The following is a 110,627-nucleotide window of genomic DNA, read 5'->3' on the forward strand; positions in this document are numbered from 1 at the left end:
TGTACGGCGCGCCGCCGGCGGGCCCGCTGCAGACCGGCCGTATGACGATGGACGACGTCGTCATGCGCACCGGCATGACGCTCGGCACGGTCATCCTCGCCGCGGCGGCCGCCTGGATCATGGAGCTGCCCGTTGCCGTCGGCATCGGTGCCGCGCTCGTGGCGATGGTGCTCGGCCTGGTGCAGTCGTTCAAACGCAAGGCCTCACCCGCGCTGATCATGAGCTACGCCCTCTTCGAGGGCGTTTTCCTCGGCGTCATCAGCCAGGTGTACAACGAGCGCTGGTCCGGCATCCCGATGCAGGCCGTGCTCGGCACGATGGCCGTCTTCGTCGGTGTGCTCGCCGCGTACAAGACCCGGCTCATCCGGGTGAACGCGCGATTCCAGCGCTTTGTGGTCGGCGCGGCCATCGGCTTCCTCCTGCTGATGTCGGTCAACCTGCTGTTCGCCGCCTTCGGCGGCGGTGACGGCCTCGGCTTCCGCAGCGGCGGCCTCGGCATCGTGTTCGGCATCATCGGCGTGGTGCTCGGCGCCGCGTTCCTGGCGATGGACTTCAAGCAGGTCGAGGACGGCGTCCGCTACGGTGCTCCGCGCGAGGAGTCCTGGCTGGCCGCGTTCGGTCTGACCCTGTCCCTGGTGTGGATCTACCTGGAGCTGCTCCGGCTGATCTCCATCTTCCGGGACTAGATCTTCGGGGCCTGGTCTTCGGGGGCTGAGCCTTCGAGGGCCAGGCCCTCTGGTGATCACGAAGGGCCCGCGGGGCAGTCGCCCGGCGGGCCCTTCGCCATGTTCCGTTGTGTCGGGGAGGGGAGGGGAGGTCAGAGCAGCTTGCGCGCGGCCCGCCTCAGATCGTGCTCATGAATGATCGCCTTGGCGTGGCCGTACGCGAGCTGGTGTTCGCCGCGCAGCCAGCTGACCTTCTCCTCGAAGCGGAAGAGAGCAGGTCCTTCGTCTACGGTGCGCAACCATTCGGCGACTTCACGGCCGGTGCATTGGGGGATTCGGGAGAGCAGGTTCCGGTGGGTTTCTTCGGAGAAGATTTGGGACATCGGCGCCTCCGACGCGTCCGTTTTCCGGGCCGTTCGTCACGACCCGGGTGTGGTCCTTCAGCTCACCGTGCCTGACTGTTCGGCCGTTGGCAACAGTCTGCGGGTGGCGCATAGGCTCGCGATGTGAATGACGTGACCCCTCTGCTGACCGCCGTCGACCGCCTCGCGGACCGCCTGCGCGCCCTTCCGCAGTCCCGATTGAGCAAGGGCGCGGCGGCCGAAGGGCTGGCGCTGGCAAGGGAATTGTCGGTTCGGGCCCAGCGGATCGAGGAGCCCGGGAGCGGCCCGAGGATCATGCCGGACGTGGGGATGTTCGCGGTCGCGGACCAGATGGCGGTGGCCGGTCATGATTTGGCGCATGCGCTGGAGCGCGCGCCGGAGGGCGGCGAGGAAGGCAGCGCCGGGAAGGCTGAGGGAGGCAGCGCCGGGGAGGCTGGGGACGCGCTGGCCTCCGCGGTGGCGCTTGTGGAGGTCACGGCCAGGCGCTGCGGCCTCTGAGCGCGCCGCGGCCCTTCCGGCCGGCGGCCGATGGCGGGGCCTGAGGCGCCTGTGGCGGGCTTGTGGGGCCCGTCAGGGAAGGGAGGCGGGGCCGGGCCGGTAAGGCTACAGCGAGGCGATGACGCGGTCGGCGAGGACGTACACCTGCTCGTCCCCGCAGCCGAAGGTCAGCGCGTAGGCGCCGAGGACGCCGGAGCTGCCCAGCAGCACCGGGGTGGGGCCTTCGAGCACCGCGTCCGCGAGCCGCTCCGCGGTCTCGCGGTGGCCGGGGGTCATGCAGACCGTGGTGCCGTCGGCGAAGACGTACACATCGAGGGTGCCCAGCGGGCCGGGGCGTACGTCGGCGAGCGGGGTGCGGGCGTCGGCCAGCGCGGTGAGCCGGGCGACGGTCCGGTCGTGGTCGGCGACGGCCGGGTGCGGCGAGAAGTCGGGGTGCGAGGGGTGGCGCCGGCGCGCGGCCTCCAGCTCGGCCGACTCCACGGTCTCGGCCGCCGGCTCGGCGTCCAGGCGACCCGTGTCCAGGCGACCCGTGTCCAGGCCGAGGTCCACCTCGACCTCCGTCCCGACCTCCGTCGCGGCTTCCGGCTGCCGGTCCGGCTCTCCGGCGGGGTCGAGGGCGTCGGGGCCGGGCACGTCCAGGTCCAGCAGCGGCTCCACGCCGCCCGGGTCGGCCTGCCGCGGCACATACGGGATGAGGTCCGGCTGGGGCTCCTCGCCGAGCCCGGCCAGCCTGCCCAGCAGCGGATGCGCGTCGGCCGCCGCCGCGGTGTCCCGGGCCTCCTGCGCGGCCCAGAACGCCCGCGCCTCGGCCAGCTCGCGCTCCCGCTCCTCGGCGAGCGCGTCGGCGACCGCGGCGCGTATCTCGGCGGCGGGGGCGGCGGGGGCTGCGGCGCGGGGCGCGGGGACCGCGACGGCGTCCGGCTCGCCCGCCCGGTCCGCTCCGCCGTCCCGGACGGCGGTGGGAGTGACCGCCGCCGCGAGCTCGGCGCGCAGCTCGGTGATCTGCCGCCGCACACCGCGGGCGGCGAGCAGGGCGGAGGCGCCCACGGCCGTGGCGGTGGCCGCGGCCAGGAGGGCGGCAAGAGTCATGGGGCTCACTGACGTAACTCCCGGTTCCTGTAGATCCCCCGAATTCCTACCTCAGCTTGGCCCGCGGTGCCGCCCCGTGTCAGTGCATAACATCACCAAGTGGATGGAAATCGGGCTCGGGAGGTGCGGAGGGTACCCGGGACACCCCCGCTGAGCTGGGTTTACACCACTCCCCCGGGACGTTGGTCACATCCTGGGGGAGATTCGGTCACAACTCATGTGCTGGACGCAAACGCTCGGCTCGGCTCAGCTCAGCCGCTCCAGCACCATGGCCATGCCCTGGCCACCCCCGACGCACATGGTCTCCAGCCCGAACTGCTTGTCGTGGAACTGCAGCGAGTTGATCAGTGTGCCGGTGATCCGGGCGCCCGTCATCCCGAAGGGGTGGCCGACGGCGATCGCGCCGCCGTTCACATTGAGCCGGTCCAGGTCGACGCCCAGGTCGCGGTAGGACGGGATGACCTGCGCGGCGAAGGCCTCGTTGATCTCGACCAGGTCGATGTCGTCGATCGTCATCCCGGCGCGGGCGAGCGCCTGCTTGGACGCCTCCACCGGCCCGTAGCCCATGATCTCCGGCGAGAGCCCCGTGACGCCGGTGGACACGATTCGCGCCAGCGGCGTCACGCCCAGCTCGCGCGCCTTGGTGTCCGACATGATCACCAGCGCCGCGGCGCCGTCGTTGAGCGGGCAGCAGTTGCCCGCGGTGATCAGCCCGTCGGGGCGGAAGACCGGCTTGAGGCCGCGCACGCCCTCCAGCGTGGTCCCCGCGCGCGGCCCGTCGTCCTTGCTGACGACCGTGCCGTCCGGGGTGGTCACGGGGGTGATCTCGCGCTCCCAGAAGCCGTTCTTGATGGCCTCCTCGGCGAGGTTCTGGGACCGTACGCCGAACTCGTCCATCTCCTCGCGGGTGATCCCCTTGAGCCGGGCCAGGTTCTCGGCGGTCTGGCCCATCGCCATGTACACATCTGGGAGCAGGCCCGCGGCGGAGCCGCTATCAGACACAGTCTCGCGCGGGTCGTGCCAGTCCGTGCCCTCCTGCTCGGCGCGCGCGGCGGTGCGGGCCTCGGCGTCCGCGAAGAGCGGGTTGTGGGTGTCCGGCAGCCCGTCCGAGCTGCCCTTCACCGAGCGGGAGACCATCTCGACGCCCGCCGAGACGAAGACGTCGCCCTCGCCCGCCTTGATCGCGTGCAGCGCCATGCGGGAGGTCTGGAGGGAGGAGGAGCAGTAGCGGGTGATGGTGCAGCCGGGGAGGTGGTCCATGCCCATCTGCACGGCCACGATCCGGCCCAGGTTGTGTCCCTGCTCGCCGCCCGGCAGGCCGCAGCCGAGCATGAGGTCGTCGATCTCGCGCGGGTCCAGCTCGGGGACCTTGGCGAGCGCCGCCTGGACGATCTCGGCGGTCAGGTCGTCCGGCCGCAGGTCCTTGAGCGAGCCCTTGAAGGCCCGGCCGATGGGGGAGCGGGCGGCAGAAACGATCACGGCTTCGGGCATCACGGCTCCAGGGGGCACGAAGGGCTTGGCGGGGCTCTGAGGGAAGTTACCCGCACGTATCGCAGGGGTCACGGCATCGGGGCTGTGATGCGGACCTCTTTTCCAAGCGTACGCTCAGCGCCTTGAGCCCCGTGGGCGCCTTGAGCGCCTCATCGGCCCGCCGGGGGCGGGCCGGTGGAGGAGGGGGCCTCGGCCGCGTTCGGGGCCGAGGGAGCCCGCTCGCCCGAGGTGCGGCCGTCGCGGCGCAGCAGCCGGGCCCAGGGGCCGCGGGCCGCGGTGACCTCGCTGCCGCCCTCGGCCGCCGCCTCGGCCGCGGCCTTGGCCACCGGCAGGATGCCCACGTCGCGGGTCTCCTCGGGCTCCTCGGGCCACAGCCCGAGCGCCCCGCACAGTGTCGGCAGCACCGCCATCGCGGCCGTGGCGTACCCCTCCGCCGAGGGGTGGTAGTTGTCCGGCCCGAACAGCTCCCGCGGATTGGCCGCGAACTCGGGCCCGAGCAGATCGCCCAGCGAGACCGTACGGCCGCCCTGCTCGACCACCCCGATGGTCTGCGCGGCGGCCAGCTGGCGGCTGAGGCGGCGGGCGACCCAGCGCAGCGGCTGGTAGACGGGCTCGATGGTGCCGAGATCGGGGCAGGTGCCCACCACCACCTCGCAGCCGCTGTCGCGCAGCCTGCGCACCGCCTCCGACAGCAGCCGTACGGACTGGGCGGGCGGCATGCGGTGGGTGACGTCATTGGCGCCGATCATGATCACGCAGACGTCGGGGCGGGCCGCCGGGTCCTCGAGCACCAGCGCCACCTGGCGCTCCAGGTCATCGGACTGGGCGCCGGGCTGGGCCACGTTGCGCAGGTCGACGGGGCGCTCGGCGACTGCCGCGAGCCCGGAGGCGAGCAGCGCGCCCGGGGTCTGGCTGGGCCGGTGCACGCCCTGCCCGGCGGCGGTGGAGTCGCCGAGGAAGGCCAGTCGCAGCGGCGGCTGGCCGGTGCGGAGGGCGAGGTCGAAACCGTATCGGCCGTCGGCGCGCGGGGGCGGGTCCTCGGACCCGCCGACCACCCGCTTCGCGTGGGAGACCTCGGTGAGCAGCAGAACGGCGGCCACGCCGCCCAGCAGCCCGATGCCGCCGCCTCCGTACGCCGCCGCGGCGGCGATCCGCCGCGCGACTCTCGCTCTCGACATGGACATGGGTTCAGCCCACCTCCGTCCACACGCCTCGTTGCTCATTTGTACCCTTTTTTGTACGACTTGCTAACCACTTGCGGCCCGGCTTGTTGCCGCGTTCGCGCCGGGGCTCGGCGCACCGGTGGACGGGCACGGCGCGCAATAAGCTGGGCAGCACGGGCCCGCGATGGCGGCCGCCCTGACCGCGGAGATCCCGCTGACTTCGGACCTGGAGCAGGTGTGCAGTACTACGATTCGATGATTGAGCTGGTCGGCAACACCCCGCTGGTAAAGCTCAACAGCGTCACCGAGGGCATCCGGGCGACCGTCCTGGCCAAGGTCGAATACTTCAACCCCGGCGGCTCGGTGAAGGACCGCATCGCCGTACGGATGATCGAGGCGGCCGAGCGCTCCGGGGCGCTGCAGCCGGGCGGCACGATCGTCGAGCCGACCTCCGGCAACACCGGTGTCGGCCTGGCGATGGTCGCCCAGCGCAAGGGCTACAAGTGCATCTTCGTGTGCCCCGACAAGGTGTCCACCGACAAGATCAATGTGCTGCGGGCGTACGGCGCCGAGGTCGTGGTCTGCCCGACGGCCGTGGACCCCGAGCACCCCGACTCGTACTACAACGTCTCGGACCGCCTGGTGCGCGAGACCCCGGGCGCCTGGAAGCCGGACCAGTACAGCAACCCCGACAACCCGCGCTCGCACTACGAGACGACCGGCCCCGAGCTGTGGGAGCAGACGGAGGGGAAGATCACCCACTTCGTGGCGGGCGTCGGCACCGGCGGCACGATCAGCGGCACCGGCCGCTACCTCAAGGAGGCCGGCGAGGGCCGGGTCCAGGTCATCGGCGCCGACCCCGAGGGCTCGGTGTACTCCGGCGGCACCGGCCGCCCGTATCTGATCGAGGGCGTCGGCGAGGACTTCTGGCCGACGGCCTACGACCGGACCGTCGCCGACCGGATCGTCGCGGTCTCCGACAAGGACGCCTTCCAGATGACGCGGCGGCTCGCCCGCGAGGAGGGGCTGCTGGTCGGCGGCTCGTGCGGGATGGCCGTGGTCGCGGCGCTGCGGGTCGCCGAGGAGCTCGGCCCCGACGATGTGGTGGTCGTCCTGCTCCCCGACAGCGGCCGCGGCTATCTCTCCAAGATCTTCAACGACGAGTGGATGGCGGACTACGGCTTCCTGGAGGAGGAGGGCCCGGCGGTGCGCGTCGGCGACGTGCTCCAGGGCAAGGAGGGCGGGCTGCCCTCGCTCGTCCATATGCACCCGGACGAGACGGTCGGTCAGGCGATCGAGGTGCTGCGGGAGTACGGCGTCTCGCAGATGCCCATCGTCAAGCCGGGCGCCGGGCACCCGGATGTGATGGCCGCCGAGGTCATCGGCTCGGTGGTGGAACGCGAGCTGCTGGACGCGCTGTTCGCGCAGCGCGCCGCGCTGAGCGACTCGCTGGAGAAGCACATGAGCCCGCCGCTGCCGCACGTCGGTTCGGGCGAGCCGGTCGAGGACCTCATGGCGGTGCTGGGCGGGGCGGACGCGGCCATCGTGCTGGTGGAGGGGAAGCCGACCGGGGTGGTGAGCCGGCAGGACCTGCTGGCCTACCTCGCCAAGGGCGCGCAGGGCACCACCCAGCGCTAGCCGCACCGGGCGCAACTCCCGCCGCGCAAAAGGTCGTACGCCCTTCCGGTAAGTGGTACGTGGGTGTCACGCGCCCGCAGCACGGGCTTAACACAGCTCCGGCAGATTAGTGGGTGTCGGAACGGATGACACCGACACCCCAAGTGCGGCGACACGGACCTCCGGAGCGGCTCCCGGACCTCCACGGTCGCCCGGACGCGACGGCCCGGCCCAGTGCCGGCCCGCGTCCCTGGCGGGGACCGCCGTCGTCCCGCCCTCGGTGCTCGCACCGGGGTGCGGCGGTCCCCCCTAATCTTTCTCCTGCTACTCGCCGTGCGACGCGCGCGCCTCGCGGCGGCGGCGCAGCCAGGAGAACGCCCCGGCCCCGTGCACCGCGTTGACCGCGAAGATGCCGGCCCAGGTGACCAGCAGCCCGCTCAGACCCGCGTTGACCACGGCGACCGTGCAGAGCGGGATGGCCAGCACGAGCGAGACCGTGACGAAGGCGAAGCGCTCGCCGAACCCGCCCCCGAGCCCGAGCCCCTGGCCCTCCCCGGGCCGGCCCGCCGGGTGGGGGCGCGCACCGCGCGCGGCGGCCATCTGCTGCTCCGCCAGCTGCCGCCGCACCTGGCGGTCCGCGGTGTCGTGGAACCGCTGCTCGACCTTCTCCATGAAGGAGTCGACCAACTCCGTCTCGTACTCCGCCCCCAGCTCCTTGCGCGTCTGGAGGGTCGCGTCGAGTTCGCGCTTCAGATCGGCGTCCCGGCTGTCCATGCTCCGACGGTACGGTCACAGGGACGCATTGTCGGTAGGGCTAGCCCCCCGAATCGCCTGGGGGGACAGGTACCCGTACCCCGGGGCCCGCCGTGGCCGCTGTGGCCCGCTGTGGAAGGAGCCAGTCCGTGTCCGCACCTCTGCTTACGTCCCTCGCCGAGCCGGGAGGCGACCGCCCCGACGCGCTCACCGTGGGCGGCCGTGCCTGCTCCCGCGAGGAACTGCTCGGCGCCGCGGGCGCGGTCGCGGCCCGGATCGCCGGGGCGCCGGTCGTCGCCGTGCGGGCGAGCCCGACGGCGGAGACGGTGACGGCCGTGGTGGGCGCGCTGCTCGCAGGGGTGCCCGTGGTGCCCGTGCCGCCGGACTCCGGGCCCGCGGAACGGGACCACATCCTCCGGGACTCCAAGGCCGCGCTGCTGCTGACGGGCGCGGGGGAGGGCGCCGGGCCCGCCGCCCCCGTCGAGACCGTCCCGGTGGACCTGGCCGAGCGCGCGGCGTGGAGCGGGCCCGAGCCGGACCCGGAGTCGACGGCGTTCGTCCTCTACACCTCCGGCACCACCGGCGCGCCCAAGGGCGCCCTGATCTCCCGGCGCGCGGTCGCCGCCGACCTGGACGCGCTGGCCGGGGCCTGGGCCTGGACGGCGGAGGACACGCTGGTCCACGGCCTGCCGCTGTTCCATGTGCACGGGCTGGTGCTCGGCGTGCTGGGCGCGCTGCGCGTGGGCAGCCGCCTGGTGCACACCGGCCGGCCGACCCCCGCGGCGTACGCGGCGGAAGGCGGCAGCCTGTACTTCGGCGTGCCGACGGTCTGGCACCGGGTCGTCCAGGACCCGGACGCGGCCCGCGCCCTGTCCGCCGCCCGGCTGCTGGTCTCCGGGAGCGCGCCCCTGCCCGCCCCCGTCTTCCGTGACCTGGAGTCGCTCACCGGCCACCGGCCCGTCGAGCGCTACGGCATGACCGAGACGCTGATCACCCTCAGCACCCGCGCGGACGGCGAACGCCGCCCGGGCTATGTCGGCACCCCGCTGTCCGGTATCCGCACCCGGATCGCGGCAGAGGAGGGCGCGGAGATCGGCGAGCTCCAGCTCACCGGCCCGACCCTCTTCGACGGGTACCTGGGCCGCCCCGAGGCGACCACGGGCTCGTACACCGAGGACGGCTGGTTCCGCACCGGCGACATCGCCGCCATCGAACCCGACGGCTTCCACCGCATCGTCGGCCGCGCCTCCACCGATCTGATCAAGTCCGGTGGCTACCGCATCGGCGCGGGCGAGGTCGAGAACGCGCTGCTGGACCACCCGGCGGTCCGCGAGGCGGCGGTCGTCGGCGCTCCGCACGAGGACCTGGGCCAGCAGATCGTGGCGTATGTGGTCGCCGACGGAGTGAGCGAGGCGGAGCTCATCGACTTCGTGGCCGGACAGCTCTCCGTCCACAAGCGCCCCCGCAAGGTCCGCTTCCTGGAGGCGCTGCCGCGCAACGCTATGGGGAAGCCCCAGAAGAAGCTGCTGCCCCCGGCCTGACCTGAGAGTTCAGGGGCGGGGTGAGGGCAGCGCGGCCCGGGCGGGGCCGCCCTGCCCTTCGGGGCGGTGCTAACGCTTGGCGAGGCCGTTCCGCTCGACCCAGTCCGCCGCCACCTCGTCCGGGTCCTTCTTCTCCACGTCGACCAGCTTGTTCAGCTTGGCCAGCTCCGGCGTGGTGAGCGCGCCGCCCAGCCGGGCCAGGGCCCTGCGGACCTTGGCGTCGGCCTTGGCGCTGCGGATGACGGGGACGATGTGCTGGGCGGGGATGAGCCGCTTGGGGTCGGCGAGCATGACCCAGCCGTTGGCCTGGATGTCGGGGTCGGTGCTGAAGAGGTTGGCGACGTCGACGTCGCCCTTCTTCAGGGCGCCTTTGACCAGCGGGCCGGAGGCGTCCAGGGACTTGAACTCCTTGAAGGTGGTGCCGTAGACGTCCTTCAGGCCGATCAGGCCGACGACGCGCTTCTTGTCCTCCGCCGGGCCGCCGAAGACCAGCTTGCCGTCGAGCCTGTGGAGGTCGGCGAGGCTGCGCAGCCCGTGCCGGTCGGCCGTCTCCTTGGTGACGGCGAAGACGTCCTTGTCCTCGGCGGCGGCGTAGGGGAGGGCTTCCAGGGCGCTGGGGAGGGCGACGGCCAGGGCGTTCTGGAGGTCGCCGGCCTCCGTCTGCTTCGCGGTGTCGTCGAAGTGCAGGAGCAGGTTGCCCTGGTATTCGGGGAGCAGGTCGATGTCGCCCTGCTGGAGGGCGGGGATGACGATCTCGCGGGAGCCGAGGTTGGGGCGGACGCTCGCCTTGACGCCGGCGCCGCGCAGCGCCTCGGCGTAGAGGTAGCCGAGGATCTGGTTCTCGGTGAAGTTGGCGGTGCCGACGACCAGGCCGCCCGCGCTGCTGCCGCCGCCGGAGCCACCGCCGCCGGAGCCTCCGTCGAGCGAGGTGACGCCGCCGCAGGCGGCGAGGGCGGGGAGGGCGGCGGCGCCGAGGAGGCCGCCGAGCAGGGCCCTGCGGGTGGGGCGGGGAGTGCGGGATGCCTGGGAGTTCCGGGGGTTCAGGGGGGTCATGCGGGACTACTCCTCAGTGCGAGTGGGCGTGCGAGGGCGCGGGGCGGTGGCGGAACAGCAGGCGCTGCACTCCGGCCAGCACCAGGTCCAGGGCGATGGCCAGCACGGCGACCAGCACCGCCCCGCCCAGCACCTGCACCAGGTCGCGCTGGGCGAGCCCGTCGAAGACGTACCGGCCGAGCCCGCCGAAGCTGACGTACGCGGCGATGGTGGCGGTCGCCACCACCTGCACGGCGGCCAGCCGCAGCCCGGTCATGATCAGGGGGAGCGCGAGGGGGAGCTCGATCTGCAGCAGGACCTGGTGGGCCCGCATGCCCTGGCCGCGCGCGGCGTCCTTGACCTCGGGGTCGACGGCGGCCATGCCCGCGTAGGTGTTGGTGACGATGACCGGGACCGCGAGGGCGACCAGCGAGATGTACACCGGCCACATGCTCAGCCCGCTGGCCAGGAAGACCAGCGTGACCAGGCCGACCGTCGGCAGCGCGCGCCCGAAGCCGGCGAGGTTGATGGCGAGGAAGGCGCCGCGGCCGGTGTGGCCGATGAGCAGGCCGACGGGGAGGGCGATGAGGGTGGCGACGAGGGTGGCCAGGAGCGAGTACTGGAGGTGTTCCAGGAGGCGTGTGGCGATGCCCTCGGGCCCGGACCACTGGGCGCCGCTGGTGAGCCAGTGGGCGAGGTTCTTCAGCAGCTCGATCATGTCAGGCACGCCTCCTCAGCCACGGGGTGCACAGCCACTGGACGGTCACCAGTACGGCGTCGGCGGCCAGCGCGAGCAGCAGGGACAGGGCGACTCCGGCGACGACGGGGGTGGGGTAGTTGCGCTGGAAGCCGTCGGTGAAGAGCTGGCCGAGGCCGCCGTATCCGATGTAGCTGGCCACGCTGACCAGCGAGATCGCCATGACGGTGGCGACCCGGACGCCCGCCATGATCACCGGGAAGGCGAGCGGCAGCTCGACGGTGAGCAGGGTCCGCAGCGGGCGGGTGCCCATCGCCTTGGACGCCTCGCGGACCTTGGTGGGGACGCTGTCCAGGCCCTCGACGGTGTTCCGGAGCAGCACGACCAGCGTGTAGATGGTCAGGCCGGTGATCGCGGTGGTGCGGGTGAGGCCGGTGACCGGGAGCAGCAGCACGAAGACCGCGATGGACGGGATGGTGAACAGGATGTTGGACAGCCCCAGCAGCACCCCCCGCAGCGGCCGTACGCGGTGGGCGAGCACGGCGAGCGGCAGGGCGATCAGCAGCCCGAAGAGCACGGAGGGGACCGCGGTGGACAGATGGTCGAGGGTGAGCCGGACGAGGTCGTCGCGGTGGTCGGGGAACCAGCCCCAGTCGATGGTCATGCCGTCACGCCCGCGGTGGCGTCCTGGGCGTCGGGGTCCTGGGCGTCGGGGTCCTGGGGTGTGGCGGTGCCGTCCGCGGGCGTGGCGGCCCGTGCCGCTGCGGCGTGGCGCCGCCTCGCGTGCTCATGGATCCGCTCGCGGTCGGTCACGCCGGTGAGGACGCCGTCGGCGTCCACGCGGGCGACCAGCCCGGCGGGGGAGGCTATCGACTCGTCGAGGGCGGTCAGCAGGGAGTCGCCGTCCCGCAGCGGGCGCACCGGCAGCAGCGGGGCCCGGTCGCCCTGCGGGCCCTCGGCGTCCCGCCAGCCCAGCGGCTCGCCGCGCTCGGAGGTCACCAGCAGCCAGCGCCCGCCGGCCGTGTCTTTGTCCAGCCCCGTCCCGGCGGTGCGGGCCGGGCGCTGCGGTACGTCGGCGAGCGTGGAGAGCGAGAGCAGCTTCAGGCCGCGCTCGGCGCCGAGGAAGCCCGCGACGAAGTCGTCGGCGGGGTCGGCCAGCAGCTCGGCGGGCTTGGCGCACTGCACGAGATGGCCGCCGGTGCGGAAGACCGCGATCCGGTCGCCGAGCCGCACCGCCTCGTCGATGTCGTGGGTGACGAAGACCACAGTCTTGCGCAGTTCGCTCTGTAGGCGCAGCAGCTCGTTCTGGAGCTGGGTCCGTACGACCGGGTCGACCGCGCCGAACGGCTCGTCCATCAGCAGCACCGGTGGGTCGGCGGCCAGGGCGCGGGCGACGCCGACGCGCTGCTGCTGGCCGCCGGAGAGCTGGTGCGGGTAGCGCTTGCCGGCTTCGGCGGTCAGGCCCACCAGCTCCAGCAGCTCGGCGGCGCGCGCCCGTGCCTTGCGGCGGCCCCAGCCGAGCAGCAGCGGGACCGTGGCGATGTTGTCGAGCACCGTGCGGTGCGGGAACAGCCCGGCCTGCTGGATGACGTAGCCGATGCCGCGCCGCAGCTCGGCGGCGTCGGCCTGGCGTACGTCACGGCCGCCGACGCTGATCGTGCCGCTGCTCGGCTCGACCATCCGGTTGACCATCCGGAGGGTGGTGGTCTTGCCGCAGCCGGAGGAGCCCACGAGGACGGTGATGTCGCCCTCGGGGAGTTCCAGATCGAGGTTGTCGACGGCAGTGGTGCCGTTCGGATAGTGCTTGCTGACTCGCTTGAAGCTGATCATCCGCTTCCCCTTGCCCTGTCTGCATATAGTCATGCACAGTCATAGGCGAGTGAATAGAAGTCAAGAGTTTGGTGTTAATCGACGGTTACTTCTGCTCACAATGCGGGACGGAAGGTAGGTCTCCGTCCGATTAGGGTGCGGATGGAAGGGGCTTCTCTGGATGTTGTCTCAGATTCTGGACTCCGCGGGTACTGTCGGCGACGCCGCGCCGCGGATCGTGCTGGACGGGCGGACCCTGCGCGTGGCCGACGTCGTACGGCTCGCCGACCGCACGGGCCGGCCCGCCGCGCCCGACCCGGAAGCCCTCGCCCGCGCCGAGCGCGCCTGGGAGACCGCGAGCCGGCTGGCCGCCTCCGGGCGCGTCTACGGCCGCAGCACCGGCGTCGGCGCCAACCGCACCGAGGACGTCGGGGCCGCCGACCAGGACCACGGCCTGCGCCTGCTGCGCAGCCACGCCGGAGCCATCGGCGCGCCGCTGCCCGCCCGCGAGGTTCGCGCCATGCTCGCCGTGCGCGCCAACCAGCTCCTCGCGGGCGGCGCCGGGCTGCGCCCCGCCGTCGTCACCGCCCTCGTCGACGCCCTGGACAGCGGCGCCCACCCGGTCGTCAACGAATACGGCGCGGTCGGCACCGGCGACCTCGCCGCGCTCGCCCAGACCGGCCTCGCGCTCGTCGGCGAACACCCCTGGGACCTCACCGACGCCGCCCCGGGCGGCCACGCCCCGGCGCCGATCGAGCTCGACAGCAACGACGCCCTCGCCCTCATCAGCAGCAACGCCCTCACCCTCGGCCAGTCGGCGCTCGCCCTCGCCGAGCTGCACCGACTGCTGGCCGCCTCGCTCACCGTCGCCGCGCTCTCGCTGATCGCGGTCGGCGGCTCGCTGGAGGCCTACGCCCAGCCCGTGCACGAGGCGCGCCCGCACCCCGGCTCCATCGAGGCGGCCGCCCGCATGCGCGCCCTGCTCGGCGCCCCGGCCCGCCCGACGCCGCCGCTCGGCCGGATCCAGGACCCGTACGGCTTCCGCTGCCTGCCACAGATCCACGGCCCGGCGCTGGACGCCGCCGACGCGCTGGGGCGGGTGCTGACCGTCGAGTTCAACGCCGCCGCCGAGAACCCGCTGATCTGCCCCGACGACGAGGCCGCCTACCACCACGGCAACTTCTACGCCGCGCACACCGCCCTCGCCCTCGACCACTTCCGGCTCGCCGCCCTCCAGACCGCCCGCCTGTCCACCGCCCGGCTCGCCGCGCTCTCCGAGCCGGACTTCACCCGGCTGCGCCCCTTCCTCGGCGACACCGCGCCCGCGAGCTCGGGCGTGATGATCCTGGAGTACGCGGCGGGGGCGGCCCTCGGCGAGATGCGGGCCGTCTCCCACCCCGCCTCCCTCGGCCACGCCGTGCTCTCGCGCGGCGTCGAGGAACAGGCCAGCTTCGCCTCGCTCGCCGCCCGGCAGACTCTGCGCGTGGTCGACAACTACCGGCAGGTGCTGGGCTGCGAACTGGTCGCGGCCATACGGGCGCTGCGCCAGCGCGGGCTGGAACCGGACCCCGGACTGCCGGTCGGCGCGGCCTACGCGTTGGCGGAGAAGGCGCTCGATCCGAGGATGGAGGACCGGCCGCTGACGCAGGATGTGGCGGTGGCCGCGGGCCTGCTGGACGGGCTGGCGGACATGAGCGCCATGAGCGCGGAGAGTTGAACATCGGGGAGTGGGCCCGGGAGGGCCGAGAGGGGCAGGAGAAAGCGATGAGTACGGACACGGGGGCGTCGGCGGAGGCGGGGGCTCGGCTGGTCGGCACGGCCGGGGCGGCCGGGGCGGTTGGCGCGGTTGGCGCGGCCGGGGCGGCCGGGGCAGGTGACACGGGGAGCGGCGCCGCGCGGCTTCAGCAGCTCTTCGAGGGCCACCGCCTGACGCCGACCCAGCGGCGCATCGCCCACTGCATGGTGCGGCGGGCGGCCGACGCGCCGTTCCTGTCGAGCGTCGAACTCGCCGAGCTGGCCGGCGTCAGCCAGCCGTCGGTGACCCGCTTCGCGGTCGCGCTCGGCTTCGACGGCTACCCGGCGCTGCGCAGGCATCTGCGGGAGGTCGCCCCCGCCGCCGCCGAGCGGTCGGCGGGCGAGGACGCGTACAACGAGTACCAGCAGGCGGTGCAGTCGGAGATCGACAACCTGCGCCATCTGGCGTCCCTGCTCGCCGACCCGGCTCCGGTCGCACGGGCCGGGAGGCTGCTCGCCGAGTCCCGGCCGCTGCCGGTCCTCGGGCTGCGCGCGGCCTCCGCCCAGGCGGGCGGCTTCGCGTACTTCGCGCGCAAGGTCCACCCGGACGTACGCCTGCTGGACGAGGGCGGCACCATGCTCACCGACCGCGTCGACGCCGCCGTGCACGCGGGCGCGACCGCCCTGCTGTGCTTCGCCCTGCCGCGCCATCCGCGCGAGGTCGTCGAGGGCCTGGAGTACGCCCGGTCCGCCGGGCTGACCGTGGTCACGGTCGCCGACAGCGCCTTCGCCCCGGTGGCCCGCCACAGCGATCTGCTGCTGCCCGCGGCGGTGGGCACCGGTCTCGCCTTCGACACGGCGTGCGCGCCGATGCTGCTGGGGCGGGTGCTGCTGGAGGCGATGTGCGACGCGCTGCCGGACGCGCAGGCGCGGCTGGAGGAGTTCGACGCGAAGGCCGCGGAACGGGGGCTGTTCGTGGAATGAGCGCGTCTCAGGGAATTCTCACCACCACTGACTAGAGTCCCTTGCCGAACGGATGTATGTACGGCTTGTGTGAGCCGAAATTCGGTGACGAGGAGGAGGTCTGTCGTGGGGCGCGGGGCGTATGCGCTGGCGCGGGTGGCCGTGGTCGTGCGGGCACCGGCGGGGTGGCTGTGGTGGCTGGGCCTGCTGGCCGCGGGCGTCGGGGTGTCGGTGCCGGGGCTGACAGGGTTGACGGGGCGCCGGATCGGAGTGCTGGCCGGGGCGGCGCTGTTCCTGATCGCGGCGGCCGTGGCCTTCTCGGTGCGCCGGGGGCGGTATCTGGAGCTGGCGCGCGGTGCCTCGCGCGCGGGCAAGTCGGTGTTCCTCCAGGACCGCGCCGTGACCGTACGGGCCAGGCGGCGGGCGCTGCGCTGGTGGCTGCTGCTGGTGTTCCTGGCCGCGGTGGGGTCGTCGTTCGCCGTGCCCGCGGCCGTCGGGATGCTGCTGGCGGGGATCGGCGCCGGTCTGTGGGCCAAGGCGCTGTGGCTGGGCCGCTGGGAGCGGGCCAACGACGTGCTGCTGTGGGTGCGCGCGGAGTGGGTGGCCCGCGGCAGGCCGGCGGCCAAGGGCGTCAGCGCCTACCAGACGACCGGGATCGTCGCCGGGGACGCGGGGCCGGGCGGGACCAGGCGGGGCCGCGCGGAGGCCGCGGCGGCGCGCTGACGTGCGGCTGTTCCTCTGCGTACGAAGGGCCGTGCCGTGTACGGGAGAGGTATGACGCAGATAGCTGATCCTCAGTCCTTCGACCGGTTCGCCCTCGACTACGACCGCTTCGTGAGCCTGCTCCCGGGGCAGAACACCGCCTGGGTGCTCGGACTGGGCCTGAAGGGCAAGCGTGCTCTGGATGCCGGCTGCGGTTCGGGGCACGCGGTCGAGGCCCTGGCGGACAGCTTCGAGGAGGTTGTCGGCCTGGACCTGAGTGGCCCCCTGATCGAGATCGCCAAGGCCAAGAGGGCACGGTCCAATGTGCGCTACGTGGTGGAGGATCTCTTCGGGCTGGCAGACGAAGGCGGCTTCGACCTGGTCTACAGCCACACGATGCTGCACCACCTGGAGGACTACCGCGCGGGTTTGGAGCATTTGAAGAGCCTCGTGCGGCCTGGCGGCACCGTCGCGCTGATCGACAACGTGTGTGATCTGTATCCAACGCCGCCGCGTAAGGCGTACACCTGGCCTGCGGTGTGGGGCTTCCCCGGTGAGATCCGACGCGTGGGGCTTCGTGACGGATGGTTCCAGCTGCGTTTCTGGCACAGCCGACCGTGGCTGGCCCATCTGCTCAGCGACCGCTACCTGTCGCGCGAGCAGTTCCGCGAGCTCTACGGGAGTGTCTTTCCCGGGGCCCGGTTCGATGACCTCGGCTTTGCCCTGGCGATGGCCTGGACGGCTCCGTCGAGCGGGAGCGAGGTCCAGTGACGCGGTTGTCGGCCGCGATCCTCAATCGCCGGACGGCCCGGAAACCGGGCCGTCCGGCGATCGTGGACTATGCGGAACGGGCGGGGGTTGGGAAGAAACCCCCGGACGGTCACCGGGGGATGTAGGCCGGAGTGAACTCGACCGGCAGGGCGGCCACGCCCCGCATCCAGACGGACGGCCGCCACTCGATCTCATCGGCGGGGAGCGACAGCACCACATCAGGGATCCGGTCGAGGAGCACCTCGATGGCCGCCTTGGTGATGATCTCGGCCAACTCCGGCGCCGGCTCCGGGCAGCGGTGCTCACCGTGACTGAAGGACAGATGGGCCTGGTTGCCGGCGGAGTTGGCGGCGAAGTCCGGCCGTACCTGCGGGTCGGTGTTCGCGGCGGCCAGGCCCAAGATGACGCAGTCGCCCTTCTTGATCTGCTGCCCGCCGAGCGTGGTGTCCTGGGATGCCCAGCGCCCGATGAAGTTCTGGGTCGGAGTGTCCTCCCACAGCACCTCGGTGAGCGCCTGGCTGACGCTGCGGCGCCCGCCGGAGATCGTGACGGCGAACCGGTCGTCGGTCAGCATCAGCCGCAGGGTGTTGCCGATCCAGTTGGACGTGGGCTGCTGACCGGCGGCCATGATCGAGATCATGTCCTGGGCGATCTCTTCGTCGCTGAGCCGGGCCGGGTGAGCCGCCATCCGCGAGGGCACGTCCGCCTTGGGCGCACGGCGGCTGCGCTCCACCAACTCCGCCATCTTGGCGGCTATTCGGCCGTACGCCGCGACAGCTCCTTCGCCGTCGTCCAGTGAGGCGGTCATGTCCCGCTCCAGGTCGGCCGTCTCGGAGGGTTCAAGGCCGCAGATCCGGGCCACCACGCGCAGCGGGACCTGGCTCGCGTACTCGGTCATCAGCTCGGCCCGGCCGCTGCCCGCGAAGGCGTCGATCAGCTCGTCGGCGACCTGCTCGCTGTGCGCGCGCAGCTCGAACTGGTCCGTTGCCGACAGGGCTTCGCTGATCGCCCCCGAGCGCCGCTGGTGCTCCGCGCCCTCGGTGAACAGCACGGACGGCTGATAGCCGACGAACGGCAGCAGCGGCCAGTCGTCCGGGATCCGGTCCCAGGCGTGCCAGCGGCGAGAATCGCGGGCGAACAGCTCGGGGTTGGTGGTGACGCGGTGCACCTCGCGGTAGCCGAGGACCAGCCAGGCGGGGATGTCGCCGTCGAGCAGGACCGGGGCGACCGGCCCGTGTTCCCGCCGCAACTGTCCGTACAGCTCGGCCGGATCGGCCTGGAACCGCAGGGCGTGCATGCGTACGACGCCGGGGTTGTGGGCGGGGCAGCCCACGGGGGGCGAGGGGACCTGGGGATGATTCATGCGGTGTGCTCCTGAGCGGGCGGCACGTTTGCCGACGCGTCGAAGGAACCCCGCATCGCTCGAACGATCGACCGGCTCACCGTGCACGGGGCTGGCATAGGGCCGCCCGACCATGCGGAACCTTGGGTTCCATATCGCGGACGACCTGGGCAGAAGGCTAACAGCCACCCCTCGTGGAAAGGGAAGTTGTTACCGTCCACGCCCGTGCTGATCCGCACCGCGGGGAGATACCGCGGGGAGATGCGGGGGAGCAGTCAAAGCCCCGACAGCGCATCCGCGTGTTCGCCGCCGCTCTCGGCGACGATCTCGTCGAGGGACTGCGGCGAGCGTACGGGGGCGAAGCGAACGTGGCCTTTCCTGCCGCCGCTGCCGCCGCCGTCGACCGAGAAGCCGTAGATCCCGGGGCGGGGCAGGCTGTTGTACGCGAAGTGGTTGGAGAAGTAGTACGCGCCCGTGTCGAGCAGCGCGACCAGGTCGCCCGCCTTCAGCGCGGGCAGCGGCCGGTTCACGGCGATCAGGTCACCCGCGAAGCAGCACGGCCCGGCGACGTCCTGGGCGACCGGACCGTCCGGCCCGGTCGGCTTGGCCACGCCCTCCCAGTCGTAGGCCACGACCCGCAGCGGCCATGACTCCGGGGCGAACACGGTGCGCATGGCCACCTGGGCGCCCGCGTGGGTGATGGCGATCGGCCGGCCGCCGGCCGACTTGGCGTACTCCACGCGCGCCAGCACCGTGCCGGACTTGGCGATCAGCGACCGCCCGAACTCGGTGACCAGCCCGTACCGGCCGTCGAACAGCCCGGGGACGGTGTCGAGCAGCAGCCGGGCGTAGTCGCGGTAGCCGGGGGTGATCTCGTCGGAGCCGAAGTTGACGGGCAGCCCGCCGCCGATGTCGAGCGTGTCGATCTGCTGTCGGCCGACGGCCCGGTTGATCTCCTCGGCGAGCTCGTACGTGGCCCGTACGCCCGCCGCCATCAGCTCCAGCGGGCAGCCCTGCGAGCCCACGTGCGCGTGCAGCCGGGTCAGCCAGGGCCGTTTGGTGAACGCGTTCACAACCCACTCGCGCGCCCCCGGGTCCAGCAGCGCCACCCCGAACTTCGAGGTCGCGGTGGCGGTGCTGAGCGCTCCGATGCTGCCGCCGCCCACCTGCGGATTGACCCGCAGCCCGAGCGGGCCGGGCGGCAGTGTGGGCCCGGGGCCGTTCTGCGGCCATACGAGCGCGTGGAGGCGCGCCAGCTCCTGCGGGTTGTCGGCGTTGACCGCGATGCCGAGCTCGATGGCCTCGCGCAGCTCGGCGGTGGTCTTGGCGGGCGCGTCGAGCACGATGTGCTCGGGCCGGACCCCCGCGGCCCGGGCCAGGGCCAGCTCGCCGGGGCTGGCCACCTCGCAGCCGATCCCCTCGTCGGCCAGCAGCCGCAGCACGGGGACCAGCGAGGCGGCCTTGACGGCGAAGGTGTGCAGCACGGGGGTGCCGGGCGCGACGACCTCGTCGAAGGCGGCCCGCAGCTCGGCCGCGGCCGCCCGGATGCCGGCCACGTCCAGCAGCCCGACGACGGGCTGATCGGCCCCGATCAGCCCCTGCTCCACGGCGGCCCGCACCGCCCGCTCCCGCCGGGCGACCGTCCGCGCCGCCGTCCCTGCCCTCGTTGCCATCGGCTTCGATGTCATGTCACCAGCCAACCACCGAGTCCCGGCCGGCGACCAGCTCCAGCCGGGACGGTCAAAGGAGAACGCGCTTCCCTGCGATGAAGTCAGGGATATCGGGAACGGGGAGAACACGGACGCCGTCCGCTCCCCCCACCAGTACATCGCGGTAGGCGACGAGATCGCGGGGGTCTGACGTCACTATGACCGCCTCTGGGTGCCTCGCGGCGATGACGACGGCCAGCGCATCCACCGCGTCAGGCCGCTTCTCCACGGGCAGCGCCGCCATGGCCAGCAGCTGACCGGCGCGCTTGGCGTCTTCCTGTACGTGCCCGGCTTGGCAGACACCGCATCCCCAGGTCTCGGTGGTGCGGGCGCCGAAAACGACGCACTGCGGGATGACGCGACTCAGCGGTGTCCAGCGGCCGGGACGCCACCCTTGGGCGAGGACAGGAAGGGGCACGACCGGGGGATGATCGCGCTCGGTGAGCACGGCATGGAGAACGTGGGCGGCCTTGTCCTGCCGCTCCAGCGCGATGAGCATGCCGGTGTCGTAGACGAAGACGGCCGTGCTCACGCCGCTTCCTGTGTAGACGGCGCGAGGGCCCGCGCGATTCCGGCGCGCGCGGCGGCCAGATCAGCCTCGCCAATCACCGGATCGGCGGTTGCCGGGGCCGGCATGGCTTCCGTGGCCGAGATCGCGGCGTCCACCTCGGCGAAGCGCCGGGCGACAAGGTCGTCCTCCGCCATCTGTCTGCGCAGAGCCGCTGTGATGTAGGTCGAGACGTCAAGCCCCATCGCCTCGGCGTGCTCCTTCACCGAGGCGCGGACATCCGGGTCCATGCTGATGCTGAAGCGTTCCTTGGCGGCCATACGAGACACCGTAGCACGGTGTGTTACGGGGCGGGGTGCCGAAGGTGAACGGCTCACAACTCCACCAGGACGGCCCCGACACGGCGGCCCTCGACCAGCTCGCACAGCGCGCGCGGCGACTGCTCGACGCCCCGCAGCCGGGCGTGCGGATAAGTCATCGTGCCCTCGCTCAGCGCGCGGCCGAATTCGCGCTCGTACTCCGGGTACGCGTCCATGCGGTCGAAGGCCGCGATGCCGCGCAGTGTGATCCCCCGTGCAATGAGGGCGAAGGTGCTGATCCGGGTGGTGGCCAGGGCGTCGCCGGTCAGCTGCGCGGCCAGCGCGCCGACGAGTATTCCAGCTCCGGTCAGGTTGCCGTTCGCGGCACCATGCGCGTCGGCTGCGGCTACCTGCGCCTACAGCAATCGCAAAGGTGACGCTCACGTCGTAAGTTACCGACACAAGCTGTAAGCGGTCGATGCGGCTAAATGGCAAGGAGATGCACATTCCGCGCACGCTGCTGGAGGATACCTCCTGGGTGCGGCACGCCGGACTGCAATCGTATAGCAACCCGGATTCTGTACGGGTTCAGTATTTTACAAGAACAGACCCTCTCATTTAGTGCGCGCACGAGGGTCGTAATGGAATGTTCCCAGCAGAACGATCTTGGGTTGCCTGGCCCTAATCGTGCTGTGGCACCTCATGCTCAGCTCAAGACGAACGGGTGCCTGGACAACACGGCGCAGCGGCAGGGATTGGAGTACTGCCGCGCGGGTGGCAACAGTGGTAAGCGCCGGCGTGGCCGTGGTGGCGTATTTCTTCCCCCGGTGAGTGGTCAGATAGGCAGATAGGCAATGACGGGGCATGTCATGCTGACCCTGTTCCGAGACGCAGTGATCAGCGCTGACCGGCAACAAGAGTGACGGCTCGGAACTGCTGAAGGTCCCAGGCGGTGCAGCATCAGAGATTTCTCCGGCGGGCGAGGAGCGTCGCTGGCGGAGTCCGGGCAACCCCGGTTCTATGAGGCGCCCCGATCGCGCGGATCCAGGTACTCAGCCGCGCTTCAGCTCTTTGGCCATGACGGCGAATAGCGGCGAGTCGAATGACGGCCTCGTTTCGCCCGCCTTGTTGTATTCCCAGCTCTCATACAAGGCCTGGACTTTGTCGTGAGCGGAGTCAACCAGGAGCGTTACGGCATCGGCTTTGATCGATTCGAGTAGTGCGTCATGAAGCTGCTTTGCCCGGCCGGTCCCGCGCCACCGGGGAACTACCTTCAATTCCGACAGTGCGAAGACTGACCCCTTGGTACGGGCCGGCCGTTGGTGGCCTTTCCACCACCCACCCGGCTTGAACATGGCGCCGTATGCATATCCGACAGGGCCGTCCTCTTCCCAACCCAACACACACTGCCAGTTTTCACGTGAGGACCACAGATCGACGAAGTATGAGAAGCGTTCGCGCGAGTGAAACGGGTCTGGATCGTTCGCGTACGCCTCGTCGTGAATGTCGAGCAGCAGGGACCTGATGTCCCGTGCATCGGCATGCGTGTAGTGCTTCAGATCCATTGACTGGACTCCTCGATCCACTGGACGACGTCGGGACTCTTTGAGCCTGTGGCTGTGATCACCTTTCGTGTCGCGGCGAGAGTGTGAGCGGTTCTCCTCGATCCGGAAGAGGGCACCAGCAATGCATGGGCCTGCCTACCTGTCGCACAGGCCAACTCCAGGTCGCCCTGTCTAGCCTGAGTTAGCGACAGGTGGGCTGTGTACAGGGCCCTGTTGCGGGCCCTGCTGTCAGGGATGGCGGTGAGCGTGCGATGCAAGCAGTACTCGGCCCGTACGTGATCATCCAATGCAGACCACAGGAACGAGGACAGAGCGTTCATCTCACTGGCGTCGAAAAACTCGATCCACTCTGGCCGTTGCTCGGCGGCGCTACGGGCGAAGGCACGCTCCGCGTCGGCGAGGGCTCGCAGAGCTTCTGAACGATGTCGGATGCGCGCGAGTCCGTTGGCGTTCCGGATATGTCCGAGAGAGGCGTACAACGGGTCTCTCCGGGCGATGGAGGAGCGCTTCATCACCTCTGCCCCGGCGACGGCTTCGGCGTGGTTCTCGAGTTGCCTGGAGGTGAGGGTCAGATGGTTCCAGACCTGGTACATCGTCTCGCTGTCGCGAGATAAACCGGCGAAGGTCAGAGCCTGGTGGAGATGCGCGCGTGCCCGCTGCGGAGACCTTGCGTCGATGGCTGCGAACGCCGCGGAGCTGAGTACGTTGGCAGCGAGTCGATGAAGCATGTCTCGCACGCGAGTCGAGGACGAGGACACGGCAAGGGTGGACTGAATCCGGGAAGCCAGTCCCACCGCGAGGTTTTCCACCTTCTGTGATCCTCCTACGGCTTGATCCCGTCGGACGATGGTCACGTACTCCTGATGGAATCGCCGGACATCGTTGACTCCAAGGCTCCCCTGGGCGGGTGCGTACGGAGTGGCTATGGTCAGAGCTGCACCGCTCGTGGCGGTGAGGAGCGCACGTCGGTGCACGGGATCTTCCTCCGGTGGTGCGATGCGCTTCTTGCGAGGCACGAACCCTAGGTTTTCGGCGCCGGTACCAAGAACCTTCTCCAGACACAGCCTGATGCGGTCCTGCGGCCACTTGGTTTCGCCGCGCAGCCATCGCCGGATGTCGGCATCGGTGACATTGCCTAGCTTGCCTGTCAGGAGTTCGATCTCGGCGTTGAGCTGACGTGCTAACTCGGCCTGAGAGAAGCCGAGGTCGGCGATCCGTGCTGCGAGGCTGCGGTTCTCCTGTGCCATGTACTCACGGTAACGGTGTGCGATCGCCCAGACACGGGCGAAGGTAAAAATCACCGGGGTCATGCGATGGGGAGACGGGCTCCTTCACCTGTCCGTCGGGCCTCGCTGGCCGTTGACTAGGCATCACCAGGTCAACGGTCGACGGAGGCGGAAGCTCTTCAGCCGGCACGTGTCCGTGCCTGACACCAAAGACCCCCGCGACGCGGCGAACGTCCGGGGGCGTGGCCACCAACCCCACGGAGGTTGACGACGTGAGCAAACATATCCGAACGATCCTCGAATTGCTGCTGCAACTGCTGTTGCCCGCTCCCGGGCGCCATCGAACAGCCGACGCCGCGACGCCCGCCCCGCCCCGTGCCGCCGTGCCCGTACCCGCCCTGACCTGCGTACCTGCTTCTGTCTGCTCCGCGGACCCGCCCACGCTCCGCCTCACTCGCGTCCCGGTCGGTGAGCGCTTCTCGATCGCCGGGGACACCGACCCCGTGGGGTTGTACGTCCTCCGGTACGAGCGGGAGCGAGCGCTGGGAGCGACGCGGTGAGCGCGGACAAGCCCTTGCCCAAGCCGCAGGAGGCGCAGCAGGGCTCGTCCAACCGCCCGACGCCGAAAGAGTTGGACGCGCGGGCGGAGGCACTGAAGAAGGAGATCGACAAGCACCTGGGGCGGGGGACGGTGCGATGACCAACGAAACCCGAGCCTGCGCAAAGTGCCAGCTGTACAAGGCGCTCCGGGAGAAGGCGAAGCAGGAGGGCGACTACGACCGGGCCGGCGACTACGAGGCACTCCGCCGTCGTCACCCGTCCCACACCCAGCCGGACCGGACGGCCCGATGGGGGTTGCCCGTATGAGCCAGCCGACGCCGTACAAGGGCCCCAAAGTAGGCCACGAAGCCTACGACGCCGCCACAGGGCGCGTGGGCGTTCTGCAGGCTGTCTGTCACGTTGACGATCTCGCCTTCGACCACAAGATGCCGGGACCGCGCGTTGCGTTCCTGCGTCCGGCTGAGGGAGGGCGGGAGTGGCTGACCGACGCTGAGAATGTCAGGTTCCCCGAGGAAGCGAGATCGCATCTCGCCCTTGGTGACGAGTCGCCATGGTCGTGACCGCAATGGCAGTAGCCCCATAGCCAAACCAGACCCCCGCTTGGTCGTCCTCGTGGCTGTTGATGGCCGGGCGGGTCAGCAAGTGCACGGCGGCGCTGGGAAGTCCCCTGCGTTGGCAGAGCACAAGGAGGAAAGGTGGAGGAGTTCACGCCCCCGCCGAGGCGCGCTCGTCGCTTCGAGAGGTTGTTCACGACCAAGGTGCAGCGCCGGGTTCAGTCACCGGCTGAGACGCACGAGTACAAGAAGACCTCGGGTTCGTCTGACGGTGCCAAGACGTACGACACCACCGCCACCTGAGTCTGTCGGTCTCAACGCCCGAGGGGTGCGGTCTCACCGCCCCCTCGGGCCCGTCGGAAGGGAGAGCACACTTGATCAAGGTACGCCTCACCCCGTACGCAAGCACGGCATGGACGTGGGACGGCAGCAGCTACGTCACGGCCGACAGGACGAGCGAGATCACGCCATACGCCCACCCGATGCTGGAACAGGTCGCCGTCACGGACGGGAGCCGCACTCTCCTCGTCGTACGTGAACGCGTCGCAGGCCGGGAGACCACCGATCCGAGTCCCCGCAATCTCCCGCCGGGAGACTTCGACAAGGCCCGCACGCTGGCCGAACAGTGGCCTACGGACTACGTGCTCGTGGAGACCGCCCCTGGTGACCCCTGCCGCGTCACCGCAGGCCCCGGAGGCATCGCACCGCTCTACGTCGCGCACGACCGTACGAGCCTGCACGGGTCGTGGGACATGGCCGACCTCGCCGAACACGCCGTCGGGCTGAGCCCTCGCGAAGTCGCGCGGCTGCTGGTCTACCGGCCCCGGTACAGCGCCGAAACCGTCTTCCGAGGCATTCACCGAGTGACCGAGCGCACGACGGCGGTCTTCGGCGGTCACCTGTACCTGCACTACCCCGAACCCGCCTTGCACAGTGGCCCGCGTGAACTGAAGCCTGATGCCGATGTGCTCGGCGCCTTCGTCAACGCCATGGACGACGCCCTTGACCTCCGGCCGCTCGACTCTGTGGAGACAGTGCTTCACCTGACGGGCGGGTTCGATTCCGGCACCGTGGGCACCCGTCTCGCGGAGCGCTACCCGAACCGGTTCCCCACGGCCGCCCTCCTCATCGGCGGCCCCGGGCGTGCTCACCAGATCCGGCGGCGTACCGAAATCCTCAGAACCCTCCCGTTCGCCGAGCCGGATCACCTGATCGACGCCATGGAGTACGCCCCGCTGTCGGCCGACTGCGCGCGTGTCCGGGGCGAGCGCATCAGCCCGTACGAGGAACCCTTGCACCGCCCGTTCACTCGACTGACCGACGTGCTGGCCGAGCACGGGGCCCGCGTGGTCGTGACGGGACTCGGCGGGGACGAAATGGTGGCCCTCTCGCAGGACGAGTACCCGCACAAGTCCATGGGCGAGATCAGCGACGCGCTTCCCTGGGTCGGCCAACGAGCACGGGCGGCGCTCGAATACGCGGACGACGGCATCGCACCGCCCGCCGCAGTCAACAGCATGACCTTGCTGTCTCTGGAGACCACGGCCCCCGTGCTGATGCGAGCCGGCATCTGGCCCCTGCACCCCTTCGCCGACCCCGGCATGGTCCAACTCGGAGAGTGGCTTCCCATGCACTGGCGCGAGCTCAAGCAACTTCAGCGGCGACGTCTCGCCTCACTTGGGCTGAGCCCGGACGTCACCGAGTCCCGCGTGCGGGAGTCTTTCGCAGAAGTCGTCCAACACTCACTGACCACGTACGCCCGGCAGTTGTTCGCCCGGATGCTCATCGACGGTTCGCCGCTCTTCGACGAACAGCTGGTCGACCCTGATGGCCTGCGCCTGGCCGTGCGACGACTGGCCGAAGAGCCCTACCGCGAAGACGGTGACGCGCAGCTCCTCGAAGTGCTGGATCTGCACTTCGCCGCCCAAGCCTTCCTGTAAACCATGCGGGTAATCACACCGGTTTGCCGCCGACCGATCGCAGGAGACAAGGTGTTCGCAATGCGCCCGGCCACCGCCGACGACATCCCTGCCGTAGAGAACATGATCCTCGCCCGCTCTGCGTGGCTGGAGGAGCGAGGGCATCCGAGCTGGCGGGAGAACGCTACCGAACTCGCACGGCAGGCAGAGAACTCTGACGGTGATGTGTGGGTCCTCGCCGAGGACGGCGGACAGGTTATCGGGTGCACCACCGTGCAGGAACAGACCCCACCCTGGGGCTGGACGCAAGACGAGCTGAGCGAGTCGGCCCACTACCTCTACTCGACAGTCACCGACCCCGCGCACTGTGAGAGGAAGCCGGGAACCGTCATGGGACTGTGGGCGGTGGACCGGGCTGCCCGGGAGGGGAAGGCATGGGTCCGTCGTGGCTGCAACTTCCCCGGATTGGTGAGGTACAACGAGACCCAGGGCTTCAGCCTGGTGCACGAAGTGCGGCGCACGAACAACCGGGTCTACCTGATGAGCCGACGGGCCGAGCGCATCGCTGACCTCGAAGAGAGGTTCCAGGCCCTGTAGCCGCATCGCGAAGGCCCTGCTCAATGTTTCGGCAGGCGTTGAGCGGGGCTCTCCTGCCGATATGCGGCTCCGCCGCGTGGAGCCGGACACTGTCCGGAACTAGCCCGCGAGGTCGCGGCCGAGGTCGCGCAGCGGGCCGCCGACCCGCTGCGCGAGGCCGTCGCGCAGCTCGGTCAGCCGCTCGATGCGCTCGTCGAGATACGCCAGCCGGCGCCGGACGATCATGTTGGGGAGAGTGCACAGGCCCGGCTCCCCGTCGGCCCGGGGCTCGCTGGGCGCGGGGCGGTCGCGGCGGTTCGCGGGGAGCGCTTCGATGGCCGCCACGAGGGCCCGTACGTCCTCGATGGTCAGGCCCGCGGTCAGCAGCTCGCGCACGGCGCGCAGATGTCGTACGTCCTCGGCCGTGTAGTCGCGGTGGCCGGAGGGCGTGCGGCGCGTGGTGAGCAGCCCGCGCTGTTCGTAGTAGCGCAGCGCCCGCGGCGTCAGCCCGGCGGCAGCCGCCGCGTCCCCGATCCGCATGGGTGTCTCCCCGTCCCCCGGCCTCTTCCGTGCTTTCCGTGCTCCTGCACTGAGGGCCATTGTCGCGCCGGGCCGCCTACAACTCCACCAGCACCGCGCCGACATGGCGGCCCTCGACCAGCTCGCACAGCGCCCGCGGCGCCTGCTCGACGCCCCGCAGACGGGTGTGCGGGTAGGTCATCGTGCCCTCGCTCAGCGCGCGGCCGAATTCGCGCTCGTACTCCGGGTACGCGTCCAGGTGGTCGAAGGCCGCGATGCCGCGCAGCGTGATCCCCCGTGCGATGAGGTCGAAGGTGCTGATCCGGGTGGTGGCCAGGGCGTCGCCGGTCAGCTGGGCGGCCAGCGCGCCGACGAGGGCGAAGTGGGCGCCCCGGCGGGCCACGGCCAGCGCGGCCAGCAGCTGCTCGCCGCCGACGTTGTCGAAGAGCACATCGATGCCGTCGGGGGCCGCCTCGCGCAGCTGGTCCTCGATCGGCCCGGCGCCCCGGACCACGGCCGCGTCGTAGCCGAGCTCCTTGACCAGGTACTCGGCCTTGCGCCGGGAGCCGGTGGAGCCGATGACCCGGGCGGCGCCGCGCAGCCGGGCGAACTGTCCGGCCAGCGTGCCGACCCCGCCGGCCGCGCCGGTGACGAACACGGTGTCCCCGTCCCGTACCTCGGCCCCGCGCACCACCCCCAGCCAGGCGGCGAAGCCCTGCGACAGATACGCGGCGGGGTCGGGCAGCGCCCCCGGGCTCAGCCGCTCCGCCTCGGCGGCGTCCACGACGGCGTACTCGCGCCAGCCCAGCCGGTGCCGGACCAGCTCGCCGGGGGCGAGGCCGGTGCCGGGCGCGGCGACCACCTCGCCGATGGCCGGGCCGTGCATGGTGTCGCCGGGCCGTTGCAGCAGTTGGGGCAGGGCGAAGCTGCCGGGGTCGGACACCGTGAGGGGCCGCATCACGGCGGCGACGCTCATGAGCTGGTTGCGTACGAGCACCTGGCCGGGGCCGGGCTCGGGCACGGGGGCGGTGACGACCTCGAAGTGGTCGGGGGTGAGCGTGTCGTGGGGCCGGGCGGCCAGCAGCACCTGGCGGTGGGTGGCGGGCACGGGCAGCGGCATGGAGCGCTCCTCGGTATGGCGGGGTCCGGCGGGAGTGGCGGTGTGGCGGTGGAGCGGAACGCCCAGACGGTAAGACCTGACGTATACGTCAACCGCAAGCCCGTCCCCCCGGAACACTCCGTGAGGCGTATTGACTAGCTCTATTCATCATGGCAAAGATGTGAATATCTCGATCCAGTCGACGGCAGGGAGGCACGGCCCATGTCAGGACCGCGACCCGTACGCGCACCGCGCGGCACCGAGCTCAGTGCCCGGGGGTGGCAACAGGAAGCCGCCCTGCGGATGCTTCAGAACAACCTCGACCCGGAGGTCGCCGAGCACCCGGACAAGCTCGTCGTCTACGGCGGCACGGGCAAGGCGGCCCGCGACTGGCGCTCGTTCGATGCCATGGTCCGTACGCTCACCACGCTGAAGCAGGACGAGACGATGCTGGTCCAGTCGGGCCGGCCGGTCGGCGTGATGCAGACCCACGAGTGGGCGCCGCGCGTGCTGATCGCCAACTCCAACCTGGTCGGCGACTGGGCCAACTGGGAGGAGTTCCGCCGCCTGGAGGCGCTCGGCCTGACCATGTACGGCCAGATGACCGCGGGCTCGTGGATCTATATCGGCACCCAGGGCATCCTCCAGGGCACCTACGAGACCTTCGCCGCGGTCGCCGCGAAGCTGCATTCAATGGGTAAAGGGGTCAACGGCACCCTGGCCGGGACCATCACCCTGACCGCCGGGCTCGGCGGCATGGGCGGCGCCCAGCCGCTCGCGGTCACCATGAACGACGGCGTCGCCCTCTGCATCGACTGCGACCCGCGCGCCATCGAACGCCGCATCGACCACCGCTACCTGGACGTACGGGCCGACAGCCTGGACCACGCCCTCCAGCTGGCCGTCGAGGCGCGCGACGCCAGGCGGCCGCTGTCCATCGGCGTCCTGGGCAACGCGGCCGAGCTGGTCCCCCAGCTGCTCGCGATGAACGCCCCCATCGACATCGTCACCGACCAGACCAGCGCCCACGACCCGCTGGCGTATCTGCCCCTGGGCGTGGACTTCGACGAGATGGCCTCGTACGCGGCCGAGAAGCCCGCCGACTTCACCCAACGGGCGCGCGAGGCCATGGCAAAGCACGTCGAGGCCATGGTCGGCTTCATGGACGCGGGCGCCGAGGTCTTCGACTACGGCAACTCGATCCGCGGCGAGGCCCAGCTGGCCGGATACGACCGCGCCTTCGCCTTCCCCGGCTTCGTGCCCGCCTACATCCGCCCCCTCTTCGCCGAGGGCAAGGGCCCCTTCCGCTGGGCGGCCCTGTCCGGCGACCCCAAGGACATCGCGGCCACCGACAAGGCCATCCTCGACCTCTTCCCGGAGAACGAGTCGCTGGCCCGCTGGATCAAGCTGGCGGGGGAGCGGGTCCACTTCCAGGGCCTGCCCGCCCGGATCTGCTGGCTCGGCTATGGCGAGCGCGACAAGGCGGGCGAGCGCTTCAACGAGATGGTGGCCGACGGCACGCTCGCCGCGCCGCTCGCGATCGGCCGCGACCACCTGGACTGCGGCTCGGTGGCCTCCCCGTACCGCGAGACCGAGGCGATGCTCGACGGCTCGGACGCGATCGCGGACTGGCCGCTGCTCAACGCCATGGTCAATGTCGCCTCGGGCGCCTCCTGGGTCTCCATCCACCACGGCGGCGGCGTCGGCATGGGCCGCTCCATCCACGCGGGCCAGGTCACCGTCGCCGACGGCACACCGCTGGCGGGTGAGAAGATCCGCCGCGTGCTGACGAACGACCCGGGCATGGGCGTGATCCGCCACGTCGACGCGGGCTACGACCGCGCGGACGAGGTGGCGGCGGAACGCGGCGTGCGCATCCCGATGCGCGAGGAAGAAACGGCATGAGTGTGGGCAATCGTCCCGCGGAGGGGGCACCTCCCAGCGGTAGCTGGGGGAGGGACGGGTGGGCACACCCCACCCACCGGCCCGCACCCGCCCGCGAAACGGAATCCACCCCCGGGCCGGGCGCCTCCTTCCACGAGATGTGGCGCGACCTCCTCCCCATCGGCCGCAACGCACAAACCCACGGCTACCGCCGCTACGCCTGGACCGGCGCCGACGCCGACTGCCGCGCCTGGTTCCGCGCCCAGGCCGAGACCCGTGGCCTCGGCTACGAGGAGGACCGCAACGGCAACCAGTGGGCCTGGCTCGGCGACCCGACCGCCGGGGACGCCGTCGTGACCGGCTCGCACCTGGACTCCGTGCCGGACGGCGGCGCCTTCGACGGCCCCCTCGGCGTCGTCTCCTCCTTCGCCGCGCTGGACGAGCTCCGCTCACGCGGGGCGCGCCCCGCCAAGCCGCTCGCCGTCGTCAACTTCGGCGACGAGGAGGGCGCCCGCTTCGGCCTGGCCTGCGTGGGCTCGCGGTTGACCGCCGGGCAGCTGAGCGCCGAGCAGGCGCATGCGCTGCGCGACGGCGACGGGGTGAGCCTGGCGCAGGCCATGGAGCGTGCCGGATACGACCCGGAGGCGATTGGCCCCGACCCGGAGCGGCTGGCCCGCATCGGCGCGTTCGTGGAGCTGCACATCGAGCAGGGCCGCGCGCTCGCAGAGACGGTGCACCCCGTCGGCGTGGCCTCCGCGATCTGGCCGCACGGCCGCTGGCGGTTCGACTTCCACGGCGAGGCCAACCACGCCGGGACGACCCGGCTGGAGGACCGCCGCGACCCGATGCTGACCTACGCCAACACCGTCCTGGCCGCCCGTAAGAAGGCCCGGGTCGCCGGGGCGCTGGCGACTTTCGGCAAGGTCAGTGTGGAGCCGAACGGCGTCAACGCCATCGCCTCGCTGGTACGGGGCTGGCTGGACTCGCGGGCCGCCGACGAGGAGACGCTCGCGGCCGTCGTCGGCGAGATCGAGCGCGCGGCCGTCGAGCGCGGACAGCGGGACGGCGTGGACGTCAAGGTCACGCGGGAGTCGTTCACACCGGTGGTGGAGTTCGCCCATGGCCTCCGCGACGAGCTGGCACGGCTGCTCGGCGGCGTCCCCGTCCTGCCCACCGGCGCGGGACACGACGCGGGCATTTTGTCCGCGTCCGTGCCGACCGCCATGCTGTTTGTAAGGAACCCCACCGGCGTCTCGCACTCACCCGTCGAGACGGCGGCCGAGGATGACTGCCTCGCCGGGGTGACGGCACTCGCTGACGTACTGGAGGGCCTGGCGTGTCGCTGACGGCGCAGACCTACTGGGCGGAGCACGCCTGGCTGGGCGAAACCGTGGAGTCGAACGTGCTCATCGTGACGGCGGTCGACGGCCGGATCAAGGAGGTACGGGCGAACACGCCCGTGCCGCCCGCCGGTGCCGTCGGGCTGCACGGCCTGACCCTCCCGGGCCTGGCCAACGCCCACAGCCACGCCTTTCACCGCGCCCTGCGCGGCGTGGTCCAGGCCGGCAGCGGCACGTTCTGGACCTGGCGTGAGGTGATGTACGGCGTCGCGGACAAGCTCACCCCGGAGAGCTACTTCGAGCTCGCCCGCGCCGTCTACGCCGAGATGACCATGGCGGGCATCACCTGCGTCGGCGAGTTCCACTATCTCCACCACGCACCCGGCGGCACCCGCTACGACAGCCCCAACGCGATGGGGGAGGCCCTGATCGCGGCCGCCGCCGAGGCCGGGATCCGGATCACCCTCCTCGACACCTGCTATCTCTCCTCCGGCTTCGGGGCCGAGCCCAACCCCCACCAGCTGCGCTTCTCCGACGGCACGGCGGAGGCCTGGGCGGAGCGGGTGTCCGCGCTCAAGGGCGACGGCAACACCCGTATCGGCGCGGCCGTCCACTCGGTGCGGGCGGTGCCCGCGGACCAGATCGGGACCGTCTCCGGCTGGGCCGACCACCACGCGGCGCCCCTCCACGTCCACCTCTCCGAGCAGACCGCCGAGAACGACGCCTGCGTCGAGGCACACGGCTTCACCCCGACCCGGCTGCTCGCCGACCACGGTGTGCTGGGCCCGCGCACCACGGCCGTGCACGCCACCCACCTCACCCCCGGGGACATCCGGCTCCTGGGCCACTCGGCCACCGGGGTGTGCATGTGCCCCACCACCGAGCGTGACCTCGCCGACGGCATCGGCCCGGCCGCCCAGCTGCAGACCGCGGGCTCCGCCCTCTCCCTGGGCAGCGACAGCCACGCCGTGATCGACATCCTGGAAGAGGCGCGCGCCATGGAGATGGACGAGCGGCTGCACACCCGCACCCGGGGCCACTGGAGCGCGGCCCGGCTACTGCGCGCCGCCACCATCGACGGCCACGCCGCCCTCGGCTGGGGGGACGACGCGGGCCGGATCGAGCCCGGCGCGCTCGCCGACCTCACGACGATCGCGCTGGATTCCGTCCGCACGGCGGGACCGCCGCCCCGGCTCGGGGCCGAGACGGCCGTATTCGCGGCGACCAACGCGGATGTACGGCATACCGTGGTCGGAGGGCGCCATGTCGTACGGGACGGGGCGCACCAGCTCGTCCCGCGTGTCCCCGAGGCCCTGGCCGAGTCCATCGCGGCTCTGCGGGACTGAGCCGCGACCCCACTAACGGCCTGCACGGCCCGAACGGCCCGCGCGGCCCTACGCGCGGCCCTATGAAGGAGAGCGCCCCCGCGATGACGACCGCGACCGCCATCATCGACATCTCCACCCTCGTCACCAACGACCCCTCCCTCGGCGAAGGCCCCCTCGGTCTGATCCAGGACGCGGCCGTCGTCATCGACGGCGACCGCATCGTCTGGGTCGGTGAGTCAAGCAAAGCACCCGCCACTGACAACCAGGTCGACGCGGGCGGCCGGGCGCTCCTCCCCGGCTTCGTCGACTCCCACTCCCACCTGGTCTTCGCGGGCGACCGGACGGAGGAGTTCAACGCCCGGATGTCCGGCCGCCCCTACAGCGCGGGCGGCATCCGCACCACCGTCGCCGCCACCCGCGCCGCCTCCGACCAGGACCTGGACGCGAACGTGGCGCGCTACGTCCGCGAGGCGCGCCGCCAGGGCACCACGACGCTGGAGATCAAGTCCGGCTACGGCCTCACCTCCCAGGACGAGGCCCGCTCGCTGGAGGTCGCCTCCGCCTACACCGACGAGGTCACCTACCTGGGCGCGCATGTCGTGCCGCCCGAGTTCGCCGACGACCCCGCCGCGTACGTCGACCTGGTCACCGGCCCGATGCTGGACCTCTGCGCCCCGCACGCCCGCTGGATCGACGTGTTCTGCGAGCAGGGCGCCTTCGACGGCGACCAGGCCCGTACGATCCTCACCGCCGGAGCGCGGCACGGTCTGACCCCGCGCGTGCACGCCAACCAGCTGACCCAGGGCCCCGGCGTCCAGCTGGCGGTCGAGCTGGGGGCCGCCTCCGCCGACCACTGCACCCATCTCTCCGACGCCGACGTCGACGCCCTGGCCCAGGGCGACACGGTCGCCACCCTCCTGCCGGGCGCGGAGTTCTCCACCCGCTCGCCGTACCCCGACGCGCGCCGCCTGCTGGACGCGGGCGTGACCGTGGCGCTCTCGCCCGACTGCAACCCGGGCTCGTCCTTCACCAGCTCCATGCCCTTCTGCGTGGCGCTGGCCGTCCGCGAGATGGGGATGACCCCGGACGAAGCGGTCTGGGCGGCCACGGCGGGCGGGGCGCGGGCCCTCGCCCGCACCGACGTCGGCCGGGTCGCCCCCGGCGCCCGCGCCGACCTGGCCCTGCTGGACGCCCCCTCGCACGTCCACCTCGCCTACCGCCCCGGCGTCCCCCTCGTCGAGGCGGTCTGGCAGGGCGGCACCCTGATCTGACCCGCGCTACGGCCGCGCTACGCCGACACCTCCAGGACCGCCTTTCCGCGCACCCGGCGGCCGAGCAGCGCCTCGGCCGCCTCGGTGGCCCGTGACCAGTCGCCCCGCCAGGCGATCTGCGGGTCCAGCTCGCCGCGCGCCAGGAGCCCGGCCAGCCACGACAGGTCCGCGGCCAGCCCGTCCGCGTCGTCCAGCAGGAAGTACGTGGTGATGGAGCGGTTGTGCCGGCCGTCGTTGCCGAACAGGGCCCCGTGCGGGAAGCTCTCGCCGTCGCCGCCGCTGTGCCCCAGGGCGACCAGCGTTCCATGCGGGGCCAGGGCCTCGTACGCGGCGACCAGCGCCGCGCCGCCGACCAGGTCGATCACGCCGTGCACCGGCTCGGACGGCTTCGCCGCGGCTGTTTCTCCGGATTCTCCGGAACCCACGAGGACCTCGTGCGCCCCCAGGGCCCGCAGCTCCGCCTCCTTCGACGGATCCGACGTGGCGGCGACGACCTGCGCGCCGCCCCGGGCCGCGAGCTGCACGGCGAAGCGCCCGACCCCGCCGCCCGCGCCCGTCACCAGCACCCGCCGGCCCAGGATCGGCCCGAGGCGGCGCAGCCCGCGCAGCGCGGAGCCCGCGGCCACCGGCAGGGTGCTGACCGCGCCGGGGTCGACGCCGGGCGGGACGGCGGCGAGCAGACCGGTGTCCACCGCGCGCAGCTGGGCCCAGGCTCCGTCGACGCCGAGGGTGACCACGGGCGTTCCGGCGGCCGGGCCCGAGCCGTCCGCCGCCGGCCGGACCACCACGCCCGCCGCGTCCCAGCCGGGCACGGCTCCGTCCTCGCCGCCGGGCACGACGGCGGAGACCTCGCCGTAGTTGAGCGAGAACGCCTCGACCCGGACCAGCGCCTGGTGGGGGGCGGGTTCGGGGTCCGGGACATCGGTGAGGGACAGCAGTCCGGGGGCCGCATGGTCGATCGTCAGTGCGCGCAACTCCGCCTCCGCGGTTCACAGGTGTTGATCAGGTGTTGATCAAGGTGTTGCTCGGGGAATCCGCATAATGCCACTGAGTGGCATAAGCCTTCAAGTGGCAAAAGTGCCGCCGGCGCGCCGGACGGTAGGCTGCCCGGCGTGGTGAACGAACTGCCGCTGCGCGAGCGCAAGAAGCTGCGCACCCGCGAGGCCCTCGTCGAGACGGCTCTGGCGCTCTTCTCGGAGAAGGGATTCGGCGCGGTCACGCTCGATGAGCTGGTGGGCGCGGTGGAGGTGTCCAAGCGCACGTTCTTCCGTACGTTCGCCTCCAAAGAGGACGTCGCGCTCGCGCCCGAGAAGGAGCTGTGGGGCGCGTACACCGCGCGCATCGAGGCGCACCCGCTGACCGGCCCGCTGCTGACGGCGCTCGAGGACACGCTCTTCGCGGCCGTGGCGGACATGGCGGACGGCTGGGAACGCCGCTTCCGCACCAGCCGCGTCCTCGCCGACGGCACGCCGGCGCTGACCGCGCACAGCCTCAGGCACTGCGCGGAGGTCACCGACGCCGTCGTGCGCTCCGTCGCGGGCCGCCGGCCCGCGGCTCCAGGTGCCGAGCTGCGGCTGCGGCTGTTGCTTGAGCTGATGCTGTCGGCGTGGCGCTTCGCGCTCAAGGAGTGGGTGTCGATGCCGGGCGACCCCGGGCGCGAGGCGCTGCGGGCGCGGACGCGGGAGGCGTTGGACGCGATCCCAGGTGTCGCGGAACTGGTTTGCCGAGGGAGCGACCCGAGTAACGAGCACGAGCGCGGGCGCGGATAAGGGCCCGTCCCAAACGGGGGCGGGCCCTTATTCGTCTGCGGTGAGCGCTTACTCCTCGATCATCAGGCCCCTGCGGAGCCGGACGAGTGTGCGCGACAGCAGCCGGGAGACATGCATCTGGGAAATGCCCAGCTCATCACCGATCTCCGATTGCGTCATATTCGCCACGAAGCGCAGCGAGAGAATCTTCCGATCGCGCGGCGAGAGATCCGCGATGAGGGGTTTGAGGGATTCGACATATTCGATGCCCTCAAGTCCGTGGTCCTCATAGCCGATGCGGTCCGCGAGCGCGCCCTCGGTGTCGTCCTCTTCCGGCTGGGCGTCCAGCGAGCTCGCGGTGTACGCGTTGCTCGCGGCCATGCCCTCGATGACCTCGGCGGTGGTGAGGCCCAGCCGCTCGGCCAACTCGGCGGCGGTCGGGGCGCGGTCCAGCCGCTGGGCCAGCTCGTCGCCGGCCTTGGCCAGGTCGAGCCGTAGTTCCTGCAGCCGCCTGGGCACCCGCACCGACCAACTGGTGTCCCGGAAGAAGCGCTTGATCTCGCCGACGATGGTCGGCATCGCGAAGGTGGGGAATTCGACGCCTCGGCAGAGCTCGAAGCGGTCGATGGCCTTGATCAGGCCGATGGTTCCGACCTGGACGATGTCCTCCATGGGTTCGCTGCGGGAGCGGAAGCGGGAGGCGGCGAACTTGACCAGGGCCAGGTTGAGCTCGACCAGGGTGTTGCGCACGTACGCGTATTCGTGCGTGCCTTCCTCGAGGATCTCGAGCCGCTCGAAGAGCGTCTTGGACAGCGCCCGCGCGTCCACCGGTCCCACCGTCTCGTACGGCGGGATCTCCGGTAGGTCGGCCAGCTCGGGCAGGTCCTCGAAAGAATGGCCGGTGGCCGTGGGGCCATCCGGGCCGGATGTGAACTGTTGTGACGACGCGATTGCCGACGAGGCGGTGAGCCGAGTGTCCTGCGTGGCCTGGGTGATCACAGAGGAATCGGTGCGCGATTCGTCGAGCCGGGGTGACATAAGTCTCCTCCATCATTCTCGGCATATGGCTGCCGATGCCATTACGACTGCTGCGGTTTGCGGCGCCTCCAAGCCGGCCGTGGCGGATGTGTTCCTCTACGCCTACCCTCAATCACCCGCAACTAGCAAGTCCATCTTGTCCATATTTGCCGAAGTATGTGGAATGTTCAGGTACCGGCGGGCGTGGAGAAGGCGTAATGTTCGACGCGCGCAATCGAAAGCAACGAGACGCCAGAAGAGGTGCGCACATGGACCGCCAGATGGTCGGCAGCGCAAGCAAGGGCCGACTGCAGGTCGAGGTTCGGCACCATGGGGCGAGCGCGGTCGTGACACCGGCGGGTGAGCTGGATCACCACACCGCCGAGGCGTTGCGCGAACCGCTGGAGGCCTGCGTGGAGGAGGGGCATGCGCGGCTGGTCGTGGACTGTTCCAAGCTGGAGTTCTGTGATTCCACCGGGCTCAACGTCCTCCTCGGCGCCCGACTGAAGGCCGAGGCCGAAGGCGGTGCGGTCCATCTGGTCGCGATGCAGCCGGTCGTGGCCCGTGTGTTCGAGATCACCGGCGCGGAGGCCGTCTTCACGGTGCATGAGTCCCTGGACACGGCGCTCGTCGAGTAGCGGTGGCCCCCTCCTGTTTCCACGTTCCCCGGGTGCGTCTTCGGCGCGTCATGGATACGTAGTCCTCGTCACACGAGACGTTCGGGGGAAGTGGGTGTTCTCACGCTTTCGCCGGGCAGGAGACAGGCTGAAACTGTTGAAAAGATCAGGTATTCCTTCTTCCTGAATCGGCGAATCGGTGAGGTGAAGCCGCTGATGAGCACCACCCGGCCGTACCCGCCGGGCGACCGTGGCCCGGAGCCGGACGGCCCCGCCGCTTCGGCCACCCCGACGGCGACCCCACCCGTCGGGCACATCCGCCAGACCCGCAGGCTCCACCTGATCGGAGCCAGCGGCGCCGTGCCGCGCGCCCGCGACTTCACCCGCGAGGCGCTGCGCGACTGGGGCTGGCTGCCGGCCGTGACGGCCGATCAGCGGGCCGCCGCCGAGGATGTCCTGCTCGTCGTCTCCGAGCTCGTCACCAACGCCTGTCTGCACGCCGACGGGCCCGAGGAGCTGCGCGTCAGCTGCTCGGCGAAGGTGCTCCGGCTCGAAGTGGTGGACCTCGGCTCGGGCACCCCCGCCCCCCGCACCCCGCACCGCGCGGGCCGCCCCGGTGGCCACGGCATGTTCATCGTGCAGCGGCTGTGTCTCGACTGGGGGGTCGTACGGAACCCCGACGGCACCGGCAAGACGGTCTGGGCCGAACTCGCCGCTCCTTCTTGAAGCCCTGGGTTCCAGACGCCTTGGGCTTCTGAAGCCTTGGGCTTCCTGACGCCTTTGGCCACTCCTGGCCACCTGGCGATCTGACGGACGCGGGCCCGCGCGGGCCCCGGTTTCCGTATCTTCACCCGCTGCGCGCCGAACCGGCGCGCACTTTGTCTTCCCTCGGCAAGGTCCCCGGCGTACTGTCAGCGCCCGATCTGATGTGTCGTCAGTAACATTCGGCTGCGGCACTTGACGAGAGGGGATCTCGAGGTGTCCCACACAGAACGCCACGCGGTCGGCCGTGGCGCAGCCCTCGCACTTGCCGCGGCCATGGCCGGTTCGGCCGTACTCCTCACCGCCCCGGCCGCGCGGGCCGCCACCGTCGATGTCAACTACAAGTGCAAGACGCCGATCGGTGACAAGAGCGCCGTGTCACCCATCGACATCAAGTCCGTGAAGAGCGGCAGCGCGTACAAGCTCACCATGTCCTTCCAGAAGGGCGTCTCCTCCAGCCCCGTCGAACTGGGCAAGGGCGCGATGCATCCGAGCGCGCTCATCAAGCTCGGCGGCGCGGAGGCCGGCACGCTCCAGGTCTCCGGGCCCCCCAATGCCGAGGCCATCCCCGCCAACACCCCCATCAAGATCACCGACCTGACGGGTACGTACACCCCGAAGAAGACCGGGAAGGTCACCTTCACCGCCTCGACCCTCACCATCAAGGCGCTGGGCACCACCACGACCTGCACACCGGGCAACAACCCGGGGCCCTCGCTGACCCTGGACGTCACGGGCGCGGGCGGCTCGGGCGGCTCCGGCGGCTCCGGCAGTACAGGCGGGAGCGGTACGAGCGGATCCGGTACGGGCGGCACCAGCGGCACCAGCGGTGCGCAGAGTTCCTCCGGCGGCGGCCTCCCGCAGACCGGACCGGCTGACTCCGCCATCGCCCTCGGCACGCTCGGCGCCACGGTGGTCCTCGCCGGAGCGGCCGGAACGCTCTGGCTGACCCGCCGCAGGCGCCCGCACCGGCTCTAGGCCCCGCGGGGCCACCCGGCACACGGAAGCACGGACATGCGGTCCGCCTCGGGCGGCGGGCCGGGCCGTCGCCGCCCCGCGGCCCCGCACGAGCACGAGCACCAGCACCCAAGGAGCCGCCGATGCCGTCTCGTATCCGCGCAGCATGGACGGTCGCCGCCGTGCCCGCTGTCGCCGCCGCGCTGCTCACCGCGCCCGCCACGGCCGCCGGGCCGGACTGGTCCGCGAGGCCCGCGGCCGGTGGCACGGCCGGGCCGGGCACCGGCGACCGGCAGTACTTCTACCTGGAGGGCGGGCCGGGCAGCGCGCTCCGGGACCGGCTCTCGATCGTCAACCGCGGCAAGCGGCCCCGCACCGTCCAACTGCGCCCCGCCGGCACCACCCCTGACGCATCCTCGGCGGCGCAGGGCAGCGGCGCCTGGATCTCGCTCGCCGCCAAGCGGGTCACGGTCCCGGCCCGCACCCGGGCCGACGTCCCCTTCACCCTCACCGTCCCGCCCGAGGCGCCGCCCGGCGACCACCCCGGAGCCATCGTCGTCACCGGCGGCGGCCGGGAGGCCCGGGTACCGGTGCATCTGCGGGTCAGCGGGCGGACGCTGGCGGCGATCTCCGTCGAGGACGTGAAGGTGGTCAAGGCCGGCGGCGGGGCCACCATCCACTACGCGCTCGTCAACCGCGGCAACACCGTGCTGACGCCCCGGCTGGCGGTGCGCGCCGACGGGCTCTTCGGCGAAGTGCTGCGCCGGGACGCCCGCGGGCTGCCCGTCGAACTGGCGCCGGGCCGCCGGGCGCGGCTCACCGAGAAATGGCCGGACGCGCCCGCCCTCGATTCGGTGGACGTCACCCTCACCGTCACCGCGGCGGGCGGCGCCCACGCGGCCGCCTCCGCCGGTTACACCGCGGTGCCCTGGGGCGTCCTGGCCGGTGCGGCGGCCGTGGCGCTGGGCGCGGTCGCGGGCGCAGGCGCCTGGCTGCTGCGGTGGCGGCGCGGCCGGCACCGCCCCGGCGACGGCGACGGCGACGGCGACGGCGACGGCGACGGCGACGGCGACGCGCCCGCGGAACCGGCGCGGGAGGCACGGGAACCAGCAGGCACGGGGTCAGGAGCGACGACGTGACAGGCCGTACGGACACCCAGCCGACCCCACGCTCGGCACCCGGGCCCACACCAGCACCGGCACCGGGGCCCACAGCCACCCGCGTACGCCGCCCGCTCGCCGCGCTGTTGGCCGTGCTCACGCTCGTCGTGCTCGCCCTGGGCGCACCGCCGCAGGTCCGGGAGGCCGCCGCAGCCGACGGCCCGACCGCGACGGTGTCCAAGGAAGAGGCGGGCGCGGGCGGCACGGTCACCGTGAGCGGGCGGGGATGGCGGCCCCGCGCCCTGCTCATGATGCTCATCTGCGGACAGAACATGATCGGCGGCACCAACTCCTGCGCCAACTCCGACGGCAGAGCGGTCACCACCGACTCGAAGGGCACCTTCCACAAGAAGCTGCCGGTCACCGAGCCGCCCAAGCCCTGTCCGTGCGTCATCCATGTGGCGACCGTCACCGGCGAAGCCGCCTACGCCGATGTGCCGTTCCGGGTCGCGGGGCATCCGGTCGCGCCGCTGCCCAAACAGGAGGGGGCCGGAGGCGAACGGCTGCGGGCGCTGTCGGCGCGGCTCGACGGGTCGAGCGGGCTGCTCACCTGGTTCGGCGCGCCCCCGCAACGCCGCCTGGTGGTCACCGTCGCCAACCTCGGCTCCACACCGGCCCGCGACCCGGTCTTCAAAGTCGGCACCTCCCACGGCGTGTTCGCCCCCTCCTGGGAGGAGCAGCAGTGGCGGGGGACCATACCGGCCGGGAAGAAGGCGCAGGTCAAGCTCCCCGTCGAGCTGTCGGCGGGCGCGCACGGCGACTATCAGGTGTCGCTCAAGTACGGCCGGAAAGTGCTGGTCGAACAGCCGTGGACGGTGGGGCGGCCGTGGGGCGTCACCCTCTTCTGGATCCTGCTGTGCGTGGTGGTCGCGGCGGCGGTCTTCCGCATCGGCATGGCCGTCGTGGACAAGGTGCGGCCACGTACGGCGGTGGTCGCGGCGCGCGGCGGCGATGACGACGGCGGCGGCGCGCTGCCCTGGTTCACCCCGGACACTCTGCCGGGCAGCGCGCTGCCGCACACACAGAGCGCGCGGAGCACACAGAGCGCGCAGAGCACACAGACGCAACACCTTTCCGCACCGTCCCAGGAAAATCGACCGACTTCGAAAGGATCGACGTGAGTACGCAACGAAGAGTGAGCGCGGCAGCGGCTGCGCTGCTGCTCGGCGGTGCGGGCGTGCTGATGGGCGCGGGCACCGCACGGGCGGCCGAGGTCTCGTACGCGACCGAGTGCCTGCCGCCGCCGATCTCCGGCCTGCCTCCGGTGCAGGGCACCACGACGGTGGAGGTGCAGGCCCCGGCGACGGCGAAGGTCGGCGACGAGGTCGAAGTGGTCTGGAAGACGGTGCAGGCCGCCTCCAAGAACCCGCCGATCCTCGACATCGAGGAGAACACCGTCAAGCCGACCGGCACCCTCACGGTGGGCGGGGCGCAGACGGGCGCGCTGGCCATGGAGGGGCCGCGGGAGAACCCGGCGATCCCCAAGGACAGCCCGATGAAGCTGTCCGACATGAAGGGCAAGCTCAAGCTGACGCAGGCGGGGGAGGTGACGCTGACCCCGGGCGCGTACGACATCAACGTCAGCAAGCCGCTGTCCACGGACACCAAGTGTTCGGCGAAGGAGACGGTCAAGGCCGCGGCCACGATCAAGGTGACGGGCAGCGGCGGCACCACGACGGGCGGCTCGACGACCGGAGGCAACACCACCGGGGGCAACACCACCGGGGGCAACACCACGGGCGGTAACACCACCGGGGGCAATACCACCGGGGGTAACACCACGGGCGGCAACACCACCGGGGGTAACACCACGGGCGGTAACACCACCGGTGGCGGCGGGGGCGGCGACTCGTACACCGGCAAGGAGGTCTCGGTCGCCTACGCCTGCAAGACCCCCATCGGCGACAAGAACGCCACCTCCCCGGTGCGCATCAACGCCGTCAAGAACGGCGGGAGCTTCGACCTGACCGTCAAGTTCGGCAAGTCCGTCATGGACAGCCCGGCCGACATCCCCGCGGACTCGGTCAAGCCGTCGATGGACGTCAAGGTCGGCGGCGCGGACAAGGGCACGGTCCCGGTGGTGGGCCCGACCAACAAGGGGCCGATCAAGTCCGGCGAGCCGATCGAGATCCCCGACCTCACCGGCACCTACAAGCCCGGCGCGAGCGGCAAGTCGACGCTCACCCCCGGGGTGCTCACGGTCAAGGCGCTCGGCACGACGACCACCTGCACCCCCGCCAAGGACACCCAGGCCTCGCTTGAGCTGGACACCACGGCCCAGTCCAGCGGCACCTCGGGTGGAAGCAGCAGCAGCGGCGGCACCTCGGGCAGCGGCGGCAGCTCCGGCGGATCCACCGGCGCAAGCACCAGCGGCGGTCTGGCCGAGACCGGCGCCAGTGACCACGGCGGCCTCAAGGCCCTCGGGCTGGTGGCCGGCACGGCCATCCTGCTCGGCGCCGCCGTCTTCACCCTGACCCCCTGGCGCAAGCTGCGCGGCACACGCTGACGCACGGCGTACGGCGTAGGGCGTAGGGCGTACGGAGCAGGGAGTACGGAGCATGCGAGGGGCCCGGCGCGATCACCGCGCGCCGGGCCCCTCACTCATCCGTGCCGCCTCAGTGGACGCCGCCCATCAGCCGCACGACCTTCCGGCGGTACAGGTAGATCGCGACACCGGCCGCCGCGGCCACGGCCGCCTCCAGCGCGATGATCCCCACGCCGCTCAGGTCGACCCCCGCGATGGACAGCAGGCCCGTGGTGCAGTCACCGGCGGTGACGGCCAGGAACCACACGCCCATCATCTGGCTCGCGTACTTCGCGGGCGCCATCTTGGTGGTCACCGAGAGCCCCACCGGCGACAGGCACAGCTCGCCCATGGTCTGGATCAGATAGATCGACACCAGCCACATCGGGCTGACCTTCGTGCCGTCCGAGGCCATCCCCATCGGGACCACGAAGACGAAGAACGACGCGCCGATCAGCATCAGGGCCAGGGCGAACTTCGCCATCGTGCCCGGCTCCCGGCTGCGCCGTGCCAGGGCCAGCCAGGCCCAGGCGAAGACCGGCGCCAGCGCCATCACCATCAGCGGGTTCACGGACTGGAACCAGGAGGACGGGAAGTGCAGACCGAAGATGGTGTCGGCGGTCTTGGTCTCGCCGAAGGTGGACATCGTCGAGCCGCCCTGGTCGTAGATCATCCAGAAGACGGCCGCGGCCACGAAGAACCAGATGTAGCCGCTGACCTTGGTCTGCTCGACCGGGGTGAGGTCCTTGTCGCGCTTGATGCGGACCAGTACGCCGGTCGGGATGATCAGCCCGAGGATGGTGATCGGCACCAGCGCCCAGTTGAGGGTCCAGAGGCCGGTGGCCACCACCACGGAGTAGAAGACCGCGGCGACGACCAGCCAGATCAGGCCCTTGCGCAGCCAGGCGTCGCGCTCCGCGACCGCCAGCGGGGTCGGCACCACGCTGCTGCGCGGGTTGAGGTGGCGGGTGCCGATCAGGAACTGGGCCAGGCCCAGCGCCATGCCGAGCGCGGCGAGCGCGAAGCCCAGGTGCCAGCTGTAGCTCTGGCCGACGGTGCCGATGACCAGGGGAGCGGCGAAGGCACCGAGGTTGATGCCCATGTAGAAGATCGTGAAGCCGCCGTCCCGGCGCGGGTCGGAGGGGCCGTCGTAGAGGTGGCCGACCATCGTGGAGATGTTGGCCTTCAGCAGGCCCGAGCCGAGGGCGACCAGCGCCAGACCGGCGAAGAACGTGGCCTGGCCGGGCACGGCGAGCGCCAGGTGGCCGGCCATGATGATGCCGGCCGCGATGGCGACCGTCTTGCGCGGGCCCCAGACGCGGTCGCCGAACCAGCCGCCCGGCATGGCGAGCAGATAGACCATGGCCAGGTACACCGAGTAGATGGCCACCGCGTTGCCCTCAGGCATCCCCAGGCCGCCGCCCTGGCTGCCGGGCTTGGCGTCCGGGCCTCCGGCGATCAGATACAGGACGAGGAGGGCCCGCATGCCGTAGAAGCTGAAGCGCTCCCACATCTCGGTCATGAAGAGGGTGGCCAGGCCGCGGGGGTGGCCGAAGAAGGTCTTGCCGCCGTTTGCAGGGGTTCCCTGCCCGGCCGCGTCCTTCGTCAGGCTGGACGCCATGGTGGTTCCTTGCATGTGCACACGACGAGGACCTTCGGCGCTGCGTCGCGGCCAAAGGTCCAGAAAAGTTGCTACGGACTCCGTGTCACCATACGACACGCCATGCACGACAATGACCGGTTTGAGATATAGCTCACGGATGGCGTGTGCAACCTTTTGTGCTCCGTCCGTAGTCCTGTGCGCGCCCCGTGCGCGAACCTGGTCGGACTACCATCACCCCATGACCCGAGTACTGCTCGCCGAGGATGACGCATCCATCTCGGAGCCGCTCGCCCGCGCCTTGCGCCGTGAGGGTTACGAGGTAGAGGTGCGGGAGGACGGACCGACCGCGCTCGACGCCGGCCTGCAAGGAGGCGTCGATCTGCTCGTCCTCGACCTGGGCCTGCCGGGCATGGACGGCCTGGAGGTCTGTCGCCGTCTGCGGACGGAGGGCCACGGCTTCCCCGTTCTGGTGCTGACCGCGCGCGCGGACGAGGTGGACACGGTGGTCGGCCTGGACGCCGGCGCCGACGACTACGTCACCAAGCCGTTCCGCCTCGCCGAGCTGCTGGCCCGGGTGCGGGCCCTGCTGCGGCGCGGCGCCGTCGAGACGCAGGCGCAGCAGCCGGCCACCCACGGGGTGCGCATCGACGTCGAGTCGCATCGCGCCTGGATGGGCGATGAGGAGCTACAGCTCACCGCCAAGGAATTCGATCTGCTGCGGGTCCTGGTCCGGGACGCGGGGCGGGTCGTCACCCGTGACCAGCTGATGCGCGAGGTGTGGGACACCACCTGGTGGTCGTCGACCAAGACGCTCGACATGCACATCTCCTGGCTCCGCAAGAAGCTCGGCGACGACGCGGCCAACCCCCGGTACATCGCCACCGTGCGCGGGGTCGGGTTCCGATTCGAGAAAAGCTGAGAATACGAGAATTCCCAGCGTGACACGGTAGGGCTATGCGCCGTCGCTTGATCAATTCCACGCTCGCCGTGGTGCTCGTCGTCATCGCCGTCTTCGGCCTCTCGCTGGTCATCGTGGAGACGCGGACCATCGAGGACAGCGCCCAGGAGAGCGTCTACTCCGACGCGGTGCGCCTGGTCAGCATCGTCGACAGCAGGCTGCTGGGCGGCGAGGGAGTGACGCCCACGGTGCTGCGCGAGCAGATCGAGCCCGGCCGCTACGCCGTGATCAAGATCCCGAACCACGATCTGGTCGAGATCGGCAAGCGCCCGACCGGCAGCGTGATCTCCTCGCAGGAGCGGGGCGAGCAGGGCGAGACGGTGCGGGTCGAGGCGTCGCGCTCGACGGTCAGCCGGGAGATCGGCCGCACCATGCTGATCATCCTGGCGGTGGCGCTGCTCGCCGTGCTCGCCGCCGTCTTCCTCGCCGTACGGCAGGCACACCGGCTCTCCGCCCCGCTCACCGACCTCGCCGAGACCGCCGAGCGCCTGGGCTCGGGGGACCCGCGCCCCCGCCACCGGCGCTACGGAGTGCCGGAGCTGGACCGGGTCGCCGATGTGCTCGACTCGAGCGCGGAACGCATCGCCCGCATGCTCACCGCCGAACGCCGGCTGGCGGCCGACGCCTCGCACCAGCTGCGTACGCCGCTGACCGCGCTGTCCATGCGGCTGGAGGAGATCACGCTCACCGACGACCCGGAGACGGTCAAGGAGGAGGCCACGATCGCGCTGACCCAGGTGGAGCGGCTCACCGATGTCGTCCAGCGCCTGCTGACCAACTCGCGGGACCCGCGGACCGGCTCCGCCGTGGTCTTCGACCTGGACGAGGTGGTCAAGCAGCAGATCGAGGAGTGGCGCCCGGCCTCGCGCAGCGAGGGCCGCGCCATCGTGCGGTCCGGGAAGAAGGGGCTGCGGGCGGTCGGCACCCCGGGAGCGGTGGCCCAGGTGCTCGCCACGCTGATCGAGAACTCGCTGATGCACGGTGACGGCACGGTCGCGCTGCGCACCCGTGTCACCGGCAACCAGGCGGTGGTCGAGGTGTCCGACGAGGGGCCCGGTGTGCCGCCCGACCTCGGCGCGCGGGTCTTCGAGCGCACGGTCAGCGGGCGCAACTCCACGGGTCTCGGGCTCGCCGTCGCCCGCGATCTCGCGGAGGCGGACGGCGGTCGTCTGGAGCTGCTGCAACAGCACCCGCCGGTCTTCGCGCTCTTCCTGAGCCGCGAGGGCGATCCCAGCCGCGAGGGCGAGCCCGAAGCCGGCTCCGGCACCGCCTGAAGCGTTCCGGAGCGTCCGGGGTGGCTACTTCCGGGCCGGCTGGTCGCTCGCCTCGGAGAGGAAGGATTCGGCGGTCTCCACCGCCTCCCGGGCGGGCAGCGCGCGGAACACCCAGGTGCGGTAGGACCAGAACCGGAAGAGCGTGGCGATGCCGATGCCGACGAACTTGAACACGTTGTTCTGCAGCTGGCTGTCCCAGCCGAAGCCGTACGTCGCCGCGTAGAGCACGCCGTTCTCGATGATCAGGCCGACCGCGCTGAACAGCAGGAAGAGGGTCAGCTCCTTGGTGCGCCCCTGGTTGTCGCGGTCCCGGTAGGTGAAGTACCGGTAGCCCAGGTAGTTGAAAAGGGTGGCGACCACGGTCGCCACGATGCTGGCCCGTACCGTGGGCAGTTCGGTGATGTGCTTGATCAGGTTGAAGACACCGAGGTTGACGAAGACACCGGCACCGCCGACGGCGCCGAACTTGAGGATCTCATGGGCGAGTTGATCCACTCGTGCGCGCAGCCTGCCGATCGTGCGCTGTTCACTCATGGCGACTACTCAGCCCCGTCCGTCGATGTCGATAACTCCGCCCATGCTAACCAGCGGCCGGAGCCCCTGCCTGTCGGTGTGCCGAAACCGGTCTTTTATCACTGATCTCTCACCGGCCCGCCACGGGTGCGCTCCCGCAGCTCCAGCACCGCGGCCACCGCCTCCAGCCACCGTGCCACGGTCTCGTCCCCCGCCACGCCCTTCACCATGGGCGCGGCCGTCTCCAGCCACTCGCGCGCCAGCGCGCCCGCCTCGGCCCCGGGCAGCGGTTCCGGCAGCTCCGAGGCCATCCGGGTGCCACCGCGCCGTACCACCTCCGCGAGGTACGCCACCGACCGCGGCTGCACCTCCAGCCGCTCGGCCCCGAGCGCCGCGGCGATCGCCCCGTCCCCGAAGAGAGCGGTGCGGTGCGCGCCGCCGAACATCAGCCCGTAGCGGATCATCAGGGGGACGTCGAGGGCGAGCAGCTCCGCGTCGGTCATGTTCTGGTGTGTCATGAGGGTCTCGCTCAATGTCGGCGGACTGGTTGGCGGACGGCTACCCGGCCGGCGACGGTGATGCTGGTCACTTCGGCAGACTGTATTCGTAGGCGTCGGGCAGGCGCTTGTCCGAAGCCTTGTCCATGTGGTTGTTGACGAAGTCGTCCTCGCTGACCCAGGTGGTGTACCCCCAGGGGTTGTAGACCTCCAGCTTGTCGCCCTCGTGGCCCACGATCATCATCGCGTGCCCCACCGGGACCCGCTCCCCGTCGACGGTGTCGAACCCCTGGACGCCGATCGGGACGGGCTTGCCCTCGTCCACCGCCTGCTCGATCAGCGGCAGGGCCTCGCGCCGGGAGTCCGGGGTGCGTACTTCGCGCTGCTCGTAGCTGGAGCCGGTGCGTGGCGCGATTTCGTCGTTGAGGACTTCGTTCTTGCCCGTCAGGTCCATGCCGCCGTCGGGGAGGGGGCCGCCGTCGCCCTCCTTGTGGACGCGTACCTGCTCGTCGAGCAGCCGCTTCTTGAACGCGGCGGGGCTGTCGTACGCCGGGTCCCCGGGGTGCCCGCCGGTGGTCAGCCGCAGCGTGTAGACGGGGTCGACCAGGGCGCGGGCGGCGACGGTGGACGAGGACACGCAGGTGCCGTTCTTGCCCTGCGTCCACTCCGCCCCCTTCGCGCCGGGGACGTCGAACTCGGACGCCGAGTCGACGCCGATCCTGGTGTCCCCGCTGGTGTGGAACGGCGCGAGGTGTTCGCGCAGCCAGGTCGCGTCCCGGCCGTGGATGTCCTCGCCGAAGGACCGCAGCGTCTTGATGTCGTATCCGGCGGCCAGGGCCTTCATCAGATACGCCCCCTCCTGCGGGGACTTGGCGCGGGAGATCAGCCGGTCGAACTCGGCCTGGTCCTGCGCGCTCATCTTGTCCCTGAACTGCGCGGAGCGCTTGAGTTCGTTGCTGCTGAGGATCTCGTTGAGGTTCGTGGGGCCGCCCGGATCCGCCGCGTCGGCGATGACCAGCCGGTCCGCGTCGGTGAGGCCGTTCGCGGTGACCTTCCGGGTCCGGGCCTGTGCGGCCAGCTTGTTGAGCTTTTCCGCCGCCTTCTTCCCGCCCTCCTTGGCCCGGTCGTCCGCCTCGATCATGTACGTGATGCCGTCGAGGACGGCCTTCTTGGCTTCCAGGAGCTGTTCGCGGTCGCTGAAGAAGGGGCTGCACAGCGACTGTGCGTAGTCCAGCGCGACGCGCGCGTATTCGTCCGTCGCCTGCGCCGCTCCGATATCTATGCCCAGCTGCCGCAGCACCGGCACGGCCTCCCGGAGCTTTTCGGCCGTCTCGTCGGTGGAGCGCGAGGCGGCGCCCACGACCTCGCTCGCTTTCTCCCCGGCCGTGCCCACCCACACCGCGGGCAGTCCGGCCTTCGCCACCTTTCCCAGGTCGCCCTGCGCGGACTCCAAGAGCTCTGCGGCCCGCGTGTAGCTCGCCGCGACACCGTCGATGTGGTCCGGGTCACCGAAGGGCGTCGGACTGTCCCGTGCCTTGCCGATCGCGTCGGACAGATCCGAGCAGAACTCGATCGCCGCGAAGCCCTTGTCCTCGAGCTTCAGGGCTTGCACGTGCTTGTGCAGCGCGTCCAGCTTCTGTCGCTTGGTCTGATCCTGCGACTTGTGCTGCGTTTTGTCGCCCTGCCCGGCCATGTGTGCCCTGCCCCTCAGCGGTTCTGCGAGTAGCGGTCGATGGCGCTGAAGTCGCTCTCCCTGGCATGGTCGGTTCCGCGATACGCCTTCGAACTGACCCCGATCTTCTTCTGGAGCTCGCGCACCGCGCCCTCAAGCGTCTTGCACTCGGCGATCCAGGCGTCGGAGAACTCGTTGAAGGCGGGCGCGGCCCCGTACTCGCCGAAGTGCATCAGGGAGGAGGGCAGTTCGAGGAAGCCGCCGAACCCGCCGAGCCCCCCGCCCTCATCGCTCTTCTCCAGCAGCCCTTTGGCCGCCTTGATGTCGTCGGCGGCGAGCCCCAGGCGCTCCCCCTGGCTGAGCGTGCCGCCATGCTGGATGCCGAGGTCCTTGTCCCGTCCCATAAAGGCCTCCCCCGAGGAAGTGGACGCGGCTGGTCCGCGTCAAATACGGCCGAATCCTAACCATCGTCGCTGAGACCGGGACCGGCAGGTCATGGACGCCGCTCCCGGGACGTCGGATCAGCGCACGGTCACCCGGTAGGTGACGGTGCGGGGAAGGTCGGGGGAGTAGCCGCCGGCGGACTTGTCCGTGCCGAAGGAGTTGGCGAGGACGATCCGGACCTGTCCGGCTTTCAGCGCCTCGAAGGTGAAGTACTTGGTGTGGCCCCCGCCGATGAGTTCCTTCTCACGGGCGGTCTGGTACGAGCTTTCGCCGACCTTGCGCAGCACCGCCGATGACGGGCCGGGCTTGGCCAGGCTCCAGTCGGCGCGCGCGGAGATGTTCTGCCGCATGGCGATCGAGAACCGCTCGCCGCGCTTGACGGTGATCGGGCCCTCGGTGCGGTCCAGGGCCTTGGAGTCGGCCCGGTCCTGGTGGACCGTGCCGAGACCGGTGGGGATCGGGTCGGGGGACGGCGAGGAGGAGGTCGAGGACGAGGGCGAGGACGACGAGGGGCCCGCGGACTTGGCGGGGGAGCCGTCGTCCGACTGGCAGCCCGTGGCGCCCAGCGCGAGGCAGGAGACGAGCAGGGCGGAGAGGCGGTGTGTGATGGTGCGCATGGTCACTTCGGCAGGTAGACGGAGTAGGCGGTCGGGTAGTAGCCGTTGGTCGTGTAGCCCATCCTGTCGTGGACGAAGTCGTCCTCGCTGATCCAGGTGGTCGTGCCGTTCGGGTTGTAGACCTGGAGTCGGTCGCCCTCGTGTCCGACGATCATCATCGCGTGGGCGCCGGTGGAGCCCTTGACGTCGACCGGGACGGGCACGCCGCTGTCGACGTGACGTTCGATCTCGGCCAGGGACGCGTTGCGCTCCGCGGCGTTGTCCAGCTTCCGTTCGGCGTAGTTGGCGCCGGTGTGGCCGCCCACCTCGACGTCGTTGACGTGCTGCTGGCCGTAGGGGTTCATGCCGCCGTCGGGAAGGGGATCGCCGCCGCCCTCCGCATGGACGCGGTTCTGCTCCTCCTTGAGGCGGTCGGCGAACGCTATGGGGTTGTCGTACGTGGGGTCGTCGGGGCGGCCGCCGGTCGTGAGGCGGAAGGCGTACAGGGGGTCGATCATCGCCCGGGCGTTGACGGTGGACGAGGCGACACATGTCCCGTCCGGCCCCTGGTCCCACTTGGCGCCCTGGTAGTTCACATAGTTGGTACCGGCGTCGGTGCTCTGGATGACGACCGGGGTGAGGCGGTCGCTCAGCCACTGCGGGGACCGGCCGTGGATCTGCTGGGCGAAGCGGTCGATGTCCCTCACGTCGTGCCCCGCGGCCAGGGCCTTCATCAGGTACGCCCGCTCCTGCGGGGACTTGGCGGAGGAGAGCAGCCGGTCGAACTCCGCCTTGTCGTGCGCGTTCATCTTGTCCATGAACTCGGAGGAGCGCTTGAGTTCATTGGCGGTGAGGATCTCGTTGAGGTCGGCCGGGCCGCCGGGGGCCGCGGCGTCGGCGAGAACGAGCTGGTCGGCGTCGGTGAGCCCGTCGGCGGTGACCTTCCGGGCCCGGGCCTCGGACGCCAGCTTGGTGAGCGCCTTCTGGGCCTCGATGCCGGCCGCCTTGGCCTGGCCGGCGGCCTCGCTCATGTAGGAGACGCCGTCGAGGATGGCGGTCTTGGCCTCGCGCAGCTCGTCGGGCGGCATGATGAGGTCGCCGTTGTTCAGGATCGACGCCGCAACTTCGAGCGCGGTGAGCCCGTAGTCGTGCCTCGCCTGGGCCTTGCCGATGCCCATGGAGAGGGCCTTCAGCACGGGTACGGCCTCCTGGAGCTTCTGGGCCATCTGATCGGCGGAGTACGAGGCGGCGTTGATGACCTCGCTCGCTTTCGCCCCGGCGGTGCCCACCCACACGGCGGGCAGCCCGTCCTTGGCGACCTTCCTCAGATCTCCCTGAGCCCTCTCCACGATCGCGGCCGCGTTCCGGTAGCCCGCCGCGACGCCGTCGATGTGGTCCGGGCTGCCGTGCGGGGCGGAGAACTCCCGCGCCTCGGTGATCGCGCCGGCCAGGTCGTTGCGGACCCTCATCTGGTCGTCGAAGGAATCGGGGTCCACCTGGATCGCCTGGACGCGCGCGTGCAGCTTCTTCAGCCCGTCCTGGTTGTCGGTGAACTTCTCTCTCAGCCTGCGCGTCGTCATTCGGCTTCCCCCTGTAGGACGCGCGCGGCAGGTTCACGCCAAACCGTGCTCGGCAGGTCCATGTCGAATGCACGGAGATCATAACGTTCTGGAGGAACATCCAATAGGTCTGCCGAGGTCAGGGCCCTTGCCACGCACCCGGGGGCCCGCCTGGCCGGGAAGCTACCCTGGGGGCGTGACATTCCCGGTAGTCGGCATGGTCGGCGGCGGCCAGCTCGCCCGTATGACCCACGAGGCGGGCATCCCCCTCGGCATCAGGTTCAAGCTGCTCAGTGACACCCGCCAGGACTCGGCGGCCCAGGTGGTCAGCGACGTTGTGGTGGGCGACTACCGCGACCTGGAGACCCTTCGTGCCTTCGCGCAAGGCTGTGACGTGGTCACCTTCGACCACGAGCATGTCCCGGCCGAGCATCTGCGCGCCCTGGAGGCGGACGGCGTCGCCATCCGCCCCGGAGTCGAGGCGCTGCTGCACGCCCAGGACAAGGGCGTGATGCGGGAGAGGCTGCGCGCGGCCGGGGTGCCCTGCCCCCGCCACCGCATCGTGGCCGACCCCGCCGACGTCGAGCGATTCGCAGCTGAGGGTGACGGTTTTCCGGTCGTCCTGAAGACGGTCCGCGGCGGCTATGACGGCAAGGGCGTGTGGGTCGTCCGCGACGCCGAGGAGGCAGCCGAGCCCTTCCGCGCCGGGGTGCCCGTGCTCGCCGAGGAGAAGGTCGACTTCGCCCGCGAGCTCGCCGCCAATGTCGTACGGTCCCCGCACGGCCAGGCCGTCGCCTACCCCGTCGTCGAGTCGATCCAGGTGGACGGGGTCTGCGACACCGTCATCGCCCCGGCCCCCGGGCTCTCCGGGGAGCTGTCCGGCCAGGCTCAGGAGATGGCGCTGAAGATCGCGGCCGAGCTCGGGGTCGTCGGCCATCTCGCGGTCGAGCTCTTCGAGACCCGGGACGGGCGGCTGCTGGTCAACGAACTGGCGATGCGCCCGCACAACTCCGGCCACTGGACCCAGGACGGCGCCGTCACCTCCCAGTTCGCCAACCATGTGCGCGCCGTGCTCGACCTGCCGCTCGGCGACCCGCGCCCGCGCGCCACATGGACCGTGATGACCAATGTGCTCGGCGGCGACTTCCCCGACATGTACACCGCGTATCTGCACTGCATGGCCCGCGACCCGGCCCTGAAGATCCATATGTACGGCAAGGATGTGAAGCCCGGCCGCAAGGTCGGCCACGTCAACACCTACGGCGACGACCTGGCCGACGTGCGCGAGCGCGGCCGCCACGCCGCCGACTACCTCCGAGGGACCATCACCGAATGAGCAGCCCCAGCGCCCCCGTCGTCGGCATCGTCATGGGTTCCGACTCCGACTGGCCCGTGATGGAGGAGGCGGCGAAGGCCCTCGACGAGTTCGAGATCCCGTACGAGGTGGATGTCGTCTCCGCCCACCGCATGCCGCGCGAGATGGTCGCGTACGGAGAGAACGCGGCGCCCCGCGGTCTCAAGGCGATCATCGCGGGCGCCGGCGGCGCCGCCCACCTCCCGGGCATGCTGGCCTCCGTCACCCCGCTGCCGGTGATCGGCGTGCCGGTCCCGCTGAAGTACCTGGACGGGATGGACTCGCTGCTGTCGATCGTCCAGATGCCCGCGGGCGTGCCCGTGGCCACCGTCTCCGTCGGCGGCGCCCGCAACGCCGGGCTGCTGGCCGCCCGCATGCTGGCCGCCCACGACACCGAACTGCTCGCCCGGATGCGTGACTTCCAGGAGGAGCTGAACGAGCAGGCGACGCAGAAGGGCAAGCGGCTGCGGGCCAAGGTGGACAGCGCGGGCTCGTTCGGCTTCGGGAAGTTCGGGAAGTAACGGGAGGGGCACCCGGGGCGACCGGAGACGCGCGAGGCGCACGGGGCGCGTCTGCCCGTGGCCCCCGTGACTTGGACCGGGCCTCGTAAGAGGATGGGGGAATGACCGACCGACTCGTGCAAGCCCGTGCACTGCTGGCCGCCCACCCCGTCGTCGACGGCCACAACGACCTCCCGTGGGCCCTGCGCGAGCAGGTCCGCTACGACCTCGACCGGCGCGATATCGCCCTCGACCAGCGTGCCCATCTGCACACCGACATCCCGCGGCTGCGGGAGGGCGGCGTGGGGGCGCAGTTCTGGTCCGTCTACGTCCCCTCGCGCCTCAGCGGCGACGCGGCGGTCAGCGCCACCCTCGAACAGATCGACGCGGTGCGGCAGCTGGCCGACCGCTACGGCTCCGACCTGCGGCTCGCCCACACCGCGGACGACATGGAGGCGGCGCGGGCCGAGGGCCGGATCGCCTCCCTCATGGGCGCGGAGGGCGGCCACAGCATCAACAGCTCGCTCGCCACCCTGCGCGCGCTGTACGAGCTCGGCGTGCGCTACATGACGCTCACGCACAACGACAACATCCCATGGGCGGACTCGGCGACCGACGAGCCGCGCGCCCATGGCCTCACCCGCTTCGGTGAGGAGGTCGTCCGGGAGATGAACCGGCTCGGCATGCTCGTCGACCTCTCGCATGTCTCGGCGGACACCATGCGGGACGCGCTGCGGGTGACCGACGCCCCCGTCGTCTTCTCGCACTCCTCGTCGCGCGCCGTGTGCGACCACCCGCGCAACATCCCCGACGACGTGCTCGCCCAGCTGCCCGCCAACGGCGGTGTGGCGATGGTCACGTTCGTCCCGAAGTTCGTGCTGCCGGAGGCCGTGGCGTGGACGCGGGCGGCGGAGGAGAACCTGCGCGCCCACGGCCTGGACCCGCTGACCACCACGCCCGAGGCGATCAAGGTCCACCAGGCGTACGAGGAGGCCAACCCCCGACCGGTGGCCACGGCCGCCACCGTCGCCGACCACCTCGAGCACATGCGGGAGGTGGCGGGCATCGACCACCTCGGCATCGGCGGCGACTTCGACGGCACGCCCTTCGTCCCCGCCGACCTCGCCGATGTCGCGGGCTATCCGAACCTGATCGCCGAGCTGCTGGAGCGCCGCTGGTCCGAGGCCGACCTGGCCAAGCTGACCTGGCAGAACGCGGTGCGGCTGGTGCGCGACGCGGAGGCGGTGGCGCGGGATCTCAGCGCCCACCGGGGGCCTTCCCTCGCGACGATCGACGAGCTGGACGCGGCGGACGCCTGACGCCGGGGGCGGCTATGCGGTGGGGCGGCTACGCGGTGGGGCGGCCCAGCGCCCGGTAGGTCCAGCCGGCCTCGCGCCACCGCTCCGGGTCGAGCGCGTTGCGCCCGTCCAGGATCCGGCGCTCCGCGACGGCCCCGCCCAGCGCCGCCGGGTCCAGCTCGCGGAACTCGGCCCACTCGGTCAGGTGCAGCACCGCGTGCGCGCCCTGCGCGGCCTTCAGCGCGCTGGGCGCGTAGGCGAGGGTCGGGAAGAGGGCGCGCGCGTTGTCCATGCCCTTGGGGTCGAAGACGGTGACCTGGGCGCCCTGGAGGTGTATCTGGCCCGCGACGTTGAGCGCGGGGGAGTCCCGTACGTCGTCCGAGTCCGGCTTGAAGGTGGCCCCCAGCACCGCGACGCGCTTGCCGAGGAAGCTGCCGCCGACGGCCTCGCGGGCCAGCTCGACCATGTGGCCGCGGCGCCGCATGTTGATCGAGTCGACCTCGCGCAGGAAGGTCAGCGCCTGGTCGGCGCCGAGCTCGCCGGCGCGCGCCATGAAGGCCCGGATGTCCTTGGGCAGACAGCCGCCGCCGAAGCCGATCCCGGCCCGCAGGAACTTCTTGCCGATCCGCTCGTCATGTCCGATGGCCTCGGCCAGCTTGACCACATCGCCGTCCGACGCCTCGCAGACCTCGGCCATGGCGTTGATGAACGAGATCTTGGTCGCGAGGAAGGAGTTCGCCGCGGTCTTCACCAGCTCGGCGGTCGGGTAGTCGGTGACGACGAACGGCGAGCCCTCGGTGAGCGGCGTCGCGTACACCTCGCGCAGCTGCTTCTCGGCCCGCTCGCTCGTCACGCCGACCACGATGCGGTCCGGGTGCAGGGTGTCCTGCACGGCGAAGCCCTCGCGCAGGAACTCCGGGTTCCAGGCCAGCTCGGCGTCCGCCCCCACCGGGGCCAGCTCCGCCAGCCGGGCCGCGAGCCGGACCGCGCTGCCGACCGGGACGGTGGACTTGCCGACGACCAGAGCGGGGCGGCGCAGATGCGGGGCGAGCGCGTCGACGGCGGCGTCCACGTAACTCATGTCACACGCGTACTCGCCGTGCTTCTGCGGAGTGTTCACGCAGATGAAGTGGATATCGCCGAACTCGCCGACCTCCTCGTAGGAGGTGGTGAAGCGCAGCCGCCCGGTGGTTCCCTCGAACCCCGCGACATGCCGCCGCAGCAGCTCCTCCAGACCCGGCTCGTACATCGGCACCTTGCCCGCCGCGAGCATCTCGATCTTCTCGGGGACGATGTCCAGGCCAAGCACCTCGTAGCCGAGCTCGGCCATGGCCGCGGCGTGCGTGGCGCCCAGGTAGCCGGTGCCGATCACGGTGATCTTGAGGGCCATGCGTGCTCCTGTAGGCGTGCGGGCGGGATGCGCTGCATGAGCATAGTCGCGCGCCGGCGCGAGCTCCGATCCGCTGCCCCTCTCCTTGTCCCTCTCCAGGCCGCTCCCTGCCGTCCGCTGTCGGCAAAGTCACCTGTACCTGCTTCGGACGGCGCTCTAGAATTCAGTTACTTAACGGTAGTTAGCACTCAGGGGAGTGAGAAGATCTTGGCGAGTTCCATGGACTTCGACCTGTACCGGCCGCTGGAGGAGCACGAGATGCTCCGCGAGTCGGTGCGCGCGCTCGCCGAGGCGAAGATCGCCCCCCATGCGGCAGAGGTCGACGAGGAGGGCCGGTTCCCTCAGGAGGCGCTGGACGCCCTGGTCGCCAATGACCTGCACGCGGTGCACGTACCCGAGTCGTACGGCGGCGCGGGCGCGGACGCCCTCGCGACCGTGATCGTCATCGAGGAGGTCGCCCGCGTCTGCGCGTCCTCCTCCCTGATCCCGGCCGTCAACAAGCTGGGCTCCCTCCCGGTGATCCTCTCCGGCTCCGAGGAGCTGAAGAAGAAGTACCTGGCGCCGCTGGCCAAGGGCGACGCGATGTTCTCGTACTGCCTGAGCGAGCCGGACGCGGGCTCGGACGCGGTCGGCATGAAGACCAAGGCCGTCCGCGACGGCGACCACTACGTCCTCAACGGCGTCAAGCGCTGGATCACCAACGCCGGGGTCTCCGAGTACTACACCGTCATGGCCGTGACCGACCCCGAGAAGCGCTCGAAGGGCATATCCGCCTTCGTCGTCGAGAAGTCCGATCCGGGCGTCTCCTTCGGCGCCCCCGAGAAGAAGCTCGGCATCAAGGGCTCCCCGACCCGCGAGGTCTACCTCGACAACGTCCGCATCCCCGCCGACCGCATGATCGGTGAGGAGGGCACGGGCTTCGCCACCGCCATGAAGACCCTCGACCACACCCGCATCACCATCGCCGCCCAGGCCATCGGCATCGCCCAGGGCGCCCTCGACTACGCCAAGGGCTATGTCCAGGAGCGCAAGCAGTTCGGCAAGCCCATCGCCGACTTCCAGGGCATCCAGTTCATGCTCGCCGACATGGCCATGAAGCTCGAGGCCGCCCGCCAGCTGACGTACGCCGCCGCCGCCAAGTCCGAGCGCGTCGACTCCGACCTCACCTTTTTCGGCGCCGCCGCCAAGTGCTACGCCTCCGACGCCGCCATGGAGATCACCACCGACGCCGTCCAGCTCCTCGGCGGCTACGGCTACACCCGCGACTACCCGGTCGAGCGCATGATGCGGGACGCCAAGATCACGCAGATTTACGAGGGCACCAACCAGGTCCAGCGCATCGTGATGGCGCGCAACCTGCCGTAGCAGCCGAGAGAGTGCCCCTGCCATCTCCGGCAGGGGCGCTCGTATTTGCACAGGTCTGTGCTGGAAGATCACTGTTTTACGCCGCGTACGATCAGGGTTCCGATGTGTCCCTCTGTCGGAGCGGCCAGGACGGTCGCATCGATGTCCCGGAAACCACTCTTGGCGGGATGGCCGGGGGCTGGGAGAAGGCCAGGGTGCCGCGCGGGGTGAGCCGCTGCGCGATCAGCGGAAGAAGCTTCACCGGGTCGGTGAACCAGACGGCCCCGAAAATCGAATAGATCGCGTCGTACGTGTTCGTGCTCGCCGCCAAGTGATCAAGCACTTCCGCGCAGATGAACTCCGCGCCCGTCGATCCCCAGCGTTCGGTCAGGTGCTTGACCGCGACCGGTGACAGATCCAGGCCAGTGACCTTGACTCCCTGGTTGAGCAGGAACGCCAGGGCACGCCCGGTGCCGCAGCCGATTTCCAGTGCCGTTCTCGGTGATCCCAGCAGTTCCGGACCGGGCCCGTGTCCGGCGTACTGGGTCCAGCAGAACACCGGGTCGGCCGTCAGTGCCTTGTCCTTGGTGCTCTCCGCGAATGCATCCCAGAGTTCGCGTTCGGAGTCGATGTCGTGCTGTGCGGGTAACTGTCGTCCTCGGTCTTCACGGATGGTTTGTGTCCCCGCCCGAGGGGAAGGCGAGGACACCCGGACAGCCTTTAGGCTTGTTTGTTGCTTCGCTACCCGAGCGGACACGTCAGTTCGGGCATTGCCCGATTAGGGGAGCAGCACACCAAGGCCAGGGACAGGAACGAGGGCCGCTCCAAGTAGAAGCCCTGCGACACATCCCCACCCCAACCCAGCCGCTCAGCGGCGGAGTTAAGCAGTATCGCCAGGCGCGTGCTGCCGCGGTCTGCCTCGGAGGCGAACCGGGGCGCGTACTCGGCAAGCCGTTCCCCGAGCCATTCCGCTGCTTCCTTCGGCTCCTGCCACGTTCCCCGGACCAGCTTCCCCGGTTTGATCAGCCAGTACGCCGTTTCCAGCGGCGGCAAGTCCACGACGGGAAACTCCGCCTTCACTTCCCGATAGCGCTGGATCAGCTCTGGCCTGCCGTCGGACGGGGGCGCATCAGGATGCGGAGGCCGCCGCAGCGCCTCCTCATCAAACCGCTGTTTCGGACCGGTCCACAGATACCCATGGTGGTGCAATCGTCGTCCCCTTTGGGGGAATTAGTGAGGAGTGGAGCCCGGCCGAGCCCCGCCTGTTGGAGGGGGACGGAGACCGGCCGGGGACACGGGGAAGGTCAGGCGGAGACGCCGAAGCGCGCCGGGTCGATACCGGCCGCGTCCAGCTCGGCCGTGGTGAACCGCAGCGCGGGCATGTCGGGACGCTTACTGTCACCCAGCGCCCACGCGTCATCGCCGGTCTTCGCCAGGGTCACGCACCCTTCGGTGCACGGGCCGCCGCACGCCTTCACGAACTCCGCGCCGCCAATGTCGAGCGCGTACAGCTTCTGTCCGTCGATCATGGGTGTGCCTTCCTGATCGTCTGACAGTCCCAGGGCGGGACTGTCCTCCCGCCCCTTGCCGGGCGGAAGTCACGGGAGGGTCTGAGATGCCGTCTCAGGCGGAGTGGCGAATCTTGGAAACGACGGTCACGCCCGGCCCTTCGGCAACGGCGTGACGGTGAAACAGTTCCTGCATGATCGAGCGAGCGCTACCGATAGCGTCGGCCAGCCGTTCACTCAACAACTCCGCTTCGAAGGGCAGCAGAACCATTTCCGTGTCGACCATGTGCTTCCCATTACGAGTGATCCACATGGGGCCCGCACGTTTCCGGCATCATCCCGAATACGCCTTTCGGCTTGAGATCGGGTCAAGACGCCAATCTTGCGGGGCCTTCTCTTCGCTCGCCATGAATCCATCATCGGGCGCCAACAGAAGTAAAAGAAGGGCTAGTTACGTTGACGCCTAAAAGCCTCTGACGTCTCATTCAGAAACACCGTAGCGGCCTCGCCTATGAGGGCGTGAGACCAGAAGAGGTCGAACAGATTCAGGTGTTGAGTGATATCCCTGGGGTCGCGCAGGACGACTTCCCCAGAGAACAGTTCGACCGTCACGAGGCGGTCGTCGTAGATAACGAAGATATTCATAGGGGTGCCTGGAACCTGCACTCCCTGCGGAACTATCGCTATCTCGACGTTGGGCTTTCCATTGACCTCCGCCATGTGCGCACACTGCGCCGCCATGGCTCCGGGGCTTGCTCGCTGCCACTTCACAGCCTGCTCGGTCATCAGGAACCAGAACGACCGTGACGCGTCGTCCAAGATGGCCTGGCGGTCTATGCGGGCCTGCACAGCCCTGGAAACGTCCCTTGCCGGGTCACTGGCCACGGTGGGTGACAGCGTCTCAATGGCGTACTCACGGACATGCAGGAGACCCGTAGGGATGGCGGGCAGGAAGTGCCGCATCACCCGCGAAGAGGACTCAAGCGCCTTCAACTCGGCTTGCTTGTGATGGAGGCCAACACGCGCATGTGCCCGCCAAGATGCGTAATCAACATTGGCTCTGCGCGCCAGCCGTAGAAGCTCGTCGGCAACCTCATCGGGCACGGCAAGAGCCTTAAGAATTCGCTCAACGTCAATAACCGTGGGCAGTGCACGACCAGTCTCGATACGGCTGATCTTCGTTTGGCTCATGTTGCAGCGAATCGCTAGTCGTTCACCGCTGAGACCGGAAGCCCGGCGGAGATCCCGCAGGACCTCCGCTAGATCCTTCCGTTCCCGTGCTTGTGTTTCAGGCTCGATAGGCACTGAACGGTACGGCGCTTTCCAGGGCGAGATCCCGCCATGCGAGATACTTGCCCATGTCTGGGTCTTGGATCAGTTCGCGGTTGATCTGTGTTCCATCGGAACGGTAGTTGAGGTGCACGACTATCGATTCGTCGAACATCCAGAAGTCTTGTTCCGGAAGTCCGGGATTCGGTCGGTCGGTCAAATCGACTATTTGGTAGTCTTCCCCGGCTGTCACATTTCCGGGGATGCACCACTCGAACAGATACCGGCTGTACGACGTGAGCGGTCGGCGCACGATCTTGGCGCGGGTCATCGTCCGCCCGGCCGCCGCGTGGTCTCGGATCGTCTGGTGCCACGACGCGTTGAAGCCGTCCGGCTTCTGGGCTCCGGCGAGGAAGTCGCGGACCGTCTCAGCCTCGGCGGGCATGGTGTACATCTGGTGCACTTCGAGCCGGAAGGCGGAACGCTTGAAGTCGCGGAAGTACGCCTGCCACTCGTCGCCGTCCAGCCGTACAGGGCTAGAGCCATCCACGGGCACGGGCCGCCTCCTTCAGAACGTCTTCCGGGATCAACACGACCGATTCGCCATCGGGCGTCGGGTGGGTCACGTCGTATCCCTGGATCGCCAACATGCCGGGTTCCGGTGTGGCGTACACGGTCGGGCAGTCGCCGTTCCCGCACTTGTCGTCGTCGCCGCTCCTGCACGGTCCGCCGGCTATCATCCGCAGTTCGTCCACTGAGACACCTCCGGTCTGTGTGGTCGATAAGCTACGGACGGTAATAACCTCCCGGCAAGGGTGGCCCGCAGTCCAGTCACGTTGTCGCATGGAACCGTGGGTGCGAGTTACGGCAGAAGGTGACTTGGCCAGCCACTACGCAGGTGGGGCGCACGATCGGTGCATGACCAGGGGCGTCAGGTCGGCCCCCAGAAATGATCACGGGGAGATGCTGGGAAAGCACCCCTTGATGGGCATGTTCATGCAGGTCAGGGCACTGCACGCCGTAAAGCATCTATGAAGGCACGAACCAGGTCCAGCGGAATTGTCATGGCGCGCAACCTGCCGTAGGGGCTCGCGGCACCGCCCCGGCGCGACGCCAGGGGCTGTGGCCACACCCACCCTCAACCTCCTTGGCCGAAGGACCTTTGACCGGTGAGCGGGGACACGCCTCCGGCGCGGCCGGAGGAACAGCAGGGCAGCGGCGAGCGCCCCACTCCGAGGGAGTTGGAGCAGCGCGCGGAGGAGCTGAAGAAGAAGATCGACAAACACCTTGGGCGGGGAGCGCGGCATGACCGGCGGGACCAGGGCATGTGCGGGGTGCCAGAAGTACACGGCGCTGCGGGAGAAGGCGAAGCAGGACGGGAACTACTCGGCAGCGGCCGATTACGAACTTCTGCGTCGTTGCCACTCGTCCCACGATGTGCCGGACGGGACGGCCCGATGGGGGGTGCCCGCGTGAAGGAGCCGGTGCTCTACAAGGGCCCTCAACCGGGCCAGGAGGCCTACGGCGCTGTAACGGGGCGCGTGGGCGTTCTCCAAGCCATCCATGAGGTCAGTGAACTGGCCTTTGATCACCGGATGCAGGGCCCGCGTGTCGCGTTCCTCCGGCCGGAGAGGGGCGGGCAGGAGTGGATGACCGACGCCGGGAACGTCAGGTTTCCCGAGCGCGCGAGAAGTCACCCCTTTCCCGATGACGAGTGCCCGGGAGGGCTCGGTCGGTGGAACCTGTCGCTGTTCCTGGTCGTCGAAGCGCCACATTGATGCGGAAACTACGCGGTGGGGGCAGCCATGGGCAGAGTGCGCGCGGGGGCGCTGGTGTTGATGCTGGCGCTGGGCGGGGTGGCGTGTGGCGGGGACGGCGGCTCGTCGGGGGAGCCGCCCGCCGAGGAGCGGCTGAAGGCGCGGAAGATGGCGGGGGAGCACTGGGAGGAGGGGCCGAAGCGTCCGAAGGCGCAGGTGGCATATCCGTACGACATGTCCAGCCACTGCGGCATCGGATGGGCGACCTTCGGCGGCAAGACCTGGAAGATCTCCGGGGTCGGCCCCCGCATCAGCACGCGGGTCGAGGGCGATGCCCCGGAGGGGGGTAATGCCACGGCGGGCTATATGACGCTGCTGTCGAAGGACGAGGCGGTGTTCGAGGCGGCGGCCTTCCCACCGGTGTACTTCACGGTGACGAAGGAGACCCCGCCCACGTGTGAGTGAGCCCTTGGCGAAGACCTCAGGGGCTCAAGGCCTCAGGGGCGGTCGAGGCGGAGGCGCTCAGCTCGCGGCAGACCCGCGACCACCAGGTCGTAGGAGTCCTCGATGAGCTCCCGGACCAGCCGGTCCGGGAGCTCGGCGTCGACCGTCACCGTGTTCCAGTGGCGCTTGTTCATATGCCAGCCCGGAACGATCAGCCCCGGGTGCTCGGCGCGGAGACTGATCGCGTGCTCCGGGTCGCACTTCAGGTTCACCGTGAGGGGGCGCGCGTCCAGGGTCGTCAGGGCGAACATCTTGCCGCGCACCTTGTAGACCGAGACCTCAGGGACTCGGGGGAAGGGGAACTCCTCCACAGCGGCGTTGAAGGAGAGGAAGAAGGAGCGAAGCTGCTCGGGGGTCACTCCGGTATCTCCTCATGCTCGACTGGCGCGTTTCTCATCGGGAATGACTCCCGCCTTCAGGCGGGGGATCCGGTTACATCGGTCGACACCGTCGCCCTCTCCTTGGGGAGACCAAGTGGTGAATCCGCACTTCGATGTTGTCACGAGGCACCGACAGCCGGGCGGCGTGCGCTCAGCGGTAGCCGGTCAGGCCGTCCGCCAGCTCTTCCTCGTCGCCGTCGCGGACGGCGTAGAGGGCCTGCTGCAGGGCGAAGGTGCCGCGGATCGCGGAGATACGGCCGGCCAGGCCGCTGTCCGGCCGGCCGGACAGGGCGAGCACCCGGCTCAGCATGTCCTCGCCGTGGCCGGCGCCGATGGCCGCGAGGTCCTCGGCGGGGTCGCCGAGTGCGGCCTCGTCCCAGTCGACCACGCCGCTGAGCCTCGGCCGCCCGCCGGTCATCTCCCACAGGACGTTCTCGGCGCCGAGGTCGCCATGGACCACGGCGGCGGTGAGGTGGGGGAGTCCGTCGAGCGCCGCGAGTTCCCGCTCGGCGCGGCGGCGGCCGCCGTACGACATGAGCGGGAACAACTCGGCGCGGACGCCTGCCGCGAACTCCTGCCATCGGTCCCGCGGCGCGTGCGGCAGCGCCGCCCGTACCCGCTCGTCGGCCCCGGCCGCGGCCAGCGCCGTCAGCAGGGCGGCGTACTGCGCCGCCACCGACTCGGCCGCGCCGGGGTGCCGGAGGTCATCGCTCTCCAGCGGCGCCCCGGGGATCCGGCCGAGCACCAGGTACGGCGGCTCAGCCGTATCCGGGGCGTCGCCTTCGGCCAGCGGCTCGGGGGTGCGGAAGCCGAGGTCGAGCCGGGCGAGCGCGCCCAGTACGGCCGCCCGCTGGGGCAGCCGGGCGGCTGCCGCGGCGGTACGGGGCAGGCACACGACACGGTCCGAGCCGAGCACCACATGGTGGAACTGCCGTTGCTTTGTTCATCAAGTGATCTCAGCAATCCCGGCGTTTCCGCTGGAATGGTCCGTAACGGTCTCACCAGAGCGCGAGTTGCGCACCGGTGTCCTGTTGACGGTCTCCCGTTTCCTTCCCAGCCTGGGGCTGGGGATTGCGCCACCTGCCCGCCCCGTCCCTGCCTTGCGGCGCGGGCGGGTGGTGCGGGTCTTCCGGTCGGCTCCATGGGGCTTCGACTCCGCCTTGGTGGGGTCCAGGTCTCCGGCCACTCCGGTACCTGTCGTGCGGGCCGCGAGGGCGACCAGGTTGTGTCCGGCGTTGGCGTCCCGGTCGAGGACGAGGCCGCAGTTGTCGCACTCGAAGACGCGCATGCTCAGGGGCAGCTTGGCTTTCACCGCACCGCACCGCAGCGGGAGCAGGTCTTCGAGGAGGGGAACCAGCGGTCGGCGACGACGAGTCTCGTGCCGCGCCGACGGGTCTTGTAGGTGAGCTGGCGTCGGATCTCGCCGAACGCGGCATCCGCGACGCGGCGGGACAGGCGCCGGTTGCGGCCCATGCCGGCGACGTTGAGGTCTTCGACGACGATCGTGCCGTACTCGGAAGCAAGGCGGGTCGTCATCTTGTGGAGGGTGTCCTCGCGAAGGTTGGCGACCCGGTGATGGATCTTGTTCCGCGCCTGGTTGGCCTTCTCCCAGCGCTTCGACGGCTGCTGCCCGGTGCACCGGTCGGGGCCCTGCCGGCGGGAGACGACCCGGCTGGCGCGGCGCAGCTGCTTCTGCGCGCGGTCGAGGTGGCGTGGGTTGGGTTCCTCGCCAAGGACACCGTCGCTGTCCGCGAGGACGGCCAGCGTCTTGATACCGAGGTCGATACCGACCGCCGCGCCTGGTCGGGTGACTTTCACCAGCTGGTGCTTCTCCTCGACCTGGAGCGAGACGAACCAGCGGCCCCGGTCCAGACGTACGGTCGCGGACAGGATGCGCATATGCCCGGCGTCGGCAAGGGCCCTCAGGTGGGAGGCGTCCTCGTGGAGGCGGACCGTGCCGATCCTGGGCAGGGTGATGTGCCGCCCGTCAGGCTCGATGCGGATCGTGCCGGTGGTGAACCGGCAGGCAAGGCGCGCTTTCCGCTTCGGCTTGAAGCGGGGGATGCCCATCTTTGGGCCCTTGCGCTTACCGCTCTTGGACTTCGTGTAGTTGTCGAACGCCGCCGACGCGTTGGCCAGGCCGGTGTTGTACGCCTCCTTGGAGTTCTCCCCCCACCAGTGGGCGAAGCGCGGGTTGGTGCGCTTGTCCTCGTTGAACGCCTTCCGCAGCGAGGGCAGCGACCATGACCGCCACTCGGTCAGCTCGTCCTCGGGTATGCCGTACGACTGCTCGGCCCTGCGCTGCCACCACACGGCGGTGATGTACGCGACCGCCCAGTTGTACGCGGCCCGCGCGGCACCTCCGTGCGAATGCAGGTTGCGGGTCGTCGTGGCGTTGGGGTCCAGCGCGAGCTTGTGCGCGAAGACGGTGAAGCCCGGCTGCGGCTTGAACTTCTTCATCCGGCCACCTGCGGGCCGGTGGCGACGGCGACAGCCCGGGCGGCGCGGTTCTTCGCGGAGCGGCGGCCGTACAGGCGGGCGCACATCGAGGTCAGGACCTCGATGATGTCCCGTACGAGGTCGTCGGCGGTCTCTGCCGGGTCCAGGACAACCAGGCGCCGTCCCGTGGCCGAGAGAGCCGCTTCCAGGTGCTCGACGCCGAACCGGGCGAGGCGATCTGGGTGCTCGACCACGATCGTCCCCACATCCGGGTCGGCGAGCAGGCGGTGCAGTTTGCGGCGGCGCCCGTTCACACCGGAGCCGACCTCCGTCACCACGTCAGCGACGGTGAGCCCCCGGTCCGTTGCGCCCTGCACGGTCCGGGCGACCTGGCGCTCCAGGTCTGTTTTCTGGTCACCGGACGAGACACGGCAGTACGCCACGACCCGCCCGGTGGCCTGCGGGGCGGGCTCGGTCACGAGCCATGTACCGGACGGCGTCTGGACGACCGGGACCGGCATACGGCCCTCTTTCGCCCAGGTCCACGCGGTCTGGTAGTGCACGCCGTTGCGTGCCGCCCACTCGGAAAGCTTCACAACATCACGATATTCACTGAGAATCCTGGATATCCACTGAAAAAAATGGGAACTGTTGTTCACCCCTCGCGGACGGCGAGACCATCCGGCGGATCGTCGGGCAGCAGCCGGTTGAGCAGCGCTCGGTGTGTCTGAAGGACTCCCATGACGCGGGGACCCTATCGGGCCCGCGGCCGGGTCCGGCGGAGCTGCTAGCATCCCGCCTAATTTCCGCACGGGGTGAGGAGTCGGGATGGGGGACGGCCAGGTCGTTTATGAAATCACGGGCGTCACCAAGAGATTCGCCGGTGCCGATCGGGCGGCGAACGACGATATTTCGTTCACCATTGAGCAGGGTGAGTTCTTCGGCATGCTCGGCAGCAACGGCGCCGGGAAAACCACCCTGATCAAACAGATGGTGGGACTGCTGAAGAGCGGCTCGGGCACCATCCGGCTCTACGGCAAGGACGTGCTCGCCGACCCCGTCTTCACCAGCATGCGGGTCTCCTACATGCCGCAGACCGCGTTCGCCCTCAACAGCCTGACGGCCTCCGAGGCCATCTACGTCACGGCGCATCTGAGGGGGCTCGGGCGGCGGGAGGCCAGGCGCCGTCGGGACGAGCTCATCGAGCGGCTGGACATCGGGCGGATGCGGGACAAGGCCGCCCGGCGGATGTCCGGCGGGGAGCGCCGGCTGCTTCAGCTGGCGGTGGCGCTGGTGGCCGATCTGCCGGTGCTGATTCTGGACGAGCCGACGAACGAGCTGGACCCGGCGCGCCGGCGCATGGTCTGGGACCTGCTGCGCGAACTCAACCATGAGCAAGGGCAGACCATCGTCCTGATCACACACAACGCGCTCGAGGCCGAGCAGGTGATCGAGCGGGTGGGCATCCTCCGCGAGGGCAGCCTGGTGGCCGTGGGACGGCCGGCGGAGCTGAAGAGCGGGCTGGCCAAGACGCTGAGCGTGCATCTGACCCTGCGCGAGGGGCCGGCCGCCGAGCTGCCCGACTACCTCCTGGTGCAGAGCCGGCACCGGGGCAAGGTGGTCGCGCAGGTCTCCCGTACGGACGTCGCCCGGCTGACCGCCGACCTCGATCTCGACGAAGTCCTGGAATTCCGCCTTCAGTCCAAGACACTAGAAGAAGTGTATTTTGAATACGGAAATTGATCGTGCGCCGCTTCCGTTTCATCGCGCGGTGTGGACCCTGTTTCTGGTGCAGCTCTCCAACTGGCGGTGGTCCTGGCAGGGGATGGTGATCACCGGCATGGTGGCGCCCATCCTCACCCTGGCCGCGATGGGGGTTTTCGCCAAGGAATCGGGCGGGCAGTCGGTGCAGCAGGTATTCGTCGGCAGCCTGACCCTGGCGCTGCTCTTTGAGACGCAGAACAAGGTCGCCTCGAACTTCGCCTTCATGAAGTTCAACGACGCCTTCGATTTCTACGCCGCGCTGCCGGTGCGCCCGCAGGCGCTCATCGTCGGCACGGCGGCCGCGTTCACCCTGCTGGCGCTGCCCGCGCTGGTGTGCACCACGCTGTTCGGTGTGCTGATCCTCGGGCTGAAGGTCAGCCTGTCGCCGCTGGCCGTTCCGGTGCTGCTGGCGGTGGTCCTGCCGTTCGTCGCCTTCGGCGCATGGGTCGGGAGCCGGGCGAACAGCCCGGAGGAGGCCGGTTCGCTGAGCCTGCTGTCCGTCCTGGCCATGGTCTCGCTCGGGCCCGTGGCGGTCCCGGCCCATCTGCTGCCGGACTTCATGGTCTGGATCGGCTGGGCGAACCCCGCCTTCTACGCCTCTTCGCTGCTCCGGCAGGTGTTCTTCGGCCCGGTCGACGGCACGACCGTTGCCTACTTCGGTGTGCTGCTCGGCTATCTGCTGCTCATGTGGGTGCTGAGCAGCAGGCGGATAGCCGGCTTCGGCGGGTCGGTGGAGTCGTAGCCCAAGCACAGTCGTAGCCCGCGCACAGTCGTGGCCCACGCACACCAGAACGTGAAACGGCTGCCGCACCCGGTTCGGTGCGGCAGCCGTTTCACGTTCACGGAGACCCCGGCTCGCGGCGGCCTACTTGCTGGAGACGGTCACCTTCTCGTCGTTCTGCAGCTCCTTCACCAACTGCTTGACCTTCGGCATGTCCCACTGGACCGCGCTGCCCTTGGAGGTGGCCAGGCCCGGGTTGGAGACGGGCATGTTCATCTGCTTGCCGTCACCGCCGGAGACGCTCTTCATTGCGAAGAACATGTCCTTCACGTCCCACAGGCTCATGTCCTTGTCCACGATCAGCGAGTCCAGGCCCGAGCCCATGGTCGGGTAGAGCTTGAAGGGGTTGAGGACGGTGCTGGGCGTGGCGGCCTTGTTGGCCAGCGCGGACAGGAACTTCTGCTGGTTCCTGGTGCGGTCCAGGTCGCCGCCGGCCAGGCCGTAGCGCTGCCGTACGAAGGCGAGGGCCTCCTCGCCGTTCAGCGTCTGCTTGCCCTTCTTCAGGTTGGTGCCGGCGTGCTTCTCCTTCATGTCCTGCGGGACGTCGATCTCGACGCCGCCGACCGAGTCGACGATCTTGGCGAAGCCGTCGAAGCCGATCTCCGCGTAGTGGTCGATGTGCAGGCCGGTGTTGTACTCGACCGTGCGGACCAGGAGCTCGGGGCCGGCCATCGAGAAGGAGGCGTTCAGCTTGTTCTGCGAGTTCTGGTACCGCTTGCCGGTGTCCGGGCCGGTGAAGGCCGGGATGGTGACCCAGGAGTCACGGGGCAGGCTGACCATGGTGTTTCCGTTGTCACCGACGTGCAGGAGGATGATCGAGTCGGTGCGGCGGCCGTCGGCGGAGCCGGTGTGCAGTTTCTTCTTCTCCTCGTCGGACAGGCCCTCGCGGCTGTCCGATCCGACGATCAGATAGTTGGTGCCCTTGCCGCCGTCCGGCCGGTCCTCGACCTTGCTGAGGTCCACCTCGCGCCGGAGCTTGGAGTCGGCCCAGAAGTACGTGCCGACGCCGACCGCGAGCAGCAGCACGATGAAGGTGATCAGGCCGATCGTTATCCGGCGCTTCCAGTTCTTGGGCCGGGCCGCGCGCGGGGCGCCGCCGTGGCCGCCGGGTCCGCCGGACCCGCCCGGGTCGCCGGGGCCACCGGGGCCGCCCGCGCCGTGGCCGTAGACCTGGCCGGTGTTGTAGCCGTCGTCGCCGTGGCCGCCGTACTCGTCGAAGTCCTGAGACGCCTGCTGCCGCTGCTGGTGCGGGACCGGGCCGCGCGGCGACAGCTCAGGGGGGAGCGGCGGCTCGGCCTGCCGCGGCGGGCCGCCGACGCCCTGGCCCGCGCGCCGCACCTGCGGCATGGCGCGGGCGCCTTCCGGTTCGGCGCTGCCGCTGCCGCGTCCGTGCCGGTCCCTGCGGTCGCTCGTCCACCCGTCGGGCCAATCATTCATGCGGTGAAGTCTGCCTTCCCGGGGTGGTCGCCTTACAGGGCGGGTGCCGGATCGGGGCACGGCTGTTGCAGACCTGATAAGAATCCGCCCGGCATAAGGTTGAGGCCATGACCTTTCAGGCCTTGAATCCGGAGTCAGAAATTCCGGGTAAGCCCACTTCCGCCGCGCGCATCACCCTCTCCCACATCATGACCGGCAGTGACACCAATCTCCTCGGCACGGTGCACGGCGGCGTGATCATGAAACTGGTCGATGACGCGGCGGGGGCGGTCGCCGGGCGCCACTCGGAGGGGCCCGCCGTCACGGCCTCGATGGACGAGATGGCCTTCCTGGAGCCGGTCCGGGTCGGGGACCTCGTCCATGTGAAGGCCCAGGTGAACTGGACCGGGCGGTCCTCGATGGAGATCGGGGTGCGGGTGATGGCCGAGCGGTGGAACGAGTCCACGCCCGCGACCCAGGTCGGCAGCGCCTATCTGGTCTTCGCGGCAGTCGACGCCGACGGCAGGCCGCGGTCCGTGCCGCCGGTCATACCGGAGACCGAGCGGGACAAGCGGCGGTACGAGGAGGCCCAGATCCGGCGTACGCACCGGCTCGCCCGGCGCCGCGCGATCAAGGAGCTGCGCGCCCAGCGGGCCGCGGACGGCATCGAGGACTGAGCGCGGCCACGCCTTCACCCCTCAGCCGGCGCCGTCCGCACCCCTTGGCCGCAGGTGATCAGACGCAGGCGACCTCGGCGCCGGTGACGGCTTTGCCGGCGCCCTTCTCCGCCGAGGGGTCCTCGGCCCGTACCGGGTGCACCGCCCGGAAGTCCGTGCCCAGCGTGACCCGCATCACCGAGCCCTGCCGCGCCACCGGCTTCAGCCGGGCGCCGGGCAGGGCGGCCGCCAGGGAGCGGACCGAGCGGTTCCAGATCGGGTCGTACTCGATCAGCGTGCGCCGCACCCCCTGGGCCGCGGCGTCCGCCGGGGCCCCGGTGGTGGCGAAGCCGTAGGCGCGCAGCGCGCGGTAGGTGCGCCGGGCCAGGCCCGCGGTGCTGGTGCCGTTGAACACGCGGACGCGGACCTGCGCGGGGGGCACGTCGACCAGCGTGGCCCGCAGCCGCTTGGGGCGGCGGACGGCGAGCGGGCGGTCCTCGCGGAGCGCCTTGAACAGGCGCGCGGCCCGCACCCGGTCCCAGCGGAGCGTCGAGCCGAGGCCCTTGACCGGGGTGCCGGGCAGCCGGACCGGGACCGAGACGAACTCCGAGGACTCGACGGTGAAGCCGCGCATGGCCTGGCCGAGCGCGACCATGTCCGCCGCGCCGAAGCCCCGGTCGGCGCGGACCGAGCCGAGCAGGGTGGCCGCGACCCGGCCGAACTTCACCGGGTTCAGCAGGGTGCCGCTGCCGGTCACCTGGTGGATGACGGCGGCCAGGAACCGCTGCTGGCGGCGGATCCTGCCCAGGTCCGCGGCGCCGTCGAGGTGGCGGGAGCGTACGTACTGAAGCGCCTGGCCGCCGTCCAGGGCGTGGGTGCCGGCCGGCAGGTTCAGGCCGGTGTAGGCGTCCTTGAGCGGCCGTGTCGTGCACACCGTGACCCCGCCCACCACGTCCACGGTCTTCATGAAGCTGGTGAAGTCCACTTCCAGGTAGTGGTCGATGTGCACGCGTGTCATGTGCTCGACGGTCCGTACGGTCAGGCTGGGACCGCCCTCGGCATAGGCGGCGTTGAGCTTCTGGTGGTGCGCGGGGCGCACCCGTCCGGACGGGGTGGTGTACGCGGGGATCCGGGCGTACGAGTCGCGGGGGAGGCTGACCACGCTGGCGCGGTCCCGGTCGGCCGACAGATGCACCAGCATGATGGTGTCGGTGCAGTGGCAGGGGGCGCCGCCCAGCCGGTAGCGCCGCTTCTGCGCGCGGGTGATCTTGTCGCGGGCGTCGGTGCCGACCAGCAGGAAGTTGACGCCCCGGTCGCTGTCCACGGGCCGGTCGTCGAGGCCGCCGAAGGCGTCGACCCGGTGGATGCCGGACTCCAGCTCGGTGACCAGCAGATGCCCCACGCCGCCGGCGAGCAGCACCAGGGCGGCGGCGCCCGTGGCGATCCGCAGGCCCCAGCGGGGCCGGGAGGGCTGCCGGGGGCGCGGCGGGCGGGCCGGTGCACTCACTGCGGGGACCTCCGTGACGGGCGAGGGGCCTGGCGGGGCCGGCGGGACTGCGGGGCACAACCGCCGACACCGTAGGGCCATACGATGAGCGGTACGGCGGCCCCACGCCGCCCACCCCACCCGCTGCCACCCGGGCGGCGCGCTCCGGTGTCCCCCATTCGCGGTAACGTGGCCTCTCGAAATTCGCCAACCGCAGTCTTCTGGGGGGCCACCCCCCGACCCCCGAGGTGCCATGCCCCCGCATCAGCTCCCGGCTGTCTCCGTGATCATGCCGGTGCTCAATGAGGAACGTCATCTGCGCAACTCCGTCCGGCACATCCTGGAGCAGGAGTACGCCGGGGAGCTGGAGGTGGTGATCGCCCTCGGCCCGTCCACGGACCGCACCGACGAGATCGCCGCCGAGCTGGTGCGCGAGCACCCGCGGGTGCACACGGTCCCCAACCCCACCGGCCGCACCCCGGCCGCCCTGAACGCCGCGATCAAGGCGTCCCGCCATCCGGTGGTGGTGCGGGTCGACGGCCACGGCATGCTGTCGCCGAACTACATCGCGACCGCGGTGCGGCTCATGGAGGAGACCGGCGCGCAGAACGTCGGCGGCATCATGCACGCCGAGGGCGAGAACGACTGGGAGCGCGCCGTCGCCGCCGCCATGACCGCCAAGATCGGCGTGGGCAACGCCGCCTTCCACACCGGCGGCGAGGCGGCCCCGGCCGAGACCGTGTATCTCGGGGTCTTCCGCCGAGAGGTGCTGGAACAGCAGGGCGGCTACAACGAGGAGTTCATCCGCGCGCAGGACTGGGAGCTGAACTTCCGGATCCGCGAGGCGGGCGGGCTGATCTGGTTCTCGCCCGAGCTCAGGGTCTCCTACCGGCCGCGGCCGAATGTGCGGGCGCTGGCCAAGCAGTACAAGGACTACGGCCGCTGGCGGCATGTGGTGGCCCGCTACCACCAGGGCTCGATCAATCTGCGCTATCTGGCGCCGCCGACCGCCGTCGTCGCCATCGCGGCGGGCGTCGTGGTGGGCGCCGCGCTGACCCCGTGGGCGCTGCTGGTGCCGGGCGGCTATCTGGCGGCCATCGCGGCGGGCTCCGTCCCGGCCGGCAAGGGGCTCCCGGCGAAGGCCCGGCTGCGGATCCCGGTGGCGCTGGCGACCATGCACATGTCGTGGGGCTGGGGCTTTCTCACCAGCCCGCGCTCGCTGGCCAAGAAGGTCATCGCCAGCCGCCGCCCGGCGGTCAGGGCGAGCCGGTAGCGGGCCCGCCCCCGGATACGCGTACGCCGAAGGGGCCGGATCCTTAACTTCCTGGATCCGGCCCCTTCGGCCTGGTCGGGTGCTGCTCAGGAGGGCGTGCTCAGAACGTGTAGCCCGGGTTGACGTCCATGCACTTCTTCTCCTCGCCGTTGATCTTGTCGTCGATCTGGGGCGCCTTGTCCTCGTCGGCGGAGGCCCCGGACTTCGGGTAGGCCGTGCCCTCGCGCCAGTCGTTGCCGACCACCAGCGTCACCTCGGTGACCGACTGGGACTCCTTGACCGCGCTCTTCGGCAGCCCCAGCGCCTTGGCCACGGCCAGCGCGTCGCCCTGCTTGGCCTCGCCCGGGTAGCTGATGGTGGTGTCGGCCTGCGAGGTCAGCTCGGTGTTGGCGTCGGCCTTGGCGTAGCCGAGCCGGATCAGCTCATTGGTGATGTCGCCGGCCCGGCCGGAGACCGGCCCCAGGACGGTGGAGCCGGTGCCGTTCTGCACGACCACCGGGAGCTCGCCCTTGGCCTGGCTGGGGGCCGGGACCTTGTCCTTCTTCTTCTTGTCCTTGCCGTCCAGCGAGGTGTCGTTGCGGATGAGCGAGAAGGTCTTCTCGGCGTCGCCCGGCTTGGGTACGACGTACTCGCCGTTGTTGCGGTACTCCCACGGCATGGTGACCATCGTGGTCCGCTTGGTCGGCACCCGCTTGAGGTCGTTGCCCAGGTCGTAGAGCTTCTTGACGGTGCCGAGGCCGTGGTCGACGGTGAGCGCGCTGGTCGCGGCCTCCGCCAGGTCCATCAGCTTGCCCGGGTCGGAGAGCTTGGTGCCGGACTTGAGCTGCCGGATCATGGAGGTCATGTACATGTGCTGGGCCTTGGCCCGGCCGATGTCGGTGTTGTCCTCGAAGCCGTACCGCGTACGCAGCCACTGGAGGGCTTGGACGCCCTTGACCGGGTGGGTGCCCTTCTTCAGCCGCAGACCGGAGCCGTGGCCCTTGCTGTCATGGGAGTAGATGTTCTTGTTCACGCACACCGGGACGCCGCCGATGGCGTCCGCCATGGACACCACGCCCTTGAAGTCGACCATCATGAAGTGGTCGATGTAGATGCCGGTGAGCTCCTTCCAGGTGGCCACCGTGCAGCCGGGGCCGCCGTGCGTGAGCGACTCGTTGATCGGACGGAACGTCTTCGGGTAGACCTCGTCGTTCTTCGGGTCGGTGCACCTGGGGATGGTGACCCTGGTGTCGCGCGGGATGCTGATCACCGACATGTTGCTGCGGTCGGCCGAGACGTGCACCAGCATCTGCACATCGGCGAGCCCCTTGCGGCCGAAGTCCTGCTTGGCGCCGCCGAGCTTCTGGTTCTCCTTGTCGTTACGGCTGTCCTGGCCGATCAGGAGGATGTTGAGGGGGGTCTGGCCCGCGGCGTTCGGCTCGGGTTTGGTGAGCTTGCTGTCGCCGAGGTCGAGCTCCGCCTTCCTGAGGTTGCTGTTCAGGTGCTCGTAGTAGAGATAGCCCGCGCCGGCCGCGCCGACTATCAGCACGGCCAGGGACAGCGCGGTCCAGCGAAGTATTCGCACGCCCTTGCTCCTCTTACGGCGCGGGGCCTTGCCCTTGCGGCGGTGTCCGCTGCCCGCGGACTCGGCGCGGGCGGCGCGCCGGGACTCCGCACGGCCGCCGGCCCCCGCACCGGCGGCACTCGCGGTGTCCTTGGCTCCGGCGCCCTCGCCGCCCCTGGCCTCGGCGCCCCTGCCCCCGCCGCTCCTGGCCTCGGCGTCACGCGGTGCGCCGACGCCGGCGCCGCCGTCCTCATGCGGGTTCCGTTCCCCGCCTCCGTCGCGGGGTCCGGGCACCCGCCGACGGGAGCCCTCCCCCCGCACACTGCTGTGCCGCACCAGGCCTCCCCTGTTCAACAACGGTGGTTCCGGCCCGATGGGCGAGCATGCTCCGATGGCCGGCAATGATTACTTCGCGCAGACGCTCTTGTCGTCCGCTTCGACTCTCTGAATGTCCTTCGGCGCCTTTGCCGGAGCGGTAATCGGTGTGCCGGCGCCCTTGAAGTCCGCGCCGAGCGTGAGGGTCATCTCCGCCATGGGAGCGGCGTCCTTGGTGCCCTCCTTGAGGGCGGAGGCGGGCAGTCCCATGCTGTCGGCCAGGCGGCGCGCTTGGTCGGCCTGGTTCGGGGCGTACTCCAGCGTCGTCTTCTTCAGATCCGCCGAAGCGTTTCCGCCGTTGCTGGAACGGAGCATCCCTTCGCTGTTCTGCATCCAGTCGACCGTCTCCTGGGCGGCCCCCATCTTCCCGCTGCCGTTGAGGACCTTCACCCGGACGTTCGCGGGGTCGGCCTTGGGGCCCTTGAGCTTGGCGGCCTGCTTGGCCTTGTCGGCCTTCTCCTTCTTCTTCACCTCGGTCAGCGACACGTCCTGCCTGACCATGGCGAACAGCGGATCGGCCTTGGCCTCGTCGAGCTTCACCGTCGCGCCGTCGGTGTTGTCGACCACGGGGACCGTGACGAAGGTGACGTTCTTCAGGTCGACCTTGCTGAGGTTCAGCGCCAGGTCCTTCAGCTTGTTCACGGTGCCGATACCGGTGTCCACCGCGAGTGCCTTGGTGGCGGAGTTGGCCAGCTTCCACATCTTCGAGGGGCTGGTTAGGGTGCCGCTCGACTTCATCTTGCGCATCATCGAGCTGAGGAACTGCTGCTGGAGCTTGATCCGGTCCAGGTCGCTCTCGAAGCCGACGCTGTGCCGGGTCCGTACGAACGCGAGGGCGTCCTCGCCCTCGATGGTGTGCCGGCCCTTGCTCAGCTTCAGATGCGACTTCGGGTCGTCGATGTCCTTGCCCAGGCAGACCTCGACCCCGCCGACGGCGCTGGAGAGCGTCTTGACGGCGTTGAAGTCCGCCATCAGGAAGTGGTTGATCTCCAGCCCGGTGATCTTCTCGACCGTGTCCCAGGTGCAGCTGGGGTCGCGCCCCTCCTGTCCGAGGCTGGTGTTGAAGCGCACACCCTCCTCGCCCTTGATGATCTTTTTGGTGCCGTCTTTCCTGGTGGTGCACTGCGGGATGTCGGTGATCATGTCGCGCGGAATGCTCAGCGCGGTCGCGTTCGTCCGGTCCGCGGAGACATGGAAGAGGAGGGTGGTGTCGGCGTGGCCGACGCTCCCCGCGTCGCCGTATCCCTCGTTGCCCTTGCCGTCGCGTTTGTCGGTGCCGATGACCAGGATGTTCATCGGGCCGTCGCTGACCGCGGCGTTGTTCTCGCCGACGTCGTACTTCTCGATGTTGTTGTTGAGGTGCTGGTAGACGAGGTACGCCGCGACGGACCCGCCGACCAGGATGAAGGCGAGGGTGCCGCTGGTCCAGTACAGCGCCTTCTTCGCCTTGGACTTCTTCGGCTTCGGCTTGCGGCGGCTGGTGGGGCCGGCCGGCTTCTCCGGCTTGCCCGCCGCCCTGCGCCGGCCGCGCGGCGGCGACGGCGGCTCGGGGTCGGCGGCGCGGCGGCGGCTCCTGGATCTGGGGGCCGGCCGGTCCTGGGGGGTGACATCTGCCGAATCCCCGGCAGGATTCAGCCGCAGCTCATAGCTGCCGGTGTTCGGGTCGAACACCCACTGATCGGCGGGATCGAAGTCGTCCGCCTGCCCATGGCCTTGCGCGTCCACGGTCCCCTGAGTCCTCCGTTGGTGCCACGCGGCGCCTCCCCCTCAAGGCGCACCGGTCGGTCGAAAAGGTAGTGCGCGGCAACCTGGTAAGCGCACTGGATCGCTCACACTATCCGTCCAGTTCAGCGTCAAGCGACGCTGGTGACAAATTCCACTTCCCTACAACTGGGCAATCTGCCCAATCCTTTCGAGTTCTTTGAGGAACAGTTGAGCGTACCCTTTGGGGCTTTTATTGGCACATGTCATGTGCCGCGGTAGTTCCTTCATACGGTGTGGACGTCCCGCTCTTCGGGTCGTCGCCGGAGGCGTGGGTGACCTTCTTGGCCACCGATACCGGGTGGTCGAGACGCAGTTGCCGAAACAGCCGGTCGGCGTCGGGCTGGACCAGCTCATCGCGGTTCCGGTTGTAGGTGTAGGGCTGCCGCGGAATCGTGAGGAACCGGATCTTCTCGCGTGGGATGTGCCGCATTCCGCGCGCCAGGTCGTACAGGTCCTTGAGCGAGCTCAGGCCCGGGTCCGTGGTCAGTGAGGACGTCGCCGCGTCGAGCACCGGGTACAGCCGGGCCGGATTGAGCAGTACACCATTGCTCTGCAACTTCTTCACAAGCGCGCCGAGGAACTCCTGCTGCCGCCCGATACGCTCGGTGTCGCTGCCGTCGCCGATGCTGTAGCGCGCCCGGACATAGCCGAGGGCCTGCTCGCCGTGCAGGACCTGGCGGCCCGCGGGGAGCTGCAGATGCGCCTCGTCGTCGTCGATGGGCTCCGGCAGGCACACCTCGACGCCGCCGACGGCGTTGACCATCTTCTTGAAGCCGCGGAAGTCCACGATCATGTGGTGGTCGACGCGGATGCTGGTGAGCTTTTCGACGGTGCGGATCGTGCAGGCCGGCCCGCCGAATTCGAACGCCCAGTTGAACTGGGCGAACCTGGCTTCGGCGCGCGCCCCGTCCGCCCCGGTGCAACTGGGGATGTCCACCATCAGGTCGCGCGGGATGGAGATGGCGGTGGCGCTCTTCCCGTCGGCCTGCAGATGCAGCAGGATCGTGGTGTCCGAGCGCTGGGTGCCGGTGTCCTTGCCGTACTTGCCGTTCCCCGCGCCGCCGCGGTTGTCGGAGCCGATGAGCAGGATGTTCTGCGCGTCCCGGACCACTGGCACCGGCCGCTCGGCCGCGTACTTCCGCAGCTCGTTGTCGGTGCGGGTGTCGGTCTTGATGTTGCCGTCGAGGCGCTCGTAGAGCCACCACCCCACCCCGGCCCCGGACAGCACCAGCAGGGCCACCGCGAGCGCGAGCAGACGCAGCCAGCGGTGGCGTCCGCGTCTTCGTTTGGGCGTCTCTTCGGCGCTCTCCGTCGTCACGTCTGCGTCCTCCCACCCGTCCGCCTCCTCGGCCGGGAGGAGCGGCAGCGGCCCATGCCGGGGCCGTGATTACTGGAGCAGACATGCGAACCCCGCACATGGTTGTACGTCGCGTCGATCATCGCGCGGGGTGGGCGGCGGGGCCCGTGGGCTCGGCCCACGGGTCCGCCGGACGGGTCAGGGGCCGACGCGGTTTCCCGGGGGAACGGCCGCTACGGCGCGGTCGCGGTGACCCGCTCGTCGGCCCGGCGCTCGGCGAGGCGGCCCTCGTCCAGCCGGTCCAGATGGCGGCACAGCACCACCGAGCCGCCCGTGGCCAGCGGCGCGTAGAGCCCGTACGACAGCCCCTCCCAGGTGTCGTACGGCAGCCCGGACAGCACCCGGGAGCCCTGGCCGAGCCCCTGCCCGGCCGCGTCGGCGCGCGCCCGCTCCACCAGCTCCGCGGCCGTCAGCTCGAGGCCGGCCACGGTGAGCGCGGGGGCGTGCGGGTCCACCGGCGCGTACGGCGCGAAGCGGTCGCCCTGGCCGGGCACCTCCACGGCGTAGTCGGTGAAGCCCTCCGGCGGCTGCGGGAACCGCCCGCCCAGGGGGCGCAGCGCCAGCGCCACCCGCTCCCCGGAGCAGGCGCGCGCCTCCTCCAGCGTGTCCGGGCCGCTGACCACGAGGTCGGCGGCGGCCGGGTCGCCGCCCACCTCGGCCACCACGCCCACGGAGGAGCAGGCCACCAGCCACACCGCGGTCTGCCAGTGGGCGGGCAGCAGCAGCGCCAGGCGGTCGCCGGGCGCCGCGGCGAGGTCGCCCTGGAGGAGGTTCGCGGTCTTCGCCACCCAATTGGCGAAGGTGGCCACGGACAGTTCGACGCGCTCGCCGGTCGCGTCGTCGTAGAAGGTCACAAGCGGACGCGCCGGATCCGCGGCGAGCGCGGATCGCAGCAGGTCGGCGGGGGTGTGATCGGTAGCGTTCATCGGCGCCAGGGTACGCGGCGCCGGGGTGCGCCGGGGGCGGTGCGCGGGGCTGCGGGCGCCGGATCGCGGGTCCGGTGGCCACCTTCTCGAATGGACAGATTTGTTGCGTTATGTCCAGTATTTTTTCCATGCGTGCATTTCTGGCATCTTCGATCGGCGTCGCGTGCACCGCCGCCCTCGCTCTCCCCCTCACCCTCAACCCGGCCCCCGCCCGTTCGGACCGCGCGGGCAGCGCGGATTCAGCCGGCGGCACCCAGTCGCTGCCACTGCTCCCACTCGGCGGCAGTGGTCTCGACCGGGGCGCGGCGATGTCGTCCGGCGCCGTGCTGGGGGTCGCGCCGCGGAACGTGCGGCCCTTCTCCCTCGTCGGCGTGGTCTGGGACGACGCCTCCGCGCGGCTGCGCGGCCAGGTGCAGGTGCGCACCCGTGAGGCGGCCACCGGCGCCTGGTCGGCCTGGCGCGACCTGGAGGCCCTCGATGACGACGCCCCCGACCCCGACTCGCCCGAGAGCGCCCGCGGCCGCCGGCACGGCGGCACCACGCCCCTGTGGGTCGGCGACTCCAACGGCGTCCAGGCCCGGGTCAGCCCCAGCGGCGGCTCCGGTGTGCTCTCCGCCCAGCCGGCCGGCCTGCCCTCCGGGCTCCGCCTGGAGCTCGTCGACCCCGGCCGGGGCCCGGCGACGCTCGCCCGGCCGCTGACCACCGACCCCAGTGCCGTCCCCAGCTCCGAGACCGGCTCCGAGCCCGCGATGGAGGACCCCTCCGCGTTGCCCGAGGCCCCGCAGGCCGACCCCGCAGACCCATCAGCCCCCTCGGCGCCCCCGGAGCCGGAGCCGGAGCCCTCCGAGCTCACCCCCGAACCCTCCACCCCGCCCCCGCTGGAGCTCCCCGAGGAGCGGCCGAACACCAGCGCGGCCCATGCGTACACCGCGCCGCGGCCCCGTATCGTCACCCGCGCCGGCTGGGGCGCCGACGAGAAGCTGCGCGAGAAGGGCCACCGCTACACCAAGACCGTCAAGGTCGCCTTCGTCCACCACACCGTGACCGGCAACGCGTACGCCTGCTCGCAGGCGCCCTCCGTGATGCGGAGCATCTACCGCTATCACGTCACGAGCATGGGGTGGCGTGACTTCGGCTACAACTTCGCCGTCGACAAGTGCGGACACATCTACGAGGGCCGATCCGGGGGGGTGGCCAAGGCCGTTCAGGGCGCCCACACGCGCGGATTCAACACGAACAGCATGGGCATCGCGGTGCTCGGCACCTACTCCTCCAAGAAACCCGCGAGCAAGGCGGTCAAGGCCGTGGCCAAGCTCACCGCCTGGAAGCTCGGCCTGTTCGGCCGCAACCCGAGCGGCACCACCCATCTGACGTCCGCCGGCGGCAACAGATACAAGAAAGGCACCAAGGCCAAGCTGCGCGTCATCTCCGGACACCGCGACGGCTACAACACCGAGTGCCCCGGCGGCGCCCTCTACGCCAAGCTCGGCACCGTACGCAGCAAGGCCGCCCGGCTGCAAGGTCGCTGACCGCAGGGCCGCTGACCAGGCGCGGGCTGGGTACTCGGGGTCTGCATACACTGGCCGCCGACCCGGCGAGCCCCAGCAGGAAGCAGAGACGATACGTGACCACAGCGCCATCGACGCCAGAAGCGATCCTCCTGGTCGGCGGCAAGGGCACCCGGCTGCGGCCGATGACGGTGAACACCCCCAAGCCGATGGTCCCGGCGGCCGGCGTCCCGTTCCTCACCCACCAGCTGGCGCGCGCCCGCGCGGCCGGGGTGGAGCACATCGTGCTCGCCACGTCGTACCTGGCCGAGGTGTTCGAGCCGTACTTCGGTGACGGCTCGTCACTGGGCCTGCACCTGGAATACGTGACGGAACGGGAGCCGCTGGGCACCGGCGGCGCCCTCCGCAACGTCGCCTCACGGCTGCGCTCGGGCCCGAACGACCCGGTGCTGATCTTCAACGGCGACATCCTCACCGGGCTCGACATCCGCGCCCTCGTCGACACCCACCGCACCACCGGCGCCGATGTCTCCCTGCACCTCACGCGCGTCACCGACCCGCGCGCGTACGGGCTGGTGCCGACCGACGCCACCGGACGCGTCACCGCCTTCCTCGAAAAGCCGCAGACCGCCAAGGAGATCGTCACCGACCAGATAAACGCGGGCGCCTACGTCTTCAACCGCTCCGTCATCGACGCCATCCCGGCCGGCCGCCCCGTCTCCGTCGAACGCGAGACCTTCCCCGGCCTGCTGGCCGCCGGCGCCCACCTCCAGGGCATGGTCGACTCCACGTACTGGCTCGACCTCGGCACCCCCCAGGCCTTCGTCCGCGGCTCGGCCGACCTGGTGCTGGGCCGCGCCCCCTCCCCGGCGGTCCCCGGCCGCTGCGGCGACCGGCTGATCCTGGACAGCGCGCAGGTGGCGCGCGACGCCAAGCTCACCGGCGGCACCGTCATCGGCCCCGCGGCCCGGGTGGGCGCGGGCGCCCGCATCGACGGCTCCACGGTGCTGGCCGGCGCGGTGGTCGAGGAGGGCGCGGAGGTCCGCGACTCCCTCATAGGCGCGCGGGCCCGGATCGGGGCCCGTACGGTGCTCCAGGGCGCGGTGGTCGGGGACGGCGCGCTGGTGGGGCCGGACAACGAGCTGCGGGACGGGGTGCGGGTGTGGTGCGGGGCGGACATCCCGGCGGGGGCGGTGCGCTTCTCGTCGGACCAGTGACGGCATGTGCGGGCGTGTCGGGGGCGCGCCGTAGGGTGGCGGTGTGCCCGCCCACCGCAGTTGGACCCCCTCCGGTCCGTACGACCTCGCGCGCAGCCTGAGCGTGCTGCGGCGGGGACCGGGGGACCCGGCGTTCCAGGTGACCGCCGACGGCGCCATCTGGCGGGCCGCCCGCACCCCGGAGGGCGCCGGGACGATACGCCTCGTACGCCGGGGCGAGCCGGTCGAGGCGCAGGCCTGGGGGCCGGGCGCGGACTGGCTGCTCGACCACCTGCCCGCCCTGCTCGGCGCCGAGGACGACCCCTCCGCCTTCACCCCCCGCCACCGCCTGGTGCACGCGGCACACCGCCGCCACCCGGGCCTCAGACTGATCCGCACCGGTCTGGTCCTGGAGTCGCTGATCCCCTCGATCCTGGAGCAGAAGGTCACCAGCGACGAGGCGTACCGGGGCTGGCGGCTGCTGCTCCAGCGCCACGGCGAGCCCGCGCCCGGCCCCGCCGAGCGGCTGCGGGTCATGCCCGATCCGCGCGCCTGGGCGCTGATCCCGTCGTGGGAGTGGCACCGGGCCGGGGTCGACGCCAAGCGCTCGTCGACCATCCTGCGGGCCGTGCGGGCCGCCCGGCGCCTGGAGGAGGCCGCGACCATGGACCTCGCCGCCGCCTCGGCCCGGCTGCAGGCCATCCCCGGCATCGGGCCGTGGACCGCGGCGGAGACCCTCCAGCGCAGCAACGGCACCCCGGACGCGATCACGGTCGGCGATCTGCACCTCCCGCGGATCATCGGCTACGCGCTCACCGGCGAGCGCGGCACCGACGACGCGGCGATGCTGCGGCTGCTGGCCCCCTACGCCGGCCAGCGCCACCGCGCCGCCCGCCTGATCCTGCTCTCCGGTCGGGTCCCGCCGCGCCGCGCCCCGCGCTTCTCGGTCCGGGACTTCCGGGCGATCTGATCAGGCGGCGCTGGGTCACTGACTCGCGTGCAGGACCGTGCGGAACGTCACGGATATGCGACGTCCACGGGGGACACGACCCGCCGCACCGGGGTCGCTCTTACGTGCGGCGATGGCATGCCGCCAGGTGTATCGGGCCGGGCCGGTCATGACCAGCAGGCTGCCCGGCGCCAATGGCACCGCCAGCTTCGTGCCGTCGGCGGGGTCGGTGAAGTCCATGAGGCAGCTGGCACCCAGGGATATCGCGGCGACGACCGGACCGAAGCACGGCACGCAGTCGACGTGGGCGCTGATCCCCTGCCCCGGCCGGTACTCGTTGACGATCACCTGCTCCGCCGCCCGGTCCATCAGCCCCTCATCCACCAGCCGGGCAGCCATCTCCCGGGCCCACACCGGAAGCGGCGGCGCGGTCGCCTCCGAGCCGGCGGCCACGGTGCGGCGGCCGTAGTCGTACCGGTGCCCGTAATGCTGCACGCGCCGCTTCAGCTGCGCCGACCATGAGGCCGAATCGATCCTCGCGAGCAAGGCCGCACCGGTATCGGGAGCAAGCCAGTCGGCGAGGTAGCGCAGTCCGGGCACCGCGGCGGACGGTACGGAACGAGGCTGAGCGGCGGTGTCGAACGAGAGTTGGCCAGAGGTCTCGGACATGGCAGCACAGTAACCATCCGCTGGGCGTGGGGCCCTGCGCGATGATGTCCGGATGAGCGCTGCCTACTCGCCCGTCCCGGAACTGAACCTGCTCAAGGAGTTGGAAGACCGCGTTGGAGGGGAGAACATCTCGACCGGGTTCGATCTCAGGGAGTTCGGGGCCACAACCGGGATCGACACATGGTCACAGGACCCGGAGTTCCTCGACAAGTCCTTCGAAAAGGACTTCATGAGGGAGATCAAGCGACTCCACGACGAGACGGCCGAGTAGGGGCGTGGGTTGCGGTGCCTAGGTCCCCAGTGCCTGCACCTCCGCGTAGGAGAGGGCCGTGACATCCGTCGGCCGGCCGTCGCGGACGGCGGTCGCGGCGGTCACGGCCGCCGTCAGGGCCCTGCGGTAGAGCAGCGAGCCGAGGCTGACCCTGCGCACGCCCAGCGCGGCCAGGTCGGCGAGCGTGGGGCCGGCCGGCGTGTACAGGATGTTCAGTGGGACGACGAGGGTCGCCGTCAGGGCGGCGATCTTGTCGGGGTCCGTCAGCCCTGGCGCGAACACCCCGTCCGCCCCGGCCTGTTCGTAGACCGCGAGGCGCGCCGCGGTCTCCTCCTCCTGGCGCCCGAGCCAGTAGGTGTCGGTGCGGGCGTTCACGAACAGCGCGGGCGCGGCGGCCTTGACGGCGGCGATCTTCGCGGCGTGCAGCTCCACGGGGGCGAGGGTGCCGTCCGGGCGGCCGTCTTCGAGGTTGATCCCCGCGGCCCCCGCGTCGTACAGCTCTCGGGCCAGCTCGGCCACTTCCGCCACGTCATCGCTGAAGCCCCCCTCGGCGTCGACGGTGAACAGGAACGAACCCTGTCCGAGCCGGCGGGCCAGAGCCAAGGTCGCTTCGACGGTCGCGCCCGCCCCGTCCGGCAGCCCGGCGGCCGCGGCCACGGCCACGCTCGTGGTGCCGATCGCCGGGAAGCCCTGCGCCGCCAGGGCGGCCGCGGAGGCGTAGTCCCAGGCATTGGGCAGCAGCAGCGGGGTGGCGGCCTGGTGGTGCAGGCGGGCGAAGGCGGTCAGCGGGCGCTGGAGCAGGCCGTCGGCCAGGGCGAGGGCGTGGGCCCGGCCGGGGCAGACCCGGGGCGGTGCGCCGAAGACGAGGGGCACGGGGTGCGCGCGCTGGGCGGTCGCGAGATCCAGGAGCACCACATCACCCTCGGCGATCTCCCGGCCGGCCACCCGGGTGGCGCGGGCGGCGATCCGGCGCATGGTCCTGACCGGCGGATCCTCCCGGAGCACCCGGGCCATCGGTACGTCGCCGCCTGCCGCGCCCTCCACCAGCGCAGCCCCCACGCAAGCCTCCACGCAGGCCTCCACCAGCGCCGCCGTCGCCGCGCAGGCCTGCACCAGCAGCCCGATGCGGTTGGCGGCGGTCTCCAGAGCGGCCTCATCGGGATGCCCTGGCGCGAGCCGCGCCACCAGCCGGGCCACCGCCTCGTCCGCGGCCGCGTCCGTACCCCCGAAGTAGGCCGCGGCCACCACGGTCACCGCCTCCGCGACCGCCCCGGGCTCCGGCATCCCCAGGGCCTCGGCGAGGGCACGCACCACCCGCACCCGGACCTCCCCTTCGGCCCCGGCCGCCGCCGCCCGCCATAGCGCGGCGGGCTCCAGCCGGGCCAGTTCGGCCTCCACCAGAGCCCGCCGCCGCCGATGCGGCTCACCGGAGCTGAACCGGGCCACGGTGGCACGCAGCCAGGCGACGCTCGCCCCGGCCGGCCCCCCGGCCGGCCCCCCGGCCGAGGCCGGCAGCTCCGGGACGAGCGCCGGGTCGGCGAGCGCCGCCCGCACATCCGCAAAGCGGTTGAACTCATGCGTCGTGCGCGTCGTGTGCTTCATGGCCCCGACGCTAGGTCCGGAACGGTTCGGCCCCGCCCGAACCGTGCCTTGCCCCGGCGGCGGCTGTGTCGGCAGGGCTTGCGAACATGGCCGCATGAGCCACGTGATCACCATGAAGACGGTCACCCTGAGCCGGACCCTCGCCTATGTGCGGGGTGGCGAGCTCACCGCCCAGCAGGAGCGGATCCTCGACAACGCGCGTGAGCGGGCGCGGGCCGCCCAGCACAGCCTCGACCGCCAGCGCATCGACTGGGGCCTCACCGTCCCCGAGGCCCTGGAGCACCTCATTGCGGGCCGGGCCGACGGGGTGGGCGAGTGCGTCGGCAACGCGTACTACTATGCGCTGCTGGCCGTCATCGAGTGCATCGGATCCGACCCCATCGACGTGGGCGTGTACTCCAAACCGTCCACCTTCTTCGGCCTCATGGACGAGGAACTCCGTGCTCTGGGAGTCCCCGCCGACCTGCTGCCGTACGGTTTCCTGTTCGCGGACTTCCCCGACCTGCTCCCGTACCCCGTCCCGAGCCCCATGGACGGCTACCCGGCCATCGGCTACCTCCCGCTGGCCAAGGCCAAGACCGTCGCCGACGCCTACACGGCCGTACTCGACCGTATGGACGACCGCTTCGCCCGCGACGCCAATCTCCTCATCGACACGTTCAATGTGGAGCACGAGGAGTGGCAGAGCTCCCTGAAGTACGGCCACGACATGGACACGCTTCTGTTCTGGACCGTGGGCTGAGCCGGCACCACGACTGCCGCTATCGGGTGCCGGGTTCTCGTCCGGCGCGGGTCCGGATCAGCGGTGCCGTGAGGCACGCGGCGGCGAGGAGGATGCCGAAGCCGACCGTCAGGGCGGTGGTGTAGCCGTGCACGGATGCCCCGGTCGGCGTGGCGTGGCGGGTGGATGCCAGGTACGAGGCGGCGCTGCTGGTCGCGATGGTGTTCAGCAGCGCGGTGCCGAGCGCGGCTCCGAGTTGCTGGGAGGCGTTGTAGGCGGCCGACGCGGCTCCGATGTCGCGCAGGTGCACGTCCGAGGTGGCCAGGCCGGCGGTCGGGGGCAGCACGCAGCCGAGGCCCAGGCCGGTGAGAACCAGGGCGGGTACGAGGTACAGCGGCAGGACGTCCGTGCTCTGCGGCGTCAAGCGGGTCAGGATCAGCATCCCGGCGGCCGCGGCGACCAGCCCGGGCAGAACCAGCATCGCGGGCGGGACGCGTCCGTGCAGCCTCCCGGCGATGAGCGTGGAGCCGAGCAGGGCGGCCAGCGCGTTGATGATGAGCGTCAGGCCCGCCTGGACCGGCGAGTAACCGAGGACGGTCTGTGTGTAGTAGCTCATGAACAGGTAGAAGCCGAACATCGCGACGAACATCAGGGTGATCGAGACGAGCGCACCGGCGCGGGCGCGGTGCGCGAGCACGCGCATCGGCAGCAGCGGGCTCGCGGCGCGCACCTCGACGGCGGCGAACACGGCCAGCAGCAGGGCACCGCCGACCAGCAGCGCCAGCACCTTCGGTGAACCCCAGCCGAGTGGTTCGGCTTCGTTGAAGGCATACACCACAGCGGCGAAGCCCGCGGCGCTGAGCAGTGCGCCCGCGACATCGAGCCGTCCCTCGCCGCGGATCGGCCGGTCCGCCGGCACGAGCGCCGTGCCGAGCACGGCGAACAGGGCGATGGGGACGTTGATGTACAGGCACCACCGCCAGCTGGCGTACTCGGTCAGCAGCCCCCCTGCGACCAGGCCGAGGGCCGACCCGGCGGCACCGACCGCGGCGAACACGCCGAACGCCCGGCCGCGTTCGCGCGGCTCGGTGAACGTCGTGGTCAACAACGACAACCCCGCGGGCGCGAGCGCGGAGGTGAACACACCCTGTAGAGCCCGGGCCCCGAAGAGCATCTCGGGGTTCACCGCGGCCCCGCCCAGCGCGGACGAGGCGGCGAAGCCGACCAGGCCGATGGTGAACGTACGCCGGTGGCCGAGCGCGCCGCTGACCCTGCCGCCGATCAGCAGCAGTCCGCCGAAGGCCAGGGCGTACGCGGTGATCGCCCATTGGCGGCTCGCGTCGGACATGCCCAGCGCGCTCTGCGCGGAGGGCAGCGCGATGTTCACGATCGTCCCGTCCAGGACCACGAGGAGCTGGGCCGCGCTCACGGCTATCAGCGTCCACCACCACCGCCGCCGCGCGGGGTCGGGTCCTTCCGTGCTGTTTTCCCCGTTGTCCTTCGCGTTGTCGTGGGTCTCGACGGCAGGCTCCGCCCTGGGCGGTTCGATGTCTTGGGAGTTCATGTACTCGAGTGTTTCGTTGAACTGACTCCGGAGACTTTTCCTCGCCCCTGGTCCCCAGTGCGGGGCCGGTAAGCGGATAACCCTCAACTCCGGGGTGAACCCGGGTGCGTGTCACCGCCGAGGCTCAGCAGCGCCGTGGGATGCCGGCCAAGTCGGCCATCAGGGCCATGTGGTGGTCGAAGTACTCTGCGCGTGCCTCGATCGTGTCGTTCAGGCGGCCGAACATTTCGAAGCTGATCAGGCCGAACAGGTGGGTCCAGCCGGCGAACACGCGGTCGAGCCGTTCCTCCGGCAGGTCGCCGGGGTGCTGGTCGATCAGGCGGCGCAGGTCGGCGCGGACGGGTTCGGGGAGCGGTGACGGCACCGGCTCCAGGTGCTCCGCGCCGTCGATGACGATATCGACGAGCAGGAGCACCACTTTCGCGGCCGGCGCAGTGGTTTCGCGCGGCGCAGCGTAACCGGGCACCGGGTTCCCGTACAGCAGCCCGTACTCGGCGGGATGCGCCAGCGCCCACGTACGCGTGGCGTGGCAGACGGCCAGCCATCGGCCGCGCAGGTCGTCACGTGGCACGGCCGATTCGGCGTCGGTCGCCGCCGCGCCCAGTGCCTCGTAGGCGTCGATGATCAATGCGGTGAGCAGGGCGTCACGGCTCGGGAAGTACCGATACAGGGCCGAGGCGACGATGCCCATGTCTCTGGCCACGGCCCGTAGGGACAGGTTCGCGCCGTCCGCGGCGAGGTGCCGCCGCGCGACTTCCTTGATCTCGTGGTTCATCTCCGAGCGGATGCGGGCGCGCAGCGACGATGCGGACATACCAGCAGTGTCGCACAGGTTCGAGAACACCAGAACTGGACGAGAACAGTGTTCTTGACGTCTCGATCCCATACTGAGTACGGTGTCCTCATTCGAGAACACCGTTCTCGCTCGAGCTGGGGAGAGTGTTCGTTCATGTCCCTTCATGTCATCGTCGGAGCCGGCCCGGTCGGCTCGGCCACCGCACGGTTGCTCGTCGGCAGAGGCGAGCGAGTCCGCCTGCTCACTCGCCGCGGCGGCGGTCCGGAACTGGCCGGGATCGACCGCATCGCGGCAGACGCGACCGACTCGGACACGCTCGCTCGGCACACCGAAGGCGCCGTCGCGCTGTACAGCTGCGCGGGCCCGGCCTATCACCGCTGGTCCGCCGATTGGCCGCCGCTCGGCGCGGCGCTGATGCGTGCCGCGGAGGCCACCGGCGCGGTGCTCGTCACCACCGGCAACCTGTACGGCTACGGCCAGGTCGATGTCCCGATGACCGAGCAACTGCCGCTGCGTCCCAACTCGGTGAAGGGCGAGGTCCGGGCCAAACTGTGGGCCGACGCACTGGCCGCGCACGAAGCCGGGCGTATCCGCACGGCGGAGGTCCGAGGGTCGGACTACCTGGGCGCGGGCACCCTCTCCCCGTTCAGCGCCATGGTGCTGCCCAAGGTGCTCGCCGGTCGGCGCGGTTCCATACCCGCGGACCTGGACGCGCCACACAGCTGGACCCACGTCGGCGACGTGGCCCGCACCCTTGTCGCGGTCGCCGCCGACGAGAACGCGTGGGGGCGACCGTGGCACGTGCCCACCGCGGCTCCGCTGTCCATCCGCGCGCTCGCCACCCGCGCCGCCGAACTGGCGGAAGCACCCGCCGCCCGCGTGGCCACGATGCCCGGCTTCGCCCTCCGGCTCGCCGGGCTCTTCAACCCGGCCGCGCGGGAGATGCTTGAGGTCCAGTACCAGCTGCGACGGCCATTCGTACTCGACTCGTCCGCCGCCACGGCCGCTTTCGGGATCGACCCGACGCCGACCGACGAGGCACTGCGAGAGACCATCGAGGGCTTGCACACGGCAACCGTGCGTTAGGCGACCTGGGGTGCGGGTCAGATGCCGGTGGACCGCCGCATCCCGCGCTGTCAGCCCCTCCATATAGCTTCAGCTGCCATGACCAGGCTGGATACAACGATGAGGTCGTCGGCCGACCCTGCCAAGGTGAAGTTCTACCGGATCGCTGTCGAGGGCCCCCGGCTGATCCGCTCGGCGTGGACCGAGGGAAGGCGGCCCCGGGAGACCGTGGTGGAGTTCGCGAGCGAGTCCGAGGCAGAGCGGGAGTTCGAGGAACTGCGCTGGAAGAAGCTGCGGGAGGGCTTCGCCTGCGTGGCCGACACCGCTCAGTCGGCGCGCGGCGCCGTCGTGCTCGATGTCAAGGTCCCCAACCAGTGCTCCGCCGAGGCGTTCGACCTGTCCCCGGACGGGCGGACCATCGTCGTCGGCACCATGCTGAAGGACGCCTACGGCGCTGAGATTCACCTGATCGACGTCGACAGCGGACACCGCCGGCTGATCCACGCCGAGCCGCCGGAAATCCGCCCCGAGCCCCTGGGCAGGGGACAGACATTCGTGCATGCCGCGCTCTTCGACGCCGGCGGTGAGCACATCATCTACGCGCTCAACGGGGAAACGCGGCTGCTCGACCTGAAAAGCGAGCAAACCAGGATTCTCGCCCGGTATCGGGAGTTCCACGATGCCCATCACAACCCGTTCCGCGTGCGCCCTTCATGGGACGCGGTCCGGCGGCGGCTGCTGCTCTTCGACACCGGCGACCGTGTCCGAATAGTCGACCAGGACTGGAACGAGGTATTCGCGACATCGACGGAAAGGCCCTCGTTCGGCTGCTGGACGGGCTCGCTCTCGCCGTCCGGGAAACTCATGGCGCTGTGCTTCTCCAAAGGGTCCCGGTACAAGGAGGACGATCCCGAGGTCACCGAGGTCGAGATCTGGGACATCGACCGGCGAAAGGTTCTGCGCCGTATCCCGATGGGCCGGAAGCCGCACAAGGTCGGCTTCGACCCGGCCGACACGCTGCTGGTCACCAACCCCGAGTCCGCCGAGGGACCGTGCGCGTTCTCACTGGAGACCGGCAAACTCGTCTGGCACTTCCCGGACCCGTTCCGCACCGACCGCTGGGCCACCTGCTACGGCTGGGCGTACACCCCCGACGGCTCCACCCTGGCCATCGGCCGACGGGGGGACACCGACGTCGTCGACGCCGTTACCCGCCATAGTGACCCCGCCTTCAAACGCCGCTCAGGAGACCGGGGAACGGGGCGCACCTATACGGTCAGGATCTCCGCGGACGGCACGCTCGTCGCCTCCGGCGGCGACACCGGCCGCATCATCGTCCGCAAACTCTGATCCGGCGCCCGGCGATGATGCGCCGCGCTGCTTGATGATCTTGGTAGCCGCTGCCCGCAGGTACTCAAGGACCGCGCTCAGGACCGGGTCGTTGCCGGATCCGGCGCGTACGGCCGCGAAGACATGTCGAGTGGGCGGCGGTCCCGCCGGCGCACGCAGGACCAGGCCGGGGCGGTGCAGAGGCTGGACCAGGCGCGGGACGAGCGCGACGCCCATGCCGGTCTCGACGAGGGCTGCGAGGGACTGCCAGTCGTTGACGGCATGGCGGATGTCGGGGGTGAAGCCGTTCGCGGCGCACAGGGACCGGGTGATCGCCCCGCAACAACTGCGGGGCTCGCCGACGATCCAGGCGTCGGCCGCCAGGTCCCGCAGCGGTACGTGCTCCCGACCCGCACAGGGATGGGCCCGGGGAAGGGCCAGATCCAGGATGTCGACCAGCAGGTCGATGCGGCGGTAGCGGCGGTCGGTGTGGGGCGGAGCGGCAGCGAAGTCCACGGCCACGGCGATGTCGACCTCCCCGCCGTCGAGGCGAGTGAACACATCCGGCGGCTCGGCCTCGACGACCGCGATGCGGACTCGCGGGTGGTGCTCGGTCAGGCGTCGCAGGGCATGCGGCAGCAGCCCGGTGATGGCGCTGGAGAAGGCGCCGATGGTCACCGCGCCGCGGCGGCCCTCCTCCCAGGAGGCGAGATCGGCGCGGGCCTGCTCCCACTGCGCGGCGATCACGTCGGCGTGCTCCAGGAGGACGCGTGCCTGTCCGGTCAGCCGGACCCCGCGTCCCTGCCGCTCAATCAGCGGAACACCCACCTCCCGGGACAGCGCCGCAAGCTGCTGCGACACGGCGGACGGCGTCAGATGCAGGGCCTCGGCGGTGCGGGCCAGACTGCCGCGGCGGTCAAGCTCCCGCAGCACACCCAGCCGCCGCAGATCGACAGTGAAGGAATTCCTTATTGGTTCCATCCAGAGAGATTAACTGGACCTGTATGACCGGCCATGCGCACAATCGCCTCACGCTTCCCGGCCCTGAGGCCGCACCTTCCCTCTGAAGGCGAGAGACCATGACCGAGACCCCGATCGAGCGCGGCTTCCTGGTGCTCCACGGATGGCAGAACCACCGCCCCGCCGGACACTGGCAGCACTGGCTGGCGGACCGGCTCACATCTTTGGGGCACGCCGTCGACTATCCCCAGCTGCCCGACCCGGACGACCCCGATCTGGAACAGTGGCTGGCCGAACTCCGCACGCGGCTCGGCATGTTGCGCGGACAGCAACGCACCGTCATCTGCCACAGCCTGGCCTGCCTGCTGTGGCTGCACGCCGTGGCCCGCAACGCCGTGCCGGTCCCCGTCGACCGGGTTCTCCTCGTCGGCCCGCCGTCTCCGGGCGTGCTGGAACAGTACGCGGAGGTCGCGGAGTTCACCCCGCCGCCGGTGACGGCCGGGCAACTCTCCGCCGCCGCCAAGTACACCCGGCTCGCCGCTGGCGACAACGACCCCTACTGCCCGGGAGGTGCCGCCGCCGTGTACGGCGAACCTCTCGGCCTTCCTGCCGACGTCCTGCCCGGCGCAGGCCACCTTGACCTGGAAGCGGGCTACGGCTCCTGGCCCTCACTCCTCGACTGGTGCCTCGCCCCGTCGAACGACACTCCGATCCGGCACCGCACCGACGCCCCCCGGCATGAGCCGCAGAACACCTGACCCAGCCTCGCAAGAACCCCCGCTCCATCGAAGGGCTCGAGCACCTGCCCGCTACTCGGCGGGGCATCACTCCGGTTCTTGGCTCCACACCCCGGCACGCGCCGCGCCAACTCTCCCGCAGCCCTGCGGCGGCGTCGCAGTCTTCGCCGTGTTCGGTCATGGGCTTACCGCTCTCGGGGCGGTGCCCTGTCCACCCATGCTCAGGCGGAGCGGCGGGCGTGCTGCTGTTTGTCGTGCACGATCACGTAGGCCCGTACGAGCGGCCCTGTGTCCACCCACTCTGTCGGCGGTGCTGAGTGGGGTGGGGCATGCGGCGTCCTGCGGCACGCTCGCCCGGAGGTGACGCAGGACAGCCATGTCTCCGGCGCCGACTGCCCGCGCACGACTACCGGCACCGGGACGCAGGGGCCCCGCCTGCGGAGGTACGGGGCCCTGCGCGGGACTCGACCAGCCGTGCCACTGGGGCGCGTTGCGGGGAGTCCCTCTTGTGCCCGTTACGCGGTGAGGTCCTGCCGCGTAACGGGGATCCTGGTGCGGTGGGTCGCTTCGTTTCCGTCGTACGTCAGTCGGTGCACGTGACCTCTTCTGCGATCACGAAACGCGCCCAGACGCATTTGCTGTGTTTCTCGTGCCTATGGCCCCACGTTTCCGCCAGCTGCGAGATGAGGTACAGCCCGCGTCCGCTCTCTTCGTCGGGGCCGGGGGTCCGGAGTTGGGGGATCATGTCTCTGTCGGGGGCGGAAACCTCAAGGAGCAAGGCCCCACCCTGAACAGAGACGGTGACCTCGATCTGAGCGAACGTCACGCGGCAGTGGCGGATGGCGTTGGACACCAGTTCGTCAACCGACAGGGTGACGTCGTCGGCGAGAGCGCCGCTGACTCCCCAGTCCGCGAGGGTCTTCCGTATGCGGGTCCGTACACCCGGGACGCTGCGCTTGTGTTTGGAGACACGAAAGGTGTCCCGGCGGTCCGCCGTGGCGGTGGGCATGCGTGCTACCCCCTGACTCATCGTCAAGCTTCCGCTCTGTAACGGTGCGTGCACCGAGGCTAGGTCGAGATGGGCAACTTCCGCAAGCAGCATCTACTGCACACGTGCACGAGTTCGCACTATCGTGGGACATGGCCCTGGCCGACGCCGCACGGGGCAGACTTGGGGCCCGAGAGAGGGAGGCGACGACATGCCCGCAGGTGGGAAGCCGACTGTGCGTAGTAGGCGGTTTGGCCGCAGGATGCAGCGCCACAGGGTCAACGCTGGTTTCGATCAGTCTCAGGCTGCGGGGTTCATCCATGGGTCACGGTCCAAGATCAGCCGCATGGAGGACGGGATCACTACGGCCAAGCCTGCGGAAGTCTTGTTGTTGCTCGACCGGTACGGCGTGACGGATGAGGCAGAGTGCAACCATTTGGTGTGGCTTGCCAAGAACAGCAATCACCGGGGTTGGTGGTTGAACATTCCGGAGTTGTCGGAAGGGTATCGGAATCACATCTCTCTCGAAGATGACGCCACATCCATTCGGGAGTGGCAGACGGTGTTGATTCCGGGCCTCTTGCAAACACCGAGATATGCCCAGTGCGTAACCATGGCTGGGCCGGATTACGTTGGGCCCGATGCCGTGGCTCAGCTGGTTAAGGTGCGTGAGGGTCGGCAGGCGAAGATCGACGAAGGCGGCACCAGCTACGCGGCAATCATTTGGGAACCGGTGGTCATTAACTCGCTTGTCTCTCACGACCACGACATCTACCTTGAGCAGTTGGAGCACCTGCTTGAAGTGGGAAAGTGGCAGAACGTCTCCATTCAAGTGCTACCTTTGTCTGCCGGGGTGAAGGCGGGCATGACGTATCCGTTTTCCTCATTCTCCTTCGATGGACAGTCGACTGTTGAAGCCGTGGCGATCGACAATCTGCGGGGCGCCTCAATTCTCGAAGATCCGGACGATCTCGCGGCTTACACGCGCGCCTTTGATCAGCTACGATCGGCCGCACTGGCACCGGATGCAAGCGCACGACTCATCCGGCGCGCACTGCGGAGCGGCAAGGAAGAAAAGTGACCCCAGAAGTTGTAGGCCCCTACGTCAAATCGTCGTATTCGGGCCAGAACAACAACTGTATAGAGATGGCGGTCATGGCCGACTGTGGCTGTTCCATACGGGACAGCAAGGACAGGAGCGGCCCGCGTCTGACGTTCACGGGAGGGGCGTGGCAAGCGTTCCTCCTGGGCGTCAAGCGGCGGGAGTTCGACCGCTAAACAGCTCGGACGCGCGCGAGGCGCCCCGGCAAGCCGTTGCCGGGGCGCTGTCTTGGCGGGGTGAAGTTCGGACGTACCCCAGAAGGTACTGTGAAGTTCATGATCCGGCCCGCCCGTTGGGGGGACGCAGCCACAGTTGCCGACATCGTTCTCGGCCTGAACAGCAGAAGAATTGGCTGAGCCGGCGCTCTACCTGTACACCACGGTCACGCCCCCTGCGGTCCGCGAGTGGAAGCCGGGAACCTCACAGGTCAGGACACTAGGTGGCCCAGTTTCTGGCCGATCACGGACGCAGCGATGAGTTTTTCCGGCCCGGGGAGTCTCACCACCGTTATCGACCACACAGGAGGAACACGTGGCTCAGCTACTGAGGGTCCAGAACTTCAGCGTCTCGAGTGACGGAATCGGTGCCGGTGAGGACCAGAGCCTCGAGAGTCCGTTCGGCCACGCCGATCCCGAGAGGCTGTTCGCCTGGGCCGGCGCCACGGCGAGCTGGCCCATGCGCACCGACCCCGGGGGGAGCCGCGGTCTCGACGATTACTTCACGCGGGACTACGCGCGCAACATCGGCGCCGAGATCATGGGCCGTAACAAGTTCGGTCCCCAGCGCGGTCCCTGGCAGGACCATGCGTGGCAGGGCTGGTGGGGTGACGAGCCCCCGTTCCGCACCCCGGTGTTCGTCATGACCCACCACAAGCGTCCTTCGTTCACGCTCTCCGACACCACGTTCCACTTCGTCGGCGGCGACCCGGCCACGGTCCTCGAACAGGCGCGGGAGGCGGCGCAGGGCAAGGACGTCCGACTCGGCGGCGGGGCTACCACCATCCGGCAGTTCCTCGACGCCGACCTCGTCGACACCATGCACGTGGCGGTCTCGCCGGCGGAGCTCGGATCCGGGGTGCGGCTCTGGGAGTCACCCGATGAGCTGCTCGACCGCTTCCACCTCGATGTCGTGCCCAGCCCGAGCGGCGTGACGCACCACCTGTTCTGGCGAAGGTGACACGAGGGCCCATTCGTGGCTTTGCGGTGAATCTGGATCGCAGACACGCTGTGGTGTCCGCGTGTCGGTGCCTCAAAACCACCGCATCGATGCGGTGTGACCGCAGTGCAATGCCATCGTCGCGCTGCGTCGTTGATAACGTCCCTGTCATGTCCACTCCGCAGCATCCAGGTTGGGACGCGGGCCAGGGCCCCGGCCCGGTTCCACCTGCCGGATACGGTCCCCCCGCGGGTTATGGCCCGCAGCCACCCAGCGCCTACCAGGCCCATCTCCCGTACGACCCCTCGGCCGGGGCGGGATATCCACCTCATCCGATGGCCATGCCGGGGACGGTCCGGGCCGCGCAGGTGCTGTTCTTCGTCATGGCAGGGCTCGTCGCCCTCGGCATAGCGCTGGCCGGTGACCCGGAGAAGGCCGGCGCGATCACCGGGGCAAGCATTCCGGTGATCGTCGGCTTTGTGTGCGCGCTCCGGTTCGACAAGAGCGGAGCCGGTAGCAGGACGACAGCGATTGTCTTCGCTTCATTGATGATCGCTGTCGGGTTCGGCGCGATGGGACAGCGTCAACCGGCCGGCCTGGTCGAGTTGGTGATCGGCATCGTGATCGTGGTGCTGCTGTCGCAGCGGCAGTCCGCCGAGTGGTTCCGCCGGATCCGCACGGGATAGCAAGGACAGGAGCGGCCCGCGCCTGATGTTCACGGGAGGGGCGTGGCAAGCGTTCCTCCTGGGCGTCAAGGGGCGGGAGTTCGACCGCTAGACGGCTCAGACGCGCACGAGGGGCCTCGGCAGCCGTTGCCGGGGCCCTGTCTTGACGGGGTTCCACGGCCAGGTGGGTGGCGGGAGGGGCAGCCCGCCCTCCGGGCCGAAGCGGCATCCGCGCCGCACGGGAGTGGGTCAGCCGACCAGGTCACACGACGAGTAGGTCACGGGTCCGTACCGGGCTCCCCGACTCGAAGGACCGGTTCGCGGCCAGGCCCGTGACCAGTGAGCGCGCCCCGTCGACAGCGTCCGCTGCCCGCCCCAGCGGGTCGGCCACGGGCTCGCCGAAGAGGTTCGCGAGCATCCGTACGTCCCCGCCGCCGTGTCCACCCTCGCCGGTCCGGACCTTGAGCTCGCGCGACGGTTCCCAGAACCGGCGCAGCATCAGCTCCGTACGCCCCGCCGCGTCGCCCACCGCCTCCCCGTGCAGGACAGCGTTATCACCACTCAACCGCACGCTGGGCCGGGTCCAGGTGGACTCCTCGACCAGCAGTTCAAGGCGCCCCTCGCTGCCGTTGAAGGAGATCCGGTAGCCCTCCCAGGGGGCGTACGCCGTGAGGTGGTAGGTGAGCGTGGCGCCGGATGCGTAGCGGACCAGCACCGCCATGTCATCCTCGATCGTCACCCCCGGCCCGAAGACGTTCTGGTCGCGGTGATAGCCGTCCGCGGCCTCCGCGTCGAGGTACAGCGCGGCGAGCAGCGGCGAGTCGGCCAGCTGTACGGCGAAGGGGTCGTCCGCCGCCGCCGAGGAGCCGTGCGCCCGGGCGTAGTCACGGGCCAGGCCCCGCCGCGCGCCCGCCTCGTTGCCGTAGAAGAACAACCCGCCCTGCGCGTAGACGGTGTCGGGCTCGGTGCCCAGCCACCAGTTGACCAGGTCGAAGTGGTGGGTGGCCTTGTGCACCATTAGGCCACCGGAGGTGGCCTTCTCACGATGCCAGCGCCGGAAGTAGTCGGCGCCGTGCCGCAGGTCGAGCAGCCACTCGAAGTGCACAGAGCCGACCTCGCCGATCTCCCCCGCCGCGATGGTCTCGCGTACGGCGGCATGCACTGGGTTGTAGCGGTAGTTGAAGGCGACCCGCACCTCGCGGCCGGTGCGCCTCTGGGCGTCGAGGATACGGCGGGTTCGGTCGGCGTCCGTCGTCATCGGCTTCTCGGTTACCACGTCGCAGCCGGCCTCCAGGGCCTGGACGATGTAGTGGTCGTGGGTCCGGTCCACGGTGCAGACGACGACGAGGTCGACGCGTTCGCGGCGCAGCATCTCCGCGAAGTCCTCAGCGGCGTACGCGGGTACCGACGCGCCGATCCAGTCGTTGTGAACTGGCGCAGAGCCGGTATTCGGGGCCTGCACTATTCCTCCCGCTGGGGCGTCCGGACAGCAGAGAGGTCCAGCTCTCCTGGGTGTAGGGGTGCCGTTAACGAACGGCGAACCAGGTGACAAGTAGCTCAGGGTGACAAACGTGGTGGAGAGGGCCGGGTCTGCCGGCCCGGTCAGCACCACGTACGGCGTCGCCCTCGGGCGTCGCCTCCCTGGTCGCCTTGTCGCTCCATGCACCGAACGGTCCGGATCCGCGCTTTCCCCAAACCCTGCACAGTTCGTGATCTGACGACTACGGTTAGTACTTTCGAGCGTGATCGGCTTGGCCCAAGCCAGCGTTGCGGCACGCCCACGTCCACCAGGCCCACAAGAGAGCAGAGGTATCCATGACTTCAGAGTCGCTTTCCGTCGCGTTGACGTCGGGTGCCCCGGTCAAGAAACAGCTGGTCCCCGGGGTAAGTGGCACGTGCAAGCTCGTGCCGATCGAAGGGACGGCTTCCCTTCCGCAGGGCCTGTCCTTCTCCTCAGCGGGCGAGCTGAGCGGTGCCGCCGGGGTTGTCTCCTCTGCCGTGACCGGCCAGTACCGACTGGAGATCAGAGACGGCAACGGGCAGGTCACCAGCAAGTTCATCCGCATCACGATCAACCCGCCGCTGGTCATCGAACGCAGCCCGGTCCTGATGACCGCGGGGGGACATATCACCGTCAGTCAGCTGCCGTGCCAGGCCCGAGGGGGGACGGGCGAGACCACCATCAGCTACATCGGTCCCGACGGCGCCCTTCTGAAGGAACTCCCGGGCGGCCTGAAGATCGACGAGAAGGGCGGAATCTCGGGGAGGGTCCCCAACAGCTCTGAGAGTTTGAGGGGGATCGAAACTCCAGTTCGCGGACGCGGGCGGTGCCGCGGTCCGCACGCCGATCAGCCTGGACATTCGTCCGCCCATCAGCATGGACTTCGAGAACATCCAGTTCACGGCCTCAGAGCGATCCCAGCGGCCCATCGACCCACCGCGTCCAGTCGTCAGGACCTCCGGTGGGAGCGGCGTGATCACCGTGAAGATGCTCAGCGAGGACGGAAAGCAGCCGGCGCAGCTGCCCGAGGGCCTGCGGTTCAACGGGAGCACCAAGCAGTTCGAGGGGTACATTCCCACGGCCAAGGACGTTGGCGAGAAGAGGTACCTGCTCAGGGCGACGGATCAGGGCGGTGGCTCGATCGAAAGGGTCTTCGTTCTCACGATCAACCCTCCGCTTCAGCTCTCCTAGCTCTCCGCTGTCGAGGGCCCGTGCGCGGGCCTCGACAGCGCAGGGGGTCGCGGGCCGATGCGCCCGAAGGGCAGTCCCAGCCACCCGGCCGGGGACGTCTCCCGCCTCCAGTCAGTCCGGGCGGAGTGGCTGGAGGCTCCGCCGGTGGACCGGACCCGCGACCTGGCCCGGTCCTGCACGGATCCGAACTGCCTCGGCGCCCACTGACCCCGCTTCAGGCCGCGAGCTGGATCGTTGCCAGTGCCGCCACGGCAATCGCCGAAAGAGTCCGCTTCATCATGCAGTGCATGATGCCGCCGCCCCTCGCGCGACACCTTCCCCCGAGCGAGTGAATTACGCCGAAGCACACCTGGCCTGGAGCGTCATAGCCCTGATGACGCGCCGCCTGACCAAGCCCGTGGCAGCCTGGCGCGAGCCCAAGGCCCCGCCACCCACACCGGCCGTGCCCTTGCGGCTCCATCTGCATCCGTGGACCGTTCGGCTCACCCGCGTACCCCTGTGACCAGTCGGCTCACGTGGCCAGTGCTTTACGTTGAGCGCGTCTCTGACCTCCGGTCTGCACCGCTCTTCGGCCGTGAACACGAGGCATCCACCGCCCCGCTTCACCTTTCCGCGCCCGCCTGATGGTGCTGGAGGCGGGCGCGGCGGCGGGCTGCTGGGGTCAATCGGTGATGAAGGCGGGTGCGTCGCCAGCGATGCTGCTCTCGGGTTCGCCGAAGGGCTGGGCTTTGAGGCCGTCGGCGGTGGTCTCGCTGTCGTCGACGAAGGTCTTCAGTCCGGCTCCGCCGGGGTGCTCGCCGGAGACGCGGGCGTCGACGTCGAATTTGAGGCCGCCTTGGCCGCCGACCGTGTCGCCGTCCTTGCGGATGGCGATGATCTCGTGGGTGGCCGCCCACAGTGCGCCCGAGGAGCGCGGCGGGGTGACCATGCTCCAGGTCGTGGTGGTCTCGTTGAGCTGGGTGACTCCGTAACGGGTGCTGTAGCCCAGCTCGGTGGACACGCTGGTCGTCACGGAGGTGGAGAAGGCCTTGATGTTGATCCCGGCCGAGGCGGTCACCGAGACGCTGGTGCGCTTGCTGAACTCCTTGCTCTCCTCTGTTGCGACACCGGTCTTGATCGACTGGCTGTCGGGCTGCTCGGTCGTCCCGTGCCGGTTGTCGCGGAACATCTTCAGCGTGTAGTTGACCCGCCGCTCCAGCGTGTAGAAGGGGGAGTTCTGCACCTGCCACGCCGGTGTCGCGTTGGGGTCCTTGATGACCGTGCAGGGCACCGTCACCGAGCGGTCGGTGACCTGGGCGATGGGGTCCGGCTGTTCGTACGAGTCGAGCTTCGGGATCTCCGGAGGGGTGCGCTTGACCACCAGGGCGGGCAGGTCCAGGACCCACACGGTACGGCTGGGCCTGACGTTGTGCTGGTTGCCGGCGACGAAGGCGTCCGCCTCGAGGATCAGCCGCTCCTCGCTGTCCGAGGGATACCCGGGATTGCGGACCTGCCACACCGACACGTCCCTATCTGCCCCGGAACCGCGGTCGTCCCAGACCAACTCGGCGATCTGCGCCTCCCGCACGTACCTACGTCCTCCGACCTCCTTGCGGACGCAGACGTGCCAGGCGGGGTCGGGCTTGTTCCACGAGCCGGTGAACACATCCCCGAGCGCCACGTACCCGTCCTGGGGAATCGGCCGCCATACCGCGCCGTTCTCGTCCGCGCCCGACCCCGCGTCCCGCCAGATGAGCTCGAAGTCCCTGGGAGGCCTGAGGATGTCACCGGAGACGCTGCGCGCCAGGAGCGCGGTGGCCTGGTTGTTGATGTCCGCGTGGCTGGATCGGCCGATGTGGGCCAGGACCCGCCAGCCGGCTAGCCAGTCGTTCCAGGAGACCTTCGGGGAGAAGAACGCCCCGTGCAGGGCGCCCCCGGACCCCCCGTCGTCCCACACCCGGGTGAACCCGGAGGTCACAGCTAAGTCGATCGCCCCGTACCGTGCGCTTTCCACCATGGAAGATCCCTCCGTCGTGGCTGCAGTTTGGGTACCCCGATAGTAGGCGGAAGTATCGAAGATTAGGTGATAACGTCCAAACCCGGCCGGATGCGGGCAGTTACGGTCCGGAACGGCCATCTTGCTACTGATCGTGCCAACGAGGAAAAGCCTTCCGTCACGCACCAAGTCGCACTTCGCTTCGACCGGGGTGGTGGTAGCCGCGGCACCTCCGCTCCGGGACGCTCTCCCACGCGGAGGCGGCCTGCCCCGTCCTGACCAGAACGAATTACTCACAGCGAAGATGTGACACGGCTTCTGAGCTTGTTCTTTAACCTTTGGCAGAGCCTCAGTGAGACCGGTAGGTTCTCCGCGGTGACCTTGATGGAGACGCAGGGCCTCGTGTCGATGACGGACGAGGCGCAGTTGCGCTGGATGGCGCTGGGAGACACCACCCGGCGGCCGCCCGTGGTCATGCTCCATGGCGGTCCGGGGCTGCCGGACTACCTGGGCGATGTAGCCGCCATGGTCGCGGACCTTGCGCCCGTGTACCGGTACGACCAGCGCGGCACGGGCCGGTCGCCGTGGCGGGGGCGCCATTCCCTCGCCCGGCATGTCGACGATCTCGCTGAGCTGCTCGACGCATGGGACGTGTCCAAGGCCGTGCTGATTGGGCATTCCTACGGCACTAACCTGGCGAGCCGGTTCTGCCTGGCGCACTCTGACCGGGTTGCCGCGATGCTGTTGATGTGCGGGCCGTTCGTCGGTGATTGGCGCTCCGGGGACCGAGCGGAGCGCGATCGCCGTATGTCCGCAGCACAGCAGGAGCGGCTCCGCGCTTTGGAGGAGTTGCCGGACCGCACGGAGGAACAGGAAGTCGAGTTGCTCACGCTGGCCTGGTTCACCGACCACGCCCATCCCGAACGCGGGTGGCACTGGGCCGCGCAGGGCGCCCGGCGGCGTCGCCCCGTCAACTGGACTATGAATGGCGAACTTGGCAGGGAAGGACGCGCGGATCCGCTCGGTGATCATCTTGCCGAGCTGCGCGCGTGCCTGCCCGCGCGAACGGAACTCCTCGGTGGTGCCAACGATCCCCGCCCTGTGTCGGCTCTTGTAATCACTTGCGCTCCGGCTCGATCTTCCGCTGACGCGGATCGAGGGCGCTGGGCACGAGCCTTGGCTGGAGCAGCCTGACGCCGTGCGTGCGCACCTTCGGCGATTCGTGCAAGGCACGGTGGGCGCATAGGGTTTCGGCCGGTTTGCTGGCTGATGTCATCCCCGGCTGTCGGCCCCGCGGAGGGTCCGGTGTCGAAATGGGCCTCGAACTAGGCCGCTCACCTGGGCGTTCGCCGGACGTAGAGGCGGCCTTCGTCTGATCATGTGCTCCGACCAAGGTGCACCGATCGAGACGAAGGCCGTGAGGGTGAGTCTGCTGCCTGACGCCGGTCCCGGGGAAGCGTTCGCGCAAGCGTCACGCTTCCGGGAGGACTTATTCGACTGCCTGACCATGCGTGGGGACGAGCTGTTCGAGTTGGTGGACGCGTTGCTGTGCGCGGATGGCCCGGTGACGTCGCCGGTAGACCTGACGCTGGTGGCCGAGCACCGGCGTGGGCACGGCGCGATGTACGAGGCGTTGAACAGCGGGAACGTGGACGTGCCCCGGCTGCGGCAGGTGCTGGCTGGTCTGCCGATGCCGCGGGCCGCCGACGGGCGCCTGGTCCTGGCCGTCGACGTCAGCAACTGGCTCCGACCTGACGCGCCGACCAGCGCGGACCGCTTGTTCTGCCATGTCTACGGCCGCAGCGGACGGTCCTCGGACCAGTTCATCCCTGGCTGGCCGTACTCGTTCGTCGCCGCCCTCGAATCGGGCCGGACGTCCTGGTGCCAGCTCCTGGACGCCGTCCGTCTTGGACCCGAGGACGATGTTGCCGGGGTCACCGCTGCCCAGCTCCGCCGGGTGGTCACCGACCTCATCGAGATGGGCCGCTGGCACTTCGGCGACCGCAACATCCTCATTGTCTTCGACGCTGGCTACGACGCCCCGCGCATGGCCCACCTCCTCGACGGGCTCCCCGCCGAGGTCCTTGGACGCATGCGGTCGGACCGGGTGATGCGACGGCCGACGCCCTCGCTCAAGGAGTACGCCCTGGCCTATCCCCAGGGCGGGCGCCCGCCGAAGCACGGCAAGGAGTTCCGCTTCGCCAAGCCGGAGACCTGGGGCGAGTCGGACGCGGCAACCGTGCAGGTCACCGACCGGTACGGCACCGCCCGCGCGAGGGCCTGGGACCGCATCCACCCCCGCCTGACCACCCGCTCCGCGTGGATCGACCACACCGGCGAACTCCCCATCATCGAAGGCACGCTGATCCGCCTCCAGGTCGACCGCCTGCCCGGCGGAGGCGACCCGCTCCCGCTCTGGCTCTGGTCGTCCGCCACCGGCCTGAACAGCGAGGACGTCGACGTGCGCTGGCAGGCGTTCCTGAGGAGATTCGACATCGAACACCTCTTTAGGATGATGAAACAGACCCTCGGGTGGACCCGACCGAAGCTGCGAACCCCCGAGGCCAGCGAGCGCTGGACCTGGCTGATCATCGCCGCGCACACCCAGATCCGTCTTCTGCGCGACGCCGCTGCCGACTTGCGGCGGCCGTGGGAGAAGCCCGCCGAGCCCGGCCGGCTCACCCCGGCCCGAGTCCGCCGAGGGTTTCGGAACCTCCGCCCGCACCTGCACTGCCCGGCCCGCGCACCGATACCCTCAACTCCTGGCCCTGGACGGCCACTTGGCTCGAAGAACCGGCGGCCCGCCACCCGCTACGACGTGGGCAAGACCGTGAAACGACCCGAGAGCATCACCGAACGAAACCGACTCAGACCATAAAGAACAAGCTGAGGGCCTCGCAGCGACTTGCCGGCCCGACCCCGCCCCATTGTTGCTGTCGGTCCGCCCGTGCAGCCGGCCTTCGCCGGGGGGCGCGGGCACCGGGCCCCTCTTCGACTGAGTGTCCGTGTGATACGGGGCGGAGCCGTGCGTTGCCTCCGCTACTTCCCGGAGTCGACGTGTGCCCGACGAAGCAGACGTTGAGGCGGTGCGGGTGAAGCGTCGCAGGATCGCCTCGCTGGAGGCGGTGCCGAAGGTCCCGGGCCATGTTCACGCCTGCGCATCACACTGAGCTACTTGTCACCTGGTTCGCCGTTCGTTAACGGCACCCCGTGTACGCGGCTGTCCTGTCGCGTTGAACCTGTCGGATTCCCACCCGTTCTCGTTTGTGCTGTCCGCTTCTCATCCGGGCACGTGCTGAGAGACGATGCCTCGTCTCTCGTGGGACCTCAGCTCACTTCGCCGGAACCTGACGGATCGGAGACGTCGACGGTGTCAGGTCCGCGAACGAGGTCGGCCACGCGACGTCATCGTTGGCGAGCCACGGCGCAGCGGCTACGGCAGTGGGTGTCACCCCGGTGAACGCTTTGACCTCGCGGTGGAGGTGGGCCTGGTCGACGTAGCCGCTTGCGGCCGCCACCTGGGCGGCGGCGTTACCCGCCGCGAGGAGATGGGCGGCGTGGTCGAAGCGCACCAGCCGGGCGGCGTGCTTGGGGGTGAGGCCGATCTGGGACCGGAAGCGGGACCACAGGCGCTTACGGCTCCATCCCACCTCGTTCGCCAGGCTGTCGACGCGCACCCGTCCCCGGCTGGTGAGCATCAGCCACCAGGCAGCGGCCACCTCTGGATCAAGCGACGGGCGGGCGCTCATCCGTCGGCCAAGGGCATCCACTGCGATCGTGAACCGCTCGTCCCACGACGCGGCGGCCCGCAGCCTTTCCTCGGCTCGCCCGGCGTCGCGGCCCCAGACATCCTCCAGGGAGACCACCGTCCCGCTGAGGTCGGTCGATGCGCCGAACACCGCAACCGCTAGGACCGGCGACAACCGGATCTGGAGGCACCCGATCCCCCCGGCCGCCCGGCCTCCGAGCCGAAGGTCGCCCGGTACCAGTCCAACGACCGTGCTGCCGCATTCGCGCCGGCCGTGGGCGTCGTAGACAAGGCCGTCTCCGTCGCTCAGGTCCACGAACAGAGTGACCGAGGGGTGCGCGACCATGGCGATATCCACGCGCGCCGGAGCACGTTGGCAGAACCCAGCCATGCTGACCCCCGGCAGCCGGCCCGGCTGCCGGGGCACGGCGACCTCTACCGACGCCCAGTCAGGTGGTGATTCGGTGGACCTCACAGCACCAGGCTAGGCGATGGGTGTCAGCGGCCCGTCGCTGCGAAGCGCAGCAGCAACTCGCCGGTCGCCTCCGACGCTTCGAGCATGGGGAAGTGCCCGACGTCGGGCAGCTGCTCGACTCGCGCGTTCGGCACCGTGTCGTAGTGGTGCGCCGAAGACGGATCCCAGCGGGGGTCGGCAGCGCCGAAGATCACCAGAACCGGGACGTCGAGTGCGGTCAGGCGCGCGGGTACGCTCCTCTCGGCGATGTACGCGCCGTTTTGGCGCAGCACCGTCCTGAACGTGCGGTAGCCAATGCCCCGTACGTCGGCGACCAGGTCGTCCGGGACGTCCACCGGGCGGTTGCACACCGCGGTCACCCCCCGGCGGAGCATCGCGTCGGAACGGACTCTCCATAGAAGCGGGCCGAGCGGCGGGTCGATCAGGACCCGAAGGAGGACGGGCTGCGGAAGGAGCGCGTCGGGACTCGGGCCACTGCTGATCAGTGCGAGCGAACCCACCAGGTCCGGGCGCTGTTCGGCGAGGGCGGTGGCGATGTATCCGCCGCTGGAGTGCCCGGCCACGGTGACCGGACGAAGGCCGAGCTTATCGAGCGCCGCGGCCAGGCTGGCTGCCTGCTCAGGCACGTCGTACGACGGCGCGGGCGGGGACTGACCGTGGCCCGGGAGGTCGATCCGGATGACGTGGTACCGGCTGGCCAGTGTCGGCACTACCGGGCCCCAGGAGCTGCCCGAGGCCCCCGATCCGTGGATGAGCACTAGCGGCGGCGCCTCCCGCGGGCCGTCGTGGACCACGTGCATCCCGTGCAAATGCTTACCGTCGTAGATACCCATACACGGGAGGATGCCTGGGCTGCCGGCCCTCGGTCTTGTACAAATGTCGTCACGGGGCCGGCGATCGCCAGCGTCCGTCTCCACGGCGAGCGGGACTTCCGCGAAAGCCAGGCCGTTTGAGATCGGCAGCCATCGGCAGTCTCGAACTACCTGGCATTCATGCAGGTCAACGAGGCCCTATGTACCAGCTGCACCGCGACAGGACAGCGGCCCACTGCGTGGCGGCCGAGGAGTGGATGCCCAACAGATCCCTGACGACGGCTGGAGGCACGTCACCGATCATCTCGATCAGGCGGCGTGCCGATCGCACACGCTCCTGAACATCTGCCTCCGACCCGGGAAGATGACCGGCCCTGGACTCTGCGGAACCTTGCACCATTGGCCCTATTCCACGGCCATTCGGCGCGGGTTGACATCGCAGAAGCCGACCAGTTCCACCCGCTGCGCGTAGGGTCCGGCGAGCGCTTCGGTGAAGAGCCGGGCACGGGCGCCCAATCCCACCACGGCGCAGCGGCGGCGTACGGGGTCGGAAGGCATACGGTCTCCGATCAGTTGGAGGACAACTCGGGGGACGACTCGGCGGTCACAGCGGCAGCGGTCGCCAGGCGTCGGTGGCGGTGGCGGCGAGGGCGAGCGGCCCGAGGACGACGAGCAGCAGGACAGGGGACATGGCCAGCAGCGCGGCGGCAGCGACGGCGGACCCCGCCAGCAGTACGGGCAGGAGCGGCCGCTCCGGCATCGAGCGGAATGCCGCGACGACGACTACCCGCCAGGCGGTCCCGTCCCGCCACCCTGCGGCGCATCGCAGCCCCATCGCCGCCACGACCGCGCCCGCCACGGCCATCGGGGTGCCCATGCCGGGCCCGCGCGCGTCCAGGGCTACGGCGTCCAGCCACAGCAGGGCCAGCGCTCCGGCCGGGACCAGGCAGACGGCGGGCCCCGAGCGCAGCACCCGGCGCAGCGCGGCCAGCAGAGTCGCGGGGGTCACGCCCGGCCCTCCGCGGGCCTGTTCGCGCAGCACCGTGCAACCGGCGACGAGCGCGGGGAACGCGGTGACCACGGGGAGCGAGCAGACCAGCAGGAACACGCCGAGGAGCAGGCAGTCCGCGAAGAGGTGGAACCATGAGCGCCGCATGTCGCGGACCTATCCCTTCAGTCCGGACGTCTGCACGCCTTCGACCAGCAGACGCTGGAAGGCGAGGAAGAACAGCAGCACCGGTACGAGCGTGAGCACGGACATCGCGAACATCGGGCCGAACGCGGCGCTGCCGGACTGGTCGACGAACGTCCGCAGTCCCAGTTGAAGCGTGTAGGTCTGCGGGTCGGCGAGATACATGAGCTGGGGGAGGAAGTCGTTCCAGCTCCAGATGAACGAGAAGATCGTCGTGGTGACCAGGGCGGGCTTGAGCAGCGGCATGATGACATGCCAGAAGGTGCGGTAGGGGCCACAGCCGTCGAGGAGCGCCGCCTCGTCGAGTTCGCGGGGCAGTGAGCGGATGAACTGGACGATCAGGAAGACGAAGAACGCCTCGGTGGCCAGGAGCTTCGGCAGGATCAGCGGCAGGTAGGTGCCGAGCATGCCGAGCTTCTGGAAGATGATGTACTGCGGGATCAGGATGACGTGCAGCGGCAGCATGAGCGTGCCGATCATCAGCGCGAAGTACAGGCCGCGGCCGCGGAAGCGCAGCCGCGCGAAGGCGTAGGCGGCCAGCGAGCAGGACAGCACGTTGCCGACGACGGTGCCAAGCGAGATGAGCAGCGAGTTGGAGAACAGTCGCCACAGCGAGATACCGCTGACCCCGTCGGCCGCGTTGGCGTAGTTCCCCAGGGTGAAAGCCTTCGGGATGGGGCTCAGATTCGAGATGATCTCGTTGCCGGACTTCACCGACGCGGTGAGCAGCCACAGCACTGGATAGAGCAGCACGACGCCGATCGCCACGCAGATGACGTGCCAGAGCGTGGAGCGCAGTGGTCCTGCGGAGCTGGAGGCTGGGTGCGGGGATGTCGTAGTCGTCACGACGCGTCCTCCTGTCCGTAGTAGACCCACCTGCGGGAAGTGCGGAAGACGAGGAACGTGACCAGTGCGACGACGGCCAGCAGGACCCACGCCATCGCGGAGGCATATCCCATGTGGAAGTTGGTGAAGGCCTGTTCGTAGAGGTAGAGGGAGTACAGGAGTGTGGAGTCGGACGGGCCTCCGCTGCCGCCGCTGATGACGAACGCCGAGGTGAACGACTGGAAGGAGTGGATGATCTCCATGACCAGGTTGAAGAAGACGACCGGTGACAGCATCGGCAGGGTGATCGAGAAGAAGGTGCGTACCCGGCTCGCTCCGTCCAGCGAGGCCGCCTCGTACAGCTCCTTCGGGATCTGCTTCAGGCCGGCGAGGAAAATCACCATGGGCGCACCGAACTGCCAGACGGTCAGCGTGATCAGCGGGTACAGGGCGTAGTCCGGACTGTCGGTGAAGCCGCCGAGGTGAAGTCCGAAGGACCCCAGGGTGCGGTCGGTGAGTCCGTCGGTGGCGAACAGTGACCGCCAGACCAGGGCGACACTGACGCTCGCACCCAGCAGCGACGGAGCATAGTAGGCGGCCCGGTAGAGACCGACGCCACGGCGGGGGCGGTTCAGCAGCAGCGCCACAGCGAGTGCGGCGACGAGCTTGAGCGGGGCGCCGATGAAGACGAACTTGAGGGTGACGCTGATAGAGGCGAGGAACCGGTCGTCCTCCAGCATGTAGCGGTAGTTGGCCAGACCTACCCAGCGCGGACTGCTGAAGAGGCCGTAGTCGGTGAACGACAGATACAGCGACGTGAGCATCGGCCCCAGAGTCAGCACGATCATGCCGATTAGCCAGGGTGCGAGAAAAACATGCGCCGCCAGGGCCTGCGAACGGCGTCGCGGCTTTGGTCGGTTATTGCCGCCGGCTTCGCCGCGCGGCCGGGGCAGACGGCGGGGCGGAGCGGTCGCCTGAGCCATCGTGGGTTACTCCTCCCCCTTGAGGATGGATGACGGCGGCAACGTTTGCATGCGATCTCGCCCACCGCAAGAGGGAAGCTCAACCTCGATTTCCTGCACTTCTTTCATCTTTGGCGTTGACTGGAGTCGATGCCGACGCGTAGCTTCCGGGCCAGTTCGAAACAGAGTGGGATCGTTTGCAGTCATGTCTTCCCCACCACTCGACCCGCTGAGCGAAGGGCCGCCGATGTTCCCGATGCGTCAACCCCCTCTCCTGTCTTCGCCGCCCTCGCGCCGTCAGGTACTCGCCTCGCTCGGCGCGATCGGCCTGGGCGCGGCCACCGCAGGGTGCGGCATCGAGCAGGCCTCGGCCGAGGGCGCGGTGACGCTCAACTTCCAGTGGTGGGGTGGTGACGAGCGCAACCGCGTCACCGGAACGGCGATCCAGCTCTTTGAACGGCGCCATCCGAAGATCAAGGTCTCGACCTCGTTTACCGGGATCCACCCCTACTTCCAACGGCTCGCCACGCAGGTCGCCGCAGGCACCGGCCCCGACGTGCTGCAGATGGACTACTACCAGCTGCGGGACTACGCCGCGAACGGCCTCATCACAAACCTGGACGGGCCCGAGTTCTCCCGTATCCGCCTCGGCGGCGTGCCCAGCGCCTACGTGAACGCCAACCGGCTGGACGGAAAGCTGTGGGCCATACCGACAGGTCTGTCCACCCAGGCTCTGTTCGTGGACCCCAAGATCTGGCGCAAAGCAGGAGTCGGCCTTCCCGAACCCGGATGGACCTGGGACGACCTCATCGACGAGATCGGCCCAGCACTCAAGCGGGCAGCACCCGACAGGGCGCCGATCACCGACTTCGGCGGCTACAGCGAGACCTTCAATGTCTGGCTCGTCCAGCGCGGCAAGTCGACGTACACGGCCGACGGCTCACTCGGCTTCACGGCGGAGGATCTCACCAAGTTCTGGGAGATGACCGCGCGGCTGAGGGACAAGGGGATCTTCACCTCGTCCAACGTCACGGCCTCCTACGACGGCTCGCCCGCCAGCTCCCCCCTGGTACGGA

General features: G+C 70.1%; 113 protein-coding genes and 3 pseudogenes (2 of these 116 cut by a window edge). 56 read left to right on the forward strand and 60 right to left on the reverse strand.

Going from position 1 to position 110,627, the window contains the following annotated elements:
- Positions 1-686: the 3' portion of a Bax inhibitor-1/YccA family protein gene (locus ACWY4P_RS31675; RefSeq protein ID WP_456203888.1), read on the forward strand. 211 nt of this gene lie to the left of the window's left edge; only the last 686 of its 897 coding nucleotides appear in the window; the start codon falls outside the window, past its left edge; its stop codon occupies positions 684-686.
- Between the two features lie 131 nt (positions 687-817).
- On the opposite strand, the gene ACWY4P_RS31680 is transcribed toward ACWY4P_RS31675, so the two are convergent.
- The gene (locus ACWY4P_RS31680) at positions 818-1,048 is read right to left on the reverse strand and encodes a DUF4287 domain-containing protein (protein ID WP_456203889.1); all 231 of its coding nucleotides are present in this window, start codon (positions 1,046-1,048) and stop codon (positions 818-820) included.
- Positions 1,049-1,171: 123 nt separating this feature from the next.
- Between ACWY4P_RS31680 and ACWY4P_RS31685 the strand changes: the two genes are divergently transcribed.
- Positions 1,172-1,546: a hypothetical protein gene (locus tag ACWY4P_RS31685; RefSeq protein WP_456203890.1), complete on the forward strand. Its 375-nt coding sequence runs from the start codon at positions 1,172-1,174 to the stop codon at positions 1,544-1,546.
- Positions 1,547-1,651: 105 nt separating this feature from the next.
- Here ACWY4P_RS31685 and ACWY4P_RS31690 read toward each other — a convergent pair whose 3' ends face one another.
- From ACWY4P_RS31690 to ACWY4P_RS31700, 3 genes are all read right to left on the reverse strand, one after another.
- Positions 1,652-2,635, reverse strand: a complete 984-nt coding sequence (locus ACWY4P_RS31690) for a hypothetical protein (RefSeq protein WP_456203891.1) — start codon at positions 2,633-2,635, stop codon at positions 1,652-1,654.
- Between the two features lie 246 nt (positions 2,636-2,881).
- Positions 2,882-4,126: an acetyl-CoA C-acetyltransferase gene (locus tag ACWY4P_RS31695; protein WP_456203892.1), complete on the reverse strand. Its 1,245-nt coding sequence runs from the start codon at positions 4,124-4,126 to the stop codon at positions 2,882-2,884.
- Between the two features lie 149 nt (positions 4,127-4,275).
- A complete protein-coding gene (locus tag ACWY4P_RS31700) occupies positions 4,276-5,310 on the reverse strand; it encodes an SGNH/GDSL hydrolase family protein (RefSeq protein ID WP_456203893.1) in 1,035 nt (344 codons plus the stop codon).
- 216 nt (positions 5,311-5,526) lie between these two features.
- Between ACWY4P_RS31700 and ACWY4P_RS31705 the strand changes: the two genes are divergently transcribed.
- Positions 5,527-6,927, forward strand: a complete 1,401-nt coding sequence (locus ACWY4P_RS31705) for a cystathionine beta-synthase (RefSeq protein ID WP_456203894.1) — start codon at positions 5,527-5,529, stop codon at positions 6,925-6,927.
- A gap of 303 nt (positions 6,928-7,230) precedes the next feature.
- Here the strand turns inward: ACWY4P_RS31705 and ACWY4P_RS31710 are convergent, their stop codons facing one another.
- Positions 7,231-7,680: a hypothetical protein gene (locus tag ACWY4P_RS31710; protein WP_456203895.1), complete on the reverse strand. Its 450-nt coding sequence runs from the start codon at positions 7,678-7,680 to the stop codon at positions 7,231-7,233.
- 128 nt (positions 7,681-7,808) lie between these two features.
- Here ACWY4P_RS31710 and ACWY4P_RS31715 point away from each other — a divergent pair, with 128 nt between their 5' ends.
- Positions 7,809-9,200: an acyl-CoA synthetase gene (locus tag ACWY4P_RS31715; RefSeq protein ID WP_456203896.1), complete on the forward strand. Its 1,392-nt coding sequence runs from the start codon at positions 7,809-7,811 to the stop codon at positions 9,198-9,200.
- 69 nt (positions 9,201-9,269) lie between these two features.
- Here the strand turns inward: ACWY4P_RS31715 and ACWY4P_RS31720 are convergent, their stop codons facing one another.
- Genes ACWY4P_RS31720 through ACWY4P_RS31735 form a run of 4 tightly spaced genes read right to left on the reverse strand, consistent with a single transcriptional unit; the run spans position 9,270 to position 12,759 of the window.
- Positions 9,270-10,253 (reverse strand): ABC transporter substrate-binding protein, encoded by a 984-nt coding sequence (locus ACWY4P_RS31720; RefSeq protein ID WP_456203897.1) that lies wholly within the window; start codon positions 10,251-10,253, stop codon positions 9,270-9,272.
- 13 nt (positions 10,254-10,266) lie between these two features.
- A complete protein-coding gene (locus ACWY4P_RS31725; RefSeq protein WP_456203898.1) occupies positions 10,267-10,950 on the reverse strand; it encodes an ABC transporter permease in 684 nt (227 codons plus the stop codon).
- A 1-nt stretch (position 10,951) separates the two neighbouring features.
- Positions 10,952-11,593, reverse strand: coding sequence for an ABC transporter permease (locus ACWY4P_RS31730; protein WP_456203899.1), 642 nt, complete (start codon positions 11,591-11,593; stop codon positions 10,952-10,954).
- Positions 11,590-12,759 carry an ABC transporter ATP-binding protein gene (locus ACWY4P_RS31735; protein ID WP_456203900.1) on the reverse strand — a complete coding sequence of 390 codons (1,170 nt, stop codon included), beginning with the start codon at positions 12,757-12,759 and terminating at the stop codon, positions 11,590-11,592. The genes ACWY4P_RS31730 and ACWY4P_RS31735 overlap by 4 nt, the downstream gene beginning before the upstream one ends.
- A gap of 160 nt (positions 12,760-12,919) precedes the next feature.
- Between ACWY4P_RS31735 and ACWY4P_RS31740 the strand changes: the two genes are divergently transcribed.
- From ACWY4P_RS31740 to ACWY4P_RS31755, 4 genes are all read left to right on the forward strand, one after another.
- Complete coding sequence (locus tag ACWY4P_RS31740) at positions 12,920-14,455, forward strand: aromatic amino acid ammonia-lyase (protein ID WP_456203901.1); 1,536 nt, start codon at positions 12,920-12,922, stop codon at positions 14,453-14,455.
- A 47-nt stretch (positions 14,456-14,502) separates the two neighbouring features.
- Positions 14,503-15,456 carry a MurR/RpiR family transcriptional regulator gene (locus ACWY4P_RS31745; protein ID WP_456203902.1) on the forward strand — a complete coding sequence of 318 codons (954 nt, stop codon included), beginning with the start codon at positions 14,503-14,505 and terminating at the stop codon, positions 15,454-15,456.
- A 105-nt stretch (positions 15,457-15,561) separates the two neighbouring features.
- Positions 15,562-16,158, forward strand: coding sequence for a hypothetical protein (locus ACWY4P_RS31750; RefSeq protein WP_456203903.1), 597 nt, complete (start codon positions 15,562-15,564; stop codon positions 16,156-16,158).
- A 51-nt stretch (positions 16,159-16,209) separates the two neighbouring features.
- Positions 16,210-16,908 (forward strand): class I SAM-dependent methyltransferase, encoded by a 699-nt coding sequence (locus tag ACWY4P_RS31755; RefSeq protein ID WP_456203904.1) that lies wholly within the window; start codon positions 16,210-16,212, stop codon positions 16,906-16,908.
- A gap of 109 nt (positions 16,909-17,017) precedes the next feature.
- On the opposite strand, the gene ACWY4P_RS31760 is transcribed toward ACWY4P_RS31755, so the two are convergent.
- The 7 genes from ACWY4P_RS31760 to ACWY4P_RS31790 form a co-directional block, all read right to left on the reverse strand.
- Complete coding sequence (locus ACWY4P_RS31760) at positions 17,018-18,271, reverse strand: cytochrome P450 (RefSeq protein ID WP_456203905.1); 1,254 nt, start codon at positions 18,269-18,271, stop codon at positions 17,018-17,020.
- Positions 18,272-18,525: 254 nt separating this feature from the next.
- Positions 18,526-19,923 carry a diaminopimelate decarboxylase gene (locus ACWY4P_RS31765; RefSeq protein ID WP_456203906.1) on the reverse strand — a complete coding sequence of 466 codons (1,398 nt, stop codon included), beginning with the start codon at positions 19,921-19,923 and terminating at the stop codon, positions 18,526-18,528.
- 67 nt (positions 19,924-19,990) lie between these two features.
- Positions 19,991-20,491: a hypothetical protein gene (locus ACWY4P_RS31770; protein ID WP_456203908.1), complete on the reverse strand. Its 501-nt coding sequence runs from the start codon at positions 20,489-20,491 to the stop codon at positions 19,991-19,993.
- Positions 20,488-20,787: a hypothetical protein gene (locus ACWY4P_RS31775; protein ID WP_456203909.1), complete on the reverse strand. Its 300-nt coding sequence runs from the start codon at positions 20,785-20,787 to the stop codon at positions 20,488-20,490. Before ACWY4P_RS31775 ends, ACWY4P_RS31770 begins: the two co-directional genes overlap by 4 nt.
- A gap of 53 nt (positions 20,788-20,840) precedes the next feature.
- A complete protein-coding gene (locus tag ACWY4P_RS31780; protein ID WP_456203910.1) occupies positions 20,841-21,002 on the reverse strand; it encodes a hypothetical protein in 162 nt (53 codons plus the stop codon).
- Positions 21,003-21,818: 816 nt separating this feature from the next.
- Entirely contained in the window at positions 21,819-22,331 is a 513-nt protein-coding gene (locus tag ACWY4P_RS31785; protein WP_456203911.1) for a GNAT family N-acetyltransferase, read from the reverse strand.
- On the reverse strand, positions 22,322-23,641 hold the full coding sequence (locus ACWY4P_RS31790) for an XRE family transcriptional regulator (protein ID WP_456203912.1): 1,320 nt from the start codon (positions 23,639-23,641) through the stop codon (positions 22,322-22,324). Before ACWY4P_RS31790 ends, ACWY4P_RS31785 begins: the two co-directional genes overlap by 10 nt.
- Positions 23,642-23,829: 188 nt before the next feature.
- Here ACWY4P_RS31790 and ACWY4P_RS31795 point away from each other — a divergent pair, with 188 nt between their 5' ends.
- The 6 genes from ACWY4P_RS31795 (at position 23,830) to ACWY4P_RS31820 (ending at position 27,188) form a co-directional block, all read left to right on the forward strand.
- Positions 23,830-24,117 (forward strand): hypothetical protein, encoded by a 288-nt coding sequence (locus ACWY4P_RS31795; protein WP_456203913.1) that lies wholly within the window; start codon positions 23,830-23,832, stop codon positions 24,115-24,117.
- Positions 24,114-24,257 carry a hypothetical protein gene (locus ACWY4P_RS31800; protein WP_456203914.1) on the forward strand — a complete coding sequence of 48 codons (144 nt, stop codon included), beginning with the start codon at positions 24,114-24,116 and terminating at the stop codon, positions 24,255-24,257. Before ACWY4P_RS31795 ends, ACWY4P_RS31800 begins: the two co-directional genes overlap by 4 nt.
- The gene (locus tag ACWY4P_RS31805) at positions 24,254-24,424 is read left to right on the forward strand and encodes a hypothetical protein (RefSeq protein WP_456203915.1); all 171 of its coding nucleotides are present in this window, start codon (positions 24,254-24,256) and stop codon (positions 24,422-24,424) included. Before ACWY4P_RS31800 ends, ACWY4P_RS31805 begins: the two co-directional genes overlap by 4 nt.
- 389 nt (positions 24,425-24,813) lie before the next feature.
- Positions 24,814-24,975, forward strand: coding sequence for a hypothetical protein (locus ACWY4P_RS31810; protein ID WP_456203916.1), 162 nt, complete (start codon positions 24,814-24,816; stop codon positions 24,973-24,975).
- Positions 24,976-25,046: 71 nt separating this feature from the next.
- A complete protein-coding gene (locus ACWY4P_RS31815) occupies positions 25,047-26,612 on the forward strand; it encodes an asparagine synthase-related protein (protein ID WP_456203917.1) in 1,566 nt (521 codons plus the stop codon).
- 60 nt (positions 26,613-26,672) lie between these two features.
- Positions 26,673-27,188, forward strand: coding sequence for a GNAT family N-acetyltransferase (locus ACWY4P_RS31820; protein WP_456213129.1), 516 nt, complete (start codon positions 26,673-26,675; stop codon positions 27,186-27,188).
- A gap of 99 nt (positions 27,189-27,287) precedes the next feature.
- Here ACWY4P_RS31820 and ACWY4P_RS31825 read toward each other — a convergent pair whose 3' ends face one another.
- Both ACWY4P_RS31825 and ACWY4P_RS31830 read right to left on the reverse strand, forming a co-directional pair.
- Complete coding sequence (locus ACWY4P_RS31825; RefSeq protein WP_456203918.1) at positions 27,288-27,707, reverse strand: MerR family transcriptional regulator; 420 nt, start codon at positions 27,705-27,707, stop codon at positions 27,288-27,290.
- A 76-nt stretch (positions 27,708-27,783) separates the two neighbouring features.
- The gene (locus ACWY4P_RS31830; RefSeq protein ID WP_456203919.1) at positions 27,784-28,806 is read right to left on the reverse strand and encodes an MDR family NADP-dependent oxidoreductase; all 1,023 of its coding nucleotides are present in this window, start codon (positions 28,804-28,806) and stop codon (positions 27,784-27,786) included.
- 201 nt (positions 28,807-29,007) lie between these two features.
- Between ACWY4P_RS31830 and hutU the strand changes: the two genes are divergently transcribed.
- The 4 genes from hutU (at position 29,008) to hutI (ending at position 34,608) form a co-directional block, all read left to right on the forward strand.
- The gene (gene hutU / locus ACWY4P_RS31835; RefSeq protein WP_456203920.1) at positions 29,008-30,690 is read left to right on the forward strand and encodes a urocanate hydratase; all 1,683 of its coding nucleotides are present in this window, start codon (positions 29,008-29,010) and stop codon (positions 30,688-30,690) included.
- Positions 30,691-30,827: 137 nt separating this feature from the next.
- Positions 30,828-32,015 carry an allantoate amidohydrolase gene (locus tag ACWY4P_RS31840; protein WP_456213130.1) on the forward strand — a complete coding sequence of 396 codons (1,188 nt, stop codon included), beginning with the start codon at positions 30,828-30,830 and terminating at the stop codon, positions 32,013-32,015.
- Positions 32,012-33,355: a formimidoylglutamate deiminase gene (locus ACWY4P_RS31845; RefSeq protein WP_456213131.1), complete on the forward strand. Its 1,344-nt coding sequence runs from the start codon at positions 32,012-32,014 to the stop codon at positions 33,353-33,355. Before ACWY4P_RS31840 ends, ACWY4P_RS31845 begins: the two co-directional genes overlap by 4 nt.
- 83 nt (positions 33,356-33,438) lie before the next feature.
- A complete protein-coding gene (gene hutI, locus ACWY4P_RS31850) occupies positions 33,439-34,608 on the forward strand; it encodes an imidazolonepropionase (RefSeq protein ID WP_456203921.1) in 1,170 nt (389 codons plus the stop codon).
- Positions 34,609-34,625: 17 nt separating this feature from the next.
- Here the strand turns inward: hutI and ACWY4P_RS31855 are convergent, their stop codons facing one another.
- Positions 34,626-35,582 carry a zinc-binding dehydrogenase gene (locus ACWY4P_RS31855; protein WP_456203923.1) on the reverse strand — a complete coding sequence of 319 codons (957 nt, stop codon included), beginning with the start codon at positions 35,580-35,582 and terminating at the stop codon, positions 34,626-34,628.
- 138 nt (positions 35,583-35,720) lie between these two features.
- Here ACWY4P_RS31855 and ACWY4P_RS31860 point away from each other — a divergent pair, with 138 nt between their 5' ends.
- On the forward strand, positions 35,721-36,377 hold the full coding sequence (locus ACWY4P_RS31860) for a TetR/AcrR family transcriptional regulator (protein ID WP_456203924.1): 657 nt from the start codon (positions 35,721-35,723) through the stop codon (positions 36,375-36,377).
- A 48-nt stretch (positions 36,378-36,425) separates the two neighbouring features.
- On the opposite strand, the gene ACWY4P_RS31865 is transcribed toward ACWY4P_RS31860, so the two are convergent.
- On the reverse strand, positions 36,426-37,394 hold the full coding sequence (locus tag ACWY4P_RS31865; RefSeq protein ID WP_456203925.1) for an RNA polymerase sigma factor SigF: 969 nt from the start codon (positions 37,392-37,394) through the stop codon (positions 36,426-36,428).
- Between the two features lie 248 nt (positions 37,395-37,642).
- Between ACWY4P_RS31865 and ACWY4P_RS31870 the strand changes: the two genes are divergently transcribed.
- The 6 genes from ACWY4P_RS31870 (at position 37,643) to ACWY4P_RS31895 (ending at position 43,375) form a co-directional block, all read left to right on the forward strand.
- Positions 37,643-38,011, forward strand: coding sequence for an STAS domain-containing protein (locus ACWY4P_RS31870; protein WP_456203926.1), 369 nt, complete (start codon positions 37,643-37,645; stop codon positions 38,009-38,011).
- A gap of 195 nt (positions 38,012-38,206) precedes the next feature.
- Entirely contained in the window at positions 38,207-38,716 is a 510-nt protein-coding gene (locus tag ACWY4P_RS31875) for an ATP-binding protein (RefSeq protein WP_456203927.1), read from the forward strand.
- Positions 38,717-39,028: 312 nt separating this feature from the next.
- A complete protein-coding gene (locus ACWY4P_RS31880) occupies positions 39,029-39,730 on the forward strand; it encodes an LPXTG cell wall anchor domain-containing protein (protein WP_456213132.1) in 702 nt (233 codons plus the stop codon).
- A gap of 122 nt (positions 39,731-39,852) precedes the next feature.
- Complete coding sequence (locus ACWY4P_RS31885; RefSeq protein WP_456203928.1) at positions 39,853-40,848, forward strand: COG1470 family protein; 996 nt, start codon at positions 39,853-39,855, stop codon at positions 40,846-40,848.
- On the forward strand, positions 40,845-41,990 hold the full coding sequence (locus ACWY4P_RS31890) for a hypothetical protein (protein ID WP_456203929.1): 1,146 nt from the start codon (positions 40,845-40,847) through the stop codon (positions 41,988-41,990). The genes ACWY4P_RS31885 and ACWY4P_RS31890 overlap by 4 nt, the downstream gene beginning before the upstream one ends.
- Before the next feature lie 14 nt (positions 41,991-42,004).
- A complete protein-coding gene (locus tag ACWY4P_RS31895; RefSeq protein ID WP_456203930.1) occupies positions 42,005-43,375 on the forward strand; it encodes a hypothetical protein in 1,371 nt (456 codons plus the stop codon).
- A 109-nt stretch (positions 43,376-43,484) separates the two neighbouring features.
- Here the strand turns inward: ACWY4P_RS31895 and ACWY4P_RS31900 are convergent, their stop codons facing one another.
- Positions 43,485-45,014, reverse strand: a complete 1,530-nt coding sequence (locus ACWY4P_RS31900; protein ID WP_456203931.1) for a peptide MFS transporter — start codon at positions 45,012-45,014, stop codon at positions 43,485-43,487.
- Between the two features lie 220 nt (positions 45,015-45,234).
- On the opposite strand from ACWY4P_RS31900, the gene ACWY4P_RS31905 reads away from it, so the two are divergent.
- Together ACWY4P_RS31905 and ACWY4P_RS31910 are read left to right on the forward strand one after the other, a co-directional pair.
- Complete coding sequence (locus tag ACWY4P_RS31905) at positions 45,235-45,915, forward strand: response regulator transcription factor (RefSeq protein WP_014177112.1); 681 nt, start codon at positions 45,235-45,237, stop codon at positions 45,913-45,915.
- A gap of 35 nt (positions 45,916-45,950) precedes the next feature.
- Positions 45,951-47,228, forward strand: coding sequence for an ATP-binding protein (locus tag ACWY4P_RS31910; protein WP_456203933.1), 1,278 nt, complete (start codon positions 45,951-45,953; stop codon positions 47,226-47,228).
- Positions 47,229-47,252: 24 nt separating this feature from the next.
- Here ACWY4P_RS31910 and ACWY4P_RS31915 read toward each other — a convergent pair whose 3' ends face one another.
- The 6 genes from ACWY4P_RS31915 to ACWY4P_RS31940 form a co-directional block, all read right to left on the reverse strand.
- On the reverse strand, positions 47,253-47,762 hold the full coding sequence (locus tag ACWY4P_RS31915; RefSeq protein WP_456203934.1) for a GtrA family protein: 510 nt from the start codon (positions 47,760-47,762) through the stop codon (positions 47,253-47,255).
- Positions 47,763-47,860: 98 nt separating this feature from the next.
- A complete protein-coding gene (locus ACWY4P_RS31920; RefSeq protein WP_456203935.1) occupies positions 47,861-48,259 on the reverse strand; it encodes a hypothetical protein in 399 nt (132 codons plus the stop codon).
- A gap of 67 nt (positions 48,260-48,326) precedes the next feature.
- A complete protein-coding gene (locus ACWY4P_RS31925; protein ID WP_456203936.1) occupies positions 48,327-49,931 on the reverse strand; it encodes a peptidoglycan-binding protein in 1,605 nt (534 codons plus the stop codon).
- Between the two features lie 14 nt (positions 49,932-49,945).
- Positions 49,946-50,314, reverse strand: a complete 369-nt coding sequence (locus tag ACWY4P_RS31930) for a hypothetical protein (RefSeq protein WP_456203937.1) — start codon at positions 50,312-50,314, stop codon at positions 49,946-49,948.
- Positions 50,315-50,431: 117 nt separating this feature from the next.
- Positions 50,432-50,971, reverse strand: a complete 540-nt coding sequence (locus ACWY4P_RS31935) for a protease inhibitor I42 family protein (RefSeq protein WP_456203938.1) — start codon at positions 50,969-50,971, stop codon at positions 50,432-50,434.
- Positions 50,972-50,973: 2 nt separating this feature from the next.
- Positions 50,974-52,530 carry a peptidoglycan-binding protein gene (locus ACWY4P_RS31940; protein ID WP_456203939.1) on the reverse strand — a complete coding sequence of 519 codons (1,557 nt, stop codon included), beginning with the start codon at positions 52,528-52,530 and terminating at the stop codon, positions 50,974-50,976.
- 196 nt (positions 52,531-52,726) lie between these two features.
- Here ACWY4P_RS31940 and ACWY4P_RS31945 point away from each other — a divergent pair, with 196 nt between their 5' ends.
- The 3 genes from ACWY4P_RS31945 to ACWY4P_RS31955 all read left to right on the forward strand — a co-directional run bounded on the left by ACWY4P_RS31945 (position 52,727) and on the right by ACWY4P_RS31955 (position 55,682).
- Positions 52,727-53,845, forward strand: coding sequence for a 5-(carboxyamino)imidazole ribonucleotide synthase (locus ACWY4P_RS31945; protein ID WP_456213133.1), 1,119 nt, complete (start codon positions 52,727-52,729; stop codon positions 53,843-53,845).
- On the forward strand, positions 53,842-54,384 hold the full coding sequence (gene purE / locus ACWY4P_RS31950) for a 5-(carboxyamino)imidazole ribonucleotide mutase (protein ID WP_456203940.1): 543 nt from the start codon (positions 53,842-53,844) through the stop codon (positions 54,382-54,384). The genes ACWY4P_RS31945 and purE overlap by 4 nt, the downstream gene beginning before the upstream one ends.
- Positions 54,385-54,485: 101 nt before the next feature.
- A complete protein-coding gene (locus ACWY4P_RS31955) occupies positions 54,486-55,682 on the forward strand; it encodes a dipeptidase (RefSeq protein ID WP_456203941.1) in 1,197 nt (398 codons plus the stop codon).
- A 28-nt stretch (positions 55,683-55,710) separates the two neighbouring features.
- Here ACWY4P_RS31955 and ACWY4P_RS31960 read toward each other — a convergent pair whose 3' ends face one another.
- Positions 55,711-57,051, reverse strand: coding sequence for a UDP-glucose dehydrogenase family protein (locus ACWY4P_RS31960; protein ID WP_456203942.1), 1,341 nt, complete (start codon positions 57,049-57,051; stop codon positions 55,711-55,713).
- Between the two features lie 207 nt (positions 57,052-57,258).
- Here ACWY4P_RS31960 and ACWY4P_RS31965 point away from each other — a divergent pair, with 207 nt between their 5' ends.
- Positions 57,259-58,416 (forward strand): acyl-CoA dehydrogenase, encoded by a 1,158-nt coding sequence (locus ACWY4P_RS31965; protein ID WP_456203943.1) that lies wholly within the window; start codon positions 57,259-57,261, stop codon positions 58,414-58,416.
- A gap of 68 nt (positions 58,417-58,484) precedes the next feature.
- Here the strand turns inward: ACWY4P_RS31965 and ACWY4P_RS31970 are convergent.
- The 7 genes and pseudogenes from ACWY4P_RS31970 to ACWY4P_RS32000 form a co-directional block, all read right to left on the reverse strand.
- Positions 58,485-59,068, reverse strand: a pseudogene (locus ACWY4P_RS31970) (class I SAM-dependent methyltransferase).
- Positions 59,069-59,136: 68 nt separating this feature from the next.
- Positions 59,137-59,604, reverse strand: coding sequence for a hypothetical protein (locus tag ACWY4P_RS31975; RefSeq protein WP_456203944.1), 468 nt, complete (start codon positions 59,602-59,604; stop codon positions 59,137-59,139).
- Between the two features lie 95 nt (positions 59,605-59,699).
- Entirely contained in the window at positions 59,700-59,924 is a 225-nt protein-coding gene (locus ACWY4P_RS31980) for a DUF397 domain-containing protein (RefSeq protein WP_456203945.1), read from the reverse strand.
- Positions 59,925-60,018: 94 nt separating this feature from the next.
- The gene (locus ACWY4P_RS31985; protein ID WP_456203946.1) at positions 60,019-60,189 is read right to left on the reverse strand and encodes a hypothetical protein; all 171 of its coding nucleotides are present in this window, start codon (positions 60,187-60,189) and stop codon (positions 60,019-60,021) included.
- Positions 60,190-60,350: 161 nt separating this feature from the next.
- Positions 60,351-61,208, reverse strand: a complete 858-nt coding sequence (locus tag ACWY4P_RS31990) for a helix-turn-helix domain-containing protein (RefSeq protein WP_456203947.1) — start codon at positions 61,206-61,208, stop codon at positions 60,351-60,353.
- Positions 61,192-61,728, reverse strand: coding sequence for a DUF6879 family protein (locus ACWY4P_RS31995; protein ID WP_456203948.1), 537 nt, complete (start codon positions 61,726-61,728; stop codon positions 61,192-61,194). The genes ACWY4P_RS31990 and ACWY4P_RS31995 overlap by 17 nt, the downstream gene beginning before the upstream one ends.
- Positions 61,709-61,927 (reverse strand): hypothetical protein, encoded by a 219-nt coding sequence (locus ACWY4P_RS32000; protein WP_456203949.1) that lies wholly within the window; start codon positions 61,925-61,927, stop codon positions 61,709-61,711. The genes ACWY4P_RS31995 and ACWY4P_RS32000 overlap by 20 nt, the downstream gene beginning before the upstream one ends.
- Positions 61,928-62,477: 550 nt before the next feature.
- On the opposite strand from ACWY4P_RS32000, the gene ACWY4P_RS32005 reads away from it, so the two are divergent.
- From ACWY4P_RS32005 to ACWY4P_RS32015, 3 genes are read left to right on the forward strand one after another with little or no spacing between them, the layout of a single operon-like run.
- Positions 62,478-62,648: a hypothetical protein gene (locus tag ACWY4P_RS32005; RefSeq protein ID WP_456203950.1), complete on the forward strand. Its 171-nt coding sequence runs from the start codon at positions 62,478-62,480 to the stop codon at positions 62,646-62,648.
- Positions 62,645-62,950 (forward strand): hypothetical protein, encoded by a 306-nt coding sequence (locus ACWY4P_RS32010; protein ID WP_456203951.1) that lies wholly within the window; start codon positions 62,645-62,647, stop codon positions 62,948-62,950. The genes ACWY4P_RS32005 and ACWY4P_RS32010 overlap by 4 nt, the downstream gene beginning before the upstream one ends.
- Before the next feature lie 27 nt (positions 62,951-62,977).
- Positions 62,978-63,394, forward strand: a complete 417-nt coding sequence (locus tag ACWY4P_RS32015) for a hypothetical protein (RefSeq protein ID WP_456203952.1) — start codon at positions 62,978-62,980, stop codon at positions 63,392-63,394.
- 32 nt (positions 63,395-63,426) lie between these two features.
- On the opposite strand, the gene ACWY4P_RS32020 is transcribed toward ACWY4P_RS32015, so the two are convergent.
- The 5 genes and pseudogenes from ACWY4P_RS32020 to ACWY4P_RS32040 all read right to left on the reverse strand — a co-directional run bounded on the left by ACWY4P_RS32020 (position 63,427) and on the right by ACWY4P_RS32040 (position 66,848).
- Entirely contained in the window at positions 63,427-63,792 is a 366-nt protein-coding gene (locus ACWY4P_RS32020; protein ID WP_456203953.1) for an MmcQ/YjbR family DNA-binding protein, read from the reverse strand.
- Between the two features lie 172 nt (positions 63,793-63,964).
- Positions 63,965-64,744, reverse strand: a pseudogene (vph, locus tag ACWY4P_RS32025) (viomycin phosphotransferase); the annotation flags it as partial.
- Between the two features lie 15 nt (positions 64,745-64,759).
- A complete protein-coding gene (locus ACWY4P_RS32030) occupies positions 64,760-65,125 on the reverse strand; it encodes a hypothetical protein (RefSeq protein WP_456203954.1) in 366 nt (121 codons plus the stop codon).
- Positions 65,122-66,273 carry an IS607 family element RNA-guided endonuclease TnpB gene (tnpB, locus tag ACWY4P_RS32035; protein WP_456203956.1) on the reverse strand — a complete coding sequence of 384 codons (1,152 nt, stop codon included), beginning with the start codon at positions 66,271-66,273 and terminating at the stop codon, positions 65,122-65,124. The genes ACWY4P_RS32030 and tnpB overlap by 4 nt, the downstream gene beginning before the upstream one ends.
- On the reverse strand, positions 66,270-66,848 hold the full coding sequence (locus ACWY4P_RS32040; RefSeq protein WP_456203957.1) for an IS607 family transposase: 579 nt from the start codon (positions 66,846-66,848) through the stop codon (positions 66,270-66,272). The genes tnpB and ACWY4P_RS32040 overlap by 4 nt, the downstream gene beginning before the upstream one ends.
- Before the next feature lie 232 nt (positions 66,849-67,080).
- On the opposite strand from ACWY4P_RS32040, the gene ACWY4P_RS32045 reads away from it, so the two are divergent.
- Together ACWY4P_RS32045 and ACWY4P_RS32050 are read left to right on the forward strand one after the other, a co-directional pair.
- Entirely contained in the window at positions 67,081-67,995 is a 915-nt protein-coding gene (locus ACWY4P_RS32045) for an ABC transporter ATP-binding protein (protein WP_456203958.1), read from the forward strand.
- Positions 67,996-68,023: 28 nt separating this feature from the next.
- Positions 68,024-68,758 carry an ABC transporter permease gene (locus ACWY4P_RS32050; protein ID WP_456203959.1) on the forward strand — a complete coding sequence of 245 codons (735 nt, stop codon included), beginning with the start codon at positions 68,024-68,026 and terminating at the stop codon, positions 68,756-68,758.
- A 123-nt stretch (positions 68,759-68,881) separates the two neighbouring features.
- Here the strand turns inward: ACWY4P_RS32050 and ACWY4P_RS32055 are convergent, their stop codons facing one another.
- Entirely contained in the window at positions 68,882-70,234 is a 1,353-nt protein-coding gene (locus ACWY4P_RS32055; RefSeq protein ID WP_456203961.1) for an LCP family protein, read from the reverse strand.
- A gap of 107 nt (positions 70,235-70,341) precedes the next feature.
- Between ACWY4P_RS32055 and ACWY4P_RS32060 the strand changes: the two genes are divergently transcribed.
- Complete coding sequence (locus ACWY4P_RS32060; RefSeq protein ID WP_456203963.1) at positions 70,342-70,890, forward strand: acyl-CoA thioesterase; 549 nt, start codon at positions 70,342-70,344, stop codon at positions 70,888-70,890.
- Positions 70,891-70,948: 58 nt separating this feature from the next.
- On the opposite strand, the gene ACWY4P_RS32065 is transcribed toward ACWY4P_RS32060, so the two are convergent.
- Entirely contained in the window at positions 70,949-72,376 is a 1,428-nt protein-coding gene (locus tag ACWY4P_RS32065) for an LCP family protein (protein ID WP_456203964.1), read from the reverse strand.
- Between the two features lie 232 nt (positions 72,377-72,608).
- On the opposite strand from ACWY4P_RS32065, the gene ACWY4P_RS32070 reads away from it, so the two are divergent.
- Positions 72,609-73,628, forward strand: coding sequence for a glycosyltransferase family 2 protein (locus ACWY4P_RS32070; protein WP_456203966.1), 1,020 nt, complete (start codon positions 72,609-72,611; stop codon positions 73,626-73,628).
- 100 nt (positions 73,629-73,728) lie between these two features.
- Here ACWY4P_RS32070 and ACWY4P_RS32075 read toward each other — a convergent pair whose 3' ends face one another.
- The 4 genes from ACWY4P_RS32075 to ACWY4P_RS32090 form a co-directional block, all read right to left on the reverse strand.
- Entirely contained in the window at positions 73,729-75,507 is a 1,779-nt protein-coding gene (locus tag ACWY4P_RS32075; protein ID WP_456203967.1) for an LCP family protein, read from the reverse strand.
- 69 nt (positions 75,508-75,576) lie between these two features.
- Complete coding sequence (locus ACWY4P_RS32080) at positions 75,577-77,271, reverse strand: LCP family protein (RefSeq protein ID WP_456203968.1); 1,695 nt, start codon at positions 77,269-77,271, stop codon at positions 75,577-75,579.
- A gap of 229 nt (positions 77,272-77,500) precedes the next feature.
- A complete protein-coding gene (locus ACWY4P_RS32085; protein WP_456203969.1) occupies positions 77,501-78,628 on the reverse strand; it encodes an LCP family protein in 1,128 nt (375 codons plus the stop codon).
- Positions 78,629-78,840: 212 nt separating this feature from the next.
- Complete coding sequence (locus tag ACWY4P_RS32090) at positions 78,841-79,593, reverse strand: TIGR03089 family protein (RefSeq protein WP_456203970.1); 753 nt, start codon at positions 79,591-79,593, stop codon at positions 78,841-78,843.
- 128 nt (positions 79,594-79,721) lie between these two features.
- Between ACWY4P_RS32090 and ACWY4P_RS32095 the strand changes: the two genes are divergently transcribed.
- From ACWY4P_RS32095 to ACWY4P_RS32105, 3 genes are all read left to right on the forward strand, one after another.
- Positions 79,722-81,122, forward strand: a complete 1,401-nt coding sequence (locus ACWY4P_RS32095) for a peptidoglycan recognition protein family protein (RefSeq protein WP_456203972.1) — start codon at positions 79,722-79,724, stop codon at positions 81,120-81,122.
- A gap of 164 nt (positions 81,123-81,286) precedes the next feature.
- Positions 81,287-82,318: a mannose-1-phosphate guanylyltransferase gene (manB, locus tag ACWY4P_RS32100; RefSeq protein ID WP_456213134.1), complete on the forward strand. Its 1,032-nt coding sequence runs from the start codon at positions 81,287-81,289 to the stop codon at positions 82,316-82,318.
- A 43-nt stretch (positions 82,319-82,361) separates the two neighbouring features.
- Positions 82,362-83,267: a DNA-3-methyladenine glycosylase family protein gene (locus tag ACWY4P_RS32105; protein ID WP_456203974.1), complete on the forward strand. Its 906-nt coding sequence runs from the start codon at positions 82,362-82,364 to the stop codon at positions 83,265-83,267.
- A gap of 15 nt (positions 83,268-83,282) precedes the next feature.
- Here ACWY4P_RS32105 and ACWY4P_RS32110 read toward each other — a convergent pair whose 3' ends face one another.
- Positions 83,283-83,915 carry an alpha-ketoglutarate-dependent dioxygenase AlkB gene (locus ACWY4P_RS32110; protein ID WP_456203976.1) on the reverse strand — a complete coding sequence of 211 codons (633 nt, stop codon included), beginning with the start codon at positions 83,913-83,915 and terminating at the stop codon, positions 83,283-83,285.
- A gap of 52 nt (positions 83,916-83,967) precedes the next feature.
- Here ACWY4P_RS32110 and ACWY4P_RS32115 point away from each other — a divergent pair, with 52 nt between their 5' ends.
- On the forward strand, positions 83,968-84,186 hold the full coding sequence (locus ACWY4P_RS32115) for a hypothetical protein (RefSeq protein WP_456203978.1): 219 nt from the start codon (positions 83,968-83,970) through the stop codon (positions 84,184-84,186).
- An 18-nt stretch (positions 84,187-84,204) separates the two neighbouring features.
- On the opposite strand, the gene ACWY4P_RS32120 is transcribed toward ACWY4P_RS32115, so the two are convergent.
- Positions 84,205-85,788, reverse strand: coding sequence for an isocitrate lyase/phosphoenolpyruvate mutase family protein (locus tag ACWY4P_RS32120; RefSeq protein WP_456203980.1), 1,584 nt, complete (start codon positions 85,786-85,788; stop codon positions 84,205-84,207).
- A gap of 94 nt (positions 85,789-85,882) precedes the next feature.
- Here ACWY4P_RS32120 and ACWY4P_RS32125 point away from each other — a divergent pair, with 94 nt between their 5' ends.
- A complete protein-coding gene (locus ACWY4P_RS32125) occupies positions 85,883-86,530 on the forward strand; it encodes a DUF7691 family protein (protein ID WP_456203982.1) in 648 nt (215 codons plus the stop codon).
- Between the two features lie 19 nt (positions 86,531-86,549).
- Here ACWY4P_RS32125 and ACWY4P_RS32130 read toward each other — a convergent pair whose 3' ends face one another.
- Together ACWY4P_RS32130 and ACWY4P_RS32135 are read right to left on the reverse strand one after the other, a co-directional pair.
- Positions 86,550-88,073, reverse strand: a complete 1,524-nt coding sequence (locus tag ACWY4P_RS32130) for an MFS transporter (RefSeq protein WP_456203984.1) — start codon at positions 88,071-88,073, stop codon at positions 86,550-86,552.
- A gap of 124 nt (positions 88,074-88,197) precedes the next feature.
- Positions 88,198-88,917, reverse strand: coding sequence for a TetR/AcrR family transcriptional regulator (locus ACWY4P_RS32135; RefSeq protein ID WP_456203985.1), 720 nt, complete (start codon positions 88,915-88,917; stop codon positions 88,198-88,200).
- 105 nt (positions 88,918-89,022) lie between these two features.
- On the opposite strand from ACWY4P_RS32135, the gene ACWY4P_RS32140 reads away from it, so the two are divergent.
- Positions 89,023-89,955 (forward strand): NAD-dependent epimerase/dehydratase family protein, encoded by a 933-nt coding sequence (locus ACWY4P_RS32140; protein WP_456203987.1) that lies wholly within the window; start codon positions 89,023-89,025, stop codon positions 89,953-89,955.
- A gap of 78 nt (positions 89,956-90,033) precedes the next feature.
- Positions 90,034-91,284: a WD40 repeat domain-containing protein gene (locus tag ACWY4P_RS32145; RefSeq protein WP_456203989.1), complete on the forward strand. Its 1,251-nt coding sequence runs from the start codon at positions 90,034-90,036 to the stop codon at positions 91,282-91,284.
- Here the strand turns inward: ACWY4P_RS32145 and ACWY4P_RS32150 are convergent.
- Complete coding sequence (locus ACWY4P_RS32150; protein ID WP_456203991.1) at positions 91,177-92,244, reverse strand: LysR family transcriptional regulator; 1,068 nt, start codon at positions 92,242-92,244, stop codon at positions 91,177-91,179. The genes ACWY4P_RS32145 and ACWY4P_RS32150 overlap by 108 nt on opposite strands.
- Positions 92,245-92,342: 98 nt before the next feature.
- Here ACWY4P_RS32150 and ACWY4P_RS32155 point away from each other — a divergent pair, with 98 nt between their 5' ends.
- Entirely contained in the window at positions 92,343-92,981 is a 639-nt protein-coding gene (locus tag ACWY4P_RS32155; RefSeq protein WP_456203993.1) for an alpha/beta hydrolase, read from the forward strand.
- 562 nt (positions 92,982-93,543) lie between these two features.
- Here the strand turns inward: ACWY4P_RS32155 and ACWY4P_RS32160 are convergent.
- Positions 93,544-93,969 (reverse strand): ATP-binding protein, encoded by a 426-nt coding sequence (locus ACWY4P_RS32160; RefSeq protein ID WP_456203995.1) that lies wholly within the window; start codon positions 93,967-93,969, stop codon positions 93,544-93,546.
- Positions 93,970-94,210: 241 nt separating this feature from the next.
- On the opposite strand from ACWY4P_RS32160, the gene ACWY4P_RS32165 reads away from it, so the two are divergent.
- From ACWY4P_RS32165 to ACWY4P_RS32185, 5 genes are all read left to right on the forward strand, one after another.
- Positions 94,211-95,029, forward strand: coding sequence for a helix-turn-helix domain-containing protein (locus ACWY4P_RS32165; RefSeq protein ID WP_456203997.1), 819 nt, complete (start codon positions 94,211-94,213; stop codon positions 95,027-95,029).
- Between the two features lie 74 nt (positions 95,030-95,103).
- Complete coding sequence (locus ACWY4P_RS32170) at positions 95,104-95,226, forward strand: DUF397 domain-containing protein (RefSeq protein ID WP_456213135.1); 123 nt, start codon at positions 95,104-95,106, stop codon at positions 95,224-95,226.
- A 355-nt stretch (positions 95,227-95,581) separates the two neighbouring features.
- Positions 95,582-96,226: a dihydrofolate reductase family protein gene (locus ACWY4P_RS32175; RefSeq protein ID WP_456203999.1), complete on the forward strand. Its 645-nt coding sequence runs from the start codon at positions 95,582-95,584 to the stop codon at positions 96,224-96,226.
- A gap of 314 nt (positions 96,227-96,540) precedes the next feature.
- Positions 96,541-96,891, forward strand: a complete 351-nt coding sequence (locus ACWY4P_RS32180; RefSeq protein ID WP_456204001.1) for a hypothetical protein — start codon at positions 96,541-96,543, stop codon at positions 96,889-96,891.
- 25 nt (positions 96,892-96,916) lie between these two features.
- The gene (locus ACWY4P_RS32185) at positions 96,917-96,982 is read left to right on the forward strand and encodes a hypothetical protein (RefSeq protein ID WP_456213136.1); all 66 of its coding nucleotides are present in this window, start codon (positions 96,917-96,919) and stop codon (positions 96,980-96,982) included.
- Positions 96,983-97,132: 150 nt separating this feature from the next.
- Here ACWY4P_RS32185 and ACWY4P_RS32190 read toward each other — a convergent pair whose 3' ends face one another.
- Positions 97,133-98,332 carry a Gfo/Idh/MocA family oxidoreductase gene (locus ACWY4P_RS32190; protein ID WP_456204003.1) on the reverse strand — a complete coding sequence of 400 codons (1,200 nt, stop codon included), beginning with the start codon at positions 98,330-98,332 and terminating at the stop codon, positions 97,133-97,135.
- A 353-nt stretch (positions 98,333-98,685) separates the two neighbouring features.
- Between ACWY4P_RS32190 and ACWY4P_RS32195 the strand changes: the two are divergent.
- Both ACWY4P_RS32195 and ACWY4P_RS32200 read left to right on the forward strand, forming a co-directional pair.
- A pseudogene (locus ACWY4P_RS32195) lies at positions 98,686-98,883 on the forward strand (hypothetical protein); the annotation flags it as partial.
- A gap of 364 nt (positions 98,884-99,247) precedes the next feature.
- Positions 99,248-99,562 carry a putative Ig domain-containing protein gene (locus ACWY4P_RS32200; protein ID WP_456204005.1) on the forward strand — a complete coding sequence of 105 codons (315 nt, stop codon included), beginning with the start codon at positions 99,248-99,250 and terminating at the stop codon, positions 99,560-99,562.
- A 661-nt stretch (positions 99,563-100,223) separates the two neighbouring features.
- On the opposite strand, the gene ACWY4P_RS32205 is transcribed toward ACWY4P_RS32200, so the two are convergent.
- Positions 100,224-101,558: a Vps62-related protein gene (locus ACWY4P_RS32205; RefSeq protein ID WP_456204007.1), complete on the reverse strand. Its 1,335-nt coding sequence runs from the start codon at positions 101,556-101,558 to the stop codon at positions 100,224-100,226.
- Between the two features lie 363 nt (positions 101,559-101,921).
- On the opposite strand from ACWY4P_RS32205, the gene ACWY4P_RS32210 reads away from it, so the two are divergent.
- Together ACWY4P_RS32210 and ACWY4P_RS32215 are read left to right on the forward strand one after the other, a co-directional pair.
- Positions 101,922-102,731 carry an alpha/beta fold hydrolase gene (locus tag ACWY4P_RS32210; protein ID WP_456213062.1) on the forward strand — a complete coding sequence of 270 codons (810 nt, stop codon included), beginning with the start codon at positions 101,922-101,924 and terminating at the stop codon, positions 102,729-102,731.
- Positions 102,732-102,960: 229 nt separating this feature from the next.
- The gene (locus ACWY4P_RS32215; RefSeq protein ID WP_456204008.1) at positions 102,961-104,415 is read left to right on the forward strand and encodes an NF041680 family putative transposase; all 1,455 of its coding nucleotides are present in this window, start codon (positions 102,961-102,963) and stop codon (positions 104,413-104,415) included.
- Positions 104,416-104,869: 454 nt separating this feature from the next.
- Here the strand turns inward: ACWY4P_RS32215 and ACWY4P_RS32220 are convergent, their stop codons facing one another.
- From ACWY4P_RS32220 to ACWY4P_RS32245, 6 genes are all read right to left on the reverse strand, one after another.
- A complete protein-coding gene (locus ACWY4P_RS32220) occupies positions 104,870-105,676 on the reverse strand; it encodes a helix-turn-helix domain-containing protein (protein ID WP_456213137.1) in 807 nt (268 codons plus the stop codon).
- A 107-nt stretch (positions 105,677-105,783) separates the two neighbouring features.
- The gene (locus tag ACWY4P_RS32225) at positions 105,784-106,593 is read right to left on the reverse strand and encodes an alpha/beta fold hydrolase (RefSeq protein ID WP_456204009.1); all 810 of its coding nucleotides are present in this window, start codon (positions 106,591-106,593) and stop codon (positions 105,784-105,786) included.
- A gap of 384 nt (positions 106,594-106,977) precedes the next feature.
- The gene (locus ACWY4P_RS32230; RefSeq protein ID WP_456204010.1) at positions 106,978-107,130 is read right to left on the reverse strand and encodes a hypothetical protein; all 153 of its coding nucleotides are present in this window, start codon (positions 107,128-107,130) and stop codon (positions 106,978-106,980) included.
- Between the two features lie 46 nt (positions 107,131-107,176).
- A complete protein-coding gene (locus ACWY4P_RS32235) occupies positions 107,177-107,728 on the reverse strand; it encodes a hypothetical protein (protein WP_456204012.1) in 552 nt (183 codons plus the stop codon).
- Between the two features lie 9 nt (positions 107,729-107,737).
- Positions 107,738-108,610 (reverse strand): carbohydrate ABC transporter permease, encoded by an 873-nt coding sequence (locus tag ACWY4P_RS32240; protein WP_456204014.1) that lies wholly within the window; start codon positions 108,608-108,610, stop codon positions 107,738-107,740.
- Entirely contained in the window at positions 108,607-109,572 is a 966-nt protein-coding gene (locus ACWY4P_RS32245) for a carbohydrate ABC transporter permease (protein ID WP_456204016.1), read from the reverse strand. The genes ACWY4P_RS32240 and ACWY4P_RS32245 overlap by 4 nt, the downstream gene beginning before the upstream one ends.
- Before the next feature lie 184 nt (positions 109,573-109,756).
- Here ACWY4P_RS32245 and ACWY4P_RS32250 point away from each other — a divergent pair, with 184 nt between their 5' ends.
- Positions 109,757-110,627, forward strand: the 5' portion of a protein-coding gene (locus ACWY4P_RS32250) for an ABC transporter substrate-binding protein (RefSeq protein WP_456204018.1). It continues 488 nt past the right edge of the window; 871 of the gene's 1,359 nt are visible here — the first part of the coding sequence; it begins with the start codon at positions 109,757-109,759; the stop codon falls past the right edge of the window.

The organism is Streptomyces sp. LZ34, assembly GCF_053890475.1.

Excerpts from the sequence above, each read along its gene's own strand:
- ACWY4P_RS31680 (WP_456203889.1), bottom strand. The coding sequence starts at position 1,048 with ATGTCCCAAATCTTCTCCGAAGAAACCCACCGGAACCTGCTCTCCCGA.
- ACWY4P_RS31690 (WP_456203891.1), bottom strand. The coding sequence starts at position 2,635 with ATGACTCTTGCCGCCCTCCTGGCCGCGGCCACCGCCACGGCCGTGGGC.
- ACWY4P_RS31695 (WP_456203892.1), bottom strand. The coding sequence starts at position 4,126 with ATGCCCGAAGCCGTGATCGTTTCTGCCGCCCGCTCCCCCATCGGCCGG.
- ACWY4P_RS31700 (WP_456203893.1), bottom strand. The coding sequence starts at position 5,310 with ATGTCCATGTCGAGAGCGAGAGTCGCGCGGCGGATCGCCGCCGCGGCG.
- ACWY4P_RS31710 (WP_456203895.1), bottom strand. The coding sequence starts at position 7,680 with ATGGACAGCCGGGACGCCGATCTGAAGCGCGAACTCGACGCGACCCTC.
- ACWY4P_RS31720 (WP_456203897.1), bottom strand. The coding sequence starts at position 10,253 with ATGACCCCCCTGAACCCCCGGAACTCCCAGGCATCCCGCACTCCCCGC.
- ACWY4P_RS31725 (WP_456203898.1), bottom strand. The coding sequence starts at position 10,950 with ATGATCGAGCTGCTGAAGAACCTCGCCCACTGGCTCACCAGCGGCGCC.
- ACWY4P_RS31730 (WP_456203899.1), bottom strand. The coding sequence starts at position 11,593 with ATGACCATCGACTGGGGCTGGTTCCCCGACCACCGCGACGACCTCGTC.
- ACWY4P_RS31735 (WP_456203900.1), bottom strand. The coding sequence starts at position 12,759 with ATGATCAGCTTCAAGCGAGTCAGCAAGCACTATCCGAACGGCACCACT.
- ACWY4P_RS31740 (WP_456203901.1), top strand. The coding sequence starts at position 12,920 with ATGTTGTCTCAGATTCTGGACTCCGCGGGTACTGTCGGCGACGCCGCG.
- ACWY4P_RS31745 (WP_456203902.1), top strand. The coding sequence starts at position 14,503 with ATGAGTACGGACACGGGGGCGTCGGCGGAGGCGGGGGCTCGGCTGGTC.
- ACWY4P_RS31755 (WP_456203904.1), top strand. The coding sequence starts at position 16,210 with ATGACGCAGATAGCTGATCCTCAGTCCTTCGACCGGTTCGCCCTCGAC.
- ACWY4P_RS31760 (WP_456203905.1), bottom strand. The coding sequence starts at position 18,271 with ATGAATCATCCCCAGGTCCCCTCGCCCCCCGTGGGCTGCCCCGCCCAC.
- ACWY4P_RS31765 (WP_456203906.1), bottom strand. The coding sequence starts at position 19,923 with ATGGCAACGAGGGCAGGGACGGCGGCGCGGACGGTCGCCCGGCGGGAG.
- ACWY4P_RS31775 (WP_456203909.1), bottom strand. The coding sequence starts at position 20,787 with ATGGCCGCCAAGGAACGCTTCAGCATCAGCATGGACCCGGATGTCCGC.
- ACWY4P_RS31780 (WP_456203910.1), bottom strand. The coding sequence starts at position 21,002 with ATGGACGCGTACCCGGAGTACGAGCGCGAATTCGGCCGCGCGCTGAGC.
- ACWY4P_RS31785 (WP_456203911.1), bottom strand. The coding sequence starts at position 22,331 with ATGGATCTGAAGCACTACACGCATGCCGATGCACGGGACATCAGGTCC.
- ACWY4P_RS31790 (WP_456203912.1), bottom strand. The coding sequence starts at position 23,641 with ATGACCCCGGTGATTTTTACCTTCGCCCGTGTCTGGGCGATCGCACAC.
- ACWY4P_RS31805 (WP_456203915.1), top strand. The coding sequence starts at position 24,254 with ATGACCAACGAAACCCGAGCCTGCGCAAAGTGCCAGCTGTACAAGGCG.
- ACWY4P_RS31820 (WP_456213129.1), top strand. The coding sequence starts at position 26,673 with ATGCGCCCGGCCACCGCCGACGACATCCCTGCCGTAGAGAACATGATC.
- ACWY4P_RS31825 (WP_456203918.1), bottom strand. The coding sequence starts at position 27,707 with ATGCGGATCGGGGACGCGGCGGCTGCCGCCGGGCTGACGCCGCGGGCG.
- ACWY4P_RS31830 (WP_456203919.1), bottom strand. The coding sequence starts at position 28,806 with ATGCCGCTGCCCGTGCCCGCCACCCACCGCCAGGTGCTGCTGGCCGCC.
- hutU (WP_456203920.1), top strand. The coding sequence starts at position 29,008 with ATGTCAGGACCGCGACCCGTACGCGCACCGCGCGGCACCGAGCTCAGT.
- ACWY4P_RS31840 (WP_456213130.1), top strand. The coding sequence starts at position 30,828 with ATGTGGCGCGACCTCCTCCCCATCGGCCGCAACGCACAAACCCACGGC.
- hutI (WP_456203921.1), top strand. The coding sequence starts at position 33,439 with ATGACGACCGCGACCGCCATCATCGACATCTCCACCCTCGTCACCAAC.
- ACWY4P_RS31865 (WP_456203925.1), bottom strand. The coding sequence starts at position 37,394 with ATGTCACCCCGGCTCGACGAATCGCGCACCGATTCCTCTGTGATCACC.
- ACWY4P_RS31870 (WP_456203926.1), top strand. The coding sequence starts at position 37,643 with ATGGACCGCCAGATGGTCGGCAGCGCAAGCAAGGGCCGACTGCAGGTC.
- ACWY4P_RS31875 (WP_456203927.1), top strand. The coding sequence starts at position 38,207 with ATGAGCACCACCCGGCCGTACCCGCCGGGCGACCGTGGCCCGGAGCCG.
- ACWY4P_RS31880 (WP_456213132.1), top strand. The coding sequence starts at position 39,029 with ATGGCCGGTTCGGCCGTACTCCTCACCGCCCCGGCCGCGCGGGCCGCC.
- ACWY4P_RS31885 (WP_456203928.1), top strand. The coding sequence starts at position 39,853 with ATGCCGTCTCGTATCCGCGCAGCATGGACGGTCGCCGCCGTGCCCGCT.
- ACWY4P_RS31900 (WP_456203931.1), bottom strand. The coding sequence starts at position 45,014 with ATGGCGTCCAGCCTGACGAAGGACGCGGCCGGGCAGGGAACCCCTGCA.
- ACWY4P_RS31905 (WP_014177112.1), top strand. The coding sequence starts at position 45,235 with ATGACCCGAGTACTGCTCGCCGAGGATGACGCATCCATCTCGGAGCCG.
- ACWY4P_RS31910 (WP_456203933.1), top strand. The coding sequence starts at position 45,951 with ATGCGCCGTCGCTTGATCAATTCCACGCTCGCCGTGGTGCTCGTCGTC.
- ACWY4P_RS31915 (WP_456203934.1), bottom strand. The coding sequence starts at position 47,762 with ATGAGTGAACAGCGCACGATCGGCAGGCTGCGCGCACGAGTGGATCAA.
- ACWY4P_RS31920 (WP_456203935.1), bottom strand. The coding sequence starts at position 48,259 with ATGACACACCAGAACATGACCGACGCGGAGCTGCTCGCCCTCGACGTC.
- ACWY4P_RS31925 (WP_456203936.1), bottom strand. The coding sequence starts at position 49,931 with ATGGCCGGGCAGGGCGACAAAACGCAGCACAAGTCGCAGGATCAGACC.
- ACWY4P_RS31930 (WP_456203937.1), bottom strand. The coding sequence starts at position 50,314 with ATGGGACGGGACAAGGACCTCGGCATCCAGCATGGCGGCACGCTCAGC.
- ACWY4P_RS31935 (WP_456203938.1), bottom strand. The coding sequence starts at position 50,971 with ATGCGCACCATCACACACCGCCTCTCCGCCCTGCTCGTCTCCTGCCTC.
- ACWY4P_RS31940 (WP_456203939.1), bottom strand. The coding sequence starts at position 52,530 with ATGACGACGCGCAGGCTGAGAGAGAAGTTCACCGACAACCAGGACGGG.
- ACWY4P_RS31945 (WP_456213133.1), top strand. The coding sequence starts at position 52,727 with ATGGTCGGCGGCGGCCAGCTCGCCCGTATGACCCACGAGGCGGGCATC.
- purE (WP_456203940.1), top strand. The coding sequence starts at position 53,842 with ATGAGCAGCCCCAGCGCCCCCGTCGTCGGCATCGTCATGGGTTCCGAC.
- ACWY4P_RS31955 (WP_456203941.1), top strand. The coding sequence starts at position 54,486 with ATGACCGACCGACTCGTGCAAGCCCGTGCACTGCTGGCCGCCCACCCC.
- ACWY4P_RS31960 (WP_456203942.1), bottom strand. The coding sequence starts at position 57,051 with ATGGCCCTCAAGATCACCGTGATCGGCACCGGCTACCTGGGCGCCACG.
- ACWY4P_RS31980 (WP_456203945.1), bottom strand. The coding sequence starts at position 59,924 with ATGATCGACGGACAGAAGCTGTACGCGCTCGACATTGGCGGCGCGGAG.
- ACWY4P_RS31985 (WP_456203946.1), bottom strand. The coding sequence starts at position 60,189 with ATGGTCGACACGGAAATGGTTCTGCTGCCCTTCGAAGCGGAGTTGTTG.
- ACWY4P_RS32005 (WP_456203950.1), top strand. The coding sequence starts at position 62,478 with ATGACCGGCGGGACCAGGGCATGTGCGGGGTGCCAGAAGTACACGGCG.
- ACWY4P_RS32015 (WP_456203952.1), top strand. The coding sequence starts at position 62,978 with ATGGGCAGAGTGCGCGCGGGGGCGCTGGTGTTGATGCTGGCGCTGGGC.
- tnpB (WP_456203956.1), bottom strand. The coding sequence starts at position 66,273 with ATGAAGAAGTTCAAGCCGCAGCCGGGCTTCACCGTCTTCGCGCACAAG.
- ACWY4P_RS32045 (WP_456203958.1), top strand. The coding sequence starts at position 67,081 with ATGGGGGACGGCCAGGTCGTTTATGAAATCACGGGCGTCACCAAGAGA.
- ACWY4P_RS32055 (WP_456203961.1), bottom strand. The coding sequence starts at position 70,234 with ATGAATGATTGGCCCGACGGGTGGACGAGCGACCGCAGGGACCGGCAC.
- ACWY4P_RS32060 (WP_456203963.1), top strand. The coding sequence starts at position 70,342 with ATGACCTTTCAGGCCTTGAATCCGGAGTCAGAAATTCCGGGTAAGCCC.
- ACWY4P_RS32070 (WP_456203966.1), top strand. The coding sequence starts at position 72,609 with ATGCCCCCGCATCAGCTCCCGGCTGTCTCCGTGATCATGCCGGTGCTC.
- ACWY4P_RS32090 (WP_456203970.1), bottom strand. The coding sequence starts at position 79,593 with ATGAACGCTACCGATCACACCCCCGCCGACCTGCTGCGATCCGCGCTC.
- ACWY4P_RS32095 (WP_456203972.1), top strand. The coding sequence starts at position 79,722 with ATGCGTGCATTTCTGGCATCTTCGATCGGCGTCGCGTGCACCGCCGCC.
- manB (WP_456213134.1), top strand. The coding sequence starts at position 81,287 with ATGACGGTGAACACCCCCAAGCCGATGGTCCCGGCGGCCGGCGTCCCG.
- ACWY4P_RS32110 (WP_456203976.1), bottom strand. The coding sequence starts at position 83,915 with ATGTCCGAGACCTCTGGCCAACTCTCGTTCGACACCGCCGCTCAGCCT.
- ACWY4P_RS32115 (WP_456203978.1), top strand. The coding sequence starts at position 83,968 with ATGAGCGCTGCCTACTCGCCCGTCCCGGAACTGAACCTGCTCAAGGAG.
- ACWY4P_RS32120 (WP_456203980.1), bottom strand. The coding sequence starts at position 85,788 with ATGAAGCACACGACGCGCACGACGCATGAGTTCAACCGCTTTGCGGAT.
- ACWY4P_RS32125 (WP_456203982.1), top strand. The coding sequence starts at position 85,883 with ATGAGCCACGTGATCACCATGAAGACGGTCACCCTGAGCCGGACCCTC.
- ACWY4P_RS32130 (WP_456203984.1), bottom strand. The coding sequence starts at position 88,073 with ATGAACTCCCAAGACATCGAACCGCCCAGGGCGGAGCCTGCCGTCGAG.
- ACWY4P_RS32140 (WP_456203987.1), top strand. The coding sequence starts at position 89,023 with ATGTCCCTTCATGTCATCGTCGGAGCCGGCCCGGTCGGCTCGGCCACC.
- ACWY4P_RS32145 (WP_456203989.1), top strand. The coding sequence starts at position 90,034 with ATGACCAGGCTGGATACAACGATGAGGTCGTCGGCCGACCCTGCCAAG.
- ACWY4P_RS32150 (WP_456203991.1), bottom strand. The coding sequence starts at position 92,244 with ATGGAACCAATAAGGAATTCCTTCACTGTCGATCTGCGGCGGCTGGGT.
- ACWY4P_RS32155 (WP_456203993.1), top strand. The coding sequence starts at position 92,343 with ATGACCGAGACCCCGATCGAGCGCGGCTTCCTGGTGCTCCACGGATGG.
- ACWY4P_RS32160 (WP_456203995.1), bottom strand. The coding sequence starts at position 93,969 with ATGCCCACCGCCACGGCGGACCGCCGGGACACCTTTCGTGTCTCCAAA.
- ACWY4P_RS32165 (WP_456203997.1), top strand. The coding sequence starts at position 94,211 with ATGCAGCGCCACAGGGTCAACGCTGGTTTCGATCAGTCTCAGGCTGCG.
- ACWY4P_RS32170 (WP_456213135.1), top strand. The coding sequence starts at position 95,104 with ATGGCCGACTGTGGCTGTTCCATACGGGACAGCAAGGACAGGAGCGGC.
- ACWY4P_RS32180 (WP_456204001.1), top strand. The coding sequence starts at position 96,541 with ATGGCCATGCCGGGGACGGTCCGGGCCGCGCAGGTGCTGTTCTTCGTC.
- ACWY4P_RS32200 (WP_456204005.1), top strand. The coding sequence starts at position 99,248 with ATGGACTTCGAGAACATCCAGTTCACGGCCTCAGAGCGATCCCAGCGG.
- ACWY4P_RS32205 (WP_456204007.1), bottom strand. The coding sequence starts at position 101,558 with ATGGTGGAAAGCGCACGGTACGGGGCGATCGACTTAGCTGTGACCTCC.
- ACWY4P_RS32210 (WP_456213062.1), top strand. The coding sequence starts at position 101,922 with ATGGAGACGCAGGGCCTCGTGTCGATGACGGACGAGGCGCAGTTGCGC.
- ACWY4P_RS32220 (WP_456213137.1), bottom strand. The coding sequence starts at position 105,676 with ATGGCTGGGTTCTGCCAACGTGCTCCGGCGCGCGTGGATATCGCCATG.
- ACWY4P_RS32225 (WP_456204009.1), bottom strand. The coding sequence starts at position 106,593 with ATGGGTATCTACGACGGTAAGCATTTGCACGGGATGCACGTGGTCCAC.
- ACWY4P_RS32230 (WP_456204010.1), bottom strand. The coding sequence starts at position 107,130 with ATGCCTTCCGACCCCGTACGCCGCCGCTGCGCCGTGGTGGGATTGGGC.
- ACWY4P_RS32235 (WP_456204012.1), bottom strand. The coding sequence starts at position 107,728 with ATGCGGCGCTCATGGTTCCACCTCTTCGCGGACTGCCTGCTCCTCGGC.
- ACWY4P_RS32245 (WP_456204016.1), bottom strand. The coding sequence starts at position 109,572 with ATGGCTCAGGCGACCGCTCCGCCCCGCCGTCTGCCCCGGCCGCGCGGC.